This window comes from Clostridia bacterium (assembly GCA_026414765.1).
Taxonomy (GTDB): Bacteria; Bacillota; Clostridia; order Acetivibrionales; family DSM-27016; genus SKW86.
The window spans coordinates 1-115,343 of the sequence record JAOAIJ010000042.1; the positions used below are offsets into that span (position 1 = coordinate 1).

Annotated in this window: 97 protein-coding genes, 1 tRNA gene and 1 pseudogene (1 of these 99 running past the window's edge); 13 read left to right on the forward strand and 86 right to left on the reverse strand. The window is 35.8% G+C overall.

Going from position 1 to position 115,343, the window contains the following annotated elements; all coding sequences use genetic code 11:
* Window positions 1-128: 128 nt before the first annotated feature.
* Both N3I35_15335 and N3I35_15340 read left to right on the forward strand, forming a co-directional pair.
* Window positions 129-536 (forward strand): annotated as a pseudogene (locus N3I35_15335) (integrase core domain-containing protein).
* A 367-nt stretch (window positions 537-903) separates the two neighbouring features.
* Complete coding sequence (locus tag N3I35_15340; protein ID MCX8131452.1) at window positions 904-1,143, forward strand: acyl carrier protein; 240 nt, start codon at window positions 904-906, stop codon at window positions 1,141-1,143.
* A 226-nt stretch (window positions 1,144-1,369) separates the two neighbouring features.
* On the opposite strand, the gene N3I35_15345 is transcribed toward N3I35_15340, so the two are convergent.
* From N3I35_15345 to N3I35_15445, 21 genes are all read right to left on the reverse strand, one after another.
* The gene (locus N3I35_15345; GenBank protein MCX8131453.1) at window positions 1,370-1,540 is read right to left on the reverse strand and encodes a hypothetical protein; all 171 of its coding nucleotides are present in this window, start codon (window positions 1,538-1,540) and stop codon (window positions 1,370-1,372) included.
* 122 nt (window positions 1,541-1,662) lie between these two features.
* Complete coding sequence (locus N3I35_15350; protein ID MCX8131454.1) at window positions 1,663-2,346, reverse strand: hypothetical protein; 684 nt, start codon at window positions 2,344-2,346, stop codon at window positions 1,663-1,665.
* An 85-nt stretch (window positions 2,347-2,431) separates the two neighbouring features.
* On the reverse strand, window positions 2,432-4,222 hold the full coding sequence (locus tag N3I35_15355) for an ABC transporter ATP-binding protein/permease (protein ID MCX8131455.1): 1,791 nt from the start codon (window positions 4,220-4,222) through the stop codon (window positions 2,432-2,434).
* Window positions 4,219-6,012, reverse strand: coding sequence for an ABC transporter ATP-binding protein/permease (locus N3I35_15360; GenBank protein ID MCX8131456.1), 1,794 nt, complete (start codon window positions 6,010-6,012; stop codon window positions 4,219-4,221). Before N3I35_15360 ends, N3I35_15355 begins: the two co-directional genes overlap by 4 nt.
* A gap of 58 nt (window positions 6,013-6,070) precedes the next feature.
* Window positions 6,071-6,931, reverse strand: a complete 861-nt coding sequence (locus N3I35_15365; protein ID MCX8131457.1) for a PHP domain-containing protein — start codon at window positions 6,929-6,931, stop codon at window positions 6,071-6,073.
* A gap of 69 nt (window positions 6,932-7,000) precedes the next feature.
* Window positions 7,001-8,941 carry a carbamoyltransferase gene (locus N3I35_15370; GenBank protein MCX8131458.1) on the reverse strand — a complete coding sequence of 647 codons (1,941 nt, stop codon included), beginning with the start codon at window positions 8,939-8,941 and terminating at the stop codon, window positions 7,001-7,003.
* A gap of 310 nt (window positions 8,942-9,251) precedes the next feature.
* Window positions 9,252-11,021 carry an arginine--tRNA ligase gene (gene argS / locus N3I35_15375; protein MCX8131459.1) on the reverse strand — a complete coding sequence of 590 codons (1,770 nt, stop codon included), beginning with the start codon at window positions 11,019-11,021 and terminating at the stop codon, window positions 9,252-9,254.
* 133 nt (window positions 11,022-11,154) lie between these two features.
* Window positions 11,155-12,081, reverse strand: coding sequence for an aminoglycoside phosphotransferase family protein (locus tag N3I35_15380; protein MCX8131460.1), 927 nt, complete (start codon window positions 12,079-12,081; stop codon window positions 11,155-11,157).
* A 62-nt stretch (window positions 12,082-12,143) separates the two neighbouring features.
* On the reverse strand, window positions 12,144-13,535 hold the full coding sequence (locus N3I35_15385) for a radical SAM protein (GenBank protein MCX8131461.1): 1,392 nt from the start codon (window positions 13,533-13,535) through the stop codon (window positions 12,144-12,146).
* Window positions 13,536-13,805: 270 nt separating this feature from the next.
* Complete coding sequence (locus N3I35_15390) at window positions 13,806-14,876, reverse strand: radical SAM protein (GenBank protein MCX8131462.1); 1,071 nt, start codon at window positions 14,874-14,876, stop codon at window positions 13,806-13,808.
* Between the two features lie 13 nt (window positions 14,877-14,889).
* Window positions 14,890-16,356: an AMP-binding protein gene (locus N3I35_15395; protein ID MCX8131463.1), complete on the reverse strand. Its 1,467-nt coding sequence runs from the start codon at window positions 16,354-16,356 to the stop codon at window positions 14,890-14,892.
* 1 nt (window position 16,357) lies between these two features.
* Complete coding sequence (asnB, locus tag N3I35_15400) at window positions 16,358-18,121, reverse strand: asparagine synthase (glutamine-hydrolyzing) (protein MCX8131464.1); 1,764 nt, start codon at window positions 18,119-18,121, stop codon at window positions 16,358-16,360.
* A 12-nt stretch (window positions 18,122-18,133) separates the two neighbouring features.
* Window positions 18,134-18,880: an SDR family oxidoreductase gene (locus N3I35_15405; GenBank protein MCX8131465.1), complete on the reverse strand. Its 747-nt coding sequence runs from the start codon at window positions 18,878-18,880 to the stop codon at window positions 18,134-18,136.
* Window positions 18,881-18,930: 50 nt separating this feature from the next.
* Window positions 18,931-20,388 carry a phosphoribosyltransferase gene (locus tag N3I35_15410; GenBank protein ID MCX8131466.1) on the reverse strand — a complete coding sequence of 486 codons (1,458 nt, stop codon included), beginning with the start codon at window positions 20,386-20,388 and terminating at the stop codon, window positions 18,931-18,933.
* A 75-nt stretch (window positions 20,389-20,463) separates the two neighbouring features.
* Complete coding sequence (locus N3I35_15415) at window positions 20,464-21,921, reverse strand: acyl--CoA ligase (GenBank protein MCX8131467.1); 1,458 nt, start codon at window positions 21,919-21,921, stop codon at window positions 20,464-20,466.
* Window positions 21,922-22,152: 231 nt separating this feature from the next.
* Window positions 22,153-23,337, reverse strand: a complete 1,185-nt coding sequence (locus N3I35_15420; GenBank protein MCX8131468.1) for a hypothetical protein — start codon at window positions 23,335-23,337, stop codon at window positions 22,153-22,155.
* A 19-nt stretch (window positions 23,338-23,356) separates the two neighbouring features.
* A complete protein-coding gene (locus N3I35_15425) occupies window positions 23,357-23,602 on the reverse strand; it encodes a phosphopantetheine-binding protein (protein MCX8131469.1) in 246 nt (81 codons plus the stop codon).
* Between the two features lie 111 nt (window positions 23,603-23,713).
* Complete coding sequence (locus N3I35_15430) at window positions 23,714-24,316, reverse strand: hypothetical protein (GenBank protein ID MCX8131470.1); 603 nt, start codon at window positions 24,314-24,316, stop codon at window positions 23,714-23,716.
* Window positions 24,313-24,924, reverse strand: coding sequence for a CatA-like O-acetyltransferase (locus N3I35_15435; protein ID MCX8131471.1), 612 nt, complete (start codon window positions 24,922-24,924; stop codon window positions 24,313-24,315). Before N3I35_15435 ends, N3I35_15430 begins: the two co-directional genes overlap by 4 nt.
* Window positions 24,925-25,082: 158 nt before the next feature.
* Complete coding sequence (locus tag N3I35_15440) at window positions 25,083-25,250, reverse strand: hypothetical protein (protein MCX8131472.1); 168 nt, start codon at window positions 25,248-25,250, stop codon at window positions 25,083-25,085.
* A 1,033-nt stretch (window positions 25,251-26,283) separates the two neighbouring features.
* Window positions 26,284-26,360: transfer RNA gene (locus N3I35_15445), tRNA-Met, on the reverse strand.
* A 232-nt stretch (window positions 26,361-26,592) separates the two neighbouring features.
* Here N3I35_15445 and N3I35_15450 point away from each other — a divergent pair.
* The gene (locus tag N3I35_15450; protein ID MCX8131473.1) at window positions 26,593-26,784 is read left to right on the forward strand and encodes a zinc-ribbon domain-containing protein; all 192 of its coding nucleotides are present in this window, start codon (window positions 26,593-26,595) and stop codon (window positions 26,782-26,784) included.
* A 131-nt stretch (window positions 26,785-26,915) separates the two neighbouring features.
* On the opposite strand, the gene N3I35_15455 is transcribed toward N3I35_15450, so the two are convergent.
* The 3 genes from N3I35_15455 to N3I35_15465 all read right to left on the reverse strand — a co-directional run bounded on the left by N3I35_15455 (window position 26,916) and on the right by N3I35_15465 (window position 29,476).
* Window positions 26,916-28,388, reverse strand: a complete 1,473-nt coding sequence (locus N3I35_15455; GenBank protein ID MCX8131474.1) for a PH domain-containing protein — start codon at window positions 28,386-28,388, stop codon at window positions 26,916-26,918.
* Complete coding sequence (locus N3I35_15460) at window positions 28,375-28,830, reverse strand: PH domain-containing protein (protein ID MCX8131475.1); 456 nt, start codon at window positions 28,828-28,830, stop codon at window positions 28,375-28,377. The genes N3I35_15455 and N3I35_15460 overlap by 14 nt, the downstream gene beginning before the upstream one ends.
* Window positions 28,831-28,921: 91 nt before the next feature.
* The gene (locus N3I35_15465) at window positions 28,922-29,476 is read right to left on the reverse strand and encodes a hypothetical protein (protein ID MCX8131476.1); all 555 of its coding nucleotides are present in this window, start codon (window positions 29,474-29,476) and stop codon (window positions 28,922-28,924) included.
* 153 nt (window positions 29,477-29,629) lie between these two features.
* Here N3I35_15465 and N3I35_15470 point away from each other — a divergent pair, with 153 nt between their 5' ends.
* The 3 genes from N3I35_15470 (at window position 29,630) to N3I35_15480 (ending at window position 31,800) form a co-directional block, all read left to right on the forward strand.
* On the forward strand, window positions 29,630-29,947 hold the full coding sequence (locus tag N3I35_15470) for a hypothetical protein (GenBank protein MCX8131477.1): 318 nt from the start codon (window positions 29,630-29,632) through the stop codon (window positions 29,945-29,947).
* Between the two features lie 239 nt (window positions 29,948-30,186).
* Entirely contained in the window at window positions 30,187-30,990 is an 804-nt protein-coding gene (locus N3I35_15475; GenBank protein MCX8131478.1) for a motility protein A, read from the forward strand.
* Between the two features lie 27 nt (window positions 30,991-31,017).
* Entirely contained in the window at window positions 31,018-31,800 is a 783-nt protein-coding gene (locus tag N3I35_15480) for an OmpA family protein (GenBank protein MCX8131479.1), read from the forward strand.
* A gap of 31 nt (window positions 31,801-31,831) precedes the next feature.
* Here the strand turns inward: N3I35_15480 and N3I35_15485 are convergent, their stop codons facing one another.
* The 22 genes from N3I35_15485 to N3I35_15590 form a co-directional block, all read right to left on the reverse strand.
* Complete coding sequence (locus tag N3I35_15485; GenBank protein ID MCX8131480.1) at window positions 31,832-32,530, reverse strand: hypothetical protein; 699 nt, start codon at window positions 32,528-32,530, stop codon at window positions 31,832-31,834.
* A 5-nt stretch (window positions 32,531-32,535) separates the two neighbouring features.
* Window positions 32,536-33,228 (reverse strand): ABC transporter permease, encoded by a 693-nt coding sequence (locus N3I35_15490; protein MCX8131481.1) that lies wholly within the window; start codon window positions 33,226-33,228, stop codon window positions 32,536-32,538.
* 29 nt (window positions 33,229-33,257) lie between these two features.
* Entirely contained in the window at window positions 33,258-34,112 is an 855-nt protein-coding gene (locus tag N3I35_15495; protein ID MCX8131482.1) for an ABC transporter ATP-binding protein, read from the reverse strand.
* Window positions 34,113-34,193: 81 nt separating this feature from the next.
* A complete protein-coding gene (locus N3I35_15500) occupies window positions 34,194-34,811 on the reverse strand; it encodes a TetR/AcrR family transcriptional regulator (protein ID MCX8131483.1) in 618 nt (205 codons plus the stop codon).
* A gap of 85 nt (window positions 34,812-34,896) precedes the next feature.
* A complete protein-coding gene (locus N3I35_15505) occupies window positions 34,897-35,832 on the reverse strand; it encodes an SPFH/Band 7/PHB domain protein (GenBank protein MCX8131484.1) in 936 nt (311 codons plus the stop codon).
* Between the two features lie 27 nt (window positions 35,833-35,859).
* A complete protein-coding gene (locus N3I35_15510; protein MCX8131485.1) occupies window positions 35,860-36,306 on the reverse strand; it encodes an NfeD family protein in 447 nt (148 codons plus the stop codon).
* A 235-nt stretch (window positions 36,307-36,541) separates the two neighbouring features.
* Window positions 36,542-37,429, reverse strand: a complete 888-nt coding sequence (locus tag N3I35_15515) for a hypothetical protein (protein MCX8131486.1) — start codon at window positions 37,427-37,429, stop codon at window positions 36,542-36,544.
* A 131-nt stretch (window positions 37,430-37,560) separates the two neighbouring features.
* The gene (locus tag N3I35_15520; GenBank protein ID MCX8131487.1) at window positions 37,561-38,703 is read right to left on the reverse strand and encodes an aminotransferase class V-fold PLP-dependent enzyme; all 1,143 of its coding nucleotides are present in this window, start codon (window positions 38,701-38,703) and stop codon (window positions 37,561-37,563) included.
* Window positions 38,704-38,716: 13 nt separating this feature from the next.
* Window positions 38,717-39,865 carry a PLP-dependent aspartate aminotransferase family protein gene (locus tag N3I35_15525; protein ID MCX8131488.1) on the reverse strand — a complete coding sequence of 383 codons (1,149 nt, stop codon included), beginning with the start codon at window positions 39,863-39,865 and terminating at the stop codon, window positions 38,717-38,719.
* Between the two features lie 427 nt (window positions 39,866-40,292).
* Window positions 40,293-40,535 carry a PC4/YdbC family ssDNA-binding protein gene (locus tag N3I35_15530; GenBank protein MCX8131489.1) on the reverse strand — a complete coding sequence of 81 codons (243 nt, stop codon included), beginning with the start codon at window positions 40,533-40,535 and terminating at the stop codon, window positions 40,293-40,295.
* A gap of 162 nt (window positions 40,536-40,697) precedes the next feature.
* Window positions 40,698-41,381, reverse strand: coding sequence for a Pr6Pr family membrane protein (locus tag N3I35_15535; GenBank protein MCX8131490.1), 684 nt, complete (start codon window positions 41,379-41,381; stop codon window positions 40,698-40,700).
* Window positions 41,382-41,453: 72 nt separating this feature from the next.
* Complete coding sequence (locus N3I35_15540; GenBank protein MCX8131491.1) at window positions 41,454-42,149, reverse strand: lytic transglycosylase domain-containing protein; 696 nt, start codon at window positions 42,147-42,149, stop codon at window positions 41,454-41,456.
* Window positions 42,150-42,286: 137 nt separating this feature from the next.
* On the reverse strand, window positions 42,287-43,249 hold the full coding sequence (locus N3I35_15545; protein MCX8131492.1) for a 1,4-dihydroxy-2-naphthoate polyprenyltransferase: 963 nt from the start codon (window positions 43,247-43,249) through the stop codon (window positions 42,287-42,289).
* A 349-nt stretch (window positions 43,250-43,598) separates the two neighbouring features.
* Complete coding sequence (locus N3I35_15550; protein ID MCX8131493.1) at window positions 43,599-44,864, reverse strand: OFA family MFS transporter; 1,266 nt, start codon at window positions 44,862-44,864, stop codon at window positions 43,599-43,601.
* A gap of 406 nt (window positions 44,865-45,270) precedes the next feature.
* Window positions 45,271-47,067, reverse strand: a complete 1,797-nt coding sequence (locus N3I35_15555; GenBank protein ID MCX8131494.1) for a phosphoenolpyruvate carboxykinase (GTP) — start codon at window positions 47,065-47,067, stop codon at window positions 45,271-45,273.
* Between the two features lie 362 nt (window positions 47,068-47,429).
* Window positions 47,430-48,194, reverse strand: a complete 765-nt coding sequence (locus N3I35_15560; GenBank protein ID MCX8131495.1) for a TipAS antibiotic-recognition domain-containing protein — start codon at window positions 48,192-48,194, stop codon at window positions 47,430-47,432.
* Between the two features lie 139 nt (window positions 48,195-48,333).
* A complete protein-coding gene (locus N3I35_15565; GenBank protein MCX8131496.1) occupies window positions 48,334-48,765 on the reverse strand; it encodes a DUF3795 domain-containing protein in 432 nt (143 codons plus the stop codon).
* Window positions 48,766-48,831: 66 nt separating this feature from the next.
* Window positions 48,832-49,587, reverse strand: a complete 756-nt coding sequence (locus N3I35_15570; protein ID MCX8131497.1) for an RNA polymerase sigma factor — start codon at window positions 49,585-49,587, stop codon at window positions 48,832-48,834.
* A gap of 112 nt (window positions 49,588-49,699) precedes the next feature.
* Complete coding sequence (locus N3I35_15575) at window positions 49,700-50,377, reverse strand: MBL fold metallo-hydrolase (GenBank protein ID MCX8131498.1); 678 nt, start codon at window positions 50,375-50,377, stop codon at window positions 49,700-49,702.
* 490 nt (window positions 50,378-50,867) lie between these two features.
* Window positions 50,868-51,953, reverse strand: coding sequence for a hypothetical protein (locus N3I35_15580; GenBank protein ID MCX8131499.1), 1,086 nt, complete (start codon window positions 51,951-51,953; stop codon window positions 50,868-50,870).
* Window positions 51,954-52,287: 334 nt separating this feature from the next.
* Window positions 52,288-53,874 (reverse strand): condensation domain-containing protein, encoded by a 1,587-nt coding sequence (locus N3I35_15585; GenBank protein ID MCX8131500.1) that lies wholly within the window; start codon window positions 53,872-53,874, stop codon window positions 52,288-52,290.
* A gap of 214 nt (window positions 53,875-54,088) precedes the next feature.
* Window positions 54,089-54,241, reverse strand: coding sequence for a hypothetical protein (locus N3I35_15590; protein MCX8131501.1), 153 nt, complete (start codon window positions 54,239-54,241; stop codon window positions 54,089-54,091).
* A 176-nt stretch (window positions 54,242-54,417) separates the two neighbouring features.
* On the opposite strand from N3I35_15590, the gene N3I35_15595 reads away from it, so the two are divergent.
* The gene (locus N3I35_15595) at window positions 54,418-54,585 is read left to right on the forward strand and encodes a DUF3787 domain-containing protein (GenBank protein ID MCX8131502.1); all 168 of its coding nucleotides are present in this window, start codon (window positions 54,418-54,420) and stop codon (window positions 54,583-54,585) included.
* Window positions 54,586-54,625: 40 nt separating this feature from the next.
* Here N3I35_15595 and nifJ read toward each other — a convergent pair whose 3' ends face one another.
* The 29 genes from nifJ to N3I35_15740 all read right to left on the reverse strand — a co-directional run bounded on the left by nifJ (window position 54,626) and on the right by N3I35_15740 (window position 91,224).
* Window positions 54,626-58,150, reverse strand: a complete 3,525-nt coding sequence (nifJ, locus tag N3I35_15600) for a pyruvate:ferredoxin (flavodoxin) oxidoreductase (protein ID MCX8131503.1) — start codon at window positions 58,148-58,150, stop codon at window positions 54,626-54,628.
* Window positions 58,151-58,386: 236 nt separating this feature from the next.
* On the reverse strand, window positions 58,387-58,788 hold the full coding sequence (locus N3I35_15605; GenBank protein ID MCX8131504.1) for a hypothetical protein: 402 nt from the start codon (window positions 58,786-58,788) through the stop codon (window positions 58,387-58,389).
* A gap of 113 nt (window positions 58,789-58,901) precedes the next feature.
* Window positions 58,902-59,285 carry a hypothetical protein gene (locus tag N3I35_15610; protein ID MCX8131505.1) on the reverse strand — a complete coding sequence of 128 codons (384 nt, stop codon included), beginning with the start codon at window positions 59,283-59,285 and terminating at the stop codon, window positions 58,902-58,904.
* A gap of 334 nt (window positions 59,286-59,619) precedes the next feature.
* Window positions 59,620-61,419 carry a methyl-accepting chemotaxis protein gene (locus N3I35_15615; protein ID MCX8131506.1) on the reverse strand — a complete coding sequence of 600 codons (1,800 nt, stop codon included), beginning with the start codon at window positions 61,417-61,419 and terminating at the stop codon, window positions 59,620-59,622.
* 287 nt (window positions 61,420-61,706) lie between these two features.
* Window positions 61,707-63,269, reverse strand: coding sequence for an AMP-binding protein (locus N3I35_15620; GenBank protein MCX8131507.1), 1,563 nt, complete (start codon window positions 63,267-63,269; stop codon window positions 61,707-61,709).
* The gene (locus N3I35_15625; GenBank protein MCX8131508.1) at window positions 63,266-64,360 is read right to left on the reverse strand and encodes a BtaA family protein; all 1,095 of its coding nucleotides are present in this window, start codon (window positions 64,358-64,360) and stop codon (window positions 63,266-63,268) included. Before N3I35_15625 ends, N3I35_15620 begins: the two co-directional genes overlap by 4 nt.
* Before the next feature lie 15 nt (window positions 64,361-64,375).
* Complete coding sequence (locus N3I35_15630; protein ID MCX8131509.1) at window positions 64,376-67,096, reverse strand: PEP-utilizing enzyme; 2,721 nt, start codon at window positions 67,094-67,096, stop codon at window positions 64,376-64,378.
* Between the two features lie 64 nt (window positions 67,097-67,160).
* The gene (locus tag N3I35_15635) at window positions 67,161-68,225 is read right to left on the reverse strand and encodes a PEP/pyruvate-binding domain-containing protein (protein ID MCX8131510.1); all 1,065 of its coding nucleotides are present in this window, start codon (window positions 68,223-68,225) and stop codon (window positions 67,161-67,163) included.
* A gap of 64 nt (window positions 68,226-68,289) precedes the next feature.
* Entirely contained in the window at window positions 68,290-69,969 is a 1,680-nt protein-coding gene (locus tag N3I35_15640) for a PEP-utilizing enzyme (GenBank protein MCX8131511.1), read from the reverse strand.
* A 72-nt stretch (window positions 69,970-70,041) separates the two neighbouring features.
* Entirely contained in the window at window positions 70,042-70,959 is a 918-nt protein-coding gene (locus N3I35_15645; protein ID MCX8131512.1) for a UbiA family prenyltransferase, read from the reverse strand.
* A 43-nt stretch (window positions 70,960-71,002) separates the two neighbouring features.
* Window positions 71,003-72,118, reverse strand: coding sequence for a hypothetical protein (locus N3I35_15650; GenBank protein ID MCX8131513.1), 1,116 nt, complete (start codon window positions 72,116-72,118; stop codon window positions 71,003-71,005).
* A gap of 13 nt (window positions 72,119-72,131) precedes the next feature.
* Window positions 72,132-73,070, reverse strand: a complete 939-nt coding sequence (locus tag N3I35_15655; GenBank protein ID MCX8131514.1) for a GNAT family N-acetyltransferase — start codon at window positions 73,068-73,070, stop codon at window positions 72,132-72,134.
* A 297-nt stretch (window positions 73,071-73,367) separates the two neighbouring features.
* Complete coding sequence (locus N3I35_15660; protein MCX8131515.1) at window positions 73,368-74,207, reverse strand: TerC family protein; 840 nt, start codon at window positions 74,205-74,207, stop codon at window positions 73,368-73,370.
* A gap of 147 nt (window positions 74,208-74,354) precedes the next feature.
* Entirely contained in the window at window positions 74,355-77,018 is a 2,664-nt protein-coding gene (locus N3I35_15665; GenBank protein ID MCX8131516.1) for a calcium-translocating P-type ATPase, SERCA-type, read from the reverse strand.
* 215 nt (window positions 77,019-77,233) lie between these two features.
* On the reverse strand, window positions 77,234-77,890 hold the full coding sequence (locus N3I35_15670) for a DedA family protein (protein MCX8131517.1): 657 nt from the start codon (window positions 77,888-77,890) through the stop codon (window positions 77,234-77,236).
* Window positions 77,891-78,297: 407 nt separating this feature from the next.
* Window positions 78,298-78,891: a rubrerythrin family protein gene (locus tag N3I35_15675; protein ID MCX8131518.1), complete on the reverse strand. Its 594-nt coding sequence runs from the start codon at window positions 78,889-78,891 to the stop codon at window positions 78,298-78,300.
* Between the two features lie 62 nt (window positions 78,892-78,953).
* Entirely contained in the window at window positions 78,954-79,664 is a 711-nt protein-coding gene (locus N3I35_15680) for a DUF4332 domain-containing protein (protein ID MCX8131519.1), read from the reverse strand.
* Between the two features lie 67 nt (window positions 79,665-79,731).
* Window positions 79,732-80,619: a radical SAM protein gene (locus tag N3I35_15685; GenBank protein ID MCX8131520.1), complete on the reverse strand. Its 888-nt coding sequence runs from the start codon at window positions 80,617-80,619 to the stop codon at window positions 79,732-79,734.
* 105 nt (window positions 80,620-80,724) lie between these two features.
* Window positions 80,725-81,765 carry a BtrH N-terminal domain-containing protein gene (locus N3I35_15690; protein MCX8131521.1) on the reverse strand — a complete coding sequence of 347 codons (1,041 nt, stop codon included), beginning with the start codon at window positions 81,763-81,765 and terminating at the stop codon, window positions 80,725-80,727.
* Between the two features lie 23 nt (window positions 81,766-81,788).
* Entirely contained in the window at window positions 81,789-82,412 is a 624-nt protein-coding gene (locus N3I35_15695) for a GyrI-like domain-containing protein (protein ID MCX8131522.1), read from the reverse strand.
* A gap of 125 nt (window positions 82,413-82,537) precedes the next feature.
* Entirely contained in the window at window positions 82,538-83,440 is a 903-nt protein-coding gene (locus N3I35_15700) for a YafY family transcriptional regulator (protein ID MCX8131523.1), read from the reverse strand.
* 135 nt (window positions 83,441-83,575) lie between these two features.
* Entirely contained in the window at window positions 83,576-84,445 is an 870-nt protein-coding gene (locus N3I35_15705; GenBank protein MCX8131524.1) for a hypothetical protein, read from the reverse strand.
* A 78-nt stretch (window positions 84,446-84,523) separates the two neighbouring features.
* Window positions 84,524-85,108 (reverse strand): TetR/AcrR family transcriptional regulator, encoded by a 585-nt coding sequence (locus N3I35_15710; GenBank protein ID MCX8131525.1) that lies wholly within the window; start codon window positions 85,106-85,108, stop codon window positions 84,524-84,526.
* A gap of 190 nt (window positions 85,109-85,298) precedes the next feature.
* Complete coding sequence (locus tag N3I35_15715; protein ID MCX8131526.1) at window positions 85,299-85,679, reverse strand: putative zinc-binding protein; 381 nt, start codon at window positions 85,677-85,679, stop codon at window positions 85,299-85,301.
* Window positions 85,680-85,977: 298 nt separating this feature from the next.
* Window positions 85,978-88,308, reverse strand: coding sequence for an ABC transporter permease (locus tag N3I35_15720; GenBank protein MCX8131527.1), 2,331 nt, complete (start codon window positions 88,306-88,308; stop codon window positions 85,978-85,980).
* Between the two features lie 8 nt (window positions 88,309-88,316).
* Window positions 88,317-89,021: an ABC transporter ATP-binding protein gene (locus N3I35_15725; protein MCX8131528.1), complete on the reverse strand. Its 705-nt coding sequence runs from the start codon at window positions 89,019-89,021 to the stop codon at window positions 88,317-88,319.
* Window positions 89,022-89,488: 467 nt separating this feature from the next.
* On the reverse strand, window positions 89,489-89,938 hold the full coding sequence (locus N3I35_15730) for a GNAT family N-acetyltransferase (protein ID MCX8131529.1): 450 nt from the start codon (window positions 89,936-89,938) through the stop codon (window positions 89,489-89,491).
* 4 nt (window positions 89,939-89,942) lie between these two features.
* Window positions 89,943-90,635: a class I SAM-dependent methyltransferase gene (locus N3I35_15735; GenBank protein MCX8131530.1), complete on the reverse strand. Its 693-nt coding sequence runs from the start codon at window positions 90,633-90,635 to the stop codon at window positions 89,943-89,945.
* A gap of 49 nt (window positions 90,636-90,684) precedes the next feature.
* Window positions 90,685-91,224, reverse strand: coding sequence for a GNAT family N-acetyltransferase (locus N3I35_15740; protein MCX8131531.1), 540 nt, complete (start codon window positions 91,222-91,224; stop codon window positions 90,685-90,687).
* Between the two features lie 656 nt (window positions 91,225-91,880).
* Between N3I35_15740 and N3I35_15745 the strand changes: the two genes are divergently transcribed.
* The 4 genes from N3I35_15745 to N3I35_15760 are packed head-to-tail and all read left to right on the forward strand — an operon-like array spanning window position 91,881 to window position 95,441.
* The gene (locus N3I35_15745; GenBank protein MCX8131532.1) at window positions 91,881-92,759 is read left to right on the forward strand and encodes a decaprenyl-phosphate phosphoribosyltransferase; all 879 of its coding nucleotides are present in this window, start codon (window positions 91,881-91,883) and stop codon (window positions 92,757-92,759) included.
* Between the two features lie 18 nt (window positions 92,760-92,777).
* A complete protein-coding gene (locus N3I35_15750; GenBank protein ID MCX8131533.1) occupies window positions 92,778-93,170 on the forward strand; it encodes a GtrA family protein in 393 nt (130 codons plus the stop codon).
* A 27-nt stretch (window positions 93,171-93,197) separates the two neighbouring features.
* On the forward strand, window positions 93,198-94,241 hold the full coding sequence (locus N3I35_15755; GenBank protein ID MCX8131534.1) for an NAD-dependent epimerase/dehydratase family protein: 1,044 nt from the start codon (window positions 93,198-93,200) through the stop codon (window positions 94,239-94,241).
* Window positions 94,242-94,289: 48 nt separating this feature from the next.
* Window positions 94,290-95,441, forward strand: coding sequence for a hypothetical protein (locus N3I35_15760; GenBank protein MCX8131535.1), 1,152 nt, complete (start codon window positions 94,290-94,292; stop codon window positions 95,439-95,441).
* A gap of 182 nt (window positions 95,442-95,623) precedes the next feature.
* On the opposite strand, the gene N3I35_15765 is transcribed toward N3I35_15760, so the two are convergent.
* The 3 genes from N3I35_15765 to sigI all read right to left on the reverse strand — a co-directional run bounded on the left by N3I35_15765 (window position 95,624) and on the right by sigI (window position 100,939).
* Window positions 95,624-98,509 (reverse strand): glycosyl hydrolase family 18 protein, encoded by a 2,886-nt coding sequence (locus N3I35_15765; GenBank protein ID MCX8131536.1) that lies wholly within the window; start codon window positions 98,507-98,509, stop codon window positions 95,624-95,626.
* Between the two features lie 196 nt (window positions 98,510-98,705).
* Window positions 98,706-100,166 (reverse strand): anti-sigma factor domain-containing protein, encoded by a 1,461-nt coding sequence (locus N3I35_15770; GenBank protein MCX8131537.1) that lies wholly within the window; start codon window positions 100,164-100,166, stop codon window positions 98,706-98,708.
* Window positions 100,167-100,171: 5 nt separating this feature from the next.
* Window positions 100,172-100,939 carry an RNA polymerase sigma-I factor gene (gene sigI / locus N3I35_15775; protein ID MCX8131538.1) on the reverse strand — a complete coding sequence of 256 codons (768 nt, stop codon included), beginning with the start codon at window positions 100,937-100,939 and terminating at the stop codon, window positions 100,172-100,174.
* Between the two features lie 362 nt (window positions 100,940-101,301).
* Between sigI and N3I35_15780 the strand changes: the two genes are divergently transcribed.
* Window positions 101,302-102,546, forward strand: coding sequence for a DUF4474 domain-containing protein (locus tag N3I35_15780; protein ID MCX8131539.1), 1,245 nt, complete (start codon window positions 101,302-101,304; stop codon window positions 102,544-102,546).
* A 52-nt stretch (window positions 102,547-102,598) separates the two neighbouring features.
* Entirely contained in the window at window positions 102,599-104,344 is a 1,746-nt protein-coding gene (locus tag N3I35_15785; protein ID MCX8131540.1) for an ankyrin repeat domain-containing protein, read from the forward strand.
* Between the two features lie 96 nt (window positions 104,345-104,440).
* On the opposite strand, the gene N3I35_15790 is transcribed toward N3I35_15785, so the two are convergent.
* The 8 genes from N3I35_15790 to N3I35_15825 all read right to left on the reverse strand — a co-directional run.
* Entirely contained in the window at window positions 104,441-105,604 is a 1,164-nt protein-coding gene (locus N3I35_15790; protein ID MCX8131541.1) for a U32 family peptidase, read from the reverse strand.
* A 1-nt stretch (window position 105,605) separates the two neighbouring features.
* Window positions 105,606-107,003 carry a SagB family peptide dehydrogenase gene (locus N3I35_15795; GenBank protein ID MCX8131542.1) on the reverse strand — a complete coding sequence of 466 codons (1,398 nt, stop codon included), beginning with the start codon at window positions 107,001-107,003 and terminating at the stop codon, window positions 105,606-105,608.
* Window positions 107,004-107,017: 14 nt separating this feature from the next.
* Window positions 107,018-109,249: a TOMM precursor leader peptide-binding protein gene (locus N3I35_15800; protein MCX8131543.1), complete on the reverse strand. Its 2,232-nt coding sequence runs from the start codon at window positions 109,247-109,249 to the stop codon at window positions 107,018-107,020.
* A gap of 92 nt (window positions 109,250-109,341) precedes the next feature.
* Window positions 109,342-109,644, reverse strand: a complete 303-nt coding sequence (locus tag N3I35_15805; protein ID MCX8131544.1) for a hypothetical protein — start codon at window positions 109,642-109,644, stop codon at window positions 109,342-109,344.
* 211 nt (window positions 109,645-109,855) lie between these two features.
* A complete protein-coding gene (locus N3I35_15810) occupies window positions 109,856-111,709 on the reverse strand; it encodes a RiPP maturation radical SAM C-methyltransferase (GenBank protein MCX8131545.1) in 1,854 nt (617 codons plus the stop codon).
* A 30-nt stretch (window positions 111,710-111,739) separates the two neighbouring features.
* The gene (locus N3I35_15815) at window positions 111,740-113,293 is read right to left on the reverse strand and encodes a B12-binding domain-containing radical SAM protein (protein ID MCX8131546.1); all 1,554 of its coding nucleotides are present in this window, start codon (window positions 113,291-113,293) and stop codon (window positions 111,740-111,742) included.
* Between the two features lie 442 nt (window positions 113,294-113,735).
* Entirely contained in the window at window positions 113,736-114,551 is an 816-nt protein-coding gene (locus N3I35_15820; protein MCX8131547.1) for a homocitrate synthase, read from the reverse strand.
* Between the two features lie 20 nt (window positions 114,552-114,571).
* Window positions 114,572-115,343 carry the 3' portion of a citramalate synthase gene (locus tag N3I35_15825; protein MCX8131548.1) on the reverse strand. The gene runs 287 nt beyond the window's last position, so 772 of the gene's 1,059 nt are visible here — the last part of the coding sequence; the start codon falls outside the window, past its right edge; its stop codon occupies window positions 114,572-114,574.

A 115,343-nucleotide genomic window follows, 5' to 3' on the forward strand; every position in this document is an offset into this window, starting at 1 on the left:
AGTATTTTGAAGGTCTAGCCGCGCGGCAATGAGCGCCGGGGGTTAGGGGTGGAATCCCCTAGAAGATATTTGGGCAAAAAAGCTCGTTACAACTGGATACTTTTCTCCGCCATTTTTGGAACTTTTTTATTGACAACAACACACGTGAATGCCTGGCGTTAGAGGTTGATACGTCACTTACAGGAAAGCGTGTAGTATCCGTGCTCAATAGGTTGGCATTTTTCAGGGGTTATCCTAAAGAAGTCCTTACGGATAACGGGCCAGAGTTTACGAGCATCGCTATGAGTGAATGGGCTTATGACAAGAAAATTAATCATATATTCATCGATCCGGGAAAGCCTATGCAAAATGGCTATATAGAAAGCTTTAATGGCAAGTTAAGAGATGAATGTCTCAATGAACACTGGTTCAAAAATCTTACCGAAGCCAGAGAAATCATTGAGGAATGGAGACTTGAGTATAATCATAATAGGCCTCATAGTGCTCTTGGTTATATTACTCCAAGCGAATATGCAAGGAAATTGGCTACGATATAAAAAAGCGTTTTTTCACATTGGTGATACATACAGGAAAGCAGGTTCTGTGTGAAAAAACTTTCTTTTTCATAGCGTCTAAAAGGTTGAAATCTAAGGCAGGGTATCTGCCGGGCTAACATTCAAACTGGTATACAAAATGGGGTCAGGTCAAAAACAGTACTAAATTTTCACATTCAAATGCGAGAGATTATGAGTATCAGTATATTTTATGGAGACATTTGTAGATACATGAAGCAGTTTTTATAAGTAACCAAACTGAAACTTCCTATAAACTAAAAGAAGTATTAGTAAAGAATAAATCCAATTGATGAAAGAACACTTATTATTGAATTTGAATATTTTACATAGTTGCAGAAAGGGCATTGATATGATAGCTAAGAAGGTAAAACAAATAATTGCTGAAAACTTAGAGATGAAAGAGTCCATTCAAATTATGAATCTAGACCTGAAGTTAATTGATATTGGTGTTAACTCTATTACTTTTATCAAAATAATAGTTGCTATTGAAACTGAATTTGACTTCGAATTTAGTGATGAGGATTTGGATTACAACAAATTCCCTAATATTGATGCTTTAGTTTCTTATGTTAAGAACAAAATAAGTTGAAACTATTTTAAAAATTACAAATAGGCAAACTCATTATGTTGACATAATATTGTTATGGAAAACTGACTAACTTACAAATGGTTTGATCTTTAATATATCTACAGAATATTGGTTATCCTTAGGCTAAATGTTGTATATACTGATGTTGTATATACTGTTGTTTCAAAAATGGGAGTGTAAATAATTTTGTGTATGGGAACCGGATATATAGCTCCTAGAAATTGTTCTAACAGTCGTTGTCTATTATTGTTTTTAACTCATTTGCAATACTTTCTTCTAAATCGGCTATTTTCATTACTACATCAGAAATTCCACTAATTCGAGTAACTTTGTTTTTTATAAAGATCCTTCCGAACATAAGAGTAACGTTATTCCACAAACTGACGCACTTAGTCATTTCCTCCTTCAATTTGTTGAGTTTTTCTATGCCTGAAATCAGATAAAGATAATTCAATACTTTTGAGTAAGTTATACGGCTTAACTGAAATTCATTTAAGAGACGTAATAATGGCGAAGCTTTCATATATTCATATTTCCTAAACTCCCGTTCAATATTGAATTCATTGCTAAGCTCGACAGCAAATTTACGTAATGAACTAAAAGTATCAGCACCATTCTTACTCGTGAATACATTTTCGATTCCCAGATTTGCCACATAACGCCAATCAATATTTTTTTCCCATCTCCTAAAATCTGGAATATAAAGACTTCACTTACATTATCAACAATAACATTTAGTTCTATATTCTTTATATCTAAAGAAAAATAGGGATCCATGCATAATAAGTTATTACTGTTATTGTCTATTCCAATAACTAAGAAAGCATGAGGTATATCATATTTTTGATAAGCGTCACTCCAAGGACAAAAATACCCACTAGTCAACAAACCTATCGGGATACCTAATTCTAATTGTTTGTATAATATATCGTATAAATTATTGATATTATGTGCATTAATCCAAGAAACCTTTACACCATAGAATTTTTCTATTAGTTCCCATATCCTACCCGTCCTGCCGAGTTTCAACTTTTCAGAAAGAGAAACATATTCACTCAGAGAAACACTCTGCTCGAATTCAGCTCCCCATACGTCTGAAAACATAAGTGTATAATCACGATTATACTTTAATAATACAGATGCAACACACATTTCTACACAGTTAAGAGAATTATCCTGAACTGGACATATATTAATTGCCATATAAAGCACCTCTTATCTATAAATGCTATTAAATAGTCTTTATTTTATATTACTAGCCCTGTTGCGCCAGCTTAAAACATAGAAATCAAACGTCATTGTTTTCTTTATACCATTTCGCCTGAGATCTATACATATTTGCATAAATACCATCTTGTTCCATTAATTCCTCATGATTTCCTATAGCATCAATTTTGCCATTATTTACAACTATAATTCTGTCAGCTAATTTTGTAGAACCAAGTCTATGCGTTACAATTATAGTAGTTTTTCCTTTAGATATTTCTGCAAATTTTTTGTATATTCTGGTTTCTTCAACTGGATCAATTGCAGAAGTAGGTTCGTCAAGTACAATCAAATCATGTTCCTTATAAAGCCCACGTGCAAGTGCTATCCTTTGCCATTCACCTCCTGATAAATCTACACCTTCAAATTCTCTTGATAAAACAGTATCAAGTCCATGCGTGAACCTTTTATCAATTTCTACATCAGCTAAAGACATTGATATATTTATTTTATTAGAATCTATTTTATTGTCTAACTTAGAAATTGTTATATTTTCTTTAAGTGTCATTTTATATTTCTGAAATTTTTGTAAAACTCCGGATGTTCTTCTAAATATTTCATCCGATTCAATTTCTGATGTAGGAATCCCATCAATTAGTACTTGACCATCCGTTGGTTTAAGTATTCCTGTAATCAAGCGAACAAGGGTAGTTTTGCCAGCACCATTTTCACCTACGATAGCAATAGTTTCACCTGGAGTGATGTCAAGTGTAATATTATCTAATACTTTTTTGTCTGTATTCGGATATAGAAAAGTTACATTCGAAAGTTTAATGCTTTTGTCAAATTTGGGACACTTCTTTTTATTAGTATTTTCATGAAGATTAAGAAATTGCACATAACTTCTCAATGACCCAATACTACCCATCATCCTTCCAAAATAATTGCTTACAACATCATTCATATATCTAATCATTAGATCGATAGAAGCATATACTGCGGCAAATGTTCCTATTGTTATATTCTTATCTATAAGTGATATAAAAAGTATGTAAGTTACAAATAAATAACCAAGAAGTGTAAATAATCTCATACTCAGCTCGATTACTTCAACACGCTTTGAAGCTTTCCAGGTTTTTTTAATAAAAATATTCAAAGCATCCTGGAACAGCTCTTTCAAAAAACTATAAATTCCTAAAATCCTTGTTTCTTTAAAATATTCCCGGTCGCATATAGTATTTTGATAATATTCCATTTTCCGTTTTATAGGGGTGGTATCATCTATTAATTCGCTAAATATATTTGCTCTTATTACTTGTGTTATCACTAATGGAATGAATATGACAAATATAGAAACAGCTAACAATGGTCTAAGTTTATACAGGTACAATCCTATGACTATGAAATATGGAAGATAAAATGCCAAAATTGAAGATAAAGAATTGTATAACCCATTTGAATCAATAACGCCCTGTTTTGCTTTTGTTATTAAATCTAAAGTATCAGGAGCCTCAAAACTTATGGCCTCAAGTCGACTTACTTTTTTATGTATTCGTCTGTTGAATTCACCAGTAATTCTTAGACCAAGCGGAAACCATGTAAAATTACATATCCCATTTAATATTTCGCCTAGGATTTGTATGCCTCCAGTTGCTAAGGCTAAAATTATAAGATAATTTATACTGCTACTGCCATTAATAACTTGAGTTATTGTGTCAAAAAATATTTGCAATATTATAGTTTTAAAAGCAACACAACATGCCGATAAAATTACTGAAAAAATATCAATACTAATCCACAATGGAGACGCAAAAAATACAGCAGGGATTATGGTACATATTATTTTATAAAATGAAATATTTTTATTCTTCATAAATACCAGCTCCTTTGTTGTTCAAACATATTAAAGTAAATTCCACCGTGATCCATAAGTTCCTTGTATGTACCTTGTTCAATAATTCTACCATTCTCAAGTACAAAAATGTGATCGGCAATTCTTGTTGCACCAAGACGGTGGCTTATAAAAATAGTAAGTACATTCTTGTTTATTTTGTCAAAAAGCTCATAAATTTCGGTTTCTTTCACAGGATCTAAAGAAGCAGTAGGCTCATCTAATATTCGGACAGCTGCTTTATTGACAATGGCACGTGCAAGAGCAAGACGTTGCCATTGTCCACCAGATAAATCAACACCATCTCTATGTATTTTACCCAGTAATGTGTCAATACCATTTGGCATTGAGTTGATAGCATCATCAAGACCAACAATCCCAAGAGATTCTAAAACTGTTTCATTTGAAGTCGTAGTATTAATTTCATTAATATTTCCTATTAAGCAATTTTCTCTGATCGATATGGAATATCTTGCAAAATCTTGATATACTATTGAAAACATTCCTTTAATTTCACTTTCAGTGTACTCTTTTAAGTTTTTTCCATTAATAAATATATTACCAGTATAATTATTATATAAGCCTGTTAGTAGCTTTGTAATAGTAGTTTTTCCTGCACCATTACTACCTACAAAAGAATAGTGCTTGTGCTGCTCCAGCCTAAAAGATATATTTTTTAATACAAAATTATCTGTATTAGGGTATTTAAAGCTTACATCCTGAAATTCAACATGCTTAATTTCCTGATTTGTTGACGGTTTATTTAAAACACCTGGTACTTCATTAAGATTCAAAAACTCATCAAAATCTCTGATAAATTCTCTGCTTGATATAAGTGTATCTATTTGAGTACTTAGCTGCCATGAAAGCTGATTTGACAGTGCAAATATTGTATTTACAAGGGAAATAAACATGCCCACACTTATTTGGCCAGATACAACCGGCTTTAATAAGACTAGAATTACGATAAGACCAGATAAAGCAGAAAATACTCCTCCAATTTTTGATTTAATTAGCCATTTAAATGAGATTCCAACCCTTATTTTATAAAACTTGTTATATAACTCAGTATAGCTGTCATTAATGCTGTCACTGTATTTAAATATAGTCCGTTCGTCTACACTGTCTCTTCCAATTAATATATCGCTTAAGTAATTACATTTTCTTTCAATTTTTGATACTTCACGGTGGGCTTCATAGCTTGCCTTTCCACTTTTAATTGAGATATAAAATAACGGAACACAAAATAGCAAAATCAAAAGTGCCGCCCACCAAACCTCTGATATAATATAGAATACTATACCAGTAAGCCTTATTATTGTTTCAATTATTGACAACACATTTATAAAGCCGTTTAATATCTTCTCCTCAGGGTTATTTTTAACACGTGAGATCAAGTCCCAGGATTTAGAGCTTTCGATGTATTGATACTCTAATTTGGCACATTTCTCAAGAATTTTACTACTAGTATTTTTCTGTATTGATAAGCCCATTTTAATTCTTAATATTTTGTTTATGCTTCCAGTAAGCCACATAAACCCAAGCAAAAACATAAGTAAAAAGATCTGAGTATAAATTTGATTAATAATGAACCCCTTATTTACTGATCCAATCGAAAGATTGATAAAATCAGATGTTACGCCAATTTGAAGAATTGGAACAATTCCAGACGCAATAGTTAAAAGCACATATATAATGCAATATAATGGGGAACTCTTAAATACCAGGTATATCATATGTCTTATTCTACTAAAATTTTTTTTATTATTCACAAACCCACTCTTTTCTATTTCGATTTGAAAACTTAATCCATTATACTTCTATGTTTTCTTATATAATGTAACGCAAAAAAGTATTACTAGGTTGAGTATTGTATGACTGTCCAAAAAAATAAAATTCAAAATTCGAAACATCTAAATCCTGATTATTAGCATTACTATCTTCTATACTGTGAAAATCGCTACCACCGGTAATTATCAAGTTCAATTCATTGGCTATTCTTATAAATTCTCTTACATCAACCAAACTATGGCACTTGTGATAACATTCCAGTCCGGATAGACCAAATTCCTTTAACTCGATTAAGATATCATATAATTCCTGATAGCTGCAGCCTAATCTAGTCGGATGAGCCAAAACAGATAACCCTCCAGCATCATTAATTAATTTGATTCCTTCCCGGGGACTTAATCCAATTTTATTAATACTTAACTGATCTACATTTTCAAAGAAATTCTTAAATATTTCATATCTGTCTTTTGCATATCCTTTTTCAATCATAACATCTGCTATAGTCCTTACATTAATTGTGTTTATCGACAAAAAATCATCAATTGAAATATTATTTATCTTTTTGCGAACTTTTCTAATGAATTTAATTAATTCAGAAAACTCCCATTCTTTTTTAGAATTAATGTATTGACTTAAATCCTTGTTATATATATCAAAACAGTAACCTAACAAATGCATTTCGGTTTTATATTCTATAGAAAGCTCGATCCCGGGGATAACTTCAATACCAATGACTTTCCCTAACTGCACAGCTTCTTCAACACCACTGATTGTATTATGATCAGTAATGGATATTACTGATAGTTGTCTTTCCTTAGCCATGTCAAGGATTTCACCTGGTGATAAGCTACCATCGGAATAATTTGTATGTATATGGAGGTCCCCGTTTATTTTTAACATATAAAAATTTCTCCTTGAATTATTTTAAGAATATCGGCTTAATTAGTTATGCCTTTCTTGCCTCTGTAATTATGGCAGAAATCCTATAGATTCAAGTCTATTAATATCAGAATTAAATTTCTTTATTTTATTAATAATTCTCTTCAAATTTTCAGCATCTTCAGAAGAAGTAATATCATAAACATGTAAAGTTGAATTGTGCTTATAGATATATAATTCTAATAACGATAAATTAAAAGGGTTTAGGGTATTTAATATAGCAGTTTTGTCAATCAGATGCTTTATAAATACGCTATCATTTCTATTTAAAGGGGTCTTTTGAGAGTAATTTTCGTGATTTTTCAGTACTACTCTTGTTCCATTAATGTAAATTATTTTAATATTTTTTCTTAATGCAAAATTCAGGGCTTCTTCAATTCTATTTATAATTGGTTCACCTTTATCATTAAGTGAAGTGTTGCAAATAATTGGAACCCCAGTTTTTTTATAAAAGCTTGAAATAACGTTATACATTATATCATCATTTGTTGAATTAACAGTCTGTACCCTTGCAGTATCATCCATGTGTAAAACTGCGGGTATGAATTCCTTCTTATCACTTTTCACTACAAAATTATTCAACATATATGGCGACAGAAAAGCATCCAAAAACCAATCGTTTAATTTTTCTTCTAATATTATCGGCGCAACCGGTCTCCACCATTCCCTCTGTTTGTAGTGATTTACCAAATCTTTAAAATGCATATCGCAAGGATTTGCCAGTATGCTCCTATGTCCTAATGCACGCGGTCCAACTTCAGCTCTACCATAAAACCAGACAATAGGCGAATTATAAATGTCTTCTGCTACAAAATCTATTCCATCGTATGTGCTCTTAATAAAATCATTATACTGATTTAATATGTTTTCTAGTGAATAACAATCTTCATCTGCATAAAAAGCTGTTTCAAAAGTATAATTTATTCGATCCATTTTATGATAAAAATAATACAATCCCATTCCAATTGCAAGACCACCATCATTAACACATGGACAACATAATTGCTTTTTAAAATTATAATGATGCATTATATTAGTATTGGTCGGGCAGTTCAAAGCATAACCGCCTGACAATGTAATAATAGTATCCTTTGGGTCAAGTTCATATTTTTTTAATATTTCATTAACTAATTTATGGATTTTATTTATGGACATTTCTTGGAGAATTTTCATAACCATGCTTATTTTATTTTCTTTTTCCGAGAAGCGTTCGTCATAATTATCAAATCTTAATCCGTTATCTTCATGTGTGTATGAGAAGATTTGTTCAATAATCTGCATTAATGCCTGAGTACACTTATTCTTATCCTTGCTACCAAGATAGTCAGGCAAATCATTAAATGTGTCTCTAGAGCAAACCTCTGTAGCATATGCCAGAGCCATTAAAGTCCCCTCGGGCATGCCAAAATAATCACTTGCTATCGCCCAATATGGTCCAGGTGATAATATTGGAAATAATTCCATATTACCTTTTACAGAAACTGCACCACAAAAGTGAAATTTATTAGAGGCATCTTTGTCTACAACACTATCCGGCCCACCATCAAATGCTAATGATATAATATTGTTATTGTAAAACTCATTTGAATCAATAAGCATCGATGTAAACAAATGCGATATAGCATGATAAGAGATATGTGAATGTTTCTCCAAACTATGATAATCATTGCATGTATCCAAGAGAGGGGTACCAATGATTCCCTGTAGGTCATCTACTGATATTGAATACTTTCTTAGTAAATCATTAATAAAGTTTATTGCATCATCAGTACTAAAAAAAGATTTGTTATGATGTTTAAATCCTGTAATTCTCTCTAACTCCCAGTGATGAACTAATGCAATATTATTTCCATTCTTCTTAAATAATGATATGTTATGATCATGACGTAATGAAAATTGCATAACATTGAGAAGTGGGTCAATATCTGAATAAACCGATAAGTAATATCCATCTTTTAGCGTATTTGACATAATAGTATCCTCCCTTTTAAAAATCAAAAAATGCGCTAAGAAAGCCTTGATTAATAATCTTAATAATTCCATATGTTTAAATAATTAATTAACATGTAAAGAAATGGCTATTATGCTGAAGATTCACATGACTTTAAAACCTATATTCAAACCCTCTTAGTAAGCTAAATAAGTGACAAAAATAAGAAACTTGATTAAGAAAACCACCATGTTACCATAAGCGGTTTTCAAAAACAAGTTTCCATTTATAATAAAATAAAATTCTTGAAAATTGAACAATTAACTCAATTTATTCTTATAAGCTTTATAATTACATAGCCTCTGGTATATCAATCGCCATGATACCTAATAATATTTTATTTATATTCCCAACTATTTCTGATAAGGTTAACCAAGATTCCTGTTTTTCTATGTCACTATTGCCTAAAATTTTACAATTACTATAAAAGTTATTGTATGCAGAATTCAATTCATATAAATAATCTGCTATTTCAGTTAGTGACTTATTATCAAATGAAGTGTCTAAAATGTCTTGCAATTTAATAATACTTAACATCAAAGATCTTTCAAATTCATTTGTTGGTATTTTAAGTTCTCCTAAACCTATTCCACTTTCCATTGCTTTTCTCAATAATGAGTTTATTCTTACTGTAGAATACAATATATATGATCCTGTTTTTCCTTGAGTTGCTATAAATTTTTCAATATCAAAAATGTAATCAGTAGTTCTGTATGAAAGCGCATCAGCATATTTTATAGTAGCATTTGCCAAAATTTTTGCTACTTTCCGACTATCCTCTATGTATTCATTCTTATTATTCATTTTCATGATATCAAAAATTTCTTTCTCCACAATTTCTGATAAGTCCGATAACTTCATTAATCCACCATCTCGAGTTTTAAATGGTCTACCATCTTTCCCATTCATTGTCCCAAATCCAATAAATCTTAGTTTTAAAGAAGGCGGAGTAATGCCAGCCTTGCTTACTGCTGAAAATACTTGTTTAAAGTGCAATTCCTGCCTATTATCTACCACATACCATATTTCGTCTAAATTAAAATCCTTCACTCTCTGATAGATTGTGGCTACTTCTGTTGCATGATATCCGACTGAATCATTTTGTGTACGCAAAATAAGTGGCGGCAAAGCTACTCCTGATTCTAAGTCTTCTACCTTAACTATTAATGCACCTTCACTCTCTTCCACCAAACCTTTTTCTTCAAAAATATTAATTACTTCCGGTATAATTTCATTTGTATCACTTTCACCTTTCCAAAGCTCAAATGTTACATCAAACTTACCATAAGATTCTTTCAAGTCTTCTATGGAAACTCTAACTAAATGCAGCCATAAAGCATAATACCCTCTATGGCCTTTCATATGCTTATTTTGCAATATTGCTGTTGCTTCCCTAGCTTCTTCTAATCTAACTGGATCATTTTTAGCTTTTATACTTGCTGTAGGATAGATTTCTTCCAAATCGTTAATTGTGACTGGACTTTCGCTAGGATAATCCCCTTGAAATCCTTCATCAAAGTATACTAATTCAGGATTTCTGTGTTTAATTTCGGATATTACTAATCCCATTTGTCTTCCCCAATCACCTAAATGAACATCTCCAATAGCATTATGACCTAATACTCTTGATAGCCTTTTCAAGCCCTCACCAATTATTGCTGATCTCAAATGACCTACATGCAATGGCTTTGCAATATTTGCTCCACCGTAATCGATAAGTATGTTTTTATGTTCATCAGTTTGAATTCTTATTTTAGAATCTTTTGACAATTCCCGAATGTAGTTTGTAATAAATTCATCATTTAATGTAATATTTATAAATCCAGGTCCTGCTACTGATAAGTCTTTAAAAATAGGTTTCTCACGTAAAGCGTCTACAATTTTACCCGCTATTTCCCTTGGATTCTTTCTATTTTCTTTTGCAATAGTAAAAGCTGTATTACATTGAAATTGAGATAAATCCGGCCTATCAGATAAGCTAACTAATTTACCCTCAACTTCATACCCTATCTTTTCAAAAGTATCTTTTAAAAGTTCATTTAAATATTTAGTTACTGACATAAAATTAACTCCTACTCTATTTGAAAATACAAATTAAAAAACAGTATAAATCTACTTGATATTAATATAAATATTCTTATCTGTAAAGTGCTTTTTCATTATCAAATTTATTAATTACCTATTAAACAAGCATTTATTTGCCATATTTATTTTTCAAATCTATAAGTACATATTCAAAAGTAGAGTTTCTAGGTATGTCATAAACCTTCTTATCTCTTATTTGTAAAGCTAAATCATCTAGTTCGACTATTTTAATGAATGCATTCAAAACATCCAAATCAATTGCATTTCCGGTTTCAATATACTTATTCAGTATATTTTCAAATTCATTATCCTCTTTGCAGAAATTAACCTTTATAAAAGCGAAATCCCATTCAAGTACACCGAACCTCGCTGCACCAGAATCAATAAATCCTGAAATACTATACCTTCCATTTATGTTTTCAACTAATATATTTTTGGGATTAATGTCATACCATGTTAAGACTGGTTTTCTTTTAACTTTTTTTAGAATAATTCTTACTGCTTCTTTACCAATATTCATGGCTTTTTCTAAATCTTCAGCATTTAATTCTTCTATCAAAGAATCATTAAATCTTTCTAACTCTCTGTATAAATATTCTTCTAAATTTTGAGTTTCAGGTAACTCTTCATCGCCAAGCCATCCATAACAATTTCCTATGTCTAACGAATGAATTGCGGATAATATTTGAACTAAATCTTCAGCTATTTGGTTTATTATAGAGTTTTCCTTATTATATACTTCACTAATCATCTCTCCATCATAATAATTTATAATAATATAACAATACTTTTCTTTTTCTCCAACTTGTATCACTTTTGGAATAGGCAAATAAGATACTTTACTTTTATTTACTATGTCATATATATATGCTTTTTTTCTAGCTTGAAAACGGCTGTCATCCGTATATATCTGCAGTACACTATTTCCAGCATCACTCATCAACAAATATGATAAGCATCTTAATCCTCCATATAGCTCCTTAATATCTTTGACATTTCTTACACCTATTTCACTTAATATCTTCCATATATCCATTATTTTACCCCTTCTGTATCTAATCTAAAATATATGTTTGTTGAAAAATTACATTTGCTTTATTAAATGTAAGGATTATGACCTTCAATAGATGCAATTTCTTCTGTTCCTTCTATTGCTTTTCTTGTTAAATCATGTATTTCTTGTATTGTTAAGTTTCCTATTTTAAAGTCTGGGTATTTTTCTGGATAGTTTTTACCCATTTTAGAAACAATATGCATGTCTAAATATCCACAGAGATGATCACCTATTATCTCATGCAAAAATTGATTTGGATAGTTCAAATCTAATTCGTTCCATCTTTCGTTTATTATATTGGGATTGTTTAGCAGGAAAGATGCGGATAGCTCTAAATTATGCCATCTGTAATAATCTAGTCTTAGTTCTTTTGATTTCTTTATTGTATTTAATATATTTTCCTTATTATCATCAAAATGCCCGATTAAAAAACTGCCTTCTACTTTAATATCATTTTTCTTTAGTATAGATATAGCCTCTACAATTTTTGCAACAGTAACTCCTTTGTTCATCAATTCTAGAATTTCATCGTTTAAGGTTTCGATTCCTATCTCTATTGAATAACATCCTGCTTTTCTCATCAAAGCCGCTAATTCATTGTTTATTTCAGCTGCTCGTACCAAGGCAGTCCATTTGCATTTTATATTATTTTCTATGATCTCATTACATAATTCATTTATATATGGATATGAAGCTAAACTTGCATCCCAAAAAAAGAAGCTATTAATCTTATAATTATTTATATTATAAATTATTTCTTTCACAATCTCTTTGTAATTTCTATACCTGAATTCGTTTCCCCAAATTAACTTCTCATCACAAAAATTGCATTTATTGTAACGGCAGCTTTTAGAAGCAACTAAATACAGATTGCCGTCATATTTGTCAATAGCATATTTATTCCAAGCTGGATAGGGAAGAGAATCCAAGTTTTTTACCAATCCGGAATTGTATAAAATAGTATTATTATATCTCGCAACTTCATATGTATCTACTTTATTTACAATGTTAAACAAATCATTCTCCGGATCCCCTAGTGATATGTAATTAAAGCAATTCAATTCATCAGATATCTTTTCTATTTGCTTGCTATAATACAAATAGTTTACGAAAGTTCCTCCCAATATAATAATATTACTCTTATCTAAGGTATTGGCAATGTCTATACAACTTTTTAGCAAACCATATTCACAATTTATGTATACATAAGTGTAGTCTTTTTTGATATCATTCAACTCTTTAAAAAAATGTTCTTTTAATTTAGCGAATTCTTCTAACTTTTTAAGTTTGTCTATATCAGGGACTAAAAAATCCATTATGTATGTTTCTATACCATTCTTTTCTAATACCGAACTGCAATACCCTAATTTCATATTTGGCGATTCATACTTGGGATTTTTGCAGAATGGATCTATTAATAGAAATTTGTTTTTCATCTTTCACCTCATGATTTTTATAAGTCTTGTAAAGCTTTAGGAGCCTGAATCATATTATCCTTCTATATCAAAGAATAATTCTATTTATGCTAACATCTTTTCAATTTGATAAATTGCGATAGCTATATAAATGAAGATATTAAATTGTCGCAATATACATTAATGTAATGTAAGTGCAATGTAAAACCTTAATCGTATTGAATATAGATGTAAATAAATTAGAAATCAGCAATTATTCAATCTTTTATTAATGTATCTTATTTTAGGGGCCTAAGGATGTAAAACAGGGATTACCTCATTTTCATGCAAGATGTTTTTTGCCAGATACTTAATAGCTTCACAATTTTTTCTTTTTATTCTATATATACTTCCATTTTCATTCATTGCTTCGCCTATACATCCACCAGCGCAATAATATTTTATTTTGCAGTTCTTACATTCATCCAGGTTATCAACTCTTCTATTTCTTATATAATCAATTTTTTTCTGATCATATTCTATCATTTTAGACTGAGAACTATATTTACCATATATTAAGGATTTAGATTTCCCACCTGAGTAACCCATATCACAACAACTTACATAGCCATCTGTAGTTAAATGTGGCATTGGAATACAAGCCCTGCAAAAAATATTAATCTTTTTATCAAAATTTATTGTGAAAAATGAACCATAATATATATTTTTTTCTTTTGAGTAAGATCTTGCTTCCAAAAATTCTTTTGCGTATTCCATTGGTTCAATTTCTTCTTCATAATATTGTTGATTTTCTACGCTGGCGAATATCAAGTCACTATACAAATACCTTACACCTAATTCCTGCATTTTATCTATAATTTCTCTCTGCCTGTAAAGATTAGCTCTTCCTATCGTTGCTCTTACGCCCAACGTGTCAACTTTATCATTCAAATACCTAATATTTTTTTCTACAATGTGGCTTACTGCTTTGTCATCTTTGCTTCTTCTATAAAAGTCATTAATTTCAGTGGTACCGTCATATGAAACCCATACTATATTAATGTTTTCGCCTATCCACTTTAGTATATCATCATTAAATACACCATTTGTTTGTAGTTCAAAAGTTGCATTCGGATCTATACTTTTGCAATACTCAGTGGTTTCCTTAATTTTTTTAAATTCTATTGTAGGTTCACCATTTCCAAAATATCTAACAAACAACGGGTTACCTTCTTTTACAAAATCATCGACTGCACACTTAATAAATTCAAAATCTATGCTTTTGGAATTCATTTTTCCATCATCACAATAGCAGTATTTGCACCTCAAATTACATTTTTCGGTTAATAATATAGTCAAACATTTTTTTTCACAGTGTGCCATTTTAATTTTCTCCTTAGATTTTATTTCTTTTTACCTTTCCGGTTCCTGTAACAGGCAATTCGTCAACAAATTTCACTTCATTGATAACAACATTTTTAAGGTTTTGCTTTATATAGTCATATAGTTTTGTTTGCTCAACATTTTCCTTCAAAACCACATATAAGTCAAAGTAATCAAATTTAGCTTCATTGCTCCTTTCTTTTTTTACAAATACTCTTTTAATACCTTCAAAATTATACAATATATTTTCAACATCTCTTAAAGACGTTTGCATATTATCGAGAGTCTGTATATCTGATAATCTTCCAGCTATATAATAATAACCATTTTCATCAACTTTCACGACATCGTTGGTATTAAACCAGCCATCTTTTAAAACACTTTTAGTTAAATTATTATTTACATAACCTTTGAAAACCATAGGGCCCTTAACCCAAAGGATTCCCCATTCTCCAACCTTAACGTCATTTTCTTGCAAATTTTTGATTTTGCATTCAACGTTTTCAACTACTCTACCTAAACTACCCAACTTCCTTTCTTTAGCAGAAAAATTGAAGTGCGTTAGGGAAGAAGTCTCTGTTAAACCATAGCCTTCTGTAATTATAGAATTTGTTTTTTCTTCGAATTTTTTTATACACTCAATAGGTAATGAATCACCACCTGAGTCACAAATCCTCAATGATGATATATCGATCTGACCAAAATCCTGTTTAATGATGTCAATATACATATAAGGGGAACCAGGAAAAATTTCAGGTTTATATATTTCATTTATTTTTCTAAATAATTCAATATTCCAACCATTGATTATTAATAGTTTCGCCCCAGATATCATTGCACTTGTCAAACAGGCAAACATAGCATAATTATGCCATAAAGGCAAAACGGTAATAATCTTTGAATTATTGTTAAGACTGTAAATTTTTCTGTATTGTTCCGATACAAAAGAAATGTTCTTGAATGTTAATTCTACTCCCTTCGGAAATTCTCCGCTTGTTCCACTGGTATAAGAGATTACCATAGTATCATCAAGCTTGCTTTCAACAATATCAAAACAGTCTTTATTATTTATGCAATTGCTTAATTCATCTATATTAATTATATGCTCAGTTCTTTTTTTGAATCTCCAATCATTATCTTTTACAGTGAATAGAATTTTTATATTATTTTCTTCAATTATTCTTTCTATTTCCTCGTCACACGCTTTTGGATCTATCCCAACTATAGTAAAGCCATTAAAGATTCCTGATATAAATGCAGCTACAAACTCAATTCTGTTATCGATAAATATTCCAATACGTTTGTCAAATTTTGCTGTTCCAATCTTTTCTCTTATCAAAACGCATTTATTTATGATATCTTTATAAGTCAATTTTCTTTCTTGAGTTAGGTTTTCTTTTCCTATACATGCTTCAATTGCAAATATATTATCTGTATTATTTCTAATAAAACTCCAAAAAACCTCAGAGATATTTTCCATACTATCCCTCCATAACAAATACTTTTTCAAATCTCCAATATACAAGCAGCCACCATAATTCAACATCACTAAAATTATTTATACTATTTAAATATTCAGGTAAAATTATTTCTTTTGCCATTCTACCGCCCGATATCTGCTTCCAATTATCCATACAAATTTCTTTAATTTGATGATTATATACGCTAGGAGGTTCGGGAAACGCATACTTTTTTCTGTCTACTATGCTTTGTGGCAAAAATGACTTCCCGTATGTTCTAGGAATATATTTTTCTCTACCATCTTTTATCTTGATATTCCCTGAAATACTCATCGATAATTCAACAAGCTTATGGCTATCAACGAAAGGGACCCTACTTTCAACACTATGTGCCATGGCAAGCTTGTCCTCTTGTAATAGCAAATTATGCAAAATAGTTCTAATTGCCATGATCGAATAATTGTTCAGTTTATCGTCTTCATCTTTATCTTTTTGATACTTTACTAAATTTCTATTTAAATAATCCCTTAGAGTTTTTTCAATATTATGTTTAATATCTGGCTTCAATTTGTTTCCGAAAATCATATTGGGTATGAAATATTCTTTTAATAAGGTATCGATATTATCGTTTTGATTTATAAATTTAAAAATACCCCAATTAAAAATATAGCCAAGCCAAACTTCATCAGAACCCTGACCGTTAAGCACGACTGTAAATCCATCATTTTTAGCAGCCTTGTAGTTAAAATAAACCGATATATAAACTTTATCAATTAGAATCTCTTCAATATGATAAATTACTTCGTCAATTTGTTTTAACATATAATGTTCATTTGCTATTAAAATGTTATGCTGTTTAAACTTTTCTTTATTTACTAGCTCTAATGCGTGGTTCAAATCCAGATCATTATCGTTGTTATAATGAATGGTATAGGTATTAAGCGGTTCTTGTAAATTATCATTTGCAACTTTGCATAGCAGACTGCTATCTATTCCTCCAGATAAAAAAGCAGCGATAGGAACTTTTGATATAAGCTTTTTCCTTACAGAGTCTTCAAATATATTTGCAAATTGATTAACTGCAACATTTTCGTCATTAATACCATTATCATAGCTTAATTCATAGTAATATTTTTTAACTACACTATCATTATTTATTTCTAAATAGGTTCCAGGTTCTATAGTATATATATCTTTAAAAAATGTAAGTTCAGGATCCATCCATAATTTTGATGCTAATGAAATCATTACAGTTTCGTAGTTATAATCTTTTCTTATGTTACTATTTGCTAAAATACTTTTTATTTCTGAAGCAAAAACTATGCATTCCTCATCTTTATAGAAATGTAAAGGTTTAATTCCAAATCTATCTCTTATCAGATACATTTTTCTTGCTTTTTTATTAAACAAAGCTATAGCAAAACATCCTTCTATCTTTTTTAGAGTTTTTTCTATACCCCAAGATGAAAAGGCTTTAATCAATACTTCTGTGTCCCCATCACTTTTAAAAGTTTTTCCTTTTAATATCAATTCACTTTTAATGTCTGCAAAATTATATATTTCACCATTATATGACATAACAAAATCTTCATTGATATATGGCTGAATTGAATTCTCTGATAAATCCTGAATTTTTAATAGTCTATGTCCAAGCCCAATATTTTTTTCAGTCCAAATATCACCTGCGTCTGGTCCTCTATGTATAATCAATTCCAGCATTTTTTCTATTTCTGATTTTTCTACATGATTACCGTTAAATTTTATTTTACCCACTAACCCACACAATTTTCCATCCCCCTAAAACTTTACAATCATACCGCCATCTACTGGCATGTTTATTCCATTTATATAATTTGATTTATTGGAACATAAAAATTCAATTACATCAACGTATTCGCTAAATGTTCCTCTCCTGTTCAATGGTATTCTTTCTGCCGGATATTTCCAATCATCATAATCTTCTTCATTTGGACTAAAAGTACATGATTCATTTACTTTTGTTGTATATCCTTTCATACCGCTTATATTTACTGAGTTAGCTGTAATTCCAAAAGACCCATACTCAACTGCAATTGATCTGGTCAAAGCATCCAATCCAGCTTTTGTGATAGAGTATTCAGCAGCATTTTTTACAGTTCGCATGCTTAAATCAGAAGAAATATTAATTATCTTCCCAAATCTGTTTTTTATCATATTGGGGAGAATATTTTTACAAATATAATAAGGGGCAAATAAGTTCACCTTCATAATATTTTCAAATTCTTCCTTTATTGTATCAAGCATTGGCTGATCTATATCCAAAGCAGCATTGTTAATTATAATATCAACTTTGCAAAAATCACTTAATAGCTTTTTACATGAAGAACAAATGCTGTCGTAGTAATTCAAATCACATTCATATATACTGACACCGACTTGATTCCCATATATTTTACTTGCTTTGTCTATATCTCTGACTAAAAGTATCAGATCATTATTTGGTAACAACCTGTTTGCTATATTTTGTCCAAGCTTGCCTGTTGCTCCTGTTAATAAAACATTCATTCATAACACCTCAATAAAATTCTTACAGACAATAGTAAAGTCATATTATTCTAAACAAAAAAATCCTTAAAATGTGTCGAGAGCCTGTCAATAGCAGATCCACTTATGTAAATTCCATTTCTATAGAGATTTTTATAAATAAAATGCTTTCTCAGATCAAATGTCCCTAATTTATCCATATAGGGGAAAATAAAATCTTCTCTATATTCACAAAACTTAGAATAGGGAGCAGCAAAGTTAAACCCGAAAGTTTTATTTTTAAACCGATCAACAACATTTTCACATTTACATTCATTAACGATATTTTTAATTCTTGATAGTTTTGGATATTGTATAATTATTTTATATATATCTTTGAAGCCTCTTTCTTTCAGGTAGTCTGTTGCGTATTGCACAGTATTTCCTGTTAAAATATTTTCATCTATTAAAATACATAAAGCGCTCTCTCCTCCCTTAATGGTTTCAACCCAATTTGTAGCTTTTTTAGGTTTGATCATCACATCTCTGAATTTTTTCATGATATTTCCGCTGATTACTTTAATACCATACTCATCAAGTATAATTTCTGTCATAATTGCAAGTTCAATCGAGCCGTAATTTAAACCTAGAGCAAAAACTTCATTCTTATTAATCTTTTCTTTTCCATACTCAGTAATAATCTCTTTAACACTGTAGTCAATACAAATTAAATTCTCTATAATATTATCTGATTCACGATATTTTCTGAAATACAAATATAAATCTTCATTCAAAAGACTTTTCATATTTTCATCTATATATTTAGAAAAGTCTTTTTGAACTTTTAAAAATGAACTGATTATTGAACATACTTTATAAATTCTTATTTTTTCATTTCTAAATAGCAAAGAATATACTTCCGAAAGAACTTCTTTCAATAGTTTATAAGAATCTATTTCACATATGTTTTTATGATTCTTATAAATATATATTGCTTCTTTGTTTTGAGATACGGATAATAGGAAAAACAAATTAATATCAAGACAATTTCTAATGCTGTCATATAAAGATAATATCAATTTAAGGCTTAAAACATTATCTTCTTCAAAATCCAAAGCATACAATTTCTTATCTATATCTTGAAAAAACTCAATAACATTTTCAATTGTATTCTTAATATCTTCTATTGAAACGTCTAAATCTCCCAGAAAACATAAACCAAAATAATAATTGATAGGCCCTCTTAATATTAACTTGTCCTCTAAATTACAGGTGTATTTTCTGTTATAGGATAGACAATCACAATCATAAATCTTGAATATTGGATGGTTACCGCATTTATTTCTCAAGGTAATCAGCTCTTCATCTTTTAAAAAAATTGCACCGGTATTAATTTCATATAAATCATAAATTTCACTTAACTTCTTACGGAAGCGTTTGTTTAGCTTTTTTAAATATTTATTAATTATCATCTTATTCCTAATGGTTAAATTTAATTGAAATTCTGTAAATTTATTCAGTAAAGTATTATTTATCTCAATTTCTCCCATAATAAATTCTCCTAAACGCAAAACACCAAGGCAAGTTTGCGAAGATTAATTTAATAATTCTCAATAGTGATACAATTATTTGGAAATATATTTGACACGTTTAACTTTTCCACTTACAGTCTTTTCAAACTTTTCTATTATGATAATCTCTTTTGGAATTTTGTAATCTTCTAATCTTTCTTTGCAATACTTGAGAACATCTATTATCTCCAATTTTTTATTGTCCTTTGTAACTATATATGCAATTAATTGAGACTCTTCATTCTCAGTTACCAAAGCTTCTAAAATATCCGGGAAAGTGGAAAGCACTCCTTCGATCTCTTCCGGCTGTATATTTTTGCCTGATATTATAATCATATTATCTATTCTTCCTGTTACATATAAATAACCATCTTCATCTAAATATCCCAAGTCACCGGTATGTAGAAGTCCATTCCTTATGGTGTTTTTTGTTAATAAGTCATTCTGATAGTACCCTAACATAACGTTAGGACCTTCAACAATGATTTCGCCTTTTTCATATGATTCTATCTCTTTACCATCTGAATCAAATATTTTTACCTTGACATTGTCAATTGGTCGTCCGCTTGATGCTAATTTATTAAGCAAGTCCTCTCTTTCAATATAAGTAACCCTAGGGGATGCTTCTGTTAACCCATAAGAATAAATTAAATTGGTATTTTTGAATATCTGTATAAGCTTCAATATATCTTGATATGGCATTTTAGAGCCATAAAAATTAATTATGCGCAAATTAGTAAAATCATAATCATTAATTTTTTTGTACTCCATCATTTGTTTTAAAATTGTAGGTACAGCAAAGAATATAGAAATCTTTTCTTGTTCTATGGTTTTTAATATATTGCTGGCAAGTGGCAATTGAACAGTCAAAACCAAACAGCATCCATTAAATAATGCCACTAAAAATTCGCCAACAATACTTGATGCATGACATAAATTCTTGATTAACAAAACTCTTTCATTTGGTTTTAGATTTAAATATTTGCTTATGCTTTCAATATTACTTGTTATATTATCAGCTGTTAACATTACTCCTTTAGGAATATTTGTGGTTCCTGATGTTAGCAATATCAAAATAACATTATATAACTCTTCATATTCAATTGTACTTTTCGTATATAATACTCTATATCCATTTTCATTCACTACTAATTCCATAATTCCCTCATATTCAGAATACTTGATAAAATTCGTATCCGATGTTATTAAGTATTCAATATGAAATTTCTCAATTAATTCCAGTGTTTTTTTTATGCCAGTATTTTCGTATATAGGCACAATTATTCCATCACATAAAATCATGCTTAAAAACAAAACAATGAAATCAAGTGGCTTACTGACTATCAATGCAACTTTGCATCCTTTTCTTATACCACAATTTTTTAGTAATTCTGATATACTTTTTACATATTCATCAAGTTCGTAATATGTAAAACATTTACCATTGCAGACAACTGCATGATTTGATAATTGTTTTTCATTTTTTTTCATTATTAAATCAAATAAATTCATTCTTTTGTCTCCATTTTAAGCCTAATGTGTAAACAATATAGTTATAATCAAGCATAGTTTAAGTTCCAGCCAGTAAATAAAATCCAAAAAACCTTCATCAGCTATTTTAATTTAACTCGTTGTAATCTTATCTTAATTAAAAAACAGGCATATTCGTTAAAATATGTCTCTATCAACCACTGGCAATTGATTTAACTGACAGATAATCTACAATTCGGATTAAATGTAATGCTATAGTTCCCAATTTACGTCCTCATATTTAATAATGCCTCGCATTTTGCCTGAAATCTTATCTGTATAAAACTTTTCAGAACTTATCATTTCAATATTTACTTTTTGAGAAAAACATTTATATATATTTTCTGATACAAAGTCCTTAATAGTTTTATAAATTGCACTATCAACACCTAATAAATAAAAATAAATACTATTATTATCATAAATAATCTGATAATTCTCTAATGGTAATAATACATAATCTGAAAATTCCAAAAAGATATTATCAAAAAAGCTACAATGAATTTCAAAATTTTCTAATATAACTTTCTCAGAAATTCTAAAACCATAAGTTTTAATACTATCTCCATCAATAGATATTAAATCATTCAACTCATATCTTATAAAAGGCATGCTTTTGAGTCGCAAATTTGTAACAACGCAACACCCGTAGTTTTTCATGAATCTGTTATCCTGCTTTTGCTCAAGTATTATATCATCCATTATTTTAAGCTTTCCATCCCTATCACTAAAAGCCATTCCCCAAATTTCATGGCAACTGTAATGAATACATGTTTTGCAATCAAACACCTTCTCAATTAAAAGCTTATAGGCTTCAGGCAAATACTCACTAATAAGTTCAACTACTTTTAATTTCAAATCAATATTATATTTGATCGCAATATTACAAAGAACAAGTGCAATGGATGGTGGACAAATTAACCACTCAATTTTCTTATCTATCATAAGAAGCAGGTCTTCAACGAATTTATATTCATTTGCTTTTCTCATTGGAAAATGTATAATAATATTTTCTTGCTTACCTATAACAGTGTTATCTTTAGAAAAATCTTTGCCATTATAATAATAAAAAGCATATCTTTTTGTTGCATCTACGTTAAAATTACGTCTCTTGCTCCAAAGTAACAAATCCAAACTAATCCATTCACTTTTGGTTTTATAAATATCCAAAGGTATCTTTTCGGTTGTACCATTTGTTTTATCGTGCTTTAAACTATTAACATTAAATCCTTTTGAAATAATTTTATCTTTGTTGCTACGAATTGCTATTCTTTGTAATAAGGGAAGTTCGATAATATCTTTTAAAGGTATATTTACATTGTTATACAACTCATTATAAAATAGATTATTTTGTTTTACGTAACTTACTAATTCATTCAGTTTATCAATATTATACATATTATAATGAAGCACCTTTCTACATAGTACCGTCTGTAACTAACTTAAGTAGCTCTGAAAAAATAATTAGCTTTTCAATAACTAAATCACTATCATTTAACTCAATATCAAATTTATTTTCCAAATTTACTACTAATCTCATAATACTAATCGAATCCAGCATTAAGTCCTCTATAAGATTTGTATTATGATTTATCTGCTCCTCCTTAAAACTTGGTGCAAGCTCAATAATAAGTTCCTTCAAAGCTCTTTCTTTTTCATTCATAAAATTCCTCCCAGATACTTTTTGATTATTTTGCCAAAAGTCAATGATACGTAAATGATTATTTGATACAATTCTTTGAATAATTACTCAGTGATACTGCATTACAGATTACTATAATTCAAGCATATATTTTTTAAATTCAAGCCAGTCGTGTATTCTTTTAATATCAGAGTTAATAAATTTTTTATTATACCAAGTATCCATTAAAAATACATGTGCATTTGTTTTTAAAGCTACATCCAAACAATTTTCAAAACTGTCATCAATAAAAGCAATCGCATTACAAGTCGATACATAATTTGATTTATTAATTGCTTCCAATACAAGACAATCAAAAATAATATCGTTTTTCTTTAACCATTGCTCTGTTAATTTTTTTACAATTCCGGATTCCTGTTCTCGCCGGGCAGATATGATATGAATTAAAAATCCTTTGTAATGAAGCTCTCTTAATATCTTAGCTGCATTATGCTTGCATGCAATGTTTTCTAAGTATTTAGGGTAATAGAGGTCAAAAAAACCAAATGTATCAGCCTTATTCCATTTAAGCATTTCAGCAAAATAGTAGTAGTTTCCACATTCGATTTCATAATCTATAACGCTGTCTCTTCCTAAAATTTCCTTATTATAGGCTAATGCATATTGTAATATAGTATCTGCTGTATTCGAAATAGTATCATCCAAATCACAGCATATTATTTTCCCTATATTCATTTGACAATTTCCTCAGAAATCTCGTGGAGATTTTGAAATAAAGCTCCGATATGCAGCCCGTCTGCCAGTGAGTGGTGAACTTGGACAGATACGTCAATAAGAAATTGATCCCCTTGTGCTTCGTATTTTCCCCAGCAGATACGAGGGATACAGTCTTGAATATCTAGTCTCATGGGATTAACCACAGATGTAATTCTTGCCATAGGTACACAAGTGATATAAATTACATCATCTCTATCTTCATAATTGATGATTAAATCACTTTCAGCCACTTTTTTTGCCTTTTGAAATTCATTAAGAAACGGTAGCATTTCATCAAATTCAACTATGCTTGTATAGCAATAAGAATTATCAGGTTTAAGTGCAGAAAAAGATACTCCAACAGAATTATAAAGAGCTAATTTATCACCCTGTATACGCAGTCTGAATGCATCAATGCTATTAACTGCTTTCATTACAGCCCAAGTAACCATTCCGTAAATTGAGATATGATTTGTTTGAGCATAAAGTACAATCTGAGTAATGTTAACTGGACTACATATAGTTAGATATGGATATGAATATGAAAGAAATCTCTTATATGTTGAGTACCTATACCATTTAGATATATCAATAAATTGTTTTGAGTTTTCGATAAATAATCATCACTTTCTAAAGTAAAATAATTTAAGAAATCCAACTTTATTTAAACTTATTTCCTTCTTTAATAGCACCTGACAATTCAAAAAATGATTTTGTAATTGCATATACATAGCAAATCAGCTTTTTAGATTCCTACATCGCAATTCCGTATCTTACAAACAATCTCCAAAGCAACACTAACCTGCCTTAAATCACCAAACCACATTAGTTCGATTTCGGCACGCCTTTTATGCCTGTTAATCTTCCTTATTATGCTCTCCCTACCCTGCAGCGGTCCCGTAGTGACAAACACCTTATCTCCTACTATAAAACCTTTCGAATTTTCTACAATATATTCATCATTACAAAAGCCAACAAGAATCGCTTTTCATCTTCACTTAGCTTCACATAATTATATTTCCATCTCCAAGTAAATAGAAAATACACTTAGAAAACCTTGCATACTTATATGCAAGGTCTACAAAAATTCTTTCATTTAAAATTGAATCAGTAAAAATATAACCGGGAAACATTGGTCTTAGTTCTTTGCGAATAGATTATGAATTCTTAATCACTATCTCAACCTGGGGAAGAAACGCTACTGACTTTTCCTTATCAAACAACTAATTTAAAAACTCACAGGCATTATGTTCTTTTCCTGTTTGCACATGAAATACAAACCATTTGCTCATCTCAAAAAAATCTCCTTCTTAAGATACAGCTTCGCCCTTTCGTTTATTGTATATAATAAACTACAAGGTCTTTACTGTATTATCCTTACCGCCAGCTAACGAGCATTGCTACGATTATTGTACGATAAGTGCTTTTAAGAAGTTTAAAAACACACATTAAGCCGACTTCTACATTTTTGCTTAAAACCAACTGCTAAGTAGTTAGCGATAAATCTCGACAGAAATCGACACAATTATTGCCACATTAATACCCAATTTCCTTAATTGGTAATTATTTCTTTGATTAGTTTAGCAGAAAATATATCATAAAACAATATTTTTTTTGGATATATTTTCTTTTTTCTTTTTTTAAAATGCCCACAACCCTTATGTAGCATTCGTATTAAGTACTTTTTATTTTTTAGTATTTACTCATGCCATTTCGCAATAATATGATTTAATTCGACATAGTGCAGAAAACCGACTAATCACTTAAGCCGCTAAAAAGTATGCACACCCTTATGCCATAAATTTCAGGCAGGTGTGCATTTCTTGAATTATTTACCAAACATCATAATGGTAGCAAGCCTATTATTAACTTCATTTTTGCCCCCCAAACGCCAAAAAGCCCTCATATGAGGGCTTTCCGATTGTATCAAAATCATAGTTTTCATTTGGTTGCGGGAGCAGGATTTGAACCTACGACCTTCGGGTTATGAGCCCGACGAGCTACCGGACTGCTCCATCCCGCGATATTTAAATGTTCTTATATAATAATACACTTTTACATCATAAAAGTAAATGTAAAATTAATACATCAACTGATAAATATTTCTTGTTTTTTTTCTAATTATGATATAATATATGAGTTAGGCTATTATATAACACTATGGGTTGATAAATTTTTGAACATAACTCTCTTTATTTTTTTGGAGTGGGAAGTCAAGAATCAGTTAAATCCAAATAAATTAAGGAGGTATATATATGGCAGATAAAACATTAACATGCAAAGATTGCAACAGCGAATTTATTTTTACAGAAGGCGAGCAGGCTTTCTACAAAGAAAAGGGATTCGAAAACGAACCGCAGAGATGCCCTGACTGTAGAGCAGCAAAAAAGCAGCAGCGCAGAAATAACAGCTATAACAACAATAAGAGTTTTGGCAACAGGTGGTAAAAAAATTAGAGTTTCGCTTAAAAAAGCGGAACTCTTTTTATATTAACCAACATATTCAAACAATAAAAATGAATTCACTTGCTGGGCAATAGGCTTACACATTTGATACTATCCGCCTTTCCTTGCTATTATCACACCAAACCCATAAACTCTTCCTTTAAGGCCTCATCCAAATTCTTTACTTTTATTGTTTTCCCAAAGGTATTGCTTTGTATTGATACCTCAAAATTGAATATCTTCCTTTTACGCTGAAAGATATTTGTTCTCTCCGATGTAGATTGTATATCCCTTACTTTAATTATTGATGTAGTTTTTTCGAAAGCCTTGCTGCTCATACAAAGCAAATTCATGGCAATACCGGCTGCCGAATTTTTGTATTCAAGAATACCTCTGAACAAAAACACCAGTACTATTATCATACTTAAATATCCGTACTCAAACAGAATACTCAAAATTGCAAATAATAAAAACGGTACTGCAAGCGATGATATAATGAATCTTCCAAGAGTCCTCTTCGGCACTTTTATAAGCTTTCCCTCAAATACAAATTCCGGCAGCAGATTTTTCATAATATCTATTTGCTTTATCTGGCCTGTTATAGGATATAATATGGCTTCTTCACCCTTTTCATTTCCATATCCTATACTTTCAACATATATTGCTTTCAAACCGCAAAACTGCCTTAACAGATTCTGTTTTATATACACTGCCTTTATCTTGCTTATAGGCAATATATAGTTTTTCTTCTCAAGAAGCCCGTAATTTATTATTATATTCTTCCCTGCCCTTTCAGCAGAAAAACCGTAATACTTAATAAATGTACCTAATACAGAAAATGTAAAGGAAAACATCAAAAATATTAAAATTATTGCCGAAATCGTCAGGGTTAAAGTTGAAACCGACATAGTATTGAATTCTATCCCACCAAATAAGTTTTCCAGTTTTCTTATATTCTCATCAAGAAAAGTGGATAATATATCATCAAAAAAAGTATATATTGACCCAATAAAAGCTATACCTGCAAATACTGCATTTGAAGTAATGCCTGTTTTTATCAATTCAATATTGGAGACAGTATAGATCTTTTGTTTTTCTTTAGTGATACTGTCTGCCACATATTCAGTAACAAAGTTTGCTTCCGTACTGTTTTGTGTCAGTCTTAGAATCTGCTCTCTTAGGAGTTCAGCTTCAGCTTTACCTACGGTAATTGATACCTCTGAAATTCCTATACTGCTGTTTCCTGTATCAACTTTCAGTGATGCGATGTGTAATACTCTCTGTTTTATGTTCTGGGATATATTTATGGTCTGTATTTTGCTCAAAGGTATTTCCCTGCTTTTCACAACAAAAACACCTTCTCTTATAACCAAAAATCTCTCACTAATGAAGTACACATTCTTAAACCATTTAGCAACAAAATAAATAATAACGGCAACAATTATTGTGCCAAAGATAGCCAGCATGGCTCCCGGACTTAGAAAGTCAGACTCCCTATTCTTATAGCGTCCTAAAATAATTATGAGCCATGGGACAAAAACTTTTATTATACTGGAGAGAATACTGTCAATAACCGAAAGAAAGTTGTTTCTTCTATAGTTTTCCATCCTCTTCGTCCTTCATTATACGCTTATTTATACTGCTTACTATTTCCTGTGCTTCTGAGTATAATACTGCTTCAATTTCATGAGACTGTCCTGCCGTAAAAATCGCTATATTTGCCAGCGAAAATTTTTTCTGTAAAGGCCCTTGTTTTATATCCATATGCTGAATCCTTGAAACAGGAATCAGGGTCCTCTTCCTGAATACTATTCCGTGAATGAAATCAATATGCTTTTCTGAGATTCTGTAGGCCCACTGCCTGTACTCGAAAAACGGATGCACTACAGTAATGTAAATACTTATAGCCACGCCGGGAATAAGGACAAGATAGCTTGTGAATTTGCCTATAACATAACATACGCTCATAATTATTATTGAAGCAATAACTCCATTAATAACCCACAGCTTTTTTGCTGATGGGTGGATTTTTGTATAATTCTCCTCCATTTAAAGGCCTCCTGATAGCAAATATATTAGATCTGCAAATTTTTTCCACATGAGATACTAATCAAACGCATCGTACCGCCAGTACAACAGGCTAGTTTACATTATATGCTAAAGGCTCACTATCACAGACAAATTCAGACATTTTACCTTCAAACACACGCACTATACCCGGTATACTGCAAAATTCCTCAGGAATAATCAGAGATAAATCCTTGCTGAATTCATATATCCCGCTTTCCTGCAAAAGCATAGCAGTAAATTCCGAACAGGTATATCTGTTTCGCATCTTTATAGGTTTTTTTATTACTATGCCGAAAAATGCAGCTAAATTATACTTATATATTTCACTGTTTTGAATAAATCCGTCCAAGCGGGTATTAAGCTTATCATAATCAGCATCCTCAATCTCCAATGAAAATATAAGGCACCTCACATTCTTAAAATGCCTGTAAAATCCTTTGTTCAGCTGTTCTCTTATAAAGCCGCCTACAAGTGGAAAATAAAGCAATTTTCTGCCAAAAGTATAAAACGATTTCATGCTATCGATACTGATAGCTATATGATTGTACTTTGATCCTGTATATAGCCTGATACCCCTCATAATAAGGGAATCAACCTGAGTCAGAAGCAGATATATCTTCTTCATTGGTTAACCTCACCTGTTGAATTCTTTATCAATAATATAACATATTACACTATGAATATTAAGTAAAAATATGCCTTACTACAGAAAATGCATACGATTTTTGTATAAAGGCACAATAATTATTAACCGTATATTTGCAAAGGAGTTACTGTTTTGGATACAATAAAGCAAATCATCTGCCCCTTATGTAACAATACCAGCTTTGTAGTAAGGTATGAAGCAACATATGTTTATTCGTATTATATAGATTCAGATGCACCCGGGATAAAAAACAGCCATGAATTCCTTCCCTTCATGTTTGATAACCGTGAGCAAAAGGATTCCAGACAATACATTGAATGCATCTCGTGTAAAGCCATATATCCGTGTTACTTCAACGAATGGAATTCCGGAATAGGTCAGGTAGACCTGCAAAAGGCAATAAGCCCAAGTAATGCAGTCCATCCCGGCTTAAACACCCAAGCTCACTGATGACAAATAAATCACATATTTTTGCATACATCCTCAAATAACGTTTTACTTAAATATTAATCAAAAATATATTAATTAAGGAACATGTATTATTTTCACGAGAAGTAAGTTAGTTTTTATTGCTTTATGTCGCATTTTGTATTATATTAATAATAACTAGCAATTAGATGATAAAAATGTAATATTTTAGCATTCCAAACAATAAGATCAACAATAATTATTTTAAATCGGGGTCAATCATGGATATAGCTACACTTGTAGGAATTATCTTCGGAGTTGTTTGTACAATAATTTCCATTCTTCTTGGAGGAAGCCTCCTTGCATTCTTTGATATTCCATCTATTTTTATAGTTCTTGGTGGCGGTATAGCTTCTACGCTTATCAGTTATAGAGTAGGCGAAATAGCAAAAGTCATGAAAGTGGTAGCAAATGCCTTTCAAAAAAAAGATAATTCTCCGGAACCAATAATAACACTTATAGTTGAGCTTGCAAACAAGTCAAGGCGTGAAGGTCTGCTTGCTCTGGAAGCTGATTTGGAAAGAATTGACGATGACTTTATCAAGCAATCCATTCAGCTGGTAGTTGACGGTATTGAGGCTGACCTGGTAAGAGAATATATGGAACTGGAAATTGAAAACATGCGTGCGCGCCATGCCAAAGGCCAATCCCTGTTTAAAACCATGGGAACTCTTTTTCCGGCTTGGGGTATGATAGGTACTCTGATAGGCCTTATAAATCTGTTAAAAGCTCTTGACGATCCCTCAAAAATAGGACCTGCAATGGCCGTTGCACTTATTACAACCTTCTACGGCAGTGTGCTGGCAAACTTTGTTTGCAATCCGATTGCAGGTAAACTCAAACTTAAGAGTGATGAAGAGGTTAAGCAGCGAGAGATGATTATAGAAGGAATTATGTCAATTCAAGCAGGCGAAAATCCAAAAATAATCGAATCAAAGCTAAAGCTGTTTTTGGCCCCTGATAGAAGAAAAATCTACTCATCAAGTATTGAAGCTCCCAGCAATAACCAGGTCGCAAGTAATTAATCCAAGTAACCAGACAGGAGTGATGTCATGAGAAAAAGAAATCGTACTGAAGAGGAAGTTTCTGAAGGCGCTCCGGAATGGATAGTTACGTATAGCGATTTGGTTACACTCCTTCTCACATTTTTCATTTTGCTTTTTTCAATGGCTACACTTGACAAACAGAAATTTGAAGAAATAGCTAATTCCCTCCGTTCAAGCTTTTTAAAAGTCAGCAACGGTGAAAGGTTTGATTATAATAAAGGGAAAAGCGTCATAGGTATTACACCATATGATAATGCAAAAACTGCTGGAGAGCAAGGTGAAGAGCAAAAGAAAAAGGAAGGCCCAGAGAAAGATAACGAAAAAAAGAATGAAGAAAACGCACATGCGCTTCAAAGTGTAAAAATAGAAATAGAAGAAGCCATTTCTGAACTTGGACTTCGTGATCATGTTAAAATTCTGGAGGACAAGGATCAGATCATACTAAGGCTGGATTCGGTTATCCTTTTCAACTCAGGAAGTGCCGAAATAAAACCATCCGGCAAAGATATCCTTAAAAAAATGGGGATAATGTTCCAGAAGTTGAATAATGAAATACTTGTACAAGGGCATACGGACAATTTACCCATAAATACGCCCCTATTCCCTTCAAACTGGGAATTATCTACCAAAAGGGCCACAAATGTTGTGCTTTACCTGATTGATGCTTGTTCACTAAAGCCTTCCAGCCTGACAGCGACAGGAAATGGTGAATTTAAGCCTATAGCTCCTAATGACAGCGAACAAAACAGACAAAAGAACAGAAGAATCGATATAGTAATTAGCAAATAACAGTAATTTCCTGTTCGCTGCATGACTCAGGCTATGCCTTACGATTTATAACCACGATAGTGCCAAGCCAAAAGACGTGAATTGCCGCAGCAGCTGATATGGATAGTACTCCGGGATTGTATACGATTTTTGATATCCAATAAAATGGTAACAATCCTGCAATCATACTTATCCACTTTATGCCCAGTAGGTCTGCCAGACAAAATACGAAAGATGCACTTAGCGCTTTAGAGTAAGTGAGTCCTTTGACCTTATCATCTGCCACGTTGAAAAGCAGCAAGCTTATGATAATTCCCTCCACCCCTGACAGGATTGATATGAAAATAAGAGCAGGAAGACTTATATAGTATACATCAAGAACAAAATATCCGATAAATGTATATATAACCCCTCCGGCAAAAGGTATAGCAAGTCTGTTTGCAATATACCCCTTATATCCTACAGGTGTTACAGACATTAATTCATAGATCTTCTCATCCCGGTCGTCAATCATTAAGAACCCGGCAACAGTTCCCAGCATTCCGGGTGACATTAAAAAAACAAATGTAAGTATATATCCGTAGTATCTAAAAAAATCAAACCCTGTATACTCGGAAATCAAAGGCATAATAAAGGCAATGAAAAGTTTGAATACGGTAAATATGAACAATGGTATAAGCATAAAGAGAATCATTACAGGTTCACGCAAAATTTGCTTAAAATCGGCCTTCATATGCACTAAGTTGATCATTATGTTCAACCTCCGTATACTATTTTTTCACTGAATATTTTTCCCACCAGAAAAAACATGAATATATCAAACATAATCAGGTAAAAAATCTGAGCCAGTGCACTAGCAGCCTCAACTCCGTTAAAAGCTCCATATACGATATTTAACCCAGCCATACTAGGAAAAACGCTAAAGACCCACGAGTATTCAAAGCCAAGAAGTGAAAAGCACGGTAATACTATAAACAACATATACGGAACGGATTTTAGAAGATATTGGTTTATATTCCTGCACCCTGCTGCAACAATAAACCCATAAAGTGTAAAGAAAACAGAAGAAAGCAGTACTCCTGCAATCAGCAAAAAATAATTTACACTTCCCTTATATACCATTGCCGTAAGGGCAAATCCGGCGATTATAGCAAGGGTTGAAAGTGAGATAACCTTTGCAGCAAGATACTCCATTGATCTAAGAGGAGTAACAACAACATAATCTAAAACTCCTTGTACTTTTTCCAGCATAACTATACCACCTATAAAGAAAAAGCCTACTATAGTAGGGTCACTAAATACTACTATCGGTACAACTATTTTGTGAAACTTATCAGGTATTTGGCCTAATACTATCATATATACCAAAGTCAGAAATACATAAACAGCATAAAAACCTTGCTTAATCTGAAACCTTACATCCGCCTCTACGGCGCTTAACACTCTCATACTTACCTCCTTGTAACCGGTATCCTGACTTACATCAGTTCCCTTCCTGTCATTCTGATAAAAATATCCTCCAAAGTAGCTTCCTGACTATGAATGGTTTTTATTTCACAAGACTTTAACAACTCAAAAAAACTGCTGTTTTCCTTCAGTCCGTTCAGATCAAACTCCGACGCTTTGCAGCCTTCAGTATCATAATACTCGACCTTTACTCTTTTTTTTCCCTGCTTAACCATTAATTCCTTAGGGTTGTCGATTATAGGTATTTTACCATCTACAATAAATGCTATCCTGTCACACAACTGTTCAGCAACAGTCATATTATGTGTTGTCAGGAAGATCGTTTTCCCTCTGCCCTTTAAATCAAGAATAATATCTTTAATAATTTTCGCATTTACAGGATCAAGGCCTGATGTAGGCTCATCCAAAAACAAAAGCTCTGGATCATGCATAATAGCACGAATGAAATTCAGCCTCATCTTCATGCCTTTTGAAAAACCTTCAACTTTCTTATCTCTGTCAGGAAGTAAACCGACCCTATCCAGAAGACTATCAATATCACTCGTCCCGTTTTCATAGTAAGCCCCAATTAGCTTAAGATTTTCTGCTGCAGTAAGCTTTTGATACAGGTTGGGAAAATCAAAAGCAACTCCTATTTGTTCAAAAAAATCTTTTCCCCATTTTCTTCTTTCCTTACCCAGCACTTCTACACTTCCGGAATATCCTCTCAATAATCCGATTATAATCCTTTGTGTAGTAGTTTTGCCTGCACCGCTGGGTCCTAAAAAGCCGAATACTTCTCCCTTGCTTATTTCAAAATCTATACCCTTGACTGCTTTTGTACCGGTTTTGGGATATGAAAACTCAAGCTTTCTGATTTTTAGCATATATACCACCTCATAAAATATCACATGTTCTTTTTTACTTGAAAAAAATTTTCCTTGCCCTTCCATTCTACTGATCAAATACTATTTCCAGTTTCCCAGCAGGCCCATTACACCGATGAAATGAAGGAGCATATATTCAGCCAACAGTTCTTTTCTGGTTTGTTCATCCTTACACCTCTTTAATACTGCAACAACTCCATTTAGAATCTGCTCAGCAATGATTTCTCCCAAAGCTTCTCCTGTATTTATAGATGTATTAACGTTCATGTGCTCAGCAAAATGATCTTTTAGCAGATCGATCATTTTCATTCGGGTGTTTTCATATCTTGTTCCCTTACTGCTTTCTATAAGCAAAACAAATCTGTCAGAAAAAGACGGCATTACACTGTTTAGTAGTTGCTGAAGCACCTTTCGCCATTCCGACACATCCGAAATCTGCCAGAGATAGTCCGGTCTTTCCACTTTATCATGGTTCTCAATAAAATATATAAATTTTTTATACTCACTATCAACTAAAGCACCAAACAAATCTTCCTTGTTTCTAAAGTAATTATAGAAATTCCCGATCGTAGTCCCTGCCAATTTAACAATTTTTCTGACAGAGGCATTTGCAAACCCCTTATCGATAAACTCTTTCTCAGCTTCACACAGTATAGCGTTCCTGACTTCATCCTTTTTTATCTGAACAATAAAAATCACCCGCCCTTTTTTATGATAGCAAGTTTTTTACAATATGTCAAATAAACAGCCATAAGGATATACTCCTTATGGCTGTTTGATAATTTTATTCTACTATTTCAGTTCCCTTCTTATCCATCAAAGCTGTCAGCGAAGTTGCCAAACCTGCTATTCCTTGGATCTCCGACGGGATAATAATCTTTGTCGCCTTACCGTCTGCAACCTTCTCCAATGCTTCCAGACTCTTGATTGTAATGACGGCTTTGTTTGGATTGGCTTCATTTAGCATTCTGAGTCCTTCAGCTGTAGCCTTTTGAACTTTGAGAATAGCTTCAGCCTCACCCTCCGCAGATCTGATAGCAGCTTCCTTCTGAGCCTCTGCTTTTAAAATCGCAGCCTGTTTCTCAGCTTCTGCATCCAATATTGCTGATTCCTTCCTACCCTCTGCAACAAGAATAGCGGATTTCTTTTCCCCTTCAGCCCGGAGAATGGATTCCCTACGTTCTCTTTCCGCTTTCATCTGCTTTTCCATTGCATCCTGAATTTCCTTTGGCGGTATTATGTTTTTCAGCTCCACTCTGTTGATTTTTATACCCCACGGATCTGTAGCATCATCCAGAATTGCTCTCATTTTTGTGTTTACTGTATCGCGGGACGTAAGCGTTTCATCCAGCTCCAAATCACCAATAATGTTCCTTAAAGTTGTTGCTGTAAGGTTTTCTATAGCAGACATAGGATTTTCAACACCATAAACATACATCTTCGGATCAGTTATCTGAAAATATACAACCGTATCAATCTGCATAGTAACATTATCCTTAGTAATAACAGGCTGTGGAGGAAAATCAACCACCTGTTCCTTTAACGAAACAGCCTTTGCTATCCTGTCTATCAAAGGTATTTTCACATGCAGGCCTACACTCCATGTAGTCAAATACGCCCCAAGCCTTTCTACTACATAGGCATGCGCTTGCGGTACAACCCTTACGTTAGCTGCAATAAGAAATAGTGCAACTATAGCTAGTATAATTATAATCCACATTTTGTTACCCCCTCGTTCTTTCAGTTTTTATACACTGACTTTTTTTACTATAAGCTTGACACCGGAAATATCCAGTACTTCAACTACTTCATTTGCAGGAATATTATCATTATCAGAAGATCTGGCAGACCATACCAGCCCGGATATCTTTACCTGGCCGTAACCGTTTATGTTATCGATGGTTTCAGTTACTACACCTTTTTTTCCTATCAATCTGTCCGCATTTGTTTTCTCTGTCTTGAGTTTCAGGTACTTTACCACAATCGGTCTTGTATAGTATAGAAGTATACCTGATGAAATAATAAATATTATTACCTGCCAAACAAATGAAAGTCCTATCAAAGACCCGATCATGGCAAATAGTGCTCCTATTGAAAACCAGAGCGTAACGATCCCCAGAGTAAATGCCTCAATAATTGCCAGCACTACAGCGATAACCAACCATAAAGCAGAATGTGGAATCCCTTCAGGCATAATTATCCTCCCCCTTCAATACAGCAATCATAAGTAACTGCAAAACCTTTACTACGACTTTATCAAGTTTATAAACTCACTACTAAATTATACACAAAACATTGCATTTCCTTCAATGGCTAATACTATATTTTTTGGGTAACAAACATCTTATTATATCTGCACTGCAGTAAATGACAGTATGAAAACAGGTTTAAACCAGCTATGCTATATAGAAATATATAAAATGCCTTAACTAATGGTTAATTTCATATACTGATAAAGCATCGCTGAATGACATCTCTTGAGGAAAAGTAGTCAAGCATCCTCCCAAAACATAAATTTTATTCAGTATACTCACAGTTCCCATACCCCATTTCAGCTCGTCAAGCTTTCCAATAATCCCCTGATAATTACTATTAGGGTCATACAATTCTATTGAATCAAGAATTTTTTCCACTTTAAAGCTGCTCTTTTCACTTGCCCAGCCTCCAAAAATATATATTTGATTATCACATACTGCACACCCAAAATCATGCCTATTCTCAAGCAATTTTGATTTTGTATGCCAAACGTCAGCAAAATAATCATACTCATCAATTATTCCATTTCCACTAATAGTGTAAACTTTATTATCTATTACAGAAGCACTCAAACACATATCCATTTGCGGCCAATCTGCTTTTTTACTCCACTTTCCATTTCCAGGGTTATACTCATATACCTCATTTGTAAAACATCCTTTGGAATATCCGCCGATAATCAGAATACTGTTGTTAATTGCTGTTACACCAAAAGAATTAATAGGAGAGGGCATCTCTGACTTCACTATCCACGTATTTGTACGAGGATTGTATTCTTCTATACTGCCTGATTGCACATCATTATTCTTTATGTTTCCTCCAACCACATAAATTTTTGCATTTAAGGAAACTAAAGAAAATGTATTCTTTACATAGGGAAGATTTGCTTTCTTACACCAGTATCCCGCAGCAGGGTTGTACATATATAATTCATTAGGCATATCAAACCCGCATGAATATGCGCCATTAAGTGTATATATCCTGTTATTTAGCGCAACAGCTTGAAGCTCCATAGCTCTTGGCAGTTTATCTAAACTGATTAGATTTAAACCGTAATACATTCATAAATCCCCCTTTCCTGCTTATAGTACAGGATTTATTCAGGAATTCACAGACTGTATTTTTACCATTTTTTATGCTATAATATATATAAGAAAAATATCACATATGGAACCGAAAACAAAAAACCATATTATTTATAGTGAGAAATTGCTCTTTTAAAATCAGCTATTAAGTCGTCTATGTCTTCCAACCCGACGGATACCCTTATCAAGCTATCAGTAATGCCTAACCTTTCCCTTTCTTCACGCGGCATGGCTGCATGCGACATTCTTACAGGATAGGAAACTATGGTTTCGACACCCCCAAGACTCACAGCCACAGCTGCCAATCCGACATTTCTCATAAAGGCCTTTGCAGTATCCACTTCTTTAGTCTTAAATGACAACACCGCACCTGCACCTTCGGCTTGTGAAAAGTGTATATCTCTCCCTTGGTGGCTGTCCAGCCCCGGATAAAATACTTTGCTTACCTCCGGCTGTTTTTCCAGCCACTGTGCCAGTTTAAAAGCATTTTGCTGCTGGTATTCCATTCGCACTTTCAATGTTTTGATGCCTCTCAATAACAACCAGGAATCCTGTGGCCCTAAAACAGCACCAAACCCATTCTGTATGGAGTAAACCTTTTGTGAAAGATCTTCACCCTTTACAACTACAAGCCCGCCTACAACATCACTATGACCACCCAGAAACTTGGTCGCGCTGTGGATTACTATATCTGCTCCCAGCTCTATCGGCCTTTGAAGGTATGGGGACATAAAAGTATTATCAACAATAACCAATAGCCCCTTTTCCTTTGCCAGTTTGATGGTACCTTTCAAATCTGTTATTTTTAGCAAAGGATTAGAAGGTGTTTCCAGAAAAACAGCCTTGGTATTCTTCTTAATATAGCTTTCGATCTGATTGAGGTCACCCGAATCCACAAAAGTACTATCTATTGAAAATCTGTTAAATATCTTTGTTGCAGCCCTGAAAGTTCCTCCATAGACATCTTCACATAATATTATGTGATCACCTGCAGAAAATGTAGAGAGAATTGACGAAGTTGCAGCCATTCCAGAAGCAAAGGCAAAACCCCTGTCACCATCTTCAAGCTTTGCTATCGTATCCTCCAATGCTTTTCTTGTGGGGTTTCCCGATCGCGAGTAATCGTACTCCTGAGGCGTATCCACATCCTCCTGGTGATACGTTGATGCCTGATAAATCGGTATGCTTAAAGCCCCTGTATGTTTATCTATCTCATTGCCATTATGGATTAATCTTGTACCAAACTTCATAATACCATCCTCCTCACGCTAATGCTTGTTCCAGATCATTTATCAAATCTCCGGTATCTTCTATTCCTACCGATAGCCTCAGCAGCTTTTCATCTACCCCGAGTCTTTCTCTCAACTCTTTAGGTATTGCAGAGTGTGTCTGGAGAATAGGATAAGTAATCAGACTTTCAACGCCTCCAAGGCTTTCTGCATATGAGATTACTCTGACCTTTTCCAAAACCCGGCTTATTGTTTCATAATCTTTTACCGTAAAAGAAATCATTGCACCGAAGCCTGAAGACTGTTTTTTAGAAATCTCATATCCCTCATGATCAGTCAAACCTACATAGTGTACTCTTTCAACCGACTTATTTAAGTTCAGCCATTTTGCTATTTCACAAGCATTCTTCTGTTGCTTGTTCAGCCTTACTGCCAGAGTTTTAATTCCCCTCAGTATCAACCAACTGTCAAAAGGTGCCAGCACAGCTCCTACCGACTTTTGTACCAGTTTTATCCTTTCAGCATTTTCATCATCCTTGACTACAATAAAACCCGCAAGAGTATCATTATGTCCTCCCAGATATTTAGTCCCGCTATGTATTACATAATCAGCACCCATATCCATAGGCTTCTGGAAATACGGTGTCAGGAAGGTATTATCAACTATAGTGATCATCTTATGTGATTTTGCGATTTCTACTGCAAACTGAATATCAGTAACCTTCATCATAGGATTTGAGGGCGTTTCTATAAAAATACCCCTTGAATTAGCCTTTACCGCATTCTTCAAATTCTCCTTCACACTTGTATCAATATAAGAGAATTCAAGACCATGTTTTTTACATATCTCCTCGAATAATCTGTAAGTCCCTCCATAGAGGTCATCAGAAACTATGATATGATCTCCTGGAGAAAAAATTTCAAGCAAGGCAGAAATAGCAGCCATACCACTAGAGAAAGCAAAACCCGCTTTTCCATTTTCCAGTACAGCAAGAGTGTTTTCCAGCTCCTCCCTCGTAGGGTTCTGAAGTCTTGAATAATCATAACCCGTAGTCTGGTTTAGACCTGGGTGTCTAAAAGTAGCACTCTGATAAATAGGATAACTGATTGCTCCTGTATACGGATCAAAACCTTTATCCCCATGAACAAGCCTGGTTTCTATATTAAGAGAGCTTTTTCCCATGTATTTATACCTCCTATACCCTGATTTTAACGCTTTGTGCTAATAATAAAATTTATAACTACTCTTTAAAAGGCAAAAACTTTTTTGTATTACAGGAAATAAATTATCTTGGTATAATGCCATAACTATAAGTAAAATTCCCCTGATTTTGTGTTTTGTATGTATTAGTTTTATAGAATTAATTATTATTATTCTTATATATTTACTAAGGTTTTGAATATAAAAAAATATCTTAAAAGACTCTTAATGTGTATATTTTATCTAAAATACTTATTCCAAGTATTCCGATAATTTTTATATAATTATAACAATTTAACAAGTTCTGTCAATACATTTACTGCAAAAAAAATAAATAAGACCTATCGGTGGATAGGCCTTAATTCCGTTAATCATCTATGAAAATGTATTGTTTTATATATCGGGATTCCTACGCTTCTATCTTGAGAGACTCCTCATTTATCTCTGAAATAATACTTTTTAAGGCTTTTACCTCACTTAGATGTAATGTGATTCCTTTTCTCATTTTTTCATGTGCCCCATCCCACTCACGGATATCCAGCTTTGGTTTTCTTTCATTCCAGCTTACAAGGTTGACTTCTTTCCTCCATCCTTCCTGACCTTGTCCAATAACTCCAAAACTCTTTACAATCTGAAACTTTAAGTCTGACATATATGCCTCCTAACCACCAGGTCGTATATACCTGATTTGCTATAATTTACCTTAATTATACGAGAACATATGTTCTGTGTCAATAATTTTATTAAAAATTTTCAATATTTCTGTAAATTAATGTCATTTAAGCATTAAATAAGTATACCTTGCCTACGGAAATCAACTGCCTAATTCGACATTTTCACCATCCTGGAGTGAAACAACTTTTCTATGGGTAAAAGCAAAGAGCGCCACGGACAATATCATTGTAAAGGCTGCCAATGCAAAGAACATCAATATTACATATATCCAACCACCCATTTTTTCAGGGTCTATGAAGGAATAAGTAAAGTATCCGCTCAGTAACCCCCTTACGGTATGAAATACAAAATAGATAAACGGAATAATCAAAGGAAACAGCATATGCCGTTTTTCCATTCTGAAATGCTGTTTAATGATAACATAATCAATCAGTGACATCACAGGGACAACTAAATGATTTACATATGTACAAAACAAATCAAAGTAGTATAAAAATCCAGTAGTCTTTCCCGACTCGTATAAGCCCTTCAGCAATACCAGATAGTCGCTGTGCAGGAAAATAAAATAACAGCTTCCTGTTATAGAAATAGCTACCGTACTCATCAAACCAAATACTTCAAACCCTTGTTTTCTGAGCACATTCCTCTTAGCGGCTGCAAAAAACCAGTAAACCCCCATAATAATATTTGTTTGTATTGTGTAATAAGTCAGTCTATCCCATTTGATACCCGTACTTTCCATGAACATCCGGGGAAATACGGTGATAATAACAAGCACGCACATTAAGTATTGCAAAAAAATGATATACTTTTTATTACTCATTTTACCCTCACAAAATATAAATTTATTTATAATAAATAGGTGAATATCAAAATCGTAATCCGGATATCAATTTCACTTTTTAAAACAGGAACATACAATATCTCTCTTTTTATAATATACTTTTAGAAATCTGTTATTTATACCATACCTGTCGTACCCGCCGGTCCCTCTGTTAAAGATCGACAGTGCCACATCACGCTTCTTCTTCCCCTGAAGGTCTTTTACCCGCTTGTCTTTTAATATCCAGCTGTACATAGCCGTACCCCAATTGATATTAATCTTACCGTCAAGCGGTTTGTTAGGTGTTTTCAAAGTTTTTGAAAGACTGTCGAAATGGGTTTTGCTTATTTGAAAATAACCTTTACTTACACCGTTGGAACACTTTTCGTTAAAATTACTTTCAGTATAAATAAGCGCCAGCATATCAATGTAATCCAGTTTCCTGCTCTTGCAAAAATCCCATAGTACCTTCTGATGCTCCTTTTTAAGAGCGAGTGCTTTGCTGTACCAAAGAGTTTCCTGATTTTCTGCTTTTACCTGCTTATTCTTTTCCGGTGCTGCTATGCTGCTATCTGCAGTATTAGGAGCATATGTAGAAAATTTCTTACAAGCAGCTTTGGTGAGAGGTATTGTATATGATTTTATGATTTCCGGCTTGTTTTTTTGTACAGGCTCATTGTAATAGGCATATACCGGAACTGCAGATAAACTGACCGTTTCAAAAACCAGAATAAAAACAACGCTTAGCAGCCTTATCCTTTTTGCCATTTCACACCTCTATTACTAAGTATATGAATAACATCACGGATATTATATCAATAAACCAGCGTTTTCGGAAAGCATTTCCTTTGAATTCTTTTTCAGAGTATCATATCCGATTAAGCCTGTGATTACAGAAATCAGGTTCATACTTTATAAAAGTAATTAATAATTGCTGCTAATGCTATGGTTAAAGCAAGTATAGCATTTATAACCACAAAATTCTTAACTGCCGATACAAAAGTATCCTTTTTTGCCTGTTTTTCATAAAAGACCTTTATATGCCTGTTTACAGGAACAAAGGTGATAAGTACAATCACCGAAACAAATGGCGCAACTCTTAAAAGCAATAAAATGATCAAATCTATATATACAAGGTAGTAGGATATTTTGTAGACTTTCAGAGCGTTAGCTTTCCCAATGTATATGGGCAGGGTATATCTCTTGTTTTCTATATCATCCTCTATATCACATATGTTATTAGCGAGCATAATATTTGCTATACCGATAACAGCAGGCACCGATATTAAGAATACATAAAGCACTTCAAGGATATCAATTTTCATATTCAGGATTCCGTTTTGCAGGACAATATTTATCAAATCTTTATCAAAGACATGAATATATACAGCAATATAAGGAATAAAAAAACCCATAAACCCACCCGATAATATCTCTCCAAAAGGAGTACGGGATATCGGGACTGGCCCGAAAGAGTAGAGAATGCCTGTTGCAAAAGATATAGCTCCCAGGATAAGGACCACAATATTTGTATTCAGGTATAGCATAATGCCAAATGTGGCTGCTACTGATAGTAAGACAATAATAGCAGACAATACCGTAATTTCCTTAAGGTTATACCGGACAATTGCGTTATGGTTTTCGTAACCATATCCTGTTTTTTTACTTGCTCTTTTATAGTCAAGATAATTATTTATTGCTGTTGTAGCCATATCTATGCATAACAGCGACACAAGCATAAAAACAAAGTTTCTTAAATCGAAAGCATCAAATCTATACAGTGCATAAAAAGTTCCAAGTAAAAATGGGATAATACTCGCAACTTTTGTTTGAATCTCAACCAGTTTTAGAAAACTGTGAACAGACATGGTCAATAGCTTCCTTTCCATAATTCAGCCTGTCCAGCCGATCTGCTTTATTCGCAAGTTTCCCTAGCATCCGCTATGTTACTGCAAAAGAAATTCCACCCAACTGGCGCAACGTGTTTTTATAGCCTGTAAATATATGGCCAATAAAACTATAGCATAATTACAATAAAGTATTATATCATAAATGCTTATATATATTCTGATTATTGAGTTGTTTATATTTATTGATATAAACTGTTATAATAAATCGGTATAACGGCTATAAAATATAAAATGCAGTCTCCTCACCGGGAAACTGCATTTTACATAGTATCTTTTATATACTTATTTTATTTATTGATAAGAAAACTTACTTTGCTTGCACTTCTTTCTTAAGCTTGGGAGCTTTAAGCGCTGATATAATTAAAACACCTACAACAGCTGCAATACCTGCAATTATAAACGCAGTTGTGAAAGCTTTTGTCTTGCTCAAATAAGCAACTGTATATGATGAAGCAACAGCTCCAACACCGAACCCAAGAAGGATCATACCATAGATTGTTGCTACATTCTTAGTTCCGAAGAAGTCAGCAGTCAATGCCGGGAATACCCCCAGGAATCCACCGTATGAAAATCCTATTACAGCTATGAAAACGAGCATCAAATACGCTTTTGCGAAAGATACACAAACAATTGAAATTCCGGCAAGAACAAGAAGTACCAATATAGTTTTCTTTCTTCCTAGTTTATCGGATATCCATCCCCAGAATACACGACCAAAGGAGTTACATCCTGTAATTATCATTACTCCGGCAACAGCAGCACCTTTAGTCAATCCACTGTCAGGCTGCAAACCAAGTATTTTAGCCATAGGGATCATCATTGACCCGGCAGCAGTAGCACACATAAGAGCAATAGTTATCATATAAAACTGAGGTGTCTTTAAAACTTCCGAAGGTGTAAAGTTCTGAGCTATTATACCATCCTTTGGTGCAGGTGGTACCCAACCTGCCGGCTTAAACCCTTCGGGTGGGTTTTTGATAAAAAATGAACCTAAAACAGTAACAACAACGAATATAATACCTAATACAGCAAATGTACTTAAAACACCTATTTCCTTTATCAAAGCCTCCGCAACCGGGGTAAATATCAACCCGCCAAATCCAAGTGCCGCAACGATTATTCCTGTTACTAGACCTCTTTTATCCGGGAACCATTTCTGGCATGTCGCAATGGTAGTTGTATAAGCCATTCCCATACCAAAACCACCTAAGATACCATAAGTAAGCCAAAGTAACCATGGAGTTGATTCTGTTGTAAATTGAGCCAGAAAAAATCCTACTCCCATTACTATACCTGCAGCAATAATAACAGGTTTCGGCTGTTTCAATTTGTCCTGAATTCTTCCACCAACCGTGCTACCGAAAGTTAACACGAACAACAGCAATGCATATGCAAGGGTTCCGTGTGTAGCAGGCCAATTAAATAAAGCATTTGGAGTTGCTTTTGTAATGATCAGGTACGATTGGAATACGCTCCATATATAAGCAGTACCCAAACACATCTGAATTGCAATACTTGCGATGACTGGTATCCAGCGATTGGTTTTTGTTGCAGTAGTAGCTACTTTAGTCATTAGATATACTCCTTTTCTCAAATTGGTTATTTTGACATGGTACTCAAAAATTCAGAATAAACTTTATCAAGAGTACTTTTACACTTATGGAACTTAATACAGATCATTTTCTTTGGCTGTATCTGCAAATAGTCCATAAGTATTCTAATGATATTACAATTCTGTCTGTGATACAATCATGTTTATAAACAGAATACAAAAGCGTAAAATTATTCACTCTTGTCGAAGAAAAGCGTAAAAATCTGTTATTCCCCATTTGTTAAATTTCATATCAGTATATATAAATAAAACCGGCTGATAAAACAGAGTAATTATACTCAGAAGTCTTATCAGCCGGTATACAGCTAAATGATTATTAACTTGAATATATTTTCAGACTTACAGATTCAGAATCTGCTTGTTTATATTAAGCCTGAAGACGTTTTTCCAAAGCATCCAACTGTGCAGCCAGCTCTTTAGGGAGTTTGCCGCCAAACTTAGCATAATGCTCTCTTACAGATGCAACTTCCTTCATCCACTCATCCTTCTTAACTTTAAGCAATTCTGCCATATCATCAGCACTCACATCAAGACCTGCAGTATCTATTGCATCTTCAGTCGGCATGTAACCGATAGGTGTCTTAACAGCTTTGCCTTGTCCGGAAACTCTTTCTACAACCCACTTGAGTACACGGCTGTTTTCACCGAATCCAGGCCAGAGCCATTTACCGCTGTCATCTTTACGGAACCAGTTTACATAGAATATCTTTGGCAGTTTATCTGCTTCAGTTTTTGTTCCGATATTCAGCCAATGCTGGAGATAATCACATACATTGTATCCTATAAAAGGCAACATTGCGAATGGGTCACGGCGAACCTGACCGATTTTATCGGAAATAGCAGCAGCTGTAATTTCTGACCCCATGATTGAACCCATGAATACACCGTGGTTCCAGTCAAAGCTTTCATGAACCAATGGAATAGTGCTAGGACGACGTCCACCGATCAATATCGCTGAAATAGGTACTCCAGCAGGATCTTCCCACTCAGGAGCAATTACAGGACACTGGTTTGCAGGTGCTGTAAAACGCGCATTTGGATGAGCAGCAGGAGTCTCAGAGCCTGGAGCCCAATCCTTGTTTTTCCAGTCAACGAGGTGATCTGGAGCGTTATATCCTATACCTTCCCACCAAACATCACCATCATCAGTAATACCAACATTTGTGAATATAGTGTTCTTTTCTATACTGCGCATTGCGTTCGGGTTTGAATCCATTGATGTACCTGGAGCAACACCGAAGAAACCTGCTTCCGGATTGATTGCGTAAAGGCGTCCATCTTTTCCGAACTTCATCCATGCTATATCATCACCGATTGTTTCAACTTTCCATCCTGGAATTGTCGGAACAAGCATTGCCAGGTTAGTCTTTCCACAAGCACTCGGGAAAGCACCTGCAATATAGGTTTTATTTCCATTAGGATCTGTCAGACGGAGGATAAGCATATGCTCAGCCAGCCAACCTTCGTCACGAGCCAGAACTGAAGCTATACGGAGAGCAAAACATTTCTTGCCTAAAAGAGCATTTCCACCGTAACCTGAACCATATGACCAGATAGTTCTCTCTTCCGGGAAGTGGCTGATATATTTCTTTTCAATCGGTGCACAAGGCCATTTGGAATCTTTTTGTCCTTCAGCCAAAGGAGCACCTACTGAGTGAAGGCAAGGAACGAAATCACCGTCTTCACCAAGTACTTCAAGTACTTTGCTGCCTATACGTGTCATAATTCTCATGTTAACTACAACATACGGGCTGTCTGACAGCTCAACACCGATTTTGGAAATAGGTGAACCTATAGGTCCCATAGAGAAAGGAATTACATACATTGTTCTTCCCTTCATACAACCCTTGTATAAATCTCTCATAGTTGCCTTTAGTTCATTAGGATCAACCCAGTTATTTGTCGGTCCGGCATCTTCCTGTGCTTTGGAAGCGATATATGTTCTGTCTTCCACACGAGCTACGTCAGATGGGTCACTGTTGAATGCATAACATCCGGGGCGTTTTTCAGGATTTAGCACCTTCGCCATTCCTGCATCCACCATTTCCTTCAGCAGGCGGTCGTTCTCTTCTTGTGAACCGTCACACCAGTATATCTGGTCGGGCTGACACATATCTGCTATTTCTTTTACCCATGCTTGCAATTTCTTGTTTTTTGTACTCATCAAGATTCCCCTTTCAAGTATATTGTTTATGTTATTGCGGTATAGTTATTTCAATATCCCTAAACCAGCAATTCAACATTGGGATAATAATACTTATGTACTTAGTTAATTTTTTCACTATATCGTAACACAAAAATCAAAAAATATCAATAAGCGTTTCACATAAAATGAAAGTTTCAGAATATAAAATTTCATATAGTATGAATAATGATAATTATTATTTCATACTATATGAAAAAATAACAGGCTCAGAAAATCTGCCATCAAAAATGATTTTTACAATATTCCCCATAGATGTGCAAACAAAAGAAAAAAAAGCGATTGGTTTAAACCAATCGCCTTATTACGGTTTACTATATAAATTACTTTTCAACCCCTGTAAAAACGAGAATTGCATCTCTCAAAAAAACAGCAGTTCCGGGTTGTATTTTATCATAATAAGCTCTGAACCTCTCGTCATCTACATACATTTGAGCAAGTCCGGCATGAGCCTCCTTACTGTATTCACTCCAATAATACGTCAGCCATTTCTTATGAAGTTCAGCTGCTTCCTGGGCCAGTTCTCCAGCCGGATCACCACTCTCTAAAGCATCAGTGAGTACCTCCATGAGTTTTGCTTCGATGCTTGTTACTTCATCATATTCTTCCTGAGTCATATTCATCATTTTTTTATTTGATTTTTCTACTGCATCGCTGCCATACCTTTCTCTGATCTCTTTACCATACTTATTCTCATTCTCTTCGATCATTTTTTGCTTAAAACCTTCAAATTTTTCTTTATCAGTCATTTTCATTCTCCCTTCCGTTAAGGCTATGGTCTTGTCTACATTAGCTATTAACGTATCAATTTGCTTTCTTTTCTCAAGGAGCTTTTCACGATGTTCTCTAAGTGCTTTTGCCCCATTAAAGGAAGGTGCCGTCACTATATCCTTAATACTGTCCAGACTGACACCCAATTCTCTGTAAAACAGTATCTGCTGCAGTCTGTCTACTTCTGCCTGACCATAAATCCGATACCCTGACGAACTGATCCTTGCCGGCTTAAGAATCCCTATTTCATCATAATATCTGAGTGTTCTGGTACTGACACCTGCCAGACTCCCCAACTTCTGCACTGTATACTCCATTCGCTTGCCTCCTTACAAAATAACTATACACCTTAACGTAACGTCAATGTCAACAACTATTTTCACACTTTTTCATACAATAAATAAGCCGTATTAGAAAATATTATACTCTTATACGGCTTATTTATTGTATTTAATTTTATTCCCTGTGTCCACCTTCACCTATAACGATAGGCTTTGTAAAATATGTATTCCTGATATCCTGTGCCTGCTCTTTCCATGCTTCGATACCAATCCGTTTCATCATGCACAAATTATAAAGTTTGATATTTTGAGGATATTTTGCTGCTCCGTCAGCCAATGGCATTAAGTAATCACATGGAAAAGTGCTGCAATTAAAACAGTAATCCACTTTCTTTTCTTGAATACACTCCAGTGTCTTGCAGCTTTTTCCCTGAATCTTTAGAAACAGGCATATGTTTCCATCTATGCATCCCTTGCAGCTTATCTGCTCCTTTGGAATTTTTGTCAGGGAAGATAATCTTTCCTGCATGGCTTCAGTCACATTATCCTCATATACCTCACAATTAAAGCAGTCAATACCGCACGGCGCTACAATTTTCTCCTTCATAACAATGTCCTCCCGATAAATAAAATTTTTGTTTCATTATCTTAGACACCTAAATCTTTGCTATGGTTACAAGATATCTACTATTTCTTTTAGCTGCCGCACAAACTCTTCCTTGGTACTTCGTGGCTCAACATTATACATATAGCCTATTTTTTTCAGTATCGACATATTCTTAAAGTATTCCTTCTTTAGCTCTTCTGCTTTTTGCTGATAGTGTATTACCGGTATTTCAATATTGTTATCCCTCATATACCGGACCCATAGGTAGCACTCACAAGGTTTTTCAGGGTCTATCAAATTACATCGCGCCTGTAGTAATTCTTTCAGCTTTTGCCGCCCACGGTATAATGTAATCTTTACATTGCTTTCAGAAATCCCCATTACTTCTGCAATTTCCTTAATCTTGAGATTTAAACAGGTTTTCAGCAGAAAACATACCCTTTGATTTTTGGGCACACATTTCAAAAAAGCCTGCAAACACTTTTCACGCATCTCTTCTATAATAATATTGTCATTAAAGTCAGGCTCATAGCTAAGGCTTTCAAAAAATTCGGCCTCACTTATCCCCCGGTATTCTGTTATCCTCTGCAGAGGAAGTTTGTCAATAGTTTCAAAGAAGCGGTGGCTCTCATTGATTACAATTCTATAGAGCCAGGTATACATATGAGATTTCCCTTCAAACTTGTGCAGATTTTTATAAGCTTTAAGATAGGCATTCTGTAGAACATCCTCAGCGTTATGATGATTTCCGGTCATTCTATATGCACATGCATAAAGGAGATGATATTTATTTTGAAAGAGTTCCTCTAATTCAGTATTCACTATTACACCTTCACTTCACTTATTCAATAACTGCTACTTGTGTAGATACAAAACATTTTGACACAGGTCAGTATAAATCTATAAATATGATTACTTGAATGGGACCAATTATTTATTTAAAATCAAACAATCCCCGTTGATTCTTTCTCATTCTGAAGTTAATAAAATACTCCTTCTTATCAATCTGAAAATATATGTTATTATTTAAAAGATGACCTAAACTCTGTCCTGGGGACATACCAAACGAATGCGCCGGATAGACACGCACATGTGACGGAACAATAGATTTTATTTTCTGAAAACTGTCAAACATTTGCCCGGCAGATCCGCCTCTGGTATTACATACACCGCATCCTTCCGTAAATACCGTATCTCCCGTGAATATCCTGTCCGATAGTAAGTAGCACATTCCTCCCGTGGTATGTCCGGGAGTCAGTATACATGATATTTCCGTCCCGCCAACAGTGATTTCATCTGAATCATCCAACTCATACAGATTTCTGCATCTGAACTTGTAATAATCTATCTCTTTTCTTGACATATAGATATCAGGATTATAAAGGCGGAGCAGCGGCTCAACCAGATTGATGTGATCAAAGTGTGAATGTGTCAATAAAACAGCATCCAATTGTGCTTCTGACTGATTAAGCCTATCTGTAATTTTATTCAGTTCCCATGCAGGATCAACTAATACAGCTGTCCTTGTTGTCTTATCAACAACGGTATAGCAATAGTTATAAATCCCCAGAGAAAAAGTTTTTATCTGATATGCTTCATAGCTTGTTACCATAAAACTTAATACCACCTATCATTTACATTTTGACAATAGCTCCTTAAGAAGTCCTACTGCCTACCCAATGTAACACACAAATCCTACTTACCATTCCTGCTGAATTACAGATTCAATCCCTGACACTTGTCTATTCAAGGAAATTATTTCTTCTCAGAAAGTATTTATATCTCGGTTAGATATCATATAAATATATTAATTCTTTGTCAACACCCTACATCGTCACGTTTACTTCCATTTACAGCTATTACATACCAGCAGCCCGGCTTTTATTGAATATTCAGAATTACCGACTCAAGGGTTTCAGATATGATAAATACACAAAAACTACTCAGGAAACACAAGAAATCCTGAGTAGTTTTTGTATAGCAGGGTTATCCAACTCAGTTTTGCTGAACTTAAAAATGGCGCAAATGTACTATACCTTGCTCCTTTTAATGTATTAGTCAGGTGCTTGTGCTGCAAGCTTGCCAGTCTTTACATTCTATTCTTATAGCATACTAACCGGTTGTTTCAAAATATAAGCCTCTTTTGCAATAGCCAGTTCATCATTTGCCGGTATTACCAATACTTTTACCCTTGAATCAGGTCTGTTAAGTATTCTTTCATTATTGGAAGGCCTGTTTTCCTGCCAATCAATATTTACCCCCAGGTATTCCATATTTCTTAATATGTCATATCTTATACCTGCGGCTTTTTCATCATCATTGCCAGTAAATACTATTGCATCAATTCCATCCATTAAAGCAGTTAAGATACCTATATGTTTGTTAATATTTCCAGAAAATCTACTGTTCACGGAATAAGCTCCATCAACCTTTGGACAGACAAACAGATTTTGATTTTTATTAGTTATGTGATTACCTGTCATATACCTATCAAATACATACGATTTATCAGGTATTAATACCTGTTTACCATTGTCTGATGCAAAAATACTTGGTTGGGCTCCAAGACAACAAGACACAAGCTTGGATTGCCTATATGGTTTACCAGTTAAGTCTGCCGTCCTCCTTACTGCCCACTTATGGGTTGTGCCATATGTAGATTCCTCATTCCTGTCAGCGTACAAATCCTTATAAGTTTTATCTGTTATAGTTATATAGTTCAATCTTTCACCCTGGTATGACATATCAAATACAGCAGTTACCGAAGCAGAAGGTAATAAGCGTCTTACTTCCTCTATCAATACCAGGTCCGACTCCCTGTTAAAAAGATCATTTTCTATATATTCCTTAATTTCTCCAAAGCTATTATCATCCATTAATACTGCATTGCCAAAATTCTCACCGGCATAGACAGCACGGCACGCTATCATGTCAATCATGGAGATATCCTGGACAACACCGGTTTCTCTATCTGTCAACACCTTAATAATCTCACTTATTGCAGTATCATAATAATAAATATCCTTTTCCAGAATTACAGGGCTATATCCTGTTTTTACGTATTTTAAACATGAATGAGAATGCCCTATCCTGTAACATGCACCTGCTGCAAGCACCTTTGCTTCAGGCATATCAATTAGTTGGTATCTCAATATGCTTCCCATAGGATTAAATACAAGAATTCTCATATTTACCTCACTTTTTCTAAAAACAATAAAGCTTTTATAGGTTTACAAACACACTTTCTTAATAGACTCGCTCTTCTGATTTCGCATAATTCATCGGATTTCATGGAAATGTGGTATTTTTGAAGGAATAGTATGAAGATATAGTTATATGCTTCTATTTATCATCAGTACAAATTTTCATTCTTCAGTTTATCGCTACAAAGCTAAGAATAATATATTTCCATTATATTAGCATTTTTTCCATAATTTTTCAATATTTCGGGGAATTTTTTTACATGCAAAATAAAAAATGATCTGTATAAAAAATATTGCATTAATATCATTGAAACTTATTCTATAGTTTGATATCGGAAATTTTACGCACAGGATTTTTTATAATTTCCTCTACCATGTTTTTAAAACAATTCATAAAATTCACCATTGTTTCTTCCCTAAACAAGCTGGTGTTATACCTTAAGACAAATGTCATCTCCAAAGGCGTATTCTTAATGTCCAAATTAAAGTCCATGTCAGTGATTCTTCTTTTAACATCATAATTGGCAATTTTCAATCCTTCTATCTGAAAATCAAAGCTACCCTCATTGATGAAGTTCATCAACGTATCAAGGAGAGGATCTTTAGTGATTATGCGACCGGCTCCCTCTGTTAGTTTTTCAAAGGGGTAATCCATATGCTTATATGCATCCGTAAGGGCCTTTTTTACCATCTCAAATATTACTGATACTTTATCGTCTCCCTTTATCTTCAGTCTGACAGGTATTGTATAAGCATAGTAACCGATATGTTCCACAAGCTCCGGATGATTTCTCCCTTCAACTATAGAACCTACTACAACATCCTCCTGATTACTGTATTTACTTAGTAAAATTGAATACACTGTAAAAAATAGCGTATTTAATGTAATACTCCACTTTTGTACAAATTCATTTATTTTTCCGACTGTTTCACCCGAAATAGACGAAGTTACGTCCCTAACTTCAAAAATTGGTTTTTCGGGCCTTTCAAAATCCAAAGGTATTTTTAGCCTTGGTATACCATCCTTAAATATATCCCTCCAGTACCTTTCCTGCTTGCTTATCTTCCCCGGCTCGAACTGTATCCTCTGCCACTCAGCAAAATCCCGGTACTGCAGTTTGACCTCTGGTAATTCCATTCCCAGATAAGAACTCATCAATTCTCTGGTTATGATTCCAAGAGATTTCCCATCAGAAATTATATGGTGTATGTCAATCACTAGAAGGTGCTTATTCACGGATAGTTTTACAAGCATTACTCTGAGTAAAGGTGCTTTTGCCAAGTCAAACTTACGGATGAACCTGTTTAGGAAACTATCCAGTTCAGATTCTGATGCTTCAACATTTTCAATATGAAAATCATCTATTGCTTTATGCACTATTTGAACAGGGTTACCATCCCTATACTCAAATGAGGTCCTAAAAACCTCATGCCTTTTTATAAATTGTCTAAATGCAGATTCAATCCGCCCTACATCGAGTGATCCCTCAATCAAAACCGCAAAGGGCATGTTGAAAATATTTTCAATCTCACAAAGTGTAAATAACCTTTTTTGTACTGATGTCAAAGGATAATACTCCTTTTCCTCCGATTGCGGAATGGAATCATCTGAGGTAGATACAGTATCTTTTGCATATGTTACAAGTCCGTTTGAAACAATGTCTTCAACATAGTTTATAACTTGTCCAACAGTTGTAAAATCTTCAGGTTGTAAGTTGTCTGTATCAAGATCAATGCCAAAGGCATCTTCTATATCAACTAATAGATTAACTTTTTTAATAGAGTTTATTCCCAAATCTATTGCCAGATTAGACTCTTCACTTACTTTATCTGTATCATACTCAGCATTTTTCTTTACGGTTTCGATAACCCTCTCCCTTATTTCCACATACTCAAACATTCCCATATCTGACCACCCCTCATATATCCGGATATTGTAGATGATAAGAATCATTTCCTTAATACAGAAAATATGAAATACATTTCCATTATTTTATATTCTTTTTTGTTTTTTTTCAATAATTAAGAGATAGATTTTTGATTTATTGCAACTTATGTCCTATGAAGCAAAAATAGAAAGGCAGCTTACTCCTGCTACCTTCCTATTTTTATATCCATCCTCATTTTTTCACTTGAATTTCCGATAGTGGCTCATTATCAGGACCATAGATTGTTTTTAGCGTTTGCTTTTTCCTTTGACTTTTTACCTCCCTTCTGACACGGTCAGTGAAAGTATCAACATCGTCCGGGAGAACGTGCTTATCCTTATTCATTAAGAGCACCTCCAAAGTTAGTTTGCAAATCATTTATAGTTTACTCGGTATTCGAAAAATTATTGTGCAAAATAAATACAATAAAATTAAAGATAAAACTTTTAGTTCCTTTACACGAATAATGTCAAGATTTAAAAGAAGAATACTATTATACTAAAAATATTATGGAGGATATTATGTCAGAAAACAAGCACAAGGAAAAGCATATGAGAATACCGGTTGAAAACAATAGTACTGCAGCCTGGGCAAATGTGAATGAAATCAAACCTGTGTCAAAGGTAAACATACCGGATGAAGTTCAAATCAGAAATGCAAAGGAATATGTAGATACAAATCAGAAATAGCAGAAGGGAAGGCCTGAAATCAGGTCTTCCCTTCTACTCTTCAAAATAATTCCTGTTCGGCTAATGTTTTATATCTCCTATATCTTTCTTCTGCATGCTTCTCGGCAAGTTCAAACATTTGCCCGGCTACATCGGGAAATACATTCATTAACTGTGAATACCGCACCTCGCCATGGATAAAATCTTTAAAGTCATTGGTAGGTTCCTTTGAGTCAAGGATAAAAGGATTCTTGCCTTCCTTTCTCAAGTCAGGATTAAATCTGTAAAGGTGCCAATATCCGGCCTCAACAGCTCTCCTTTCCTCCATAATACTTGTTCCCATACCAGTTTTTATTCCATGACTCACGCAGGGAGAGTATGCAATAATCAACGATGGCCCTTTATATCTCTCTGCTTCATTAATAGCCTTTATGGTTTGATTCATATCTGCTCCCATCGCTATCTGGGCTACATAAACATGCCCGTAAGTCATTGCTATCAGACCCAAATCTTTCTTTCTGATCTTTTTACCCGCTGCCGCCAGTTTGGCAACACTTGCTGTAGGTGTAGACTTTGAGCACTGTCCCCCGGTATTTGAGTATACTTCTGTATCCATAACAAATAAGTTTATATCATCTCCCATTGACAGAACGTGATCAACTCCACCAAAGTCAATATCATAAGACCAACCGTCACCGCCGATAGCCCAGACAGACCGTTTGATAAGGTAATCCTTCCTTCTCATTATATCTTCAATAAGCCTGTCCCCCTTGTAATCATACTTCTGAAGAACTTCAAATATCATTTTTGTGGCTTTCTTCGATGCATCTCCGTCATTCATGCAGTCCAGCCAATTCTTTAAGGCATTTTTGATTTCAGGATCAAGGGATGAATCAGCTGCCTGCTCCATCAGCTCAGCCAGCTTTTCTCTTATCTGCTTTACACCTAAATACATACCGTATCCGAATTCCGCAGCATCCTCAAATAAAGGATTTATCCATGCAGGTCCCTTGCCCTCGGCATTTGTAGTATAAGCTACAGAAGGTGCATAAGCTCCCCATATGGATGAGCAGCCTGTAGCATTTGAAATCATCATCCTGTCTCCAAAAAGCTGCGTAAGAAGCTTAATATATGGCGTTTCTCCACAGCCGGGGCATGCGCCGTTAAACTCAAGTAAAGGTCTTACAAACTGACTTCCTTTCAGTGTCTTAGGGTCCATCAGATCATCCTTTGCTGTAACAGTCATAGCAAACTCCCAGTTTTCCGACTCCATTTCCATTTCCTGTTCTGCCGGCTTCATAATCAGTGCTTTTCCTTTTGCAGGACAAACATCGGCGCAGTTGGCACATCCGGTACAATCCAAAGGAGCAATCTGAATACGGAACTGAAGGTGTTCCAAGCCCTTACCCGCAGCAGTTTTTGTCTTAAAGGTACCGGGTTTGCGTTCTACTTCCTCCTCATTCAGCAGAAAAGGCCTTATAGTTGCATGGGGACAAATATAAGAGCATCTGCCGCACTGTATGCATTTATCAATTTGCCACTCAGGGATCATTGGAGCAATTCCACGCTTTTCATAAGCAGTGGTTCCAAGAGGAAATGTACCGTCTTCCACTCCGGAAAATGTACTTACAGGCAACTCATCCCCTTCATGCCGCGCCATAGGTCTTTGAATATTTTTTACAAAGTCGGGTTCTTTCTTCAGAGGTATTTCTTCATCCTTTGCTTCAGCCCATGTAGAGGGTATCTCAACTTTTGTCAGTGCTTCCAGAGCTTTATCAATAGCCGCTTTGTTCATCTCAACAATATCCTGACCCTTTTTACCATACATTTTTTCTATAGATTTTCTCAGATAACCCAGGGCATCATCAACAGGAATCACATTAGCCAACTTAAAAAATGTCGCCTGCATAACCATATTAATCCTGTTTCCAAGTCCCAGCTTAGAAGCTATAGCCATGGCATCAATAATATAGAACTTTATTTCATTTTGTGCAATATATCTCCTTGCAGGGGCAGGCAGTCTTTCTTCCAGTTCATTGATATTCCACGGACATGTAAGCACAAATGTACCGCCTCTCCTGAGCCCTTTAAGAAGATCATACTGGTATACAAACGATTTATTGTGACATGCCACGTAATCTGCGTTATAGACAAGATATGGCGATCTTAAGGGTTTGGGACCAAACCGGAGATGTGAAACGGTAGTACCTCCCGACTTCTTACTATCATAGGAAAAGTAGGCTTGCGCATGCATATCGGTATTATCACCGATAATTTTTATTGCGGTTTTATTTGCTCCGACAGTGCCATCAGAGCCAAGACCCCAAATCCGGCAGCTGATAGTGCCTTCCGGTGTAGTATCGATAATATCCTCCTCCGGAAGGGATGTATACGTAACATCATCAAAGATGCCGATCGTAAACCGGTCTTTTGGCTTGTCCTTTTTCAGATTATTAAATACTGACATAATTTGTGACGGCCTGGTATCTTTGGATGAAAGCCCATATCTTCCGCCTACAATTACAGGACTGTTTTGATGGTTTTTAAAAGCTTTGACTACATCCAGGTATAAAGGCTCTCCTGTTGCACCAGGCTCTTTTGTCCTGTCCAATACTGCTATTTTTCTCACAGTTTTAGGGATGACATTCAGAAAGTGGGGTTCAGAAAACGGCCTGTAGAGATGTACTCTGACTGCCCCTGCCTTTTCTCCCTTCCCGTTTAGATAATCGACAGTTTCATATATTGTATCACTTGCCGACCCCATAGCCACAAAAATATATTCTGCATCCTCCGCACCGTAGTAATCAAATAACCTGTACTTCCTTCCGGTTATTGAGCCGAGACTGTTCATATACCCTTGAACGATATCAGGTATAGCTTCATAAAAAGGATTGGCACTCTCTCTTTGCTGGAAATAGATATCCGGATTCTGTGTCGTTCCCCTTGCAACCGGATGTTCAGGACTTAATGACCTATTTCTGAACTCTTCTATAGCATCGTAATCAACAAGGTTTTTTATATCATCATATCCAACCACACCAATTTTTTGATACTCATGTGAAGTTCTGAATCCATCAAAAAAATGTATGAAAGGGACTCTCGACTTGATTGCCGCTAGATGTGCTATAACACCAAGATCCATTACTTCCTGTACATTAGTTGAAGCAAGCATTGCAACGCCTGTCTGGCGGCATGCCATTACATCCTGATGATCGCCGTATATGGATAGTGCATGAGTTGCTACAGATCTTGCAGTAACATGTAGAACACCAGGCAAAAGCTCACCTGCCATTTTATAAAGATTCGGGATCATCATAAGAAGTCCCTGTGCTGCGGTATACGTTGAAGCCAGTGCACCGGACTGAAGTGAACCTCTCATTGCAGCAACAGCACCTGCTTCAGACTGCATCTCAATTACTTTTACCTGCTGACCGAAGATATTTTTCATTCCATGTGCCGACCACTCATCCACGCCCTCTGCCATAGGTGTTGATGGAGTTATAGGGTAGATGGCGGCTACCTCTGTCAGCGCATAAGAAGCATAAGCTGCCGCCTGATTCCCATCCATAGTCTCTATTTTCTGCATAAAATTTCTCCTTTACACAATTGAATTAACTAACACAATGCGTTAACTTAACAATTAATAAACGTAGATTATTATTCCACTTATTGATTATATAAATGCAGAAAAGAACACAAGTCAAAGTATTGATTCTGAGGTATCAGTTATTAAAAATGGTGTTGACATATGCCGGTCCAGAAATGAAGGGCAGTTATTCCGCCCCCCATCCGTCTATGTGTCTATTGTCCCACACTTCTGATTTATACCGCATTGTGTACGAAGGATACAATCGCATCAATCGGTATATCTGTTACAGAGCCTACTGTTGCTACAGGGTAACCATTCCATCCTCCGGCAGTAATAGCTCCGATTTCACTTGCGGGAAGTATGGGGCCACCAGGCATGCTGCCATATCCGCCGCAGGTACCACCCCTATATCCGTCTGCACCCACATTAAATCCGGCACAGGCGTTTCCAAGTGAGCATCCCGGAGGTGGGCCTATTCTGGTAATAAGACGTACGAATACATCGTTTACGGATAACACTACTCCTGTAAAACCAGACCCTGACTGTCCTCCGCTGGAAGTAAATATTGTTACAGTTTCACCAGCATATTTTGCAAGAAGTGCTGCAAAATTACCACCAACAAATCCATTTGACATACTTTTCACACCTTTCTTTATAACTTCAAACATAATTTTTATTCTGTTTTATTTTATGTTAATATCCGGAGTTCTGTTACAAAGTGTGGTAATCTGTTAGAATTGGATCTGTTTCATTGGCAGTACTTTTTTGCTGGTTCACTGGTGATATCTATCCGAATTTTCTCGTTAAAGTCCGTATTTCTTGTTTTGTTAGGTGAATATACACTGATATCCAAGCTGATACAGTTTGTTTTCTCAGAATTCCCTCCTCCCTGACTAAGGATATCATAGCCTGTTACATAATTAAATTTTATTGGCATTATACGACCATAGGCATCCATTATGTTAAACTCCAGTTTATCAATCTTTGAGTCTATAGGATTTGTCCAGTAAGGTTTAAAACCAACTCCCACTACTTTTCCCTCAGCCCCGGAGTTTGGAATTCTTATCATACACCCCTGACGCACAAGATTTGCCAGTGTGTACTTTAGTTTTTCAATCTCGGTATAATTCATATATTTCACTCCTTTCAACAAATTGGTTATTTATTTCTTTGCATTAGATTATCCATAAAAGTTAAAACCTACATCATATATTGTAGTTTATGTCAACTTTATTAATGGTGTTCCAGATGCCGGAAACTACCATACAATATTCGTTCATTTCTTTCATAGACAACAAAAAAATCAACCATTCCGGTTGATCCTGCAAGTAGGCATTAATGCCCTTTTTTCTTTTCTTTCTTTTTCTCCTGCCTTTTTTCAAACTGTTTGACAATTTATTAATAATACTTCTTTTTTAAAAAACATGGTGCCACTTTTCTTTGTGACACCGTGGAAACAAGTAATATTATGCCTTAAAAAATGCAACTACCTTCATTAATTTATCTACACCTGCTTTTGATTGTTGGACTTTTTGTACTACCTGGTTAGCTGTTTCTGCAACAGCTGTCGTTTTCCTCAAAATCCCCTGCGTACCGTCAGCAGTTTCGTTGCTTGCCTGAGATACTTGAAGAATTGCTTTTGATATGTTTTCTATATCATTTAGCAGATGCTGGAACGTAACCTGCATATTATTCATCAACTGATCTACCAGAACGGCATCCTCCTTATAATGCTCCCCTGTATCAACCATCTTTTTATAATCCTCGATAACCTGATGATCTATAAAATTCAGCAGCTGATTAGAAAATTCAAGAAGATTGTTTGCAGCCAGCACAACATCTTCATTTACGCGTTTTATCTGAGCTACAGTTTTACTTGAATTCTCAGCTAACTTCCTTATTTCTTCTGCAACCACAGCAAACCCCTTCCCTGCTTCTCCCGCTCTCGCAGCTTCAATCGCAGCGTTCAGGGCAAGCAGGTTGGTCTGTGAGGTAATAGTTAATACCGAGTTTGATAAAACATTGATCTGATCGATTGATTTCAGTTGTTCCATTGCTGCTGCCAGTTTCTTATGCGTATCAGCATATACTTCATTTGCGTGTCCATGAGAGGAGATTGCATTCTCTCTTAAGGTATCCGCTCTTTGCTTTATATTATGAACCAGCAGAGTATCATTTTTTACTGTCTGCACTACTCCCATTATAGCCTTTTCGATTTCCTGTGAAATGGAATTCATTTCCTCCGTAGAGGCAGCCGTCTCTTGCGTATTGGCAGCTAATTGCTCCGTGGTTTCAGCTACCTCATTAAAATTTTCATTCAAGCTCCTCATGTTTTCTGTAGTGAAGGTTACCAAACCGGAAATCTCAGTGGATTCCTTTATTGTTTCATTGACTATATTCTTAATAGCGTTGCGCATTGAAATGATCGATTCAGCTATTTTGCCAAACTCATCGCAGGTCGTCATTTTTATTTGAACAGTCAGATCACCTTTGGCGATGTTTTCGATATTTGAAACAATATCCTTCAAACTGATCTGAATGGACTTAGTGATTCTTCTCAGCGTCAGTACCGATTCAAATACAATTCCGGCAATTACGATACCATAGTTCAATGCTGCATTAGATCCGTCTATAATATTATTGAATATTCCATATCCAATGGCAGAAAATGAAATAGCCGAAGCCCACACAATCGTGATTACAAGTATTGTTATCTTGTGTAATAAGGTAAAGTTTACCGTATCACCTTTCTTCATCTCAATATCAGCTAACGCAGGGTTGGACAGCAATTTATAGTTAAACCTTTCAGAGCCTGCATAATTGATAATAAAGCCCAGAGGTGCAGACATAATTGCTGCAGTAACACAAACAATCAGTCTCTTCAATGAGAAATCAGTAATTAATGCTGCAAACACCGGTATGGACGATGCGGCATATATCCACCTGTAAAATGCTGAAATACCTTCTTTCAAGGGCATATTCAAAAGTGTTTTTTTAATATTATACAATTCTTCTTTAGAAACTTCGGAAGGCTTGGATAAACATTCGGATATATATATATACTTGCGTTTTTGTACCACACCATGGAAAAAGCTGAGGACTGCTGGTATTAATACTCCTATAATGCACCCTATAAATGCAGTCCGGCTTTCCATATACCCCCCCAAAATAAGTACAAAATACAGGGCCACAGGCAGCGGGACAGTGTAATTAAAAGGTTCAATCTCAATAACTGATCTCCAGAAGAGTTTCTTGTTTTGGTTCATATAACCCCACCTTTTAGATATTTAGTTGAAACAATGGTAATAATTAGAACTAAAAAGACTTGTACAATAAATATATTCTACATATCTCGACATTTTCCTCCTTTAAATATAAAAATTTAAAATCGGTACATTGTATAAGCTGAATTCAGTCTGTTATGCCAGTCAATCTAACGAGTTGTGCTGGTTTGGCTTTAAGTTATACTGCATAGTAAAAGGGGCTGCCGCAAAACCAACTTACTCAGTTAGCTTTGCAGAGCCCCCATATCCTCTTTATGTTCAGACAGTTTCTAGGTTCCTGTCAAGCTGTTTTCAGCTTTAGAGAAGTATTTCTTCAGTTCTTCATAGTTTGCTTTTGAATTGTGCCTGGGATCGCGGGGTATCTTGTCCATTACAAAAAATTCATCTATATAGCCGATATCCAATTTCTTTATTTTTTCCATTATTCCATCCTGAAAGATTTCTTGGTTTTTCAGCAGTTCAAGGACTGCCATGATTTTCTCTCCCAATTGGATTACAGCCGCAAATCCTATGTCCTCGACACCAAGTAATATATTTTCTACCGGAAGGGGGTATATAACTTTTTCTTTTACACAAATCCTGTTTTTAACCCTTCCAAAAAAAGTCAGATTCCCCTGTCCGTCTGTCGAACCTGCATCTCCAGTCCTATGCCAGAGCCTTTCGCCATCAAATATTTTATTTATTCTGTCTGCCTCCTGGTTGTTGACATATCCTTTTAGCACATGAGGCCCGGCTACTATGATCTCCCCAACTTCTCCATTCCGTACGGTATAGGAGTCTAAATGTTCCTCATTATCTACTTTTATCGCTCCATCGTATGGCTTTATCACTTTTAGATATATCTCGTCAACTATCTTTCCCACCGGAAGCCCGTTAGCCATATTTGCCCTATAGATATTCTCCATGGAATTCATACTTATAGGAACTGCTTCAGTAGCTCCGTATATAACTCTTATATCCGTACCCAGAAATGCTTTGCATAATTTTTCCGCAATTGAGGGAAAAACAGGAGAGCCGCCTATAGTAATCTGCCTTAATGAAATCTTTTCGCCACCTGACATAATGTATGAAGAGAGTTTTTCAAACAAAGCCGTAGACCCTGTCATGGAGTTTACCCCAAGAGACCGCACATTCAGGGAAACCCATCCGCAATCGACATTTGAAGGCTCAGCCGGATTAAACGACGGAATTACACTGGTGATTCCAGACAAAAGATTGCTCAGCAAAAATATGGGAAATGTAACCATATTGATTTCATCAGGCTTGTGTCCCAAGTACTTTGAAAGTATCTGATGCTGTATCATAAAGAACCCGTGAGTCCTTCTTGCTGCTTTAGGAATTCCTGTGCTTCCTGTAGTGAAAGTAAAAATCGCTTCATCCTCATCCTCCATATTTTCCAGTAAAAGCAGATCATCACTTTTTGTTAATCTGCTGCAGCACATCATGCTGCAATCAATCTGCTTAACGTAATCAGGAATACTATATGATTTACCAAGCTTATTTGATATTATTGCTGCTGTTGGGTTTGTAATCCCAATAGAATCAGAGAGCCTTTCCCCGTCTACCCATGCATCTATAAAGACGGCCACAGCGCCTATATAAAGTACGGAAAGCACAGCAACATATGTCTCATAGGACATAGGTATAAAGACAATAATCCTGTCCCCTTTTCCATAACCTTGCCGTTTTAGCTCCTTTGCAAAAGCTTCAACATGGCGCACCAAGGTCAAATAGCTGTAATTTTTATTTACACCTCCGGAGCAATCTACAATTGCAGCTTTTGTCCCATTGATTTGTGCATTTTTCAGAATAGGCAGTATAACATTTTTCATGTAACATCACCTACAATGAATCTCTTGTAAAAGAATGCCCCTGCTTTTCCATACAGTCCCTCTGAAAGCTCTTTATCAACTTTGAAATTGACACCGGAAGGTGCCAGTCTGTCAACGAACGCATTATAGTATGCAATTCTCGCTCCCTTTTCAGAGGATGCAAGAATCCTGGAAAATGCATTTTTATACTCCTTGGCATTCATATACTCGAAAATATTTGAAAGATTAAACGCATCATACCTGATACCTCTGTTCTGCTTAAGGTAGTCCAGTAGATTCGCCTTTACTATCTTAACTTTGGAGAGTCTGTTTTTTATCAAGCCGTAATTCTCCTTTCGAAGGTACAGAGGGAGTGCATGCATTGGAAAATTTCCAGTAAATACATAATTAAAGTACGGATTTTTATATATGGGTATAGAGGTAAATGCATATTCATTTCTTTCCAGCATAAAATCCGACATGTTCTGCTCCACATACTTATAGAAATTGGGATCACGGCCGAAACGCCCGAATATGGTATTGCTGTATAAAAATTTTATCAACAACCTCCACCGCAAGTTGTTCCACTCTTTATAGTAAAACCTTTTCTGCTGTTCAGGGTCTTTTTCTTCAAGCAGCTTTTTTAGTTTATCCTCATTAAAAAAGTGAACAAACTTCAATGAATTACGCAGCATTGCAAAAAACCCTTCCAGTTTTCCTGCATGGATGATTCCTGTTTCGATAAGCTTGGGTCTTTCTTCCCAAAAACCCCTTGCCTGTTTGGAAATATCCTTCTTTAAGCAATTATATATCTCAAGTCTGTTATCCGAATCAATTACTCCTAAAAACTTCAGCATATCTTCGTAGTTTAAATTCCCGAATGCACTCATTCTAAGCTCCAGACAGGCAATCTGGGCATCACTTAAATCTATGGCAGTTACGCTGTCCGGATTGCTTACAAGAAGAGCAAGTGAATTATCCCCTGCTGAACAGATAGAGAGGCATTTATCCCCTTCACCGATACGCAGCCCTTCTACAAGAATATCCGCATCTTCCCAACAATTCGAATACCTAATGAAATCAAAACTTGTTGCAGAAACAACCTTACTCAAGCCTGTCCCCCCCTTTTATTCCACTGCTATTTTTTCGATAATACCGGTTGAACCATTCATTCTTATCCGCTCATTATCGGGTATGACTTCTGTTACTCTTCTGACACCTACTATTGCAGGAATGCCCATCTCACGTGCCACAACAGCTGAATGTGAAAGGGGACTACCCCTCTCAATTACTATACCCGATACTGAAGGGAAGAGCGGTACCCAACCCGGGTCTGTTCTTTTGGCAACTAGAATCTCTCCATTTAAGTTTGCATCTACAGGAGACAATACGATCTTTGCTATTCCCTCTATTGTTCCGGGACTGCATGGAATTCCCTTCAATGTCTTTGTGTCCTCGCCATAATCTATATATTCCACTTCATCCTCCGAAAGTATTTCCACAAAGTTCCTTTTATACATATCTCCATAGAAGTACATCCTTTCATGGGGTTCGGTATTGTTATCCTCTTCGAGCTTCTTTTTCCTTGCAGAAATTATGTCCTTGATTATCGCAGTATCTATAGACCTGCCTTCCACAAGTTCAAAAATATCATTGAAGTGCAGGAAGTATATATCTTTGTAATGCTCAATCAAACCATCTCTTTCAAAGTTCCTTCCAATTGCATTAAACATGCTCCTAAATACTCCATATACCTTCGTTCGCATAAAACGGAGCTGTTCCCTGTTTTTGATGGCTCTTCTCGCATTTTTGAGTATCCAGCGTGTCCATAGTTTTTGCCTCCCCTTAATCCGGCTGAAAAGCATCTGTTCAGCCTTTAAGCGGATCTCTCGCTCTTTACGGGACATATCCTGAAGGTCGATGGCAGGTTTTCTGAGGTAGTTTTTTATCATTGTAAAAAGGAATGCCGGGTTTTCTTTCAGTGTATCTTCTTCAAGCTTCATTTCATTCATACATCTGAAGCCGTATTCAGAAATATATTGCTTTAAGATTTCCCTTATTTCATCATACCTTTCGTTTTTTGTGTTCAGAATAATGCTTATTAGTTCGTCTTCGGTATTTTTGCTGAACAACTTGTACAAATAGCTGTCTTCACGGATTATATTGGAAATACGGATTATCTCTCTTGTAGGCTTAGTGCTTTCTACATCTCCCTGTCCACAGAGCAGGTCATTTTGCAGACCAGCCTTATCCTCAATATCCAACGCTGCAATCCTCTTTGCCAACATCCCATAGAATATCATGACAGTAAAATCGTTAATAATCGGAGAGTCCCAGTTTCCAAAGGTTTTCTTCTCAACGTAAAGGTACTTTTCCAGAATTTCCCTATTGCTATAGCCTTCAAATTTCTCATTCAGATATTTTCCTGTAGTCTCGTAAAATTCTTTGATAAATCTGTTCTTTATGGAATCAGAAAACAAGTAAAGGTACATCACCTTAAAAATCCCCTTTAGCAAGCGGGGATAATCCGAGAACAGCCTCTTAAAGAATGACGGGCTCCTCTCCTTTTCAAACTTCGCAGTTGCCTTCACTCCCATCATGTTTTCCATAAACCATTTGTTGTATTTGTATCCGGGAAACAGCATCATCCCCTCATACCAGCTGTTTAAGTTGTAATATGCCCTGCTGTTGAAATATGATATCTTGTTTCTGAATGTTGCAGCAAGCTCATCAATCCGCTTTTTTGAGGTGCCTGCCAGAAAGTAAAACCTCCTGTAAACCATCTCATATATCCTCACAGAATAGGAGAAGGTCAACGGGGTTATGACTCCTGGATAACTCTCAATTATGTTTGAATTGTCAAGGACAGTCTTACGCTCTCTTTTATTGATCCTGCTCATAATCGTGATAGGCCTGGACTGGAGAATATAAATGTTGTTGTCCTTGATACACCACTCTATATCCTGAGGGAAACCTCCAAAAACATGCTCGATTTTTCTTCCAATCTCATACAATTGGAGTACCTGTTTATTGCTTACCGACGGTTTATCTACATATTGGGTCTCTACATCCACTTTTTTTGTCCCATACCCAGCAGAAGCATTAAAGGTTATTTTATGCTTCTTTGGCAATATGGAACTCTTAACTATATTGCCCGATTCATCTATGACCCACGAGTCTGCATCCAATTCACCTGAAACTATTCCCTCGCCTATTCCGTACACAGCATTCAGCAAGGTCTGGTCAGGATTATTGTTTAAAGGATTCCCAGTAAAAAGGACTCCTGAAATCTCCCCGAAAACCATCTCCTGAATAATAACTGCAGGCCTTACAGACTTAAAAGGCAGTTTATTAATAAACCTGTAAGACATTGCACGTTCCGAATATGCGGAAATAAAGCAGTTTTTAATTGATTTTATAAGCTGTTCGTCCAGCTTGATATATAAAAAGCTGTCCAATTGTCCTGCAAATGAATGCTTCGCAGAATCTTCATCAGTAGCTGAGGACCTTACAGAAAAATACCGTCCGGCAGTTTTCCCGAAATAATTGTTAATTGCTGAAAGCACCAAGCCCTTATGCTCAGCAGAAAAAGGTTTTTTCTCAATCAGTTCAGATATGTTTCGTACCAGTTCATCAACTTCATCTTTACTTGTACATTCCTTTTTCAGCAAGGAGTTCAATTCCTCCATTGAGCTTCCCATAAAAGATTCAAAAAAGTCTACCGTCAACGTTATAAATTTTGGTACCCGGATTCCCTCTCCAACCATTACAGAAAGGCTTCTGGCTTTTCCTCCAATCCGGTATACATCAGGTATTTCTCCTGAATTATAATAAATCAAACTTGACATTCCGACACCCCCAAATTCTTAAATACACAAGTATAGTCCAAATACTTGACTACTGTTTTATGAATTATTTTTTAAACAACTGGAGCATTAAGTCAATAACATATGCATCGTCTTCCCTCTTCTTTTCGGTATATTTTGCAGCTCTTGTCTGAACCCAGAAGATGTTGTTTGGAAAAGGAGAGTGTTTGCTCACCACCCATTCCATATCCTGCGGCATCCCAAAATGTTCTTCTACTTTTTTTGAAACCCTAACTATCTCCAAAATTTCGCTATCTTCAAGACAAGCTGTCTTTCGGAGCTTTTCAGGAACTTTGGCTGTTACAGTTCCCGATTCAGATTTAACTGTCATTTCTGATTTTTCCGGAATTGATTTTGATTCTATAAACATTCCCTGTTTATTTACAATAAATGAATCCGGGTTTACATCACCGCTCACTATGCTTTCGCCAAACCCAAAATTCCCTTCAACTATTGCCCTGCTCAAATCGCCGGTTGTAGGCAGGACGGTCATTATAACACCGGCACTTCTGGCCTCAATCATTTCAACTACCGCCACCCCTATAGGCGCCCATGATACCGGCATGTTATTCGATAATCTGTAGGAAATTGCCCGTACTGTGAAAGCACTTCCCCATACCTTTTTCACATGTTTTATTATTTCTTCCTCTCCGGAAATGTTCAAATAAGTTTCCATCTGTCCGGGCATACTGACAGCTCCACTTGACCTTACAGCGCAGAACAAACCCGGAATACCGGTTTTTTCCTGAAGTCCGTGATAATAGTTACGTATCAGATGGTCAAGGTATACGGGCATCTCTGCTTCATTAACAGCTCTTATCATTTTTGCACTTAATTCTATGAGCTTATCCATATCATGTTCTATATTCAGACCGGTATCTATTTCTTTTGATGTCATCGCATCTAACTTTTCTTTTAATCCTGTGTTTACCATGAAATACTCGTATGCCTTTATCGAAACAGAAAAACCCATAGGTACCCTTAGTCCGAGTTTTGTCAATTCCCCAAGGTTTGCACACTTCCTTCCAACAATTTCATAATGGTCACGGGATAGTTCTTCAAGCCAGTAAATTTCATTAATATTTTCATTACAGCAAATATTATGATGCATTTCATTCACCCCCAACATGGGATTTGTTTATATATCAAAAATTCTGGTCATATAACTGAATATCTTACAGAATCAATACCGAACCCATATTTGCATCGAGTCTTACTGTCATACCATCCTTCAATATTTTTGTAGCATCAAATACATTAATAAGAACAGGTATTCCGTATTCTCTGCCGACTATAGCTGCATGTGAAAGGCTGGCACCCCTGTCTATGATTATCCCTTTCAGCAGTGAAAATACCGGTGTCCAACTCGGAGATGTAGTAGGAGCTACAAGAATATCACCCTTTTCAATCTTAACCAGATCTTTCTCTGTAAAAGCAAGCTTCACCTTACCCTCTACAAAACCTGGTGATCCGCAAGTTCCGAAAAGATCGGCTTTAAGTCCCGGCTTCTGAACGGGCATGGAACCAACTAGTACTTTCATTACAAGAGGGTCATGGGATTCTTCAAGCATTTTTGCAGCCTCTTCAACAGAAAACCCTTCTCTTGCAAGTATGGGAGGATGCTCTGACTTACACCACTTCTGCCAGTCACTTTTCCTTCTCTCCACAACTTTACGGAGATTGAACAAATCCGGATTGATTCCCGCTTTTCTTACTTCATCAGGTATAAGGAAAAATATATCTTCAGGCACTTCAATAGCACCAGCCGATGCAAATCTCCTGCCGATTTCTATTGTAACCCGTCTGATTAATGCATGTGTATAAAGATCAAGGTAATGGTTGTGCTCTTCGCTAAACCTGCTGCAGCTCTGGGCAAGTTTCAGGATTTTCTGAAACCATCCCCTCTGCTCTGGAGTAATTTTACCTATCAACTCATCTTCGATAGCTTTTCTTTCAATTTCCTGTCTTTGTCTTTTTTCATCAAGGCTATAACCCAGATCTTCCCCAAGAGCAATTTTAATAATATTGAATGCAGGCGTAGGATCTTCCCACCATGTAGGTACATTTATCTCCGCCATTCTCTCCATTCTCCATCCTGCTTCATTCTCAATGAATTCATCAAATGAATTCAGGAAGTCGCGGCCATCCTGGCTTGCCCCAAGTATTTCCCTCAGTTTTTCCAGCGGACATGACAGGAATATATCTCTGAACCCCATTTCCTTTGCCTTCCTTGCAAGATCAAAAAGACCTTTATCTACCTGAAAGCTTTTATTGTCAAAACCGCTTATAAGCTTGCAAAATTCAGGGCTTCTGTCATTTATTCCAAACATTCTGTTTGTTAAGTCCTCAAGCAGAGTAAATGCAGTGTATACTCCATACATCATATACATGTGGATTTCCCACATTCTCCTGCATGTGCTTATAGTATCTTCAAAACAATCCAGAAGCTGTGTATTTGATGCTTCAGCAAGGTCCAGACTCCTTAACTTCCGGTACCTGCCGGTAATTTCATCAACAAAAGTCTTCCACATTTCATCAAACCCGGAAATAAAGGGCTTGATAGCATCCCTGAACTGTTCCTCTCTCCTTCTGATTTCATCTGGATCTTTCACAGTCAGAATCCGTATATAACCACAGCCATCCTTTAAACGCCAGTCCCATCCCTTCACGGTAGGTATTGAAAGTGCCCGCGTCGCATACTGCGTACCGTGACTGCACCAGGCTGACCAGAACCAACCGAACATCGGAGTCCAAGCCGGCAGTGAATGTGTGCCGTCAAGAAACCAACACGGTGAATGCTCAAAATCAATACCCTCATCAAAATCATACCCTGGAACATATTTATAAATTCCCATACAAAATACCTCCAAAAATTTTATAAGATATAAAAATGGTACAAAGCATGTATTACTCTAATTTCTTCAATTTTAAACAAAATAGAAATTTATTCCTGAAAGGATAAATATCCCGAAAACAAAAATCATACTAAAGCTTTTAAACTCTTTTATTTTTACAGGCTCAGGATTCCTGTACAAAACAGCTCCTTTTAAGACATAAAAAGCGAATAGAATTGCACCGGCAATATTTAGAACAGCTCCGGTGTTACCTGATATTGAAGTGATCATCAATACAGCCCATCCAAAAACAGCAAGCAGCATGGACACAGAAAATCCTGCGAGTCTATTGCTGCGCCCCGGTGTAAACGCAGACATCTCTTTACCTATGGGCACAAGCCTGATTTTCCTGGCATGTTCCATGCTCATAGTAAGACAGATGCACGCACTCATGAACACAAGCATCAATACAACAGAATACCTGCCTAATGAGTATAGCTCAATCCGTCCGCTTAATGCATAAAGGCAAATCATAGGTATGACCATTTGATGACTGAATATGTAAAGTGTAGGCTTCTTTTTCAGAAAATCGGGGCAGAAAAATTCTTTCAGCATAAGCAATGACCATAAAAAGATAATGCCCCATAACGCAAGCTGTATTACCCCAAGAAACAGATTTATAGCAACCTCCAGGGCAATAACCGCATACATCACCGTCCTTAACTCCTTCAGAGTGATCTCACCCTTACTCAGCATCCTATCAGGATGCTCTATACAGTCCGATTCAAAATCCTTGTGTTCATCAAAAATCCGGAGCTGGATAAAGAAGAGAAATATTACGGCAAATCCCGGAACCATATTTGTGAAATCTGTATCCGGCGTTGCAGCTAGAGTATTTCCAAATAAATAAGATACAAAATATAGTGATGCGGTGTAAATACCATAAACCCTTAAAGGAAACCGCTCATTTGCATATCGTTTATATTTTTTAAACTTTGTGAACCCGCTCATTTTTCCCCCAAATCATCGTATTAACAAATATGTTGCGCGAAGTTTATATTTCTTTCCGCTTAATATTTGCCAAAGCTGCCCGTTTTCTTTCTGCTACCCCCCTTGCAATCTCCTGTAAAAAGTCTTTGTCCAATCCCACATATTTAGAAAGTGCATTCATTGATTTTTCAGGAAGGCTGCTCATCTGAGAGCGGTATAGTGTTTTTATTGCTTCATCTCTTGATATAAGCCCCTGTCTGACTGCAACACTCAATTCAGGCATTATATGAGGCCTTCCCTCTGCAATCTCATAAAGATAACCTCCTGCATCATGCGCATCACAGTCGTAATGTGACATAAGCTCATAATTGTCAGGTCTTTTCCACTTCATGTGCTTTTCCAGGAAATCAACCATTTCAGTCTCATTATATTTGTGATAAACAAAATACGGCATAAACTCAACAGGCTGCTTACCTTTGAAATCAGGATACAGAGGTGTAAGATCATCCATAAACTCGACGGGGAAAATTCTTTTGAAGCTGTCATATACATCCTTGTATGTATTATCAAGATTTACCTCATTAATATGCTTAAGAGAAGAAAAAAGGAAAGGAATAACCATATCGGGACTTTTTTCAGATGAAAAATACTTGAGCATTTGAGCAGGAGAACGTCCATGAATCATCATGGGAATCCCAAGCTCTGCCGCATAGGAAATCGAACCCATATAAATCATGTATGAACAGGCGATGCATGGCGATGCAACTGCTTTGATTGAACTGACATAAAGCTTTTTCAGAAGTTCTTCAGGGTATGTAATATACCTGTGTTCCACACCCAGCTCTGAAGTGATGGAAGCAATCCTGTCCTTTGACCAGTCATTGAGGAAACCGTTATCCACAGATACCGCAAGCACTTTTAGTTTATAGGTATTTACAAGCTGGTACAGGACATATGTACTGTCTTTACCGCCCGAAATTCCCATAATGGCATCATACGGACCTTTACCTTTATAAGTGTTAATCCGCTCCATCCAAAGCTTTTCCAAACAATCAAAATCATTCAGTTTATCTTCATATCTGTAGTATTCACTACAGTATGAGCAGGTACCTGTTTCATCAAACTTAATACCGCTTACCGAGCGGTCATTTACACAGCATTTACATAACTCTCCTATCATTTCGCCACTCCCCTTAATATTCTAGTTTTTTACTAAATAAAGCATATCTTTTAATAATAGTGCCACTTTTTGCAAGCTTCATCGAAATATTCCCATCAAACCTGTAATGATGGACAACGCCTGAACATCCTGCGTCAAGTGCATGCTTATGCAGCAGATATCTCAAGCCGGAACCGATGTTTTTCCCCTGATGCTCCTGCATAACTGCTATACTCTTTAATACCCACCAGTCTTCAAAGGGTTTATTTACATAATTTACACAGTATGCACAAATTTGTCTATTTTTAATACATATATCAACAACGGTATCTTCTTTTACAAGAGACTGGACATATGAGTTTTTAAAAACATCATACGGAACATGACAATAATAAGGGTTTTTAGAAAATGCTTGAGAGATTTTATGCATGTCGTCAACAGCAAATAAACTTTCTTTTCCGGCATAAGTTTCAAATACATATCCTTCCTTTATCAGCTTCCTGTACCTGTCTTCATAGTCAATAAAATCAGTGTCGCAAGCTTTTACAAGTGAACTGCTGTAGGTTGAGCAGATAGAATATCCAAGTTTCTCAGCTATCTCCGGCATATACTGCGGGTTGTCAGTTTCTGGAGCAACGGGCGGATGCTCCCACCCCTCCGTCATCCATCTGTAATTCACCCACGTAGCATAGTTTACAGGTCCTACTATTTTTAAAGCCTTTTTCTCTTTTGCCCACTGTTCAATAGCTGTAAATAGCCTGTCTGCGATATGAACGTCATCTGGAAAGCTTATATATCCAAAGAATACAATGGTTGGATCAATGGAAAGGTTTTGAAAGACGACAGCAGTTGCATTTTCTACATTGATACACAGCCAATCCTGGGCCATATCAAGCATTATGGCTTCAGAACCCCACATTTTAAATAATCTGCCGGTATCTTTAAAAAAATCTGAATCATTCAATCCGTACATAAATGTACCTCTTCAAAAAGATTTATTCTTTTGTGTTGCATTGAATGCCCTAAAGTTAAAAGCATTGGCATTTTCACTTTGTAAAATAAATGATGTTTATTGTAAAATTTGTATAATTTTTACAATTGATATATGAATATAATACGATACAAACTACAATTTGTAAATATTTATATAAATTTGTAATATTTGTGAAATATATTTGTTAAAAAATGTTAACATTTCTTCAACTATTCATGATCAAAAAAATATGCCTGCCCATATGTAATGGACAGGCACATAATATCCTTCATTCATTTATGTCTGACTTTCCGGCTGCTCCTTCTTTGTGAACGCCAAGGATATAAATATACTCCCTATTAGTATTGTAAAAATTATACCTAAAGACCATTCAATCGGTATATGGAGATCAAAAATCAAAGCCGAAAGCTTTATCCCAGTGAAGGTAAGTATCAAAGCAACGCCGTACTTAACATATCTGAACTTTTCATGCAGCTTTCCAAGTACAAAGTACATGCTCCTTAGCCCCATGATTGCAAATATGTTTGACGTATATACAATAAAAGGATCTGTGGTTATTGAGAATATGGCAGGAATTGAATCTATAGCGAATATAATATCCGTAAATTCAATAAGGATAAGAATCGCAAATAATGGCGTAGCATAAAGTATGTTGTTTTTCCTTACAAAAAACTTTTCCCCTTCAAGTTTGTCGGTAACAGGGATTATTTTACCCAACAGTCTGATAATTCTACTTTCTTTATAGTTTTCGCTTTCATCATGCTTAATCATCATTTTTATTCCACTGATTATCAGAATCGCTCCAAACACATACAACACCCAGTGAAACATATTTACGATGGCTACTCCCAAGACAACAAATATAAGCCTTAGAATAATTGCGCCAGCTATTCCATAGTTCAGCACCCTTTTTTGATATTCTGGTTTTATACCAAAGCTGGAAAATACAATAATAAACAAGAACAGGTTATCTATACTCAAACTCTGCTCGATTATATATCCACCCAGGAATTCCAGTGCCTTTTCCTTTCCTGAAAAAAAGTAGATACCCGCGTTAAAACACAATGCAAGACTAATCCAAAACGCTACCCATAATAATGCTTTCTTTGCTGACAATTATTTTTCCTCCTCCTTTACAGGTATGGCAAGCTCAATTTGTCTCCCTGAAGCGTTCACTTAATCTGCCGTACCACATAATTTTTTCTGATAGTATAATAAACTAAAATTTAGTAATTCCAAGGATTTTATTCAGTAAAATAATGACTATTCACTTTTCTTTACTTTCCAGTTATGAATTGCTTTTGCTGCCTCAACTATAGGAATTATGGCCAGGGACGCTGCAAGTACAATACCCCATTGTTCCATATTAAGCTGTTTTACCCTAAACATCTCATTAAAGAACGGAACAAAAATTACGATAACCTGCAGCAGTGCAGAAACAGCTATAGCCCCTATCAAGTACATGTTAGAAAACAAACCAAGTCTAAACAGTGATTTTGTATTGGATCTGGCATTAAGTGAATGAGTAAGCTGAATTAGACCAAGTGTAGCAAATGCCATTGTTATAGCAATTTCTTCCGAATACAGGCTTATACCGGCAAAATACGCGGTAAGAGTCAGCATACCCTTGAATATTCCCTGGTAAACAATACTGAATCCAACTCCATCCGAAAAGAAGCTGTTTTTTGCTTTTCTGGGCTTTTGCTTCATTACGTCCTTTTCGGCCTTTTCCACTCCAAGGGCTAATGCCGGCAAAGTATCTGTAACAAGATTCACCCAAAGGATGTGTATCGGGAAAAGTATGGTCCAGTTCAGCATGGTTGCAACAAAAAGCGTAACAATTTCACCAAGATTGGATGAAAGCAGAAACTGGATTGCTTTGCGGATATTACTGTAAATCTTGCGGCCTTCCTCTACAGCAATGACAATAGTGGCAAAATTATCATCTGCAAGTACCATATTGGACACACCCTTTGCAACATCCGTCCCTGTAATCCCCATTCCTATCCCAATATCCGCAGACTTAAGGGCAGGCGCATCATTAACTCCATCGCCGGTCATGGCGACAACCTTCCCCCTCTTTTTCCATGCATTAACGATTCTCACCTTATGTTCAGGCGATACCCTTGCATATACAGAGTATTTTGTGACTAATGTCTCGAAATCATCATCGCTTATCTTATTAAGCTCACTGCCAGAAATAACCTCTTCCTCGTTTTTGATTATTCCCAGTTCTTTGGCAATGGCTGCAGCAGTATCCCTGTGGTCTCCGGTAATCATGACAGGGCGGATTCCTGCTTCGGCACAAATCCGTACTGCCTCTCTGGCCTCAGGCCTAGGCGGATCAATCATCCCCACCAGTCCTACAAATACCATTCCGTTTTCTATACTTTCACTGGTGATGTTTTGAGGTAGCTCCTGAATATCCCTGATAGCAACAGCAAGAACCCTTAACGCCTTGCCTGCCATAACCTTGTTTCCATCAAGAATACTGTTTCTCTCTTTTCTCGTCAGCGTCCTTGTCTCTCCGTTTATGAAAATCCTGTCACATCTATCAAGCAGTACATCAGGCGCTCCTTTTGTAATAACTCTGTAGATTCCGTTTATCTGACTAATTGTAGACATAAGCTTTCTCTCAGAATCAAAGGGTATTTCATTAATTCTGGGTGCAAGTCTGTCAATGACATCCTTTTGAATACCTTTCAATGATGCAAAGTACGCTAATGCTGTTTCTGTAGGGTCCCCTATAAAGTTTACAGTATTCTTGTCAATTCTTGTTGTTTTCGAATCATTACATAGAACTATTGAGTGGGTAAATATACCAAAACTCTTTTTTTCTTCGTTAAAATCATCAGCATGCTGAAGGCATCCGTCCAAGTAAACCTCTTTTACAGTCATCTTATTTTGTGTCAGCGTTCCCGTCTTGTCAGAGCATATTATTTCCGTACTACCCAGTGTTTCTACAGCCGATAGCTTTCTTACAATGGAATTCCTCCCGGCCATTTTCTGAACACCCATGGCGAGTACAATGGTAATTACTGCAGGAAGGCCTTCGGGGATCGCAGCCACAGCCAGACTTACTGCAGTAAGGAACATTTCAAAATAATTTCTTCCCTGTAGTATTCCTGCAAGAAAGATAATAACCGATATTGCAATTATTCCTATGGTAAGATATTTGCTCATCTCCGCAAGTTTTTTCTGCAAAGGTGTTTCCTGTGACTCGCTGTTCGATAAATGACTGGCAATTTTGCCAACCTCGGTACTCATTCCAACCGCAGTAACTATTCCCATTCCTCGTCCGTATGTGACACTGCTTCCTGAATAGGCCATATTCCTTCTGTCACCTATAACAAGATCATCCCTATCCATTTTCACTACTGTTTTTTCAGCCGGAACCGACTCACCCGTCAATGCAGCTTCTTCTATCTTCAGACTTGCACAATGCAGAAGTCTCATATCTGCAGGAACAAAATCGCCGGCTTCAAGCAGGACAATTTCCCCAGGCACTATATCCTCAGTATTCACCTGCTTTATAACACCGTTTCTCTTTACCTTTACATGAGGAGATGACATTTTTTTAAGCGCCGACAAAGCCTTTTCAGCCTTACTCTCCTGCATTATTCCGAGTACTGCATTAATAAATACAACTACAAGTATAATTATTGTATCGGTCAGTTCATTCATAAAACCCGATATTGCAGCAGCGATAAGAAGTATGATAACCATCAGATTCTTAAACTGCTCAAGAAACATACCAAAAAGTGTTTTTCTCTTTCCTTCATCAAGCTTATTTTTCCCATAAGTCTGTATCCGTTTATTTGCCTCCTCATCTGTAATTCCGTCATTACCGGAATGCAAGTATTCCAGAACCTCCTGCTCTGTCTTGGTATGAAAGAGTATATCATTTAGCTGCCGGTATACTTTCATCACCTATATCCCTCCTAAATGTAAGATATTTATATAAAAAGACTCTGCACTCAAACTGAATTCAGTTTGAGTGCAGAGTCTCACGAACAAATATGCAATAAAGCCGGGTTATCACACCGTAATGACGACTTTATTCCTGCCTGGGAAGCAGGCCGTTACTCCCTCTGTTTTGCTATTTGGCTATATGCCTTCTTTTATGACTGTCCAGATATTATTCAGTTGTTTCCAACCGGATTTCTCCCGGTCTTGCTGCGCAGGAAAGCTATTATGCCAGGCAGCAGCGATATAAATATAATTGCAAGTATTACCAGTGTAAAATTGTTTTTTACCAAGGATATATTGCCAAAGAAATATCCTCCGCTTATAAACAGCAGCACCCACATTATTCCGCCTATGACGTTATAGCTTATAAACTTCCAGTAATTCATGCTTCCCATACCGGCAACAAATGGCGCAAAGGTGCGGATTATCGGTAGAAACCTGGATATAATGATTGTTTTTCCGCCATGCCTTTCATAGAAAGCATGTGTTTTTTCAAGATATTCCTTTTTGAAGAATCTGCTATCTTTAATTTTATAAGCTTTAAGTCCAATAAATTTGCCCGCATGATAATTTACAGTATCTCCCAATATTGCTGCAATAATCAAAAGTATGGTAATAAGCTTCACATCCAGGCTTCCTGCAGCACCCAATGCACCTATTACAAATAATAGCGAGTCTCCCGGAAGAAACGGGGTAACAACCAGTCCTGTCTCACAAAATATAATGAGAAACAAAATCAAATATGTCCAAATACCGTATGTCTGTATTATTGCAGCCAGGTGTTTGTCAATGTGCAGAATAAAATCAATCAGTCCAGTAATTATTTCCATATTCATCTCCATTTCCAATCCAAATTTAGTTTATTCGGGTGCAAAGTCTTTAAGACTTTCGCCTTTGCAGTTTGTCAATTAACAAAAAAAGACCTTTAATACAGTACAAACGTATTGTACTGTATTAAAGGTCTTGCTTTCCGTCAGTGGAGTATAAAACCAGGCAATCGCATACGCCGGTTGTTGGTTCTATAGCTTGTAAGCTACTCCCCTTTAATAATATCATTATATGCTATAGCTTATTTATATGTCAATTAATTATTCGTCAGTATGCTACTTAAAATACAGCGATTGAAACAACTGCTCCTGTACTTGTAGCTTTATATTACGGAGCTAATGCCTACTAATCCGTAATCTGCAAAATATATTTGTAATTACTATATTAATTATAGTAACGCAGCTTATTATTAATAAGCTTCTACCAATACTTCAAAGTATGACTGGGGATGCACACATGCCGGACACTTTTCCGGTGCTCCTGTTCCTTCGTGAATGTATCCGCAATTACCGCATTTCCAAAGGGTTTTTTCACCTTTTTTAAACACTGAGTCATTAGTGATATTGTCAGCAAGCTTCTTATACCTTTCTTCATGGTGCTTTTCAACAGCAGCTATGAGTTTAAAAGCTGCCGCAACTTCACTAAAACCTTCTTCTTCAGCAACCTTTGCAAAAGCAGGATAAAGGTCTGTCCACTCTTCATTTTCCCCACCGGCTGCTGCTTTCAAATTATCAAGCGTCGTACCATATGCAACAGGAAAGGCAGCATTGATTTCAATCATAGCAGGAAGCTCTCCCTGCAAGCCTTCAAGCAGTAATTTATAAAACCTTTTCGCATGCTCCTTTTCATTATCGGCAGTTTCGATAAATATATTCTTTATCTGCTTATAACCTTCTTTATCCGCTACTGAAGCATAAAATGTATACCGGTTGCGGGCCTGTGATTCTCCGGCAAAGGCTTTTAGTAAGTTTTCTGCGGTTTTCGTCCCTTTTAAGTTCTTCATATATGACCTCCTAAAATTAGTAAGCTTCAAATTTATTAACAAACACTATTTTATCATATTTTTTATATTTCGATGAGCGTTTTTCCTCCATTAATCTTTCCGCTATTTTCTACAGTCCATATTATTTTTGCAAAATCAATGCAAAACTGCATATCCTTTGTCCCAAGCTTAGTCTTATAGTATCGTTTTATATTGTTGACCTCGGAAACTTTTACAAGCATTTCCTCTGCACTAGTGTTTGCTATATCAGATATTGATTTATATCCGGCTTCAGAAAAGCTTTTTGCAGCTATAGCACCTACACCGTTTATTCTGACCAGATTGCAAAGGGAGTATAATTCCTCCGCCAATTCTTGAGAAATTCCCAGCTTCTGAGCAATCTTTTTCATGTCTTTAACAGACTCATAGAATTCATAATAATCTTTAGATGATATAAAGCCTGCATTACTCACTCTATCCAGCATCTCCGCTTCTATTCCAGGAAAGTCCTTGATTAAGACTGTTTTGCATTCTAAGCTTCCAATTTCTCTTCTTAATATAGTCAGATAATCCTTTGATAATTTAGACTTTTCAGAAAATTCAATCATTTTTTTCGTAGTTGACAAAGCATCTTTTAATTCACACAGATTACCTATACCAGCATTGCAAATCGCGCTGAAACTGGCATCAATATTATTATGCAGGATTTTTCTTCCAGGTAACAGATACTGGTTTCTGAGTATTTCTCTATAATTATCAACCGGTATTTTAGAAAAATCAAAAGAATACGCCATGGCAACTCCCTCCATCTACTCGTTTAGTAGAAACTACCTAATTTTTATAACTAAATTTTTTATTGTCTCAATCAAACAATGAAATCTGAGCCGCTCCATATCCGTGTTTATATTTTTTTATTATATCATCCATTTTATATAAAATACCATTTTTTTCACATTGGCTTTTAAAAAAGCTCCACAGCTCTTTTGCTTTAGGAGAGCGGCATTCATATGCATTTCCAAAGTGTGTTATGTACTTTTCCTTAATTGCTGGAAAGAGCTTGTCTAATTCCTTATAATACCATTCTCTCTGATTTTGCCGCAAAGTCACTCCAAATGCCGGATATATGAATTTTGCCCCGCTTTCATGTGCAAGCCTGATAATACTGCTGATATTTTCCACCGTATCCTCAATAAACGGAAGTACAGGCATTAACAATATGCCGGCAAAAACACCTTCCTCAGACAGCTTTTTAAGCGCAGCAAATCTGCGAGAAGCTACACAAACATTCGGTTCTATTTTTTTGCATAGTGTATCGTCGGCTGTGGTAACTGTAATCTTTACGAGCACAGGGGAATGTTCCGATATTGCCTTTAAAATATCACTATCTCTGGAAATCAAATCGCTTTTTGTTGCAATAGAAACTCCGAACCCATAACGGTTTATCAACTCTAGAGCGCCTCTGGTCAGTTTGAATTCTTTCTCAGACGGATTATAAGGATCGCTCATAGCTCCTGTTCCTATAACACCGGTTCTTCGCTTGGATTTAAGTCCACGCTCTATTAAGGCAAGAGCATTTTCTTTTGCCCTTACCTCATCGAAATTTTCTATCCTGTAACACTCACTCCGGCTGTCACAGTAAATACATCCATGGCTGCAGCCTTTGTATATATTCATATTATAGTTGCTGCCAAACCAGGAATTGTTTTCAGTGTAGCCTGAAACAATAGCTTTTGCAGGAATAAACTTCATATCATAGGTCCTTTTCTTCAAGAAATTTATAAACTTGCTGCCAGACAATATTTATTAGGTATGACTTGGCCTTTTTAAATATTCGCAAACTATTTCTTTCAGATATTATCTGACGGCAAGCAAATCTTTTAAAATACCTGTTTCATTTATGCATATTTCTTTTGTAATATCTGAGATTGACTTCAGTATTTCATAGTTCTCTGTTTCAGACATGGTCCAAAGCAAATCTGCGATTTGATCCCATTTTTCTGAAACGGATATATACCTTTCACCAAGTTTTTCAACATGCTCACTATTTAGTATCCGGCTTGCTTCAACTAGAAAGTTCCCGTACATTTTCCTGAAAATGCCCCCGCCTGTTCCACCATCCGCACTTATCATGAAATAGTTGGCTATGCCGGCTCTCCTAATTTTATTAGTTTCAAATCTGTTCCACTTTAAAACCTCTACTGAAAATTTATCAATCCCTTTAACACCTAATAATTTAGCAGGAGGATTCAGCATACTGCTGCTTGTTTCATGGATGGCTTCTACAATTATTTCAGGTGTAACAGGTTTATAACCTGCAAAGTCAAATTCCAGATACATGTTGTTAGCCGGAAAAGGTTTGAATTTACTATTTCGCGCTTTCTCCATCTGAGAATACTCCACAAGATGGAAATCTTCTGCGATGTTTCCTTTAGGAGTTCTTATCGGATAATCGCTGTTATCCCTGTCGCTGATAACGAAGTGTTCATTTTCTTCGTCATACCCAAAAATGACTATGGCATGTCCGCCAAAATGGCTGTCCTCCTCCAGATTCAGATATTTTAGAAAGGGCATATCTGCGTAGATTAATACCGGCTTATTCATATCAATCATTTGTTTTGTTTTTTCAAATACTTGTGAATATTGTTTCCCTTTTTTACATTTAATTTTTATGTTTAATCTGTTCGCTATCTTTTCTTCAAATTCAAACCTTTTGATTCTTCCAGAAATAATCGGAGCATCTGCAAGATTAATATATACAAACCCCAATCCCGCTCCTATGCCAAAAATCATCTCTTCCGAAAAACTATACCCATAAAAATCAAAGACCTGCTTTAATGCTGTGGTAACACAATGCTTGCCGCCACAAGGGCTAAATCCTTTTACTATACTTTGCATCCTCAACTCTCCTCCCTTCGCTGCTAAACTTCCACTTGATACCGGAGTACTGTTTTAAGCTTGTCAGGTTTAGTCTTAAGAGGATTTGAAAGATATATTTCTCGATGCTTGTGGGAAACCCTCCTGTATCCATTATTTTTACAAAATTGTTCCATGATTCTAAAACTTGCCGGCTCATTATCATAGCTTCCAAGATGAAGCATCTGGCAGCACAAACCTTCGGATACTTCACCATATTCAGCTCTATCGATATATATATTAGGCTTTTTCTTTTTGGTTTCCGATTTAAAATATTCAAAAAGTTCAGGAGTCAGAAACTCCGGCTGGCGAATCATAATCCTGTATGAAAGGTTGCTTTTATCCGTAGGTGGTAGGGTTTTGTCAATCAAATCCCACTCCCCTTCCAGCGGAAATATGGTGTATTGGTAATATCCTTCCGGAACACTTTCACTTTTGTACGACATTTTTACTGCATAACTCAGACTGTAAAGCGCTCCCGTTGCAAAAGCAAATTCCTCTCCATTTGGATCTCCCTTGCCTTCAATCATTATGAAATTTATAGACGGAATTGTAACTATAACCGGGGTTTTCTTAGGTATATATAGATCCTTACACTCTTTTTTGTAATCATATATTTCTTTAGGCATCATAAACCCTCCTGAATATTTTTTAGGCACGTCTACCTCTCTGTGAAAGGGGATTATTCACATGTCCTGAAAGGTTTGCCGCCTAATATTATTCTACCAGGTATAAGTTGACAACCCATGTCATATTATAAATATTTTTTTAAACTGTCTTCCATTTTACTTTTTACTATTTTCCGGATATGCTCAGGCTCTAAGACCTCTGCATGATTTCCGTATGAAAGTATATATCCGTAAACCCACTCATCTTCCGGAAATGTTGCCGTTACAGTAAAACTTCCGTCTGCATTTCTCACTATATATCCCTGATCAAATTCATCAAAAAGTCTATACTCCATCCTTGCCTCGATTTTAAGTACAAGCTTGACCATTCTGTTATTGTATTCCTGGGGGTTGATCCAGATATTCTCAGGTGCATCTCTTTCAAATGTTTCCATAGAGCAGATAAGGTTTTTAATCCGTATAACTTTAAACATTCTGAAATCACCTTTCACTCTGCAAAAACCGTAAACATACCAGCCCTGTCCTTTAAATATAAGCTTTAAGGGTTCAACAGTTCTTTTGGTTTTTTCGCCATAAGAGCTAAAATAGTCAAAATTTACAATATTTTTATTCAGTATTGCTGTTTTGAGCAGGTTAAACTTTTCCCTTTCATCAGAGTTACTACCCCAATGAGAAAAATCAACATCAATCCAGTTTGTATTATCTTTATTGAACATAGCAGCCATTTTTTGGAGTACCGGTTGTATATCCGGAACATTTAAAGCGTTCAAACCCTGAAGTGAAGACAGTATATCAATCTGTTCCTTGTCTGAAAACACTGATTTATCGAGCACAAAACTATCCAGAAGGCTGATACCGCCTCCCTTGCCTTTATTTGTATAAACCGGTATACCGGCCGCACTGAGTGCATCTAAGTCACGATAAATAGTCCTTTTGGAAACTTCAAAATGTTCAGACAGTTCTCTAGCAGTTACCATCTTTTTATCAAGCAGAATATATACTATTTCAAGAAGTCTGTTAATCTGCATCCTACATCACCTACTTCTATTTTATCACGTATTTATACGATAGGGTTATGCAAGTGGCATATACCGGGGGACGTATATTTTTCTTATGATTTGGGTTATGGATAAATGGCTAATTCTCTAATTCTAGATAAATATCTATACTTCACCTTTGACATTCTTAGACACTATAAGTCTTCTTGTGCCAAGTACATATTCATATACCACTAATCCGATAAAAATCCCCGTACATCCTGTAAAACATCTTATAAATAAATCCCATAGGGGTATATCAAGAAAAATATTATAAAATGAATTGAACAGGAGCCAATTGGTTCCAAAAATGCTGTATGAAAAAAATAAAGATTTCAGATACTTGTTTTTAAATCTAATTCCAGGACAGAATAAATAATACATAAACCCTATCCACATACCAAATGCAAGAAGCCATATAATATCAAGTAACCCGCTTATTGTTTGGCGTTCTGCAACCGATCGGAATGTAAAATATAACTGTGTCCCATGAAAAACCGCAAAAAATAGGGCAATAAAAGGAATAGACACTAAGGAACTTAAGTTTCTTTTCATCCTATTATTTTGACTTTTACATAGAAGCGCGCCCGCTACCAGTCCAAAAAGAGATAAACATAATAAGTCCCTTATGCTGCTTCTCAAATGTTGCAAAGCATTTTCAGAATGGTTGATAACTATAAACTCTGTAAATCCAAAAAACCATACTATGCCGAAGGATCCCCCGTATATCAAACCTTTAACTAATCGATTATTATGTATACCTTCTTTTATCATATGAAAATTCAACAATAAGAACACAGTGATTATTGAACACAAAGAAATAATTGCTAATGTCTTCGTACCAGTCTTTAGAAACATACTACTTTCATATGCATCTATCAAAAATTGAGGCATGTTTCCGGTACCGTTAATAAGCTTGCTTGCTGCTCCAAACATAAGGATAGTAATAATAAGGACAAGGAAATTCTTAATAATGAATATTATGTTTTTTTTCATAAGCTTAACTCCTATTTATTAATCAATATTCAGGTATATCAATATCTTTTATTCTGCACATTTCACAATAAACCTGATCTATTGTCTTAAGAGAAATCGAACTACTTCTTCAGCGTTGCTGTATATTTCCTGTTCAGTTATCTTTCTCTTTCCCGAAAAATACATAAGAAGCATTCCATGAACTGAGTTCATAATCAAACTGCTGATTATATGCACCTTTTCATGTTCAATAATACCCTGCTGAGCCAAGTTTTTTAGAATACCTATCTGAATTCTTTCGAGACTGGGCCTTACAAACTCTTGCTTCACAACTTCTGGAGGTTCTTCGGTTTGATAAAAAAAGAAAAACTTAAAAACATTAGGATTTTGAAAATAGTAAGCTATATATTTTCTAAGAAGCTGTTTAATATCTTCGGGTGTATATTTTTCTTTAATAAAGTCACTTTCATAAATCTTAATTATATCCTGTATAAAATCTACCCCTGCATACCACAGTAAATGATCCAGACTCTCAAAGTAGTTATATATAGTAGCATATGAGTATCCTGTGGCTTCTCCTACCTTCCTGACAGATATGTTTGTGACACCTTCATTTATTAGTATTTCTTTCGCAGCATCTATAAAATATTTCTTAATTCTATTTTTCTTAACATCCTTTTTCAAAATCTCACCCCCAATCTTCTAACAGCTATATGCATACAATTACGGTCTTGTTAGTACATTTCCATATAATAAAATTAACAGTGTTAAATTTATTAACACTGTTAATTTTATTATATGGTCAGAAGTGAGCAATTGTCAACAAAAACAGCTTTATCACAAATTTGATATAGGTATTTCTCCATTCTATAGGCTATTCACTAATCTTTTGCTCTATTAATTCTTTTATCTTATTTATCTCTCCATTTGTCATATCAAACTTGCCTGGTGTTTTTTCTATCCCTTCCTCTGTAACAACAATATAATGGTCTATATTTATACCGACATGTTCAACCATTTTTTTAGCACAGGCTACCGGACAGCCATCGACTACTACAACCTTCTTAGCCTGCCTTGTTGCCTCTATAATACCCGGAATGTGTCCCCCAAGCCCTGCAAGGCAATACATTTTTGCTTTACCGTCTTTAGTAATTTCAAGAGCTGCATTATTAGAAATCTGTCCTACATTCGCCCCACCGCCTGAGCAGGCAAAAACCATAATTTCAGCAGGTTTACAGATACAAGCTTTAGACATATAATTCAACCTCGCTTTTTCTTTTTTAGTATATTAGTTATTTCTAATATACTAAAAACATTATATACTTTCTTCCACGAAATGTCAATACTTAATGAACTTAATTTCCAAATATTACTCAGCAACGTAGTTTTCTCATAACTAAATCCTGTATATCAGTTGAATATCCTTCCATAAAAAGAACAGCAAGCTCCATTATAATAATTAATGAAACTTGCTGTTTTTGCTTCCGCCAGGTAGATGGTTTCAGTTATTAATAACACATATTACCATATGCCTGATATAAGTCCCTGGTAATCTACTCTTCTCTAGCTTTTAGTCCCTCAACTATATCAAGACGATTTATTACTCTGATACTCAGGAGCATGACAAGCGCAGAAATCACTATTAATATAAGAGCTGCAAACAAATAACTCTGAGTATATATATGAGGTGTCAGTGCAAAGGAATCATTTGAAAACTCATCCTTGATGCCGAATAATATGAGATTGCCCAGCAAAAATCCAAATGGCAGAGAGATGATTATCTGCAACAAATTCTCTTTTAAGTATGCATGCATGATATCCTTTGTGCCATATCCCATAACCTTTAAAACTATAAACTCATAACTTCTTGCAGTAAGATTTATTATGCCCACTGCGTACAATACTGCAATCCCCAGTATTACTGCAAACACAATCAGTATTTGTATCATAAAGCTGATTGTATCAAGCAGCTTTAGCAGAGTATTTTTATCCTGCTCTACAGATGTAGTGCTTATTACGTTTTTATTATCATTTATGCTTTGGGAAAGTCTTTTAGCATCCATTTCTGTTCTAATAAATACAGTATTGTATATCATTTTGTCCAGTTTAAACTTATCCTTTACAAAACTATATTTTGTGTAAACATAAAAACCTGATGCCTGTATTGACGTATCACTTACACGTACTTCAATATCATTAAAGCTGCCGCCAGGCGATGATATCTTTACCCTATCACCCTTATTGACACCCAGCTTGCTTGCTACATATGCAGGAAGCACAACCCCATCTTGTGAATCTACCGGTTTATTCCTATCATTTTTTAAATCCAGCATGTTAAAACCTTCTTCAGTAACAAGAAGAGGATAGTCATATTTTGTACCGCCTTTTTCAACTTTTATCGGCAGAATAAGTGCTTTGGCATATTCCTCTACTTCAGACAGCGAGACAATATCAATATCGGTTTCCAAAGAAGTAGGTTTTACATTTACTGATAAATCATATTTAGTAACCTCTTCATAATGGGTATTGATAAGATGACTGAATGAATTCCTGAATCCAAATGCAAACACTGCCAAAGCTACAGCAGCAGTCATACCCAGTATCACTGCAAAAAACCTGCCTTTATTCCTCAATGATGTCTTTATTGCATACCGTGAATTGAATGAAAAACTGTTCCACAAGGGTTTAATTTTCTCAAGGAAGATTTTTTTGCCACTTTTTGGCCTTTCTGCATGCATAGCTTCAGCCGGGTTGATTTTCAATACTGCCTTTATTCCAATTAAATTGGACAATACACATACCAATAATGCAAGCAGGAATGCTATGCCCCATAAATTCAGATACAATTTGAAGGTAAGCCCGGGTACCTCAAACATTTCACGGAATATATCCAGTATATAGTCCCCTAGAGATACTGACAGCAAACATCCTCCAATACTTCCAAACAAGGCAGCCAGTACAGCGTATTTAGTATATATGTATAATATTCCCGCATCCGAGAGTCCTAAAGCCTTGATGATTCCTATTTGCTTGCGTTCTTTAGCTATATTTCTTTTTTGCATTACATAGATCATCATAGCCCCAATGATAAAGAACACTACAGGGAATATATACGTAAAGCTGTCTATCTGCTTTTGATCTTCTTTATACATTTTGTAGCTTGTTTGTCCGCTTTTGAATATATCATATGATATCCTTTTGGGTTTTAAAATCTCCTTGATTTTTTCTGCCGCTTCATTGTTTTCGGTTCCATTGTCAAACATGATATTAATTTGGTTATATCGGCTGTTCAGCTTTTCTTTGACAAAACCTTCGCTGGCGTATAGTAATCCGAAATCATTTGGGTCAGCCATGGGTACACTTTCACTCTGGGCAAGGTACACGTATTCGGGAGTGGCAATAAGTCCAGCTATTTTAAGATTATATACTTCTTTTTGAATTTTAAGTTCTATATTATCGCCGATTCCAAGTCCGTGCGCATCAGCATATTTTTTGAGCAGAAGACCTTCATTATCATTTTTTATATGCCTCCCACTGTATATGTAAGGTTTATTTATTGCACTTCCTTCTAAAGGTGTGGAAATAACACGCAACGTAGCATCTCCACTTTTAAAATCTGCCACAAATCTTCCTTGAGCAACCTTCACGCCATCAATCCCTGAGACCTTCTCAACGTCATTTTGTTCAAAGCCCAGGCTATATACTGTATAGTCTGCAAGAGAATAGTCCGTATAATACTGTTCTGACATCCTCTGGTATTGGTATAATACCGTTTTTAGTGTAACAAAGAATCCGACACCTATTGCAACTATCAAAGCTGCTGAAATCAACTGTGGAAGCTGTCTCTTTATTTTACGCAGTAAAAGTTTGTTTTCTATCTTCATAGTACCACCTACCATTCTACTTCATCTGGTGAAAGAGGTGATGGGTTATAAACAGTATCAATTATTTTGCCGCTTCGCATTTTAATAACTACATCAGCGACTTTTGCTATATCCTGGCTGTGGGTTATAAGTATTATGGATGTGCCATGCTTTTTATTGATATTACACAGTACATTTAAAATCATGATGCCCGTCTTAAAGTCAAGTGCACCCGTAGGTTCGTCACACAAAAGCACCTTCGGATTTTTTGCTATAGCCCGTGCAATTGATATTCTTTGCTGTTCTCCTCCCGACAGCTCAGCGGGAAAATGATTTTTCCTTTGGGACAGCCCTACAACAGCCAAAGCATTCTCTGCCCCCTCCTTTGGCAGCTTCCCGATTTCTGTGGAGAACTCTACATTTTCAATAGCAGTTAAGTTTGGCAGCAGATTATAAGACTGAAAAACAAACCCTATATTCTCTTTTCTGAATCTGGTCAACCTTCTTTGATCCAACTTTGTTATGTTTTCCCCGTTGAAAATTATCTCACCTGCTGTAGCACTATCCATTCCTCCCAATATATTCAGAAGAGTACTTTTACCCGAACCGCTGGCACCAAGAACTACTATAAATTTGCCGCTTTCGATATTGATAGAAATATCATCCAATGCACGTACTTTGTTTTCACCCTCACCATATAACTTAACAAGGTTATTAATTTCATATAAACTCATTTGCGACTCCCCGTTTCTTCAGATTAATGATTTTTGATAATAAAAAAGTTAATGAGTTAAGTGCTGCCACACCAAAAGCATCTTTTGCAATTATTGTAAGAAAATGCGCCCATCCTTTCATTATTTAGATTTTTGGGGATATGTGAAAGGAAAATAAAAAAAGACCATTAACATAACCCCAATCAATTTGGATTATGTTAAAAGTCTCGTTGCCGTATGACGGTTATAAAGCCAGGAACGGATACCCGCCCAGTATGTTGACTTTATAATTAAAACTACTCCCTCTTAACGCTTTTATTGTATTATGATTTGTGCAGGATTGTCAATAAAATATTCTAAAAACTAAACATTTCGCACAGTCAAACAAAAACTCTTTACCATATCCCGCCAAGCCTTAAACCAAGCAATTCCCTGGAAACTACAAATTTTCTTGATGTATCAAAAATACAAACCTGATACAACTTTGTCTAAAGTCCATACCTTACTATGAATCCGGTCTTTTTACCCCTTTCAAATCCTACTCTCTCATAAAACTTAAGGGTTTCTTCTCCCCTGCCTGACATTAGCATCACTTTATAGCAGCATTTTCCCTGTGCAATTTCAAGAGCCTTTTTCAACAGCCTTGTGCCGTACCCTTTATTGCGATGATCTTCATGGGTAACTACATTCTCAATTAATCCATATGGCCTTGCATTCCGTGTCATATTTTTTATTATGACGAGGACACAGGATGAAACCAGTTTTCCATCAACCTCCAAAACAAGGTAGTGCTGATTTGGATCATTAAGTATTTCTTCCCATAGAGCAGTCAGTGCTCCGTTTATTTCAAGCTCCGGGTCATCTTTGTTTAAGTGCCTGTAAAGCTCCAGTAAAGCTTCTATCTCATCTTTTTTTATATATCTGATCATTTCATTCATCATATTAGCACTCCTTTAATGCATAAAATCCTGCTTGCATGTATGAAACCCAGAATACTTCAACTGTCGAAAAACCGGCTTCCTTCAGCAGCCTCAGATGCTCTTCAATTGTTATCGGAAAATACTCCTGTCCAAATCTGGCAGCGTGTTTTTCAGCTTCAGCCAAACTCTTTCCCTCTTTTAACTGAAACCTCTTCCACCTTTCCAAGCCGACTTTAGAACCCGTCTCAGAAAAAGGTCTTATGTTTTCAAAGGTTATATATGTCCCTCCACTCTTGAGCATCCTAAAACAGTTTTCCGTCGCCGTTTTCCTTACTTCCCTGTCCATATAATGATGAGCTTGTATGGCTGTAATAATATCAAAACTTTTATCAGGCAAGCGGATATCCTGAGTAGAAGCAGCTTCCAGCACCTCTATCCTGAAATCTCCCGTTTTTGTGATTTTTCCCTTTGCTATAGCCAGCATTTCATTTGAAGGGTCTGCAAGAACAAACCTTGTGTTTTTAAAAATTTCACAAGCAGAAACACCAAATGTCCCTGTTCCACATCCTGTATCAAGCCATATAGCAGGCATAGGATCAATTGTTTTAACAAGATCAATAGTTTCCGAATGGAATAAGTTATAATACGGTATGGTGGCATTTATTTTTTCATCATACTCTGAGGCCATATGTGCAGTTTTATTATCGTTCAGCATTTTCATCCCCCATTGTATTTCATTTTTCAGATAATTTCATACCTGTCATCTATACAAGATTTACGAATTCATCTTTCAATATGGCGTAAATACAGCTATCCTCTATAATCCCGTTTTTTACAACATTACATTTCAATTCCGCTTCCAGCCTGAATCCTGCCTTTTCAAGGCTTCTCCTTGATCCGGTGTTTCTTGCAAACGGTTCAGCATATACTCTGTTTATATCGAAGTTTTCGAAAAGAAATGCAGTGATTAATCTGACAGCTTTTGTCATTATTCCCCTTCCCCAATATTCTTCTGCCAGATAATATCCAATCTCAGCATTTTTCCTATAGACATCTCCTTTCAGAAATGCTCCTATGCTTCCTGCTACCCTTCCATCTACTACAATAGCAAAAATCTTTGACAGTCCATTATTATTGTCTTTCTGAAGGGCAATAAATTCCCTCGCATCGTCAATTGTATACGGGTGTGGGAAAGCATCCCGCAAATTGTCAAAAATTTTCTTATTGTTAGCAATTTCTGCAAGTCTTTCTGCATCTGAATCTGCCCATTCCCTCAAAATAATTTTATCATTTTCAATCTTCATTAGAATCCCCCTAAGTATTTCTTTGTACATAATATTAATGAATGTTCAATCCTCGATCATTACAATGGTATTCCTTCAAATATTCTCTCACCATAGGATTAAAGGTATCAACCTCTCTTCAATGAAAATAAAACCCACAGTATCACACTTTTGTGACTCCGCGGGTATATTCCACGTGTAAGGCAACCTATCAAAAGTTGAACCTCTATGCAGCTCAAATTAATTAACTCTTACGCATACTCACTTTTAAAGTATTTTTTCATACCATTTCCAATTTGTCAATATGTATCTATAAACCGTTTTCTGACAGGGTTTCTTTCGTATATATTTGCTTTGGAAGTATTATCCGTTTCCATATATATTTGAAAAGCTTTAGCTGCCATAAGGCGTTTCCCTATATAGTCATTAACGCCATCCAATTAGCAAATTCATCTACTAGGTTACTTGACACTACAGACACTTAATGCTATTATGTACATAATTTAGTAATTTTTGTATGATTGTGTATAAATGCTACAAATTTTACACCTTATTGCTGATTCTTGAACTCAATTTAATACCAAGTCTATTAAGTGATTCCAAATATCACAAAGAAATAGAACAGTAAAGGAAGCGTGAAAGCTTTGCAATTACAAAAGGATTATGGAAAAGTAGCTATGGATTTGCATATTCCCCAAAAAGCTTATGGGCTGATAAAATTACTCAGACCCAAACAGTGGGTTAAGAATACATTTGTATTTTGCGCATTAATTTTTTCAAAAAACCTCTTCAACCGCGAACTGTTTATAGAATCTATTTATGCGTTTCTGCTTTTTTGTTGTATTTCCAGTTGTGTATATATTTTAAATGATATTGCGGATATTGAAAAAGACAGAAAACATCCTAAGAAGAAGCATCGGCCTCTCCCTGCAGGATTAATAACCAGAAAGCAGGCAGTCTTTTTCCTCATTATACTATTCACTTCCTGTGTCATTTGCTCTTATGTGTTAAGCATACCTTTCACAGTAATCATTTTATTATACTTTATCCTTAATGTTTTATACTCTTTCAAACTGAAGCAAATAGTGATAATTGATGTTATGGTCATTGCTATTGGCTTTGTCTTACGGGCTGTATCAGGAGCTATTATGATAGATGTGATAATATCACCCTGGTTAATAATATGTACTTTGCTTATTTCTTTGTTCCTGGGACTAAACAAAAGAAGAAGTGAATTTCTCATGCTTGATGAAAAATCTATAGAATGCAGAAAAACGTTGGGAGAATACTCCGTTGAAATGATTAACGAAATGTTATCAGTCGTTAGTTCGTCTACAATTATTTCCTACGCATTATACACATTTACTGCATCTGAATCTGTTTACATGATGGGTACAATCCCTTTTGTCCTTTATGGTATCTTCAGATATCAGTACCTGATATCTAAAAAAGGCTGGGGAGATACTCCTGAAGTAGTTCTTTTAAAGGATATTCCACTTATCGTTAATATACTGCTCTGGTCTGGATCTTCAATAATAATAGAGTATATTTTGTAAAATTTAGGAGGTGTGCTATTGTTGCCCTTACCGATAAAATATGCATTATTTGCTTTACTCTCCATGTGTATAAACCTCTTAACCCAATATCTGTCTTTAAATATTTACAACAAAAAATATAGCCTCTATATTGCGATTTTTTTTGGTACTCTCATTGGTTTGATAGTCAAGTTTGTATTAGATAAGAAGTTAATTTTTTATTATCGATCGAAAACAAAATCTCAAGATATTTATAAGTTTATCCTATATTCATTTCTTGGAGTGTTCACAACTTTGATATACTGGGGGTTTGAAATCTCTTTTGACTACTTCTTGAGTTTTAGTGCCGCAAAATATATAGGTGCTGTTACAGGTTTAACTATTGGTTACTTAATAAAATACAATTTGGATAAAAGATTTGTATTTAAATAACAATTTGCATCAAAGGAGGAAGTAATCGTGAAAGTATTAATTACAGGCGGGTCAGGTTTTCTAGGTATAAACCTAATAAGGTATTTCTTTAATGAAACTTGTGATTTCAAAGAAATAACTGTACTGGACGTGGCTGATTTCGATTATCCTGAAAGGGAAAAGATTACCTTCATAAAGGGTGACATCAGAGATAAGCAAATAGTATCTAAAGCTATGGAAGGTGTAGATATCGTGGTACATACAGCTGCTGCTTTGCCTTTATACAAAGAAAGTGATATTTTTTCTACTGATATAGACGGAACAAGAAATTTATTAGAAGAGTCATCTAAAAGAAACATAGCCAGATTTGTACATATCTCCTCTACAGCTGTATATGGCATTCCCGACCATCATCCTCTATGCGAAAATGACAGGCTGGATGGCGTTGGAGCCTATGGAAAAGCAAAGATAAAGGCTGAGGAAATATGCCTGGAATATAGAAAAAAGGGTATGTGTATCCCTATAATCCGGCCGAAATCTTTTATAGGACCTGAACGTTTGGGCGTTTTTGCCCTATTTTACGATTGGACCAAAGACGGAAAAGGCTTTCCTATTCTGGGAAACGGAAAAAACCGTTATCAATTCCTTGATGTAGAAGATTTATGTCACTCAATATATCTCTGTCTTACATTGGATAAGTCCAAGGTAAACGATATATTTAATATAGGGGCCGAGAAATTCACTACCATGAAGGAAGACTATCAATCAGTCCTTGACTATGCGGGATTTGGAAAGAAAATCAAATGTTTCCCTGCAGCCCCCGCTATTCTGATACTGAGATTTCTTGAACTGCTGCATCTTTCACCATTATATAAGTGGGTTTACGAAACCGCAGCAAAAGACTCTTTTGTATCCATTGAAAAGTCTAAAAAAATCCTTGGCTTCAAGCCGAAATATTCAAACAAGGATGCATTAATAAGAAACTATAAGTGGTACCTTGAAAATTTAGACAGTTTCAGGGATCAGACAGGAATCTCTCACAGAGTGCCCTGGAAACAAGGGATCTTAAAAATAGCCAAACTATTCTTCTAAATCTACCCGAACAATAAGTTTACATAATTTAAATAGGAGGTATCGGATGTGCGCATTAAACGCTGGTTTTCAACATATTATCAGGAAGTAGTATTGGTATTGCTTAGTTTAGTTATATTCAACAGGAATATGCCTTCTGCCGCTAATATTAACCCATGGACGGCAACACCTTGGGTTGTGTCGTACGAGAATGGTTTTGTATCAAGAGGATTACTTGGGACAATATTAAGCAAACTTATACCGGTTGTAACTTTAAATAATCTTCATCTTGTTTTTACAGTAGTATACTTAATATTTTTATTGGGATTATTGATTCCTCTCATAATTATTTTAAGGAAAGTAAACAGGGATGATACACTATACAAATTCATGCTATTTTTTATTCTCAATCCGGCAACGGTGGGTATGTACGCAAACAAGCCTAATTTTGGACGGTTTGATGTTTTTATGATACTTATAACTATCATTTGTTTGGTTGTATTATCAATAAAAAGGCATATATGGATTATCCCCGTGCTTATGACTCTTGGAATGCTTATACATGAAGCTTTTCTGTTTATGTATGCACCTATAATTTTGGCAGCAACACTATTTTCATTTTTCTGGAATGGTAAAAGCAAAAGCATCTTGATCAACTTTGGTGTTTCCGCATTTACACTCTTAAGTTCTTTTTTAGTATTGCAGCTATTCGGAAAGGCAGGTAATCTGGAGCTATCCGTATTTTCAGAAAAAATCCAGGCACATGCAGATTTTCCTATAGCAAAGGATATGCTTAATATGGAGTACTATTTTAGTACAAAAGAGCATATCAGCTATGTTTTGGAATTCCTGGTAAGACACAATATGGTTTTTGGCTTAATATTTGCCTTAATGATTCTAATCCCGACTTTCCTTTTGTTCAAATATGCATGGAGTTATGTATTTAAAAAGTACACATCACAACGCCTCGTTTTTATGTTATTGTGTCTGGCTACTGCAGGTCCCTTTATACTCTGTACCATTGGGATCGACTATGGAAGGTGGCTATCTTCCTTTATATTTGCTAACTTCCTAATCATATTTTATCTGATATACAATAAAGTTATCGATATTAAGGAACTTAGCAAGCGCTTCAGCAAATCATTCTACTACATATACCTGCTTATTATGATAATGTATGTAATGCTTGGTTCTATGACTGAGCTTTTAGAATTCATATAGCTCTGATATAAAATAAAAGTTCTGAAACAGTAACGTTTCAGGACTTTTATCTTATTTATCCGGTACCGGTATCTTGTGTTTCTTTATTTTCCATTTACCACCTTATTTTATTATTACACCTGGCGAATTATTATGCCAATAATAAATGGGGACAGAAAATCATCCCCATTTATCACTTAACTTTAGTCAATAGGACCCTCAATAGGACAACTGAACGGCCCGCTTCCAGAGATAAATGTTATTTCTTCCGTTTTCGCCGTTCTTCCGTCACTCGAGTAGGCGTATAACCTTATCTTCTCACCATCTTTCACCTGGACTGTTACAGCGAAATTGGGTTTATTCGGATAAACCGTGCCATGTTCCCACATCTTGGTTTTAGCACCTTTGTATTCTATGTAAACAGATTCTGTTTTCAGGTCGTTTGCACTGACTTCTTTCCACCATTCAGCACAGTTATGCAGTGACAGACCCGGATCCCAACCGGTATCATTGGTTACAACCACATTCACCGAAGCACTTTTAGTCGGGTCGGCATTACTTGTAACAACAACGTGAATTTTGGTCTGCCCGTTTACAATACTTGAAGGAGCCGTGTAAAGCCCATTTCGATCTATACTTCCCCCATTTGTTTCCTTTATCGACCAGGTTACCGCTTTATTGGCTGTCCCTGTGACAAAGGATTTGAACTGCACTGTTTTTCCGGGCTTCACCCATACATTTTGCGGAGACGCTGAAACAGCAACTGCCTGACTGAAATCCGGATCAATAAATCCCTTTCTTAAAGCTTGCATCAAGAAATTCGGGTTGGAATGGGTTTTTACATAACCCTGGTTTATAGTCCAGATTATTGTTCCACCATAACCATTTTCACGGCAGAACTTCCCCTTCTCGATAATGGATTGTTCATCTTCAAATGAAATGTATCGACTGCCAAAGCTGTCTGGTTCTTCAGGTTCCGGAATACTAAGATAAGAACACATTGCAGCAGAATCCCATTTTCTGTATTTTTCCGAATAAGCTCCTCCGTCCCCAAAAAGCCTGGATAATGAATAATGGTTGTCACCACCTGCAATAATATCACCAAGTCCGTCGGTGGGCTGATTGGGAGCAGTAATGCCGCCTTTATAGCCAATTGCGTAGAAACCTATTCCCATTCCCAGCTTCTTTTTAGGAATTCCCGCCTTTGCGTACCGATTAAGAGAATCCTCAATACTTACAGGTGTGTTGGGTTTTGCACCTTTGAGAGGACTTGTATGCCATGAGTACCAACCTGATCCAGCCCAAGCGGTACAAGGATAATAAGACATAATGTTTAGCTGGTCTACATACTTTGCAATCTCAACAATTTTGGGTTCAACCTGCTGGTAGTTCATATTTATTGCACCACATGGCATCGTTATGATTTTTCCAGGCGCAGCCGCCCTGAGTTCTTTTGCAAATGTAATAAAGAGATCCCAGTCTAAATCATTCTCCCAATCAAGGTCAATTCCATCGTATCCATAATCATTCATGGCTTTTACAAGATTTGAGATGAACAGTGCTCTATGATTACGGACAGCCCCCCGAATACTTGTTCCGTTGTCGTCTCCTCCAAGCATTAAGATGGCCTTAACTTTGTTTTGATGGGCTAATTCAGCAATTTTTCGTGCCAAACTAGGTCCTGCCGGAGCACCTATATCAAAATTGTGATCCAGTGTACCATTGGAATTGGCTTTTATTCGTCCCATCGTTATGTGGGTAAGACCGCTCCAATCAATTTTCTCAGGCGGCAACAAATCATTCTGGTATGCTACATAGTAACCATTCACCCAATTAGCACCTGATGGTGTTACCGGATCGATACTGGTTACAGTTACTGTGGCTGTTGCACTCTTTGCGGGATCTGTACAGCTTTTAGCAATTACATGGTACACACCCGGAGTCCTTGGAGCAGTATACATACCGCTACTACTAACAATACCCCCGCTTGCCCCCTCCTGTACCGACCAGGTCACAGCAGTACCGGTTGAGTTGGTTACCAATGCAGTAAACTGCTTTGATTCTCCTGCCTTTAGTGATACTGTTGTAGGAGACACTGTAACCGAAATAGGTTGAGTTGTATCCCATTCGCCGGCAGAAATCCTGGATAAGATCCACCACAACGCACGGCCTTTCATATTTGCACTTAACGGCTTTGTATGCGAACAGTATGAAGTTGACGCCTTATGAAGCAGCAGACTGTCCCGATGCGCCTTTCCCCAATCATCCATCCAATTCTTATCACCGGGATATGATGCATCTGGACTTGAATAATATGTGCCATTCTCATTTACCTTTTTTTCAAGATAACTGTTTCCATCAGGATCATGAGATTCAATATCGGCAAAATCAAATAAAATTTTGTTATTTTTAGTGCAATAATCGCGTATCAGATCATTGTTCCTGTTTGAAACTCCGCTGATACCTTGTCCGTCATTATTGCCTGTCATATATATGAATTTTATATCCGGAAACTCTTCTTCAAGCTTGTTCATAGTATCCAGATATGCTTTTATTACTCTTTCAGATGAACTAAAAAAATCGTAGCACCCTGTAAACATTGCCGTATCAAACACAGGTCTCCCCTTGCTGTCTTTCTTAGCAAGCCCTGCTCTTATTTTATCAGCCCACGGACCTATTTCCACATACTTCCCCGGAATTGCACCCACGCCAAAGTACATCAGGAGCTCCTTGCGGTCAGATTTGTTTGCATTATCTACAACATAAGGCAAATAATAATACTGCTTTGCATTAAATATATCCTTATCGTTGCCTTTCAGACCAGTTTCATTCAAACTTGCAGCCCCATACACAAGCTGCTCGCCATGAGAAGCATGCCCAAAAAAAATAGATCTGGATCTTGCCTTAAGGAAAATATCCGATGGTACTTTGCTTATATCGACAGAATTATGATCTGCAATTATTGCACCCGGTTTTTCTCCGGCTCTGCTACTGTTTGAAACTAATGCAGCTGAATCAATAGGAAGTGATAAAGCCAGCACAAAAAAACATAAAACTATTGAAAATAGTTTAAATACAACCTTTTTCACGTTTCGATACCTCCTACATTATTATAGAGTTAACTTTGATATGTGATCACATATTACTATACGTAAACTAAGTGTTTTTTTAGATAGTCGGATCTCATTTTTCGTAGGAAGTACAAATCAACAGTAGCATTTACTGAGCATTATTGTAAGACAGCCAGTGAAAAGAGCAGCCTAAAACTAAATTTCAAAGCCCTCTCTATGGTTCAATACCCCATACAAGTTTGCCCTTGTAATACGCAGTTACCTTATTCCAGTCTGTAAAGTGCCCGTCTTCAAATTCAGGGTTATATGAATAGTCATTATCCTGCTTGTATATGGTCCATTTCGCTTTATTAAACCACGAGTATATTTCAACCGATGAACCAGGAGCGCACGTTCCTCCAGTAAATGATACTTCGAGATAATAATCGGCCTTGTCTTTAGAACTTTCCATCTTTACAAATTTACCTTCTACCTTTTCCTTTCCAATAGTTGCCCAGCAGCTAAAAGTCTGATCTTCTTCACCGTCTATGGTAAAATAATACCTGAATTTTACATCCTTTAAATCAATTATTTCATCACTGTTGTTTACCACCTGAAATTCAGGGTTAATCTGCATGACATCCCCAACAGTTTTCTTTGCATTGAAATAACGTATTTTAATTTTAGCAGAAGTGTTTGATTCTGGTTTAGTCTGGACAGTACTATTCCCAGAGACTTTTCCTGCAGTTTTTGTTTCATTCCCGGAGGATTTAGGTATATCTTGTTCCTTGCTCTGAACATTTTTACTACCTTCACCGGCATTTTTTACAGGAGCCTGCTTTTGTACAGGTAATGCTGCCTTCCCCGAAGGTGCAGATGTACCGGTATCAGGATTCAGGCTGTCTGTTTGAGGCTCTCCGTCTATCTCACCTAATAATCTATCCAGAAGTGTAGAAACCTTATTATTTTTTACATCATCAAGTGAAATATCTACCCCTTTTTCTCTGGCTTTAATCAGCAAAATCTGCCTTCCGGTAGATATTCCGTTGGCATCCGCCTGTTCTTTCACAGCAGGGTCAACCTTAACTACTTTTATCAACAAATCCTTGTTTGTGCCGTTTGTGCTGTAAAAAGTCTCCAATAATTCGTCAAGCTTTTTGTCCTCATTCTTTTGATTTCCGTTAACCTTGTTCCCTTTGGAATTTAAAGTTCCTGTAATCAATAAAACACTTTTGGGGTCTTTCGGCAGCAGATACCCCATTTCCCTGGATTTTTGAACAATAAGCTCAATGCCTTTATTAACAGCCATACCTTTGATTTCAATCTTCTGCACTAATTTTTCCGCATCAGAATTTAAAGGATATATGTCAATAATCATGTTTTTTTCGTTGACTGAAAGTTCAAGACTGGGATTAATGTCCACATCTATATATGCATATATCTGATTTGAAAGTCCTTTAAAAGGCATGCTAAAATACCAAATAAAAGCTATAGCAATCACAGCAGCAATACTTGCAGCAAACGCTAGATATCTGGGTATGTTTTTGCTCCTGTTCAAAATATCCTTTTCAGTAAAGGATATCTGCTGTCCTACAAACATCTCAGCTTTTCTTCTTACAAAAACCATATTGAAATCTATGGTCATTACAAGAACACGGCTTTTTTCAATTTCCATTATAGTGCCGATTTTAATCAAATCTATCACCTTTCAAAAAAATTAATGTAACCTTTTATTACTTCAAGCTCACTTTTCATTATGAGACACAATGTTATTATAAATTTCCTGTTTCTGTCTATTGTCACCCTGTGTACATCTAAAAGCTTTATCAGATCAGTTATCGGTATGTTTCCGGTACGCATCATTTTTTCGTAAATTTCACGGTTGCCAACTATCGTATTTGCTATTTTCATACAAAGCCTTTTTGAATCGATATGTTTTGGTATGTATTTCGCAAGATCGTTAAAGGAAATCCCAAAGTCGGCAAGACGTTCTTTAAATATAAGTATCTCTTCCTTTATTTCGATATTATATGCCAAATTGTCGTTTTCTTTTAGATATTGTTCCTCAAAGCTATGTATATCATCTTCAAAATACGTAAACGGCAATATGTTTCTATTTTTTTTGTTACTTCTTATATAGTCTATAAGCCTGCGGTTTATTAAAAGGTCGGCAAAATGCAGGAAACTGCTGTTTTTTGATGCGTCATACTTATTTATCGCTTCATTAAAAGCAATCAAGCCTATACTGTATTCTTCAGAGGCTTCAATATCAACATATTTACCTGTGACACGGGCGACAGTTTTAACTATAAATGTCTTATACCTGCTGATAAAATCTTCTCTGAGATTTATATCACCACTTTGAATTTTAGTTACAACTTCCCCTTCTGAGTCTCTATGACTCTCTCTTTTAAAGAAACCAAAAAGTGTCAATTTGTCCATCCTTTTTTTGTAGTTTACATTATTCATTTATTTTACATCAGAAAACATAAATTTACAATTATATGATTTTTATGAAGATATTTATCTGATTTTTCATCTTTATTAAACAAATTAATAAAACAAATCACAGCATTTAGGTTTATACAATCTGTTTGTCTACAAACCATCGTACGTCCACTCTTGGTGTTGTATTTCTTACTCTCCTGTGATATTATTATTCCATAATATTACAAGGTGGGTTTTCTATGTCAAAACTGATAAATGCCCCCTAGTCTGTAATTTAGCAGATAAGAAATCAAATTCCTCCAAGGTTCAATAAAGAAAACACCAGAAGAAAATCATCAATAATCAGCTAAAATATGACTGAATTCTAAAGGGGTGGCAGTAAAATGCAAACGAGAACAGCAGTTAAAAAGAAAGAAGAGCAGAGTTCCGGAGGAGGTAGTAAAAGCATACCTCAAAAAGCAGCTGCACAAAAATCTGATGTAAGAACAACAGACATATCAAAACTGATTCAGCTTATTTATGACGATCCGGATACTCTGACCCTTGAAGAATTCATGCGGCTTCAAAGCTCTATAGGCTACAGGCAGGCTATAGGACTGCTGACTGATGCAAAAAAGCGTCTGGGGTTGGAGAATATAGAAGAAAAAAGTATCGATAGCTGGCTTGAAAAAATCCAAAAGCCTGTTGATGGTCTAAGGCAATCTATAGAAACATTTTATAGCGGTGCACAGGATATGAAGTTCAAATTTGATCCTGAAGAAGATGGCAAATATACAGACTGGAGGCCTACCAGCTTATTGTCAGAAGTGGTTGTAGCTGCCGGATTTTTATACGATCCCGTTCAGGACATAATATTCTCAAAAATGCATCCTTTTCAAAGAATTGGCGGGTATGCAGAATTTTACGATAAAGCAGCACCACAGGCAATGAATGCCATAATAGATTGTGAGCCCATTTATTTTAATTATGATGGGAAAGATTGGATGATAGAATTGTGGAAAGGCCAGTATGGTATGGAAACCGGTGCAGAGATCGGAATATATAACAGGGACGAAGGCAAAGTTGATGTCCGTGACGTTGCAATGGGCAGGTTTTTTGACTGCGTAAGTGATAAAGAACTGCTGAAAATGTCATTTACATTATTTAAGAATGGTAAAGAACTTTTTCATAGAAATTCGGACATTGAAAAAACAAGTGCAGTAGAAAAACACTGGTGGTTGACAGGTTTTAAGTGGGGTGAATTTACAGGAGATCCTACCAATGAGTTAACAATGGACATAAGTATCACTCTGGAAGATGAAGCTATGCGCAAAGCATTTGTTGAGGGTTTAAGGAATGTAGGCTACAAAAGCGGAGTCAGCTGGAATGATACTACAGTAAATTTTGTATTCGGCAAACCCTATTCGAAGCAAACGGATTCAAGGGCAGAGCACTCAGAAAGCATTCAAAGGAACAATAAATCTTATATAGAAAGCTACAACACCCTTAAGCAATACCTTAAAATGAGCAGTAATGACCCGAATCTTATACAGGAAAACCTGGTTAAGAAAGGTTCAAAGGAAGTAGAAGCAGCATACGATAACCTAATAAATTATTTCAAGTCCATTATAACTTCTGCTTTTAAGTGATTTACTATCTGTAAAAGTAAACAAAATAATGGTTTCAGTGGGGGTATTAACTGTGATAGGATTCGTTCTCTCATCATGTCCAGGAGATGGTAATTTTAGTGAAATGAAACTGTATGCCGGAATAAAAACGGATAATCTCGAACAGATAAATGAAGCCTTGGAAGATGGGGCCAATATAGATATAATAAGCGGAATATGCAATCCTGAGTCAAATCCGGTCAGGATTGCACTAGACAGCAACAGGCACAGAATAGCCGAACATTTGATAAGACGCGGCGCTGACCCAAACCATTCTGACAGTAACGGCATTTCACTGTTAATGTCTGCCGCATACGATTCTAATGTACATTTTTGTGAACTTCTTATAACGCATGGAGCCAAAGTTGATAAAACCGACAAAGAAGGGAATACTGCCCTGGAATATGCAGTACAAAGCAACCGTACAGAGAAAGAGATCAATTGTGTAATAGCTTTACTTCTTGATAACGGAGCCCTGATAAGACCGGAAACTTTTAAAGCTGCAATCAAAGTTAATACAATAGGTAATGGAATATTGCGCTATGGAATTATTAAGAAAATTCTGGAAGCTTTGATAAAGGAAGGTTATAAATCTGAGCTTGATCCACTGCTGGAAGCTGCTATACTTGGAAATTCAGCTATAGCAGACCTGCTCTCCTTTACAGATGAAATTACCGGTGAGTATGCTCAACAGGTTTTGTTTTATACTGCTGTATCGGGAAGAGTGGAGATAATGAAGCTCCTTGAAGAAAAAGGACTTGTTCTGGATACCTGTGATATTCGGAATAATACTCTGCTGATAAAAGCTTCGGAATACGGACAGCTGGAAATGGTGAAATACTTATTAAGCAAAGGTATAGGAATTGAGTCTAAGAATTATGACAACGACAAAGCATTAATCTCAGCAGTTAGAAATAATCATTACGAGGTAGCCGAATACCTGATAAATAAAGGGGCGGATCTTAGCCCATATGGTTTTGCCGGCGAAAAAGATTTGCTATATGAAGCAGCCCGAAACAACAACATAAAAATGATGAATCTGATAACATCCGCAGGATATCCTTTGAACAATGACACTACAGGAAAAGCAATGGCTGCGGCAACGGATAATGACCGACTTGAGGCACTTAAATACTTTTTGGATAGCGGAGCATATCCTGATATTGAATCCAGTATGGCTATGATTCCACTGGAAAACAGCTGCCTGTCAGGAAATCTTGATGCAGTTAAGCTTCTGGTAGAAACCGGCGCTGCCATTAATGGTAAAACCGGGGACGGGAAGCCCTTAAATATCGCTTCAGGGTATGGAAATAAAGACATTGTAGAGTATCTGATTAATAATGGTGCTGATGTTAATGCAACAGCTATATCAACCGCCGGAGAAAAAGCAGGCCTGAGAGGTGAATCTTCTTTAATGAAAGCTGTAGCAAGGGGTAATTTCGATATTGTAAAATTATTGGTAGAGCATGGAGCTGACCTGGAATACCAAAACCAGCGTTTGGGTATGGATACTGTAATTATTACTACTGCCGGCTGCGGAAGCAGTAATATTCTGGAATATCTTCTGCAAAAACACGTAAATATAGATTACAGAAATCAGAATGGTCAGACTGCCTTGATGCGAGCAGTGTCAAACGGCCGGACTGAAAATGTAAAGGTATTGCTGAATCATGGAGCAAATACATGCATTAAAGACGGCAGCGGGTATACAGCGTTAGATATAGCTAAAGCAAACAAATACAATGATATCATTGATATACTGGAAGCCGCCCTTGAGTGATATCCTGCAACAAGTTTATGATGTGGTGAAGCTACAGGGTTTTGTTTCCAGTCCCTCAATATGTCTATTTAAGTTGCTTTATAGCTTCTGTGTATTTTATTCTTCAACATCATAAAAATCTTTGAAATAGCTATCAATTTCACCCATTGCGATTCGGTTTTCTTCCTCATTTATTTCAAGACAATCATTTATATATTTATAGCAATACCGGCATTCAGAGCCACAGTTTCTATTCAGACAATCAATCTCTTCATTTACGAAAAACTCAAGAAATCCATTGAGCGCCTGATTTCTTATCTTGAATTTTCTATATGAATAAAGCTTAATTGCATCCATATAAGAGCTATTGCTGAACATGCCGGATTCAAAAATAACCTGAAAATTTGGTGAAAGAAAATGGCTGCTGTCTGCAAGACTCAGCAAATCAGACAAATATCCGTCATAGCTTCTGTTATAATAAGCTGATGCAGTTTTTAGCAGAGCCGGTGTGTTCTTGTTTCTTTCAGTAAGCTTGAAATTTTTTATGCCTATATCCTCATAATACTGCAAATCTTCCGGTCTTATCCAGCAGGCTTTTATCAGCTCTACAGGGTTTTCCAGAATATACCTTGTGCATTTCAAATAACACATATCCACAAGGAGTTGACTGCTTGCATTATTGTTACTTTGTGAAGTATGGCTTAAGTAATTGCCATGATATTTCTTATACGGACACCCAATGACACAACTGTTTGTTGCGATCAATCTTATATCGCAGTTTATGTTTTTGCTGATCTTTTTAAGCAGCCCAAAGTTCCTGTTTAGCGATTCAGGCAGTGTTATTTCGTCAACTCCCATCCGTTCAAAGTGTCTCGCCTTTTCTAAAGAATCAACATGTGCAGAAACAGAAAGTCCTATTTTTATTTCAGGAGCTGCTTTTTTGATAATTTCTATAAGGAATGGTATAGAAACAGTTATCCAGTCTACCTTTATGGACCTGAGCCATTCGAGTTCTTCATATACTGCTTTCAATCCTGCCTTTGTGTGTTCAATGTTGTTTATGCATGTAGAATTGAGCAGATAATCAAACTCTATTCCATTTTTATGGGCTATCTCAACATGTTCTTTTATATGCTTCCTGCTCACTTCAGGAAGCAACACAGAGGATCTGCCTCCTCCAAATATATCCCTTGATAACTTTCCATAAATTTTTTTTATATCAAAATTTTTCACCTGTGTAATAAGGTTGTGATCAAAGTTTGTCGATAGAGAAAATGGCATTTTATTCCCCCCTAATTGTTCCCAATATCATCTCTCCCACTGCAGCTTCTTCGTAAAATTTTTTACCCAGTACCTCCGATAGTGCATCCGAATCTCCCGAACCCAGAATACAACTTCCAATATCCATCGCTGTTGCTGCCAGACTGATATTCTGAAGCAAAACGCCTGTATTTTTCAGTATCAGAGAATAAGCAATTGCTTCATATTTCCACGAAACCCTCGGAAAACGTGCAGAAATCGTCAATAAAACTTGAAGTTCCTTACACTTCGAAGCCCCTTGGGCATTTAAAACCATTTTTTGCACATGGGGCGTTATTTCTGAAATAATATACAAAGAATGCTTGACCGGATCATAATAATACAAGCCCTTAGCCAAACCATCACAGTTTAAAGCCGTTATATATATTTCGAGCTCATAAATACTTCCGCCGCTTGGGTAAGGTCTCTTGCTTATTTCATGGAAAGTATCGAAACCAAAGGACTTTACCCTTGATGTCAGGTATAAAAGCTTACCCAACTGTTTCAAGGTAATAGGCTTCGACTCAAACTTTCTCGCAGAATACCTTTTTTCTATAACATCAAAAAAAGAAGATCCCTGAGTCTTTACAGCTTCTATATCGGGCTTATAGAGCATTACCGGCACTACATCCACAGGTGGCTCCTTAACAGGCGGAAGACATTTGATTGTTTTCTGAAATCTATAGGTGGCTCCGTAATCTTTTGTATGTCGCCCGTATCTGCTGCGCCCATGCAGCAAAAGGTCATGAAATTCCCATTGCCTTAGGCTGTCATCCTCTTCATTACTGTCAGAAACAAACAAAAACATGTACAGTAGCCTCAATGCAGCTTGAATTTTGCTTCCATTCCGGTCATTACCGTAAGTATCCTTCACCAAATTAATTCCATCAGGGTCAAACAGGATATTAATCAATCCGATGTCATATACTTTTACTATAACAGGGTTTAAGGCTGTCTCCATCCGTATTCCACCCTTTTCTCTGCGAATAAAAGTAAATCTGGACAGCTTGTACTCTGTATCGGCTTCAATATTCTTTTCTGTTCTGAAAGTATATTCAGACAGCATATTTACATCTAAAATTCCAGGAATACTATAGGTAAGCAGGCCTTTTGCATCTAAAAATGCAATCAATGAATAAAACAATGGCAAAACCATAAAAGAATGATTCTCAAGGATTTTATCGGTAATAGCTGAAAAGGCTGCCGGTGACTGGCTGATTTGCATTATATAAGGCTTTAAAATCAAAAATTCCTTTGACAGCTTTATTCTGTTGTCAGTTTTGCATATGTATACACTTTCATCATCTGATTCTTCTACCCATGCTTTTTTGTTTAGCCCTATATTGCATCCCAAACTCTGCAATACCTCCAAAAACTTCATAAACTAACCCTCTCCTAAAAGAAAACCGAAATCGGATTCAACTCCTCTTCTTCTTTCTTCTGCTTTAATATTTTCATTTTTACCGGCACTTCGTACAATCTACCTGGACCAAGGCGCTTCCAAAAATGCCTCAACCCGGGGACAATCACCTTAGCTACCGGCAGTCCTATATCAGGTTTTGTTATGTTCAGAAAATACACGTCCATTCCTTCATCCTTCAGTCTGTGCTGACAGTACTTAATAGATTCTATAATAGATGGTTTACAAACTACACCGTAATCACTGCTTGACTTCTTTATGCCTGAAAGCGGTATCAGATATGGCTGGTTGTCAATTGTAGCCATATCCAGCCAGCTTGAAATTGCAGGATCCTTCGAGTAACGGCCGTCATAAAGTATCGGCAGAAATTGGTTCAGCTCAATCAAAGCTCTTTCAAGTGCAATTCTTGCATCTGTGTGTGCTCCGAAACCGATCAAAGGCTTTTTGCCTTCTTTATCACATGAAACAGCAGCAAAACAAGGTATGTTCAGATCAAAGTTCAGATCGAGCACATACAAAGATCGGCCCATTGTCTTGTAATATTCAATAAGCTGGTTGAAATAGCTGTCATCAAAGCTTTTTATATCCACTTCAGGGCAGTTCAGCATATTGTACCACCAGATTGCTACGCTATCTCTCTCTATCAATTCCAGTAAACCCTGAAGTATTGCTTCCTCTATAGTATTACCTGCTGCATTTCCATTTGAATCGGGATAACAAAAACGCTTTAATTCGTCTTTTACAGGATATTGGTAATAGCAATAATTTGCGGGTAAATACTTGTAATCCTCACTTCCGAGCAATAAAACCCTGGTCCAGTCAATACTCTCCTTCTCGTCAAATTCCCCGGGAATCATGAAATAGTACTTGCTACATTCCGCATTCAGCTGTGCTCGCATTTGATACTGTTTTTTACTGAAATTCAGGCAATTATAAGGATGAATTGCTCTCCCACCAAGTTCTTCATATGTTGCATTTATAACTTCCTCTTCTCCCTGGAATGAGCAGCTGTACCTTTCGATTGCTTCACATAGCGCTCCTGCCTTTGCTTGTGAATGATTCTTACCTTTCCCCCCGCTAAAGCTTCTTATATGGTTATTGAGCCAATATAGGCTTTTGCTCTTTAACGCCGTGTTTGCACCTGAGTAATAATTATAAACAGGGGAATCCTTTTGGTCAGGTATTTGCTCCAGAGTCTGTACCACTCCTGTTATCGGGCTGACATGATGTCTATATTTTTCTATAGTACTCTCAGGAGTAGATGTTCTGAAGCCTCCATCATATGAGAGATTGCAGTTATCTTCCCTGTCCAGCAGAACTGCTTTATTCTGGATTTGGTGTATTGTCTTGGGATCACCGCATTCTGCACATTGAGGCCTTTTTACCAGTGTATGGGTATTCATGGAAAGATTGTCTGTATCAAAAGACAGCAGCTTTCCCTCCAGATTTTTACTCTCATTGAAATACAATAATTTAGCTACTTCAAGAGAAGTAATATCCGCTGCAATCCGAAGCCCTGATGCTGCTGACGGCAATGCCTGGCTATAGGTACTTTCACCTCTAATACCTCTTACAAAAGTATGTATGCTTTTGTTTAGAGATACCCTCTGCTCCAGACACTTCCAGCATCCCGTTTTAGCCGGTTCAAAAACAGGTCCGATCCAGATAATCGTTCCTGACGGCTTAACAAGCATCCATCTTTTTCCGGCCTTTAGCGCATCTTTGTTTATTTCAGAGAGTTCCGGTGACTCATAATCGTCTGTAACAATAATATCCAACATACCGGAACTGCTTACCCTGATCTTGTTTTTTTCAAAAGAGCTGTAGAATTCTTCAATACTCCCTCCATAATTGATTGCCCTGATAGAAACAGTATTTTCATTAAGGATACTGTGTAACTTTGCAGGTGACATCTCCAATTCTCCCCAGAATGCTGCCTCCTCTTTTGTATATTCACAGCAATTTCTTGTGATAATATTGCTTTTTTCCAGCTCTCTAAGAAAAAAAATCACCTCCGCTGCCGAAATGCTGCTTTCTAATGCATCAATCAAGTCATTGTCATTTGAAACCCCCTCAGATATTCTGGATAATATATGACATATCTTGGGATTTGACAAAATTATATTTTTCCTTTCAGAATATAGAATAATGGCATCCTCAACAAAACCATATGTAAACCGCGGATTTATTATTATGTTGTCAGACATTTTGCACACCTTTTCTTTTTGATTTATAATATAAAAGGGGAACACTTTTTCAAATACTGTGTATCAGATGTATGTAATAAACCTTATATTAACTAAGGGCAACAACAGCAGCAGCAGCAAGCACTGAAAGTTGTATCTCCGTCTGCCAGCAAACCGGCTGAGTTCTGTGGCTTGGCCGGAAGTGGCAGTGTTAAAACATTGTTTTGGCAGTCAAAAGATTGTGTGTTTCCTCCATCATCAATCTTTATGCTGACTCCTTCAGGCAGACTCACACCTTCACCTGCCAGAACCTTTGAAGGATTTGATACAAGCTGCTGCTTGTAAGCGGCGTCATCCCATGCTTTGACAACTATCTGAGCGTACTTTTTTACAAAGTCCTTATCATTGAAATTCATATCTAATTTCTCCTTTCAAGTGTCAATTGATTTTTCATTTTACATTATGTACTTGTTAACACTATATGTTTACAAGGTTATTTGCAGCAGTTTAGTACTTTAAAATCTGATTAAGCAGCATTCCCCTTTTATTGGCAGTATCATTATTTCTACCAGGAATCTTTAAATTAACCTGGCTATGTCGGTTTAGTCAGTCATGCTAATAACCCTCTCAACTATCGTCTATCTGTTCAAACTGAATCATTAACTCCCTTTGGGCAGTAATAACCGGAATATACTTTGTATCAACCACCACTGCCCATTTGTTTTTCAGTGCTGTTTCTTGGAAATCAGACTTGCAATAACTCTGAACTTTCATTATTTCATTTGCTGTTTTCTTGTCAAACAAAGTATGTTTCGTAACTGCAACAGTTCTGGTATCATATATGAGGTACTGTCCCATAAATTCTGTAATTGTTAATACCGGCATTTTATCCGGCCATTGTAACTTCCATCCGTTCACTATCTGGTAAATACTCTTAATAAGGTCAATATTCTCATAGGCTCCACAGCTATATGTGCCGGAAAAGCTATAAGCGAGTAGTGATACATCCGTATCATCCGGAAAAACGTTTCTATGTTTTTCACTGGGTACAAGATTTTCAATATTGTATTCATTAGGATGTTCATAGTAGCTGCTGAATCTATGAATATCAATGTGGCTGAAATTGACGGGTGGTTGCAAATGGCTTATAAGCGGCAAAATATCAAGTATTTCGCTATAAAATATTCCTTCATCTCCCGGAGCTCCCCAAAGGAGATTCCAGTGCACGTCCATGTCAATTGAACGGGCATTTCTTAGAAGAAGTATGTTTTGCCAGGCTTTCACACCTTTGTTCAAAAGCTTAAGCATACCTGTGGAAAGAGATTCGACTCCCGGCTGAATACTCTTGATGCCTGCATCAGCCAATTGTAATAATTTATAGAAATCGAGATTCGCCTTCTGTTCGTAAAAAACAGGCACCTTGTTTCCTGCCCCGATCAAGTCTGGTACGAAGGAATTAAAATACTCGTAAGGCATAATATTATCCGTCATCTGAACACGAACACCAGGGTGCTTCCCGGTAATTTCAAGAAATTCCTTCAGGATTTTTTCCCGGGATTTTTGCCGGAAACATTCCCTCTCTTTGTTTATTCCGCAGAAGGTACATTTATTTTTTGCTCCCCACCAGCATCCCCGGCTTGATTCAAGCAAAATAGCTATATCATCCGGAAGTTCACTTTCCGGCATTTGTTTAAGTTGCCGAAAAAAGTCATCGTATTTCAAGCTGCCATATGTATCAAAGTCTTTTAGCGGCTCTCCATAAAATATCCTGTCATCAGGCAGCTCATTTTTTATGTACGAATCTAAGAAGCTGGCGAAAGTCAGCTCACTTTCACCGGAAAAGACATAATCAATTGATTCCGATAGTGAGGATATTCCCTTGGACATATCCCCTTCACAGTTTGCTCCTCCGATAATTGTCACTATCGATTTATCAAACTGCTTAACCTTATTGATTACCGCTACAGCAGAATTAGTCTGTTCAAACATTGTCGAGCAGCCAACAATTTTATAATCATATTCTGAAATTGTATCTGTACAATAATTTATAAAGCTGTAGCACAATTTCTCAAGTTCAACTACTTTCTCCACATCAAAGAAATCATCATTTTGATAAAAATACTCAAATAAATCATTTGCACTGTTTTGCCCTTCTCTGCTATCCGGGAAAGAAAAAAGCTCTTCCAGCCCTCCACCTAACGCCTTCATACCATAAGCGCTCCTGGAAAACAGCCTTTCTCCAAGCATGCCTATTCTGGACTGTCTGTATATTGCTTCATAATTATTTCTTCCCATGCATGCAGCAAGTAAATTGCTGAGATAGAGAACATTTGAGCTGAACCCTTTACTTTCAGCAACCGCCTGAAGGATATGCAGACCTATAGAAGGAAATTTCAGTGAAGCAAACGGAGTTACAATAAATAGAATGTCCGTATTTTTGTCCAAAACCTTTTCCAAATATGTTCTTATAAAATCTTGCATGTATCCGTGCTCTATAATATCATCACCCCATTAGACCAGCTTTTTTAGTGTTTCGTGATACTTACAGTTAATTACTTCCAATCCGGCTTCCTTTTCCTCAACAAATAAGGAAAAATCGCAGATATTCATCTTTTGGTTTTTTATTGACTCAGCCGCTTCCAGAAGGAAATCCACATCATAAGAATACAATTCCCTGAACCAGCTTTGCAGTTCTTGTTCACATTCTTTATCACCTATAGCCGCTGCTTTATGCAAAAGATATTTTCTGGCTATACATGGCTCCAGTTTTGGTTTCCATTCATTCATCAGAATATGAAGGAGTGCAACTCTTGTATCTTGGAATTCATAACCGGTTTGATTATTTATCAATAAGTTCTTTTCTTTCAAGGAGTTATAAAGCGCAGTTCTTTCAATAGGGATATAGCAGCTTGCTGTAGAAGGTATATCCTGGCCGGCACCTAAAAATTTTGCAACTCCGGTATTTTTGAGTGTATTAAGATTTACGATGATCTCTTCAATAGTAGTAAACGGCTCAAAAATCATAAACCCGATTTCCACCTTCAGACAAAGATCAGAAATAATGTCCAGTGACTCAATATTCTGCGCTACTGTTGTCTTCTTATTATATAGATCAAGCTGTCTCTGGACAAAGCTTTCAATCCCTACAAAAAGGGTATCAAGCCCCACCTCTTTCAAAAGCCCTAGTTCCTGCTTGTTTTTGATTACATCGTTTGCTCTTGTATTAGCTATTATTTTTACATGTATGTTTCTTTCAATCATAGCCTCATAAAACTCGCGAAGCCACCTTTTTCTTCTGGCAGAACCGTCGCAGAAATTTGAATCATTGATCCGTATCATTCTTGGATTATATTCCTTGACAAGCTGTTCAATTTCATTGACGACATTAGCCACACTCCTGTACCTGATACCCTTAGTCCCATTCATCATCGAGAACTCTTCTTCACTGCAGAAGCTGCATTTTCCATAACATCCTCTTGAAGTAAGGATTGACACTATACCTGCTTTATTTCTGATAAATGCTCTCTGCGGGAAAGGCAATTGATCCAGATATGACGTCGATGGCTTTATTTCATTCTGTATTATGTCCCCTCCGTTTTTATAGGCAATATTCCCCAACGCTCTCCAATCTCTTCGGTTTGCAACTGCTTCTGCAATATCTGCTACTGTATATTCGCCTTCTCCCAAAACACAGCAATCTATATTTTCATTTGCATTTAATACTGTTTCATAGCTCAAAGTAGCAAAATAACCGCCGGCAAATATGAATGTATTAGGATGTATGGACTTAACTACACTGATTATTCTGTTTGCATCTGAAAAATTGAAATAAAACATGGAAATGCCTATTATGTCATATTTATATACAGCCAATATGCATATCAACTCTTCCAATGAAATGTTTTGACCGGGACAGTCATAAACATCTGCTTCATACCCTTTCATCTGAAGGCAGGAAGCAATATATGCAATACCCAAATAAGGCATCGTGGAAAAATTTTCTGACCATTCACTCCCCACAGTTCTTCCCCAGATGTTTGGGGGATTAATTAGGCATATCTTCATTATTGACTCCTTGTAATCCGTCAGATGTGTTACTAAAAAACACCCTTGACCTTACAACAATCCACAAGCAGGCAAATCTGTATCTTAATCCTCCATTGTGCAGCAACACTGAGTTGTAAGAATATCTATAACTGTAATAAAAATGAAAAAAATATGTCCATATCAATACTTGGTATTTTCTAGGTGATAATTTGTACATTTATACACATATTACTAAAAATATCATAATTCGTCAATATTTGTTTTTTTTCTTCAAAATTAGACATCAGAGATGCTTGTTGGAAAGCATATAATTAACTACAAGGCTTTATTTGAACTGATTAATAATTAGAGATGAAACAAATCGTTTCAGATAGGAATTTTACAAGTTTTTTAATATGGCTTAATATTATCTTTAGCCGCTCTTTACAATATTATGGGTTAAGCTCCGGATAAGAAACGGCTAAGAACCTACCCGGCTGTATTTCATAATTCCTAATATTTCCTCCTGAACTTCATATAATCTTAACTCGTCTATTTCTTGGAATATCCTCAGGCAAGCCTTTGCTGCTTTTACAAACTGCAAGTAGTCACAATTTCCTGCACGTTCACCAATACCTCCGATTGTACAGTCAACAAAAGAGGCGCCACCCTTGACAGCCGATAAAGAATTGGAAACCGCCATGCCCATATCATTATGAGTATGTATCTCAATATCTATTTTCATTTTCTTTTTTATGATTTTTATATCATCATAAATCCGCTTTCTATAAAGTATCCCCACTGTGTCTGCATACCTTACCCTATTCACACCCTCCCGAAGTACAGCAGTCATAATCTGCAGCAAAAATTCCATGTCAGCCCTTGATGCATCCTCTAATCCTATTGTGACTTCATGGCTTTTTTTCTGTGCATAAGCTATACATCTTTTTAAATTTTCCAAAATCCATTCTCTGTCTTTTCCGAGCTTTGCCCTGATCTGTATATCAGATGACGGTACCGATATATGTATTATATCAGCCCCACAGCCAACAGATTGTTTGATGTCCTCGATATTCAGCCTGTTCCAGGTTGATATTCTGCTTTTCAAGCTGAGTGCCGACATTCTTTTTATACTCTGCTTTTCCTCTTCACCCATGGCAGGTATTCCGGCTTCGATCTGGTAAATACCGATAGAATCCAGAATTCTGGCTATATGTACTTTTTGATTTACACCCAGTGCTATTCCTGCTTTCTGTTCGCCATCCCTCAAGGTTGTATCAACAATATGTACGTCCATCATAATCCCCCCATAAAATTCTATATATTTGATATAGCAGGCAATTTCAGCAAGTCTATAATTTCATTATCCTCAAGATTTCTTTGGAGTGAAATACTCCTTTCCCTTATTACTTTTAAGAAATCTGCTACCTCAACATGCTCCCCCTCAATTCCAAGCTCCTGCAGCTTTTTCATAACGGACTTTCTACCTGAATGCTTGCCTATGGATAATTTTCTTTTCTGTCCAACAATCTCAGGATCATATGGCTCATAAGTCATAGGGTTTTTGCTTATACCATCGGCATGTATACCCGATTCGTACCTGAAAATATTTTCTCCGATCACCGGCATGTTTTCCGGAATTCCAATACCTGCAGCCTCTGAAAAAACTCTTGCCAGATCAGGTAATATATTTAGCCTGATCCTTTCAGACGCATTAGTCATTACCTTAACAAACGCCAATACCTGTTCAATGGCAGCATAGCCCGAATTTCCCCCATAGCCTGTAAATGATGCGGTAATGCAATCAGCGGTATCCATTATTGCATCTACTGCTGAAGCAGTTGCATTATAGAAAATATTTTCCGGGCAAATGTCGATACTTACCCCCAGTACCCTTTTAATACTGTCGCAAAGCCTCAGCCACGAGGTTGATACAAAGCGGTTCAGCCCTATTATTCTTATATTTCTGATACTCTTTATCCAATTCTTATCCTTTAACCTTCTCAGATTTTTTAAATCTTCAATTGTCTCCGCTCTGACCTCTATCGTAATATCCTTGTGCTGTAGACCCAGCTCGTTAAGAATACTA

Excerpts from the sequence above, each read along its gene's own strand:
- N3I35_15585 (MCX8131500.1), bottom strand. The coding sequence starts at position 53,874 with ATGGGAATGTTTGAGTATGTGGAAATAAGGGAGAGGGTTATCGAAACC.
- N3I35_15565 (MCX8131496.1), bottom strand. The coding sequence starts at position 48,765 with ATGAAGGAGAAAATTGTAGCGCCGTGCGGTATTGACTGCTTTAATTGT.
- N3I35_15595 (MCX8131502.1), top strand. The coding sequence starts at position 54,418 with ATGTCAGAAAACAAGCACAAGGAAAAGCATATGAGAATACCGGTTGAA.
- N3I35_15350 (MCX8131454.1), bottom strand. The coding sequence starts at position 2,346 with ATGGCAATTAATATATGTCCAGTTCAGGATAATTCTCTTAACTGTGTA.
- N3I35_15395 (MCX8131463.1), bottom strand. The coding sequence starts at position 16,356 with ATGGAAAATATCTCTGAGGTTTTTTGGAGTTTTATTAGAAATAATACA.
- N3I35_15590 (MCX8131501.1), bottom strand. The coding sequence starts at position 54,241 with ATGAATAAGGATAAGCACGTTCTCCCGGACGATGTTGATACTTTCACT.
- N3I35_15715 (MCX8131526.1), bottom strand. The coding sequence starts at position 85,679 with ATGTCTAAAGCTTGTATCTGTAAACCTGCTGAAATTATGGTTTTTGCC.
- N3I35_15540 (MCX8131491.1), bottom strand. The coding sequence starts at position 42,149 with ATGGCAAAAAGGATAAGGCTGCTAAGCGTTGTTTTTATTCTGGTTTTT.
- N3I35_15535 (MCX8131490.1), bottom strand. The coding sequence starts at position 41,381 with ATGAGTAATAAAAAGTATATCATTTTTTTGCAATACTTAATGTGCGTG.
- N3I35_15490 (MCX8131481.1), bottom strand. The coding sequence starts at position 33,228 with ATGAGAGTGTTAAGCGCCGTAGAGGCGGATGTAAGGTTTCAGATTAAG.
- N3I35_15385 (MCX8131461.1), bottom strand. The coding sequence starts at position 13,535 with ATGAAAAACAAATTTCTATTAATAGATCCATTCTGCAAAAATCCCAAG.
- N3I35_15615 (MCX8131506.1), bottom strand. The coding sequence starts at position 61,419 with ATGAACCAAAACAAGAAACTCTTCTGGAGATCAGTTATTGAGATTGAA.
- argS (MCX8131459.1), bottom strand. The coding sequence starts at position 11,021 with ATGTCAGTAACTAAATATTTAAATGAACTTTTAAAAGATACTTTTGAA.
- N3I35_15645 (MCX8131512.1), bottom strand. The coding sequence starts at position 70,959 with ATGAGCGGGTTCACAAAGTTTAAAAAATATAAACGATATGCAAATGAG.
- N3I35_15720 (MCX8131527.1), bottom strand. The coding sequence starts at position 88,308 with ATGAAGATAGAAAACAAACTTTTACTGCGTAAAATAAAGAGACAGCTT.
- N3I35_15545 (MCX8131492.1), bottom strand. The coding sequence starts at position 43,249 with ATGTCTGTTCACAGTTTTCTAAAACTGGTTGAGATTCAAACAAAAGTT.
- N3I35_15410 (MCX8131466.1), bottom strand. The coding sequence starts at position 20,388 with ATGGGAGAAATTGAGATAAATAATACTTTACTGAATAAATTTACAGAA.
- N3I35_15340 (MCX8131452.1), top strand. The coding sequence starts at position 904 with ATGATAGCTAAGAAGGTAAAACAAATAATTGCTGAAAACTTAGAGATG.
- N3I35_15430 (MCX8131470.1), bottom strand. The coding sequence starts at position 24,316 with ATGAATATAGGGAAAATAATATGCTGTGATTTGGATGATACTATTTCG.
- N3I35_15640 (MCX8131511.1), bottom strand. The coding sequence starts at position 69,969 with ATGGGAATTTATAAATATGTTCCAGGGTATGATTTTGATGAGGGTATT.
- N3I35_15620 (MCX8131507.1), bottom strand. The coding sequence starts at position 63,269 with ATGAAAAATGTTATACTGCCTATTCTGAAAAATGCACAAATCAATGGG.
- N3I35_15465 (MCX8131476.1), bottom strand. The coding sequence starts at position 29,476 with ATGAAGAAGATATATCTGCTTCTGACTCAGGTTGATTCCCTTATTATG.
- N3I35_15815 (MCX8131546.1), bottom strand. The coding sequence starts at position 113,293 with ATGAAGATATGCCTAATTAATCCCCCAAACATCTGGGGAAGAACTGTG.
- N3I35_15605 (MCX8131504.1), bottom strand. The coding sequence starts at position 58,788 with ATGTCAAATGGATTTGTTGGTGGTAATTTTGCAGCACTTCTTGCAAAA.
- N3I35_15730 (MCX8131529.1), bottom strand. The coding sequence starts at position 89,938 with ATGAATGAAATGATCAGATATATAAAAAAAGATGAGATAGAAGCTTTA.
- N3I35_15810 (MCX8131545.1), bottom strand. The coding sequence starts at position 111,709 with ATGCAAGATTTTATAAGAACATATTTGGAAAAGGTTTTGGACAAAAAT.
- N3I35_15415 (MCX8131467.1), bottom strand. The coding sequence starts at position 21,921 with ATGAATTTATTTGATTTAATAATGAAAAAAAATGAAAAACAATTATCA.
- N3I35_15725 (MCX8131528.1), bottom strand. The coding sequence starts at position 89,021 with ATGAGTTTATATGAAATTAATAACCTTGTTAAGTTATATGGTGAGGGT.
- N3I35_15475 (MCX8131478.1), top strand. The coding sequence starts at position 30,187 with ATGGATATAGCTACACTTGTAGGAATTATCTTCGGAGTTGTTTGTACA.
- N3I35_15505 (MCX8131484.1), bottom strand. The coding sequence starts at position 35,832 with ATGTGGATTATAATTATACTAGCTATAGTTGCACTATTTCTTATTGCA.
- N3I35_15735 (MCX8131530.1), bottom strand. The coding sequence starts at position 90,635 with ATGCTGAACGATAATAAAACTGCACATATGGCCTCAGAGTATGATGAA.
- N3I35_15780 (MCX8131539.1), top strand. The coding sequence starts at position 101,302 with ATGCAAACGAGAACAGCAGTTAAAAAGAAAGAAGAGCAGAGTTCCGGA.
- N3I35_15670 (MCX8131517.1), bottom strand. The coding sequence starts at position 77,890 with ATGGAAATAATTACTGGACTGATTGATTTTATTCTGCACATTGACAAA.
- N3I35_15675 (MCX8131518.1), bottom strand. The coding sequence starts at position 78,891 with ATGAAGAACTTAAAAGGGACGAAAACCGCAGAAAACTTACTAAAAGCC.
- N3I35_15525 (MCX8131488.1), bottom strand. The coding sequence starts at position 39,865 with ATGGGAAAAAGCTCTCTTAATATAGAAACCAGGCTTGTTCATGGGGAT.
- N3I35_15485 (MCX8131480.1), bottom strand. The coding sequence starts at position 32,530 with ATGATCAACTTAGTGCATATGAAGGCCGATTTTAAGCAAATTTTGCGT.
- N3I35_15405 (MCX8131465.1), bottom strand. The coding sequence starts at position 18,880 with ATGAATGTTTTATTAACAGGAGCAACAGGCAAGCTTGGACAAAATATA.
- N3I35_15355 (MCX8131455.1), bottom strand. The coding sequence starts at position 4,222 with ATGAAGAATAAAAATATTTCATTTTATAAAATAATATGTACCATAATC.
- N3I35_15800 (MCX8131543.1), bottom strand. The coding sequence starts at position 109,249 with ATGTCTGACAACATAATAATAAATCCGCGGTTTACATATGGTTTTGTT.
- N3I35_15390 (MCX8131462.1), bottom strand. The coding sequence starts at position 14,876 with ATGGCACACTGTGAAAAAAAATGTTTGACTATATTATTAACCGAAAAA.
- N3I35_15425 (MCX8131469.1), bottom strand. The coding sequence starts at position 23,602 with ATGAATGAAAAAGAAAGAGCTTTGAAGGAACTTATTATTGAGCTTGCA.
- N3I35_15650 (MCX8131513.1), bottom strand. The coding sequence starts at position 72,118 with ATGATAGGAGAGTTATGTAAATGCTGTGTAAATGACCGCTCGGTAAGC.
- N3I35_15380 (MCX8131460.1), bottom strand. The coding sequence starts at position 12,081 with ATGGATATATGGAAGATATTAAGTGAAATAGGTGTAAGAAATGTCAAA.
- N3I35_15530 (MCX8131489.1), bottom strand. The coding sequence starts at position 40,535 with ATGTCAGACTTAAAGTTTCAGATTGTAAAGAGTTTTGGAGTTATTGGA.
- N3I35_15665 (MCX8131516.1), bottom strand. The coding sequence starts at position 77,018 with ATGAAAGTATACCGGCAGCTAAATGATATACTCTTTCATACCAAGACA.
- N3I35_15560 (MCX8131495.1), bottom strand. The coding sequence starts at position 48,194 with ATGGAGTATACAGTGCAGAAGTTGGGGAGTCTGGCAGGTGTCAGTACC.
- N3I35_15690 (MCX8131521.1), bottom strand. The coding sequence starts at position 81,765 with ATGCAAAGTATAGTAAAAGGATTTAGCCCTTGTGGCGGCAAGCATTGT.
- N3I35_15370 (MCX8131458.1), bottom strand. The coding sequence starts at position 8,941 with ATGTCAAATACGCTAAAAGATGGATATTACTTATCGGTTTATTCAGAT.
- N3I35_15795 (MCX8131542.1), bottom strand. The coding sequence starts at position 107,003 with ATGAAGTTTTTGGAGGTATTGCAGAGTTTGGGATGCAATATAGGGCTA.
- N3I35_15705 (MCX8131524.1), bottom strand. The coding sequence starts at position 84,445 with ATGAAAAAAAACATAATATTCATTATTAAGAATTTCCTTGTCCTTATT.
- N3I35_15520 (MCX8131487.1), bottom strand. The coding sequence starts at position 38,703 with ATGAAGTTTGGTACAAGATTAATCCATAATGGCAATGAGATAGATAAA.
- N3I35_15740 (MCX8131531.1), bottom strand. The coding sequence starts at position 91,224 with ATGAAGATTGAAAATGATAAAATTATTTTGAGGGAATGGGCAGATTCA.
- N3I35_15450 (MCX8131473.1), top strand. The coding sequence starts at position 26,593 with ATGGCAGATAAAACATTAACATGCAAAGATTGCAACAGCGAATTTATT.
- N3I35_15495 (MCX8131482.1), bottom strand. The coding sequence starts at position 34,112 with ATGCTAAAAATCAGAAAGCTTGAGTTTTCATATCCCAAAACCGGTACA.
- N3I35_15420 (MCX8131468.1), bottom strand. The coding sequence starts at position 23,337 with ATGTATAATATTGATAAACTGAATGAATTAGTAAGTTACGTAAAACAA.
- N3I35_15610 (MCX8131505.1), bottom strand. The coding sequence starts at position 59,285 with ATGAATTATACCGAGATTGAAAAACTAAAGTACACACTGGCAAATCTT.
- N3I35_15510 (MCX8131485.1), bottom strand. The coding sequence starts at position 36,306 with ATGCCTGAAGGGATTCCACATTCTGCTTTATGGTTGGTTATCGCTGTA.
- N3I35_15805 (MCX8131544.1), bottom strand. The coding sequence starts at position 109,644 with ATGAATTTCAATGATAAGGACTTTGTAAAAAAGTACGCTCAGATAGTT.
- N3I35_15790 (MCX8131541.1), bottom strand. The coding sequence starts at position 105,604 with ATGCCATTTTCTCTATCGACAAACTTTGATCACAACCTTATTACACAG.
- N3I35_15515 (MCX8131486.1), bottom strand. The coding sequence starts at position 37,429 with ATGTATTACGGTTTAAATCTAATCAGTTTAGATAAACTGCCAAGAGCT.
- N3I35_15480 (MCX8131479.1), top strand. The coding sequence starts at position 31,018 with ATGAGAAAAAGAAATCGTACTGAAGAGGAAGTTTCTGAAGGCGCTCCG.
- nifJ (MCX8131503.1), bottom strand. The coding sequence starts at position 58,150 with ATGCAGAAAATAGAGACTATGGATGGGAATCAGGCGGCAGCTTATGCT.
- N3I35_15575 (MCX8131498.1), bottom strand. The coding sequence starts at position 50,377 with ATGGTAACAAGCTATGAAGCATATCAGATAAAAACTTTTTCTCTGGGG.
- N3I35_15745 (MCX8131532.1), top strand. The coding sequence starts at position 91,881 with ATGGATTTGCATATTCCCCAAAAAGCTTATGGGCTGATAAAATTACTC.
- N3I35_15655 (MCX8131514.1), bottom strand. The coding sequence starts at position 73,070 with ATGTACGGATTGAATGATTCAGATTTTTTTAAAGATACCGGCAGATTA.
- N3I35_15580 (MCX8131499.1), bottom strand. The coding sequence starts at position 51,953 with ATGAGAATTCTTGTATTTAATCCTATGGGAAGCATATTGAGATACCAA.
- N3I35_15700 (MCX8131523.1), bottom strand. The coding sequence starts at position 83,440 with ATGCAGATTAACAGACTTCTTGAAATAGTATATATTCTGCTTGATAAA.
- N3I35_15695 (MCX8131522.1), bottom strand. The coding sequence starts at position 82,412 with ATGCCTAAAGAAATATATGATTACAAAAAAGAGTGTAAGGATCTATAT.
- sigI (MCX8131538.1), bottom strand. The coding sequence starts at position 100,939 with ATGAATAATGTAAACTACAAAAAAAGGATGGACAAATTGACACTTTTT.
- N3I35_15635 (MCX8131510.1), bottom strand. The coding sequence starts at position 68,225 with ATGCATCATAATATTTGCTGTAATGAAAATATTAATGAAATTTACTGG.
- N3I35_15550 (MCX8131493.1), bottom strand. The coding sequence starts at position 44,864 with ATGACTAAAGTAGCTACTACTGCAACAAAAACCAATCGCTGGATACCA.
- N3I35_15685 (MCX8131520.1), bottom strand. The coding sequence starts at position 80,619 with ATGAAGTTTATTCCTGCAAAAGCTATTGTTTCAGGCTACACTGAAAAC.
- N3I35_15555 (MCX8131494.1), bottom strand. The coding sequence starts at position 47,067 with ATGAGTACAAAAAACAAGAAATTGCAAGCATGGGTAAAAGAAATAGCA.
- N3I35_15365 (MCX8131457.1), bottom strand. The coding sequence starts at position 6,931 with ATGTTAAAAATAAACGGGGACCTCCATATACATACAAATTATTCCGAT.
- N3I35_15345 (MCX8131453.1), bottom strand. The coding sequence starts at position 1,540 with ATGACTAAGTGCGTCAGTTTGTGGAATAACGTTACTCTTATGTTCGGA.
- N3I35_15455 (MCX8131474.1), bottom strand. The coding sequence starts at position 28,388 with ATGGAAAACTATAGAAGAAACAACTTTCTTTCGGTTATTGACAGTATT.
- N3I35_15460 (MCX8131475.1), bottom strand. The coding sequence starts at position 28,830 with ATGGAGGAGAATTATACAAAAATCCACCCATCAGCAAAAAAGCTGTGG.
- N3I35_15630 (MCX8131509.1), bottom strand. The coding sequence starts at position 67,096 with ATGTCAAGTTTGATTTATTATAATTCAGGAGAAATACCTGATGTATAC.
- N3I35_15820 (MCX8131547.1), bottom strand. The coding sequence starts at position 114,551 with ATGGACGTACATATTGTTGATACAACCTTGAGGGATGGCGAACAGAAA.
- N3I35_15680 (MCX8131519.1), bottom strand. The coding sequence starts at position 79,664 with ATGGCGTATTCTTTTGATTTTTCTAAAATACCGGTTGATAATTATAGA.